At 71.9% G+C, this 113,573-nt stretch carries 99 protein-coding genes and 2 pseudogenes (2 of these 101 only partly in view); 62 read left to right on the top strand and 39 right to left on the bottom strand.

All coding sequences use genetic code 11. The features are described from left to right. On the bottom strand, window positions 1-397 hold the 5' portion of the coding sequence (locus ABZX22_RS08990) for a GntR family transcriptional regulator (protein ID WP_354907048.1). Its footprint begins 269 nt before the window's first position; 397 of the gene's 666 nt are visible here — the first part of the coding sequence; it begins with the start codon at window positions 395-397; its stop codon lies off the left edge, out of view. Continuing rightward, a complete protein-coding gene (locus ABZX22_RS08985; RefSeq protein WP_354907047.1) occupies window positions 394-1,515 on the bottom strand; it encodes a CoA transferase in 1,122 nt (373 codons plus the stop codon). The genes ABZX22_RS08990 and ABZX22_RS08985 overlap by 4 nt, the downstream gene beginning before the upstream one ends. Window positions 1,516-1,581: 66 nt before the next feature. On the opposite strand from ABZX22_RS08985, the gene ABZX22_RS08980 reads away from it, so the two are divergent. Together ABZX22_RS08980 and ABZX22_RS08975 are read left to right on the top strand one after the other, a co-directional pair. Then, entirely contained in the window at window positions 1,582-2,742 is a 1,161-nt protein-coding gene (locus ABZX22_RS08980) for an acyl-CoA dehydrogenase family protein (protein WP_354907046.1), read from the top strand. Between the two features lie 54 nt (window positions 2,743-2,796). Further along, on the top strand, window positions 2,797-3,639 hold the full coding sequence (locus ABZX22_RS08975) for an NTP transferase domain-containing protein (protein ID WP_354907045.1): 843 nt from the start codon (window positions 2,797-2,799) through the stop codon (window positions 3,637-3,639). 258 nt (window positions 3,640-3,897) lie between these two features. Here the strand turns inward: ABZX22_RS08975 and ABZX22_RS08970 are convergent, their stop codons facing one another. Further along, window positions 3,898-4,212, bottom strand: coding sequence for a DUF3099 domain-containing protein (locus ABZX22_RS08970; protein ID WP_354907044.1), 315 nt, complete (start codon window positions 4,210-4,212; stop codon window positions 3,898-3,900). 99 nt (window positions 4,213-4,311) lie between these two features. On the opposite strand from ABZX22_RS08970, the gene ABZX22_RS08965 reads away from it, so the two are divergent. Next, window positions 4,312-4,524 carry a dodecin gene (locus ABZX22_RS08965; protein WP_354907043.1) on the top strand — a complete coding sequence of 71 codons (213 nt, stop codon included), beginning with the start codon at window positions 4,312-4,314 and terminating at the stop codon, window positions 4,522-4,524. An 89-nt stretch (window positions 4,525-4,613) separates the two neighbouring features. Continuing rightward, window positions 4,614-5,777, top strand: coding sequence for a linear amide C-N hydrolase (locus ABZX22_RS08960; protein WP_354907042.1), 1,164 nt, complete (start codon window positions 4,614-4,616; stop codon window positions 5,775-5,777). A 21-nt stretch (window positions 5,778-5,798) separates the two neighbouring features. On the opposite strand, the gene ABZX22_RS08955 is transcribed toward ABZX22_RS08960, so the two are convergent. Continuing rightward, window positions 5,799-7,154, bottom strand: a complete 1,356-nt coding sequence (locus ABZX22_RS08955) for a metallopeptidase TldD-related protein (protein ID WP_354907041.1) — start codon at window positions 7,152-7,154, stop codon at window positions 5,799-5,801. Window positions 7,155-7,168: 14 nt separating this feature from the next. Next, window positions 7,169-8,662 (bottom strand): TldD/PmbA family protein, encoded by a 1,494-nt coding sequence (locus ABZX22_RS08950; RefSeq protein WP_354907040.1) that lies wholly within the window; start codon window positions 8,660-8,662, stop codon window positions 7,169-7,171. 77 nt (window positions 8,663-8,739) lie between these two features. Between ABZX22_RS08950 and fabG the strand changes: the two genes are divergently transcribed. Further along, window positions 8,740-9,435: a 3-oxoacyl-ACP reductase FabG gene (gene fabG / locus ABZX22_RS08945; RefSeq protein WP_354907039.1), complete on the top strand. Its 696-nt coding sequence runs from the start codon at window positions 8,740-8,742 to the stop codon at window positions 9,433-9,435. Window positions 9,436-9,437: 2 nt separating this feature from the next. Then, complete coding sequence (gene fabI / locus ABZX22_RS08940; RefSeq protein ID WP_354907038.1) at window positions 9,438-10,202, top strand: enoyl-ACP reductase FabI; 765 nt, start codon at window positions 9,438-9,440, stop codon at window positions 10,200-10,202. Between the two features lie 64 nt (window positions 10,203-10,266). Here the strand turns inward: fabI and ABZX22_RS08935 are convergent, their stop codons facing one another. Further along, on the bottom strand, window positions 10,267-11,157 hold the full coding sequence (locus tag ABZX22_RS08935; RefSeq protein WP_354907037.1) for a hypothetical protein: 891 nt from the start codon (window positions 11,155-11,157) through the stop codon (window positions 10,267-10,269). Window positions 11,158-11,373: 216 nt separating this feature from the next. Beyond that, window positions 11,374-12,321: an aldo/keto reductase gene (locus ABZX22_RS08930; protein WP_354907036.1), complete on the bottom strand. Its 948-nt coding sequence runs from the start codon at window positions 12,319-12,321 to the stop codon at window positions 11,374-11,376. Between the two features lie 101 nt (window positions 12,322-12,422). Here ABZX22_RS08930 and ABZX22_RS08925 point away from each other — a divergent pair, with 101 nt between their 5' ends. The 7 genes from ABZX22_RS08925 to ABZX22_RS08895 all read left to right on the top strand — a co-directional run bounded on the left by ABZX22_RS08925 (window position 12,423) and on the right by ABZX22_RS08895 (window position 18,315). Then, window positions 12,423-13,109 carry a histidine phosphatase family protein gene (locus tag ABZX22_RS08925; RefSeq protein ID WP_354907035.1) on the top strand — a complete coding sequence of 229 codons (687 nt, stop codon included), beginning with the start codon at window positions 12,423-12,425 and terminating at the stop codon, window positions 13,107-13,109. 9 nt (window positions 13,110-13,118) lie between these two features. Next, window positions 13,119-13,667: a DUF3090 domain-containing protein gene (locus ABZX22_RS08920; protein WP_354907034.1), complete on the top strand. Its 549-nt coding sequence runs from the start codon at window positions 13,119-13,121 to the stop codon at window positions 13,665-13,667. Further along, window positions 13,664-14,416, top strand: coding sequence for an SCO1664 family protein (locus tag ABZX22_RS08915; protein WP_354907033.1), 753 nt, complete (start codon window positions 13,664-13,666; stop codon window positions 14,414-14,416). The genes ABZX22_RS08920 and ABZX22_RS08915 overlap by 4 nt, the downstream gene beginning before the upstream one ends. A gap of 13 nt (window positions 14,417-14,429) precedes the next feature. Beyond that, entirely contained in the window at window positions 14,430-15,089 is a 660-nt protein-coding gene (locus tag ABZX22_RS08910; RefSeq protein ID WP_354907032.1) for an NRDE family protein, read from the top strand. A gap of 9 nt (window positions 15,090-15,098) precedes the next feature. Continuing rightward, on the top strand, window positions 15,099-16,331 hold the full coding sequence (mshC, locus tag ABZX22_RS08905) for a cysteine--1-D-myo-inosityl 2-amino-2-deoxy-alpha-D-glucopyranoside ligase (protein ID WP_354907031.1): 1,233 nt from the start codon (window positions 15,099-15,101) through the stop codon (window positions 16,329-16,331). A 65-nt stretch (window positions 16,332-16,396) separates the two neighbouring features. After that, entirely contained in the window at window positions 16,397-16,813 is a 417-nt protein-coding gene (locus ABZX22_RS08900; protein ID WP_354907030.1) for a CBS domain-containing protein, read from the top strand. Window positions 16,814-16,818: 5 nt separating this feature from the next. After that, window positions 16,819-18,315 (top strand): FAD-dependent oxidoreductase, encoded by a 1,497-nt coding sequence (locus tag ABZX22_RS08895; RefSeq protein WP_354907029.1) that lies wholly within the window; start codon window positions 16,819-16,821, stop codon window positions 18,313-18,315. Here the strand turns inward: ABZX22_RS08895 and ABZX22_RS08890 are convergent. From ABZX22_RS08890 to ABZX22_RS08850, 9 genes and pseudogenes are all read right to left on the bottom strand, one after another. Beyond that, entirely contained in the window at window positions 18,244-19,230 is a 987-nt protein-coding gene (locus tag ABZX22_RS08890) for a UDP-glucuronic acid decarboxylase family protein (RefSeq protein WP_354907028.1), read from the bottom strand. The genes ABZX22_RS08895 and ABZX22_RS08890 overlap by 72 nt on opposite strands. Continuing rightward, a complete protein-coding gene (locus tag ABZX22_RS08885; protein WP_354907027.1) occupies window positions 19,227-20,084 on the bottom strand; it encodes a glycosyltransferase family 9 protein in 858 nt (285 codons plus the stop codon). Before ABZX22_RS08885 ends, ABZX22_RS08890 begins: the two co-directional genes overlap by 4 nt. After that, window positions 20,075-20,752, bottom strand: coding sequence for an SDR family oxidoreductase (locus tag ABZX22_RS08880; RefSeq protein WP_354907026.1), 678 nt, complete (start codon window positions 20,750-20,752; stop codon window positions 20,075-20,077). Before ABZX22_RS08880 ends, ABZX22_RS08885 begins: the two co-directional genes overlap by 10 nt. Before the next feature lie 67 nt (window positions 20,753-20,819). After that, on the bottom strand, window positions 20,820-22,163 hold the full coding sequence (locus ABZX22_RS08875; RefSeq protein WP_354907025.1) for a PfkB family carbohydrate kinase: 1,344 nt from the start codon (window positions 22,161-22,163) through the stop codon (window positions 20,820-20,822). Continuing rightward, window positions 22,160-22,711: an SIS domain-containing protein gene (locus ABZX22_RS08870; RefSeq protein WP_354907024.1), complete on the bottom strand. Its 552-nt coding sequence runs from the start codon at window positions 22,709-22,711 to the stop codon at window positions 22,160-22,162. Before ABZX22_RS08870 ends, ABZX22_RS08875 begins: the two co-directional genes overlap by 4 nt. Continuing rightward, complete coding sequence (locus tag ABZX22_RS08865) at window positions 22,696-23,883, bottom strand: glycosyltransferase (RefSeq protein WP_354907023.1); 1,188 nt, start codon at window positions 23,881-23,883, stop codon at window positions 22,696-22,698. The genes ABZX22_RS08870 and ABZX22_RS08865 overlap by 16 nt, the downstream gene beginning before the upstream one ends. Next, the gene (locus ABZX22_RS08860; protein ID WP_354907022.1) at window positions 23,880-24,872 is read right to left on the bottom strand and encodes a glycosyltransferase family 9 protein; all 993 of its coding nucleotides are present in this window, start codon (window positions 24,870-24,872) and stop codon (window positions 23,880-23,882) included. The genes ABZX22_RS08865 and ABZX22_RS08860 overlap by 4 nt, the downstream gene beginning before the upstream one ends. A 38-nt stretch (window positions 24,873-24,910) precedes the next feature. After that, window positions 24,911-25,858, bottom strand: a pseudogene (locus ABZX22_RS08855) (glycosyltransferase); the annotation flags it as partial. 35 nt (window positions 25,859-25,893) lie between these two features. After that, window positions 25,894-27,513: a carbamoyltransferase C-terminal domain-containing protein gene (locus ABZX22_RS08850; protein WP_354907021.1), complete on the bottom strand. Its 1,620-nt coding sequence runs from the start codon at window positions 27,511-27,513 to the stop codon at window positions 25,894-25,896. A 61-nt stretch (window positions 27,514-27,574) separates the two neighbouring features. Between ABZX22_RS08850 and ABZX22_RS08845 the strand changes: the two genes are divergently transcribed. The 3 genes from ABZX22_RS08845 to ABZX22_RS08835 are packed head-to-tail and all read left to right on the top strand — an operon-like array spanning window position 27,575 to window position 29,312. After that, a complete protein-coding gene (locus ABZX22_RS08845; RefSeq protein ID WP_354907020.1) occupies window positions 27,575-28,099 on the top strand; it encodes an HAD family hydrolase in 525 nt (174 codons plus the stop codon). Further along, the gene (locus tag ABZX22_RS08840; protein ID WP_354907019.1) at window positions 28,096-29,004 is read left to right on the top strand and encodes a glycosyltransferase; all 909 of its coding nucleotides are present in this window, start codon (window positions 28,096-28,098) and stop codon (window positions 29,002-29,004) included. Before ABZX22_RS08845 ends, ABZX22_RS08840 begins: the two co-directional genes overlap by 4 nt. Before the next feature lie 47 nt (window positions 29,005-29,051). Further along, a complete protein-coding gene (locus ABZX22_RS08835) occupies window positions 29,052-29,312 on the top strand; it encodes a WhiB family transcriptional regulator (RefSeq protein ID WP_354907018.1) in 261 nt (86 codons plus the stop codon). On the opposite strand, the gene ABZX22_RS08830 is transcribed toward ABZX22_RS08835, so the two are convergent. The 3 genes and pseudogenes from ABZX22_RS08830 to ABZX22_RS08820 all read right to left on the bottom strand — a co-directional run bounded on the left by ABZX22_RS08830 (window position 29,278) and on the right by ABZX22_RS08820 (window position 30,926). After that, window positions 29,278-29,736, bottom strand: coding sequence for a pyridoxamine 5'-phosphate oxidase family protein (locus tag ABZX22_RS08830; protein ID WP_354907017.1), 459 nt, complete (start codon window positions 29,734-29,736; stop codon window positions 29,278-29,280). The genes ABZX22_RS08835 and ABZX22_RS08830 overlap by 35 nt on opposite strands. A 360-nt stretch (window positions 29,737-30,096) precedes the next feature. Then, a pseudogene (locus ABZX22_RS08825) lies at window positions 30,097-30,309 on the bottom strand (ATP-binding cassette domain-containing protein); the annotation flags it as partial. 137 nt (window positions 30,310-30,446) lie between these two features. Then, window positions 30,447-30,926, bottom strand: a complete 480-nt coding sequence (locus ABZX22_RS08820) for a peptide deformylase (protein ID WP_354907016.1) — start codon at window positions 30,924-30,926, stop codon at window positions 30,447-30,449. A gap of 258 nt (window positions 30,927-31,184) precedes the next feature. On the opposite strand from ABZX22_RS08820, the gene ABZX22_RS08815 reads away from it, so the two are divergent. The 7 genes from ABZX22_RS08815 (at window position 31,185) to ABZX22_RS08785 (ending at window position 40,741) form a co-directional block, all read left to right on the top strand. Further along, window positions 31,185-32,495: an MFS transporter gene (locus ABZX22_RS08815; protein WP_354907015.1), complete on the top strand. Its 1,311-nt coding sequence runs from the start codon at window positions 31,185-31,187 to the stop codon at window positions 32,493-32,495. A 139-nt stretch (window positions 32,496-32,634) separates the two neighbouring features. After that, window positions 32,635-34,590, top strand: coding sequence for a molybdopterin-dependent oxidoreductase (locus tag ABZX22_RS08810; protein WP_354907174.1), 1,956 nt, complete (start codon window positions 32,635-32,637; stop codon window positions 34,588-34,590). Continuing rightward, on the top strand, window positions 34,587-35,987 hold the full coding sequence (locus ABZX22_RS08805; RefSeq protein ID WP_354907014.1) for an FAD-dependent oxidoreductase: 1,401 nt from the start codon (window positions 34,587-34,589) through the stop codon (window positions 35,985-35,987). Before ABZX22_RS08810 ends, ABZX22_RS08805 begins: the two co-directional genes overlap by 4 nt. Next, window positions 35,984-38,419: a nitrite reductase large subunit NirB gene (gene nirB, locus ABZX22_RS08800; protein ID WP_354907013.1), complete on the top strand. Its 2,436-nt coding sequence runs from the start codon at window positions 35,984-35,986 to the stop codon at window positions 38,417-38,419. Before ABZX22_RS08805 ends, nirB begins: the two co-directional genes overlap by 4 nt. A 41-nt stretch (window positions 38,420-38,460) precedes the next feature. Beyond that, complete coding sequence (nirD, locus tag ABZX22_RS08795; protein ID WP_354907012.1) at window positions 38,461-38,805, top strand: nitrite reductase small subunit NirD; 345 nt, start codon at window positions 38,461-38,463, stop codon at window positions 38,803-38,805. After that, on the top strand, window positions 38,802-39,965 hold the full coding sequence (locus ABZX22_RS08790) for a uroporphyrinogen-III synthase (protein WP_354907011.1): 1,164 nt from the start codon (window positions 38,802-38,804) through the stop codon (window positions 39,963-39,965). The genes nirD and ABZX22_RS08790 overlap by 4 nt, the downstream gene beginning before the upstream one ends. Then, the gene (locus tag ABZX22_RS08785) at window positions 39,962-40,741 is read left to right on the top strand and encodes a CbiX/SirB N-terminal domain-containing protein (protein WP_354907010.1); all 780 of its coding nucleotides are present in this window, start codon (window positions 39,962-39,964) and stop codon (window positions 40,739-40,741) included. Before ABZX22_RS08790 ends, ABZX22_RS08785 begins: the two co-directional genes overlap by 4 nt. On the opposite strand, the gene ABZX22_RS08780 is transcribed toward ABZX22_RS08785, so the two are convergent. The 3 genes from ABZX22_RS08780 to ABZX22_RS08770 form a co-directional block, all read right to left on the bottom strand. Further along, the gene (locus ABZX22_RS08780) at window positions 40,648-41,199 is read right to left on the bottom strand and encodes a hypothetical protein (RefSeq protein WP_354907009.1); all 552 of its coding nucleotides are present in this window, start codon (window positions 41,197-41,199) and stop codon (window positions 40,648-40,650) included. The genes ABZX22_RS08785 and ABZX22_RS08780 overlap by 94 nt on opposite strands. Before the next feature lie 645 nt (window positions 41,200-41,844). Further along, window positions 41,845-42,702 (bottom strand): PAC2 family protein, encoded by an 858-nt coding sequence (locus ABZX22_RS08775; RefSeq protein WP_354907008.1) that lies wholly within the window; start codon window positions 42,700-42,702, stop codon window positions 41,845-41,847. 584 nt (window positions 42,703-43,286) lie between these two features. Next, window positions 43,287-43,742 (bottom strand): universal stress protein, encoded by a 456-nt coding sequence (locus ABZX22_RS08770; RefSeq protein WP_354907007.1) that lies wholly within the window; start codon window positions 43,740-43,742, stop codon window positions 43,287-43,289. A 63-nt stretch (window positions 43,743-43,805) separates the two neighbouring features. Here ABZX22_RS08770 and metH point away from each other — a divergent pair, with 63 nt between their 5' ends. The 8 genes from metH to ABZX22_RS08730 all read left to right on the top strand — a co-directional run bounded on the left by metH (window position 43,806) and on the right by ABZX22_RS08730 (window position 56,996). Then, window positions 43,806-47,264: a methionine synthase gene (gene metH / locus ABZX22_RS08765; protein ID WP_354907006.1), complete on the top strand. Its 3,459-nt coding sequence runs from the start codon at window positions 43,806-43,808 to the stop codon at window positions 47,262-47,264. A gap of 814 nt (window positions 47,265-48,078) precedes the next feature. After that, the gene (locus ABZX22_RS08760; protein WP_354907005.1) at window positions 48,079-48,732 is read left to right on the top strand and encodes an HAD family phosphatase; all 654 of its coding nucleotides are present in this window, start codon (window positions 48,079-48,081) and stop codon (window positions 48,730-48,732) included. Window positions 48,733-50,252: 1,520 nt separating this feature from the next. After that, complete coding sequence (locus ABZX22_RS08755; RefSeq protein ID WP_354907173.1) at window positions 50,253-50,723, top strand: cellulose synthase; 471 nt, start codon at window positions 50,253-50,255, stop codon at window positions 50,721-50,723. A gap of 317 nt (window positions 50,724-51,040) precedes the next feature. Further along, complete coding sequence (locus ABZX22_RS08750) at window positions 51,041-52,039, top strand: ABC transporter permease (RefSeq protein WP_354907004.1); 999 nt, start codon at window positions 51,041-51,043, stop codon at window positions 52,037-52,039. Window positions 52,040-52,091: 52 nt separating this feature from the next. Beyond that, window positions 52,092-53,867, top strand: coding sequence for an ABC transporter substrate-binding protein (locus ABZX22_RS08745; protein ID WP_354907003.1), 1,776 nt, complete (start codon window positions 52,092-52,094; stop codon window positions 53,865-53,867). A gap of 80 nt (window positions 53,868-53,947) precedes the next feature. Further along, complete coding sequence (locus tag ABZX22_RS08740) at window positions 53,948-54,961, top strand: ABC transporter permease (RefSeq protein ID WP_354907002.1); 1,014 nt, start codon at window positions 53,948-53,950, stop codon at window positions 54,959-54,961. Beyond that, a complete protein-coding gene (locus tag ABZX22_RS08735; RefSeq protein WP_354907001.1) occupies window positions 54,958-55,986 on the top strand; it encodes an ABC transporter ATP-binding protein in 1,029 nt (342 codons plus the stop codon). The genes ABZX22_RS08740 and ABZX22_RS08735 overlap by 4 nt, the downstream gene beginning before the upstream one ends. Beyond that, window positions 55,983-56,996 carry a dipeptide ABC transporter ATP-binding protein gene (locus tag ABZX22_RS08730; RefSeq protein WP_354907000.1) on the top strand — a complete coding sequence of 338 codons (1,014 nt, stop codon included), beginning with the start codon at window positions 55,983-55,985 and terminating at the stop codon, window positions 56,994-56,996. Before ABZX22_RS08735 ends, ABZX22_RS08730 begins: the two co-directional genes overlap by 4 nt. A gap of 386 nt (window positions 56,997-57,382) precedes the next feature. Here ABZX22_RS08730 and ABZX22_RS08725 read toward each other — a convergent pair whose 3' ends face one another. The 3 genes from ABZX22_RS08725 to ABZX22_RS08715 are packed head-to-tail and all read right to left on the bottom strand — an operon-like array spanning window position 57,383 to window position 60,116. Then, window positions 57,383-58,066 carry a response regulator transcription factor gene (locus tag ABZX22_RS08725; protein WP_354907172.1) on the bottom strand — a complete coding sequence of 228 codons (684 nt, stop codon included), beginning with the start codon at window positions 58,064-58,066 and terminating at the stop codon, window positions 57,383-57,385. Further along, window positions 58,066-59,202: a sensor histidine kinase gene (locus tag ABZX22_RS08720; protein WP_354906999.1), complete on the bottom strand. Its 1,137-nt coding sequence runs from the start codon at window positions 59,200-59,202 to the stop codon at window positions 58,066-58,068. The genes ABZX22_RS08725 and ABZX22_RS08720 overlap by 1 nt, the downstream gene beginning before the upstream one ends. A 53-nt stretch (window positions 59,203-59,255) precedes the next feature. Continuing rightward, complete coding sequence (locus tag ABZX22_RS08715) at window positions 59,256-60,116, bottom strand: RecB family exonuclease (RefSeq protein ID WP_354906998.1); 861 nt, start codon at window positions 60,114-60,116, stop codon at window positions 59,256-59,258. Window positions 60,117-60,197: 81 nt separating this feature from the next. Here ABZX22_RS08715 and ABZX22_RS08710 point away from each other — a divergent pair, with 81 nt between their 5' ends. Together ABZX22_RS08710 and ABZX22_RS08705 are read left to right on the top strand one after the other, a co-directional pair. Continuing rightward, window positions 60,198-61,334, top strand: coding sequence for a site-2 protease family protein (locus ABZX22_RS08710; protein ID WP_354906997.1), 1,137 nt, complete (start codon window positions 60,198-60,200; stop codon window positions 61,332-61,334). Between the two features lie 157 nt (window positions 61,335-61,491). Further along, window positions 61,492-62,907 carry an FHA domain-containing protein gene (locus tag ABZX22_RS08705; RefSeq protein ID WP_354906996.1) on the top strand — a complete coding sequence of 472 codons (1,416 nt, stop codon included), beginning with the start codon at window positions 61,492-61,494 and terminating at the stop codon, window positions 62,905-62,907. Between the two features lie 410 nt (window positions 62,908-63,317). Here ABZX22_RS08705 and ABZX22_RS08700 read toward each other — a convergent pair whose 3' ends face one another. Beyond that, window positions 63,318-66,047 carry a LuxR C-terminal-related transcriptional regulator gene (locus ABZX22_RS08700; protein ID WP_354906995.1) on the bottom strand — a complete coding sequence of 910 codons (2,730 nt, stop codon included), beginning with the start codon at window positions 66,045-66,047 and terminating at the stop codon, window positions 63,318-63,320. Window positions 66,048-66,228: 181 nt separating this feature from the next. Between ABZX22_RS08700 and ABZX22_RS08695 the strand changes: the two genes are divergently transcribed. Both ABZX22_RS08695 and ABZX22_RS08690 read left to right on the top strand, forming a co-directional pair. Next, window positions 66,229-67,194 carry a DUF4145 domain-containing protein gene (locus ABZX22_RS08695; RefSeq protein ID WP_354906994.1) on the top strand — a complete coding sequence of 322 codons (966 nt, stop codon included), beginning with the start codon at window positions 66,229-66,231 and terminating at the stop codon, window positions 67,192-67,194. A 4-nt stretch (window positions 67,195-67,198) separates the two neighbouring features. Next, window positions 67,199-67,558, top strand: coding sequence for a hypothetical protein (locus ABZX22_RS08690; RefSeq protein ID WP_354906993.1), 360 nt, complete (start codon window positions 67,199-67,201; stop codon window positions 67,556-67,558). An 83-nt stretch (window positions 67,559-67,641) separates the two neighbouring features. Here the strand turns inward: ABZX22_RS08690 and ABZX22_RS08685 are convergent, their stop codons facing one another. The 4 genes from ABZX22_RS08685 to ABZX22_RS08670 all read right to left on the bottom strand — a co-directional run bounded on the left by ABZX22_RS08685 (window position 67,642) and on the right by ABZX22_RS08670 (window position 72,412). Then, a complete protein-coding gene (locus ABZX22_RS08685; protein ID WP_354906992.1) occupies window positions 67,642-67,974 on the bottom strand; it encodes a hypothetical protein in 333 nt (110 codons plus the stop codon). 57 nt (window positions 67,975-68,031) lie between these two features. Beyond that, a complete protein-coding gene (locus ABZX22_RS08680; RefSeq protein ID WP_354906991.1) occupies window positions 68,032-68,514 on the bottom strand; it encodes a hypothetical protein in 483 nt (160 codons plus the stop codon). A 115-nt stretch (window positions 68,515-68,629) separates the two neighbouring features. Continuing rightward, window positions 68,630-69,733 (bottom strand): GNAT family N-acetyltransferase, encoded by a 1,104-nt coding sequence (locus ABZX22_RS08675; protein WP_354906990.1) that lies wholly within the window; start codon window positions 69,731-69,733, stop codon window positions 68,630-68,632. Window positions 69,734-69,745: 12 nt separating this feature from the next. Further along, entirely contained in the window at window positions 69,746-72,412 is a 2,667-nt protein-coding gene (locus ABZX22_RS08670; RefSeq protein ID WP_354906989.1) for a LuxR C-terminal-related transcriptional regulator, read from the bottom strand. Window positions 72,413-72,499: 87 nt separating this feature from the next. Between ABZX22_RS08670 and ABZX22_RS08665 the strand changes: the two genes are divergently transcribed. Together ABZX22_RS08665 and arc are read left to right on the top strand one after the other, a co-directional pair. After that, a complete protein-coding gene (locus ABZX22_RS08665) occupies window positions 72,500-73,348 on the top strand; it encodes a tRNA (adenine-N1)-methyltransferase (RefSeq protein ID WP_354906988.1) in 849 nt (282 codons plus the stop codon). A 204-nt stretch (window positions 73,349-73,552) separates the two neighbouring features. Further along, window positions 73,553-75,316 carry a proteasome ATPase gene (gene arc / locus ABZX22_RS08660; RefSeq protein ID WP_354906987.1) on the top strand — a complete coding sequence of 588 codons (1,764 nt, stop codon included), beginning with the start codon at window positions 73,553-73,555 and terminating at the stop codon, window positions 75,314-75,316. Between the two features lie 152 nt (window positions 75,317-75,468). On the opposite strand, the gene ABZX22_RS08655 is transcribed toward arc, so the two are convergent. Genes ABZX22_RS08655 through ABZX22_RS08645 form a run of 3 tightly spaced genes read right to left on the bottom strand, consistent with a single transcriptional unit; the run spans window position 75,469 to window position 80,317 of the window. Continuing rightward, window positions 75,469-76,824: a family 2B encapsulin nanocompartment shell protein gene (locus ABZX22_RS08655; RefSeq protein ID WP_354906986.1), complete on the bottom strand. Its 1,356-nt coding sequence runs from the start codon at window positions 76,822-76,824 to the stop codon at window positions 75,469-75,471. After that, window positions 76,821-78,947, bottom strand: a complete 2,127-nt coding sequence (locus ABZX22_RS08650) for a germacradienol/geosmin synthase (protein ID WP_354906985.1) — start codon at window positions 78,945-78,947, stop codon at window positions 76,821-76,823. The genes ABZX22_RS08655 and ABZX22_RS08650 overlap by 4 nt, the downstream gene beginning before the upstream one ends. After that, window positions 78,947-80,317: a family 2B encapsulin nanocompartment shell protein gene (locus ABZX22_RS08645; RefSeq protein WP_354906984.1), complete on the bottom strand. Its 1,371-nt coding sequence runs from the start codon at window positions 80,315-80,317 to the stop codon at window positions 78,947-78,949. Before ABZX22_RS08645 ends, ABZX22_RS08650 begins: the two co-directional genes overlap by 1 nt. A 131-nt stretch (window positions 80,318-80,448) precedes the next feature. Between ABZX22_RS08645 and ABZX22_RS08640 the strand changes: the two genes are divergently transcribed. From ABZX22_RS08640 to ABZX22_RS08625, 4 genes are all read left to right on the top strand, one after another. Next, a complete protein-coding gene (locus ABZX22_RS08640) occupies window positions 80,449-81,606 on the top strand; it encodes an acyltransferase (protein ID WP_354906983.1) in 1,158 nt (385 codons plus the stop codon). A 97-nt stretch (window positions 81,607-81,703) separates the two neighbouring features. Further along, a complete protein-coding gene (gene dop / locus ABZX22_RS08635; RefSeq protein WP_354906982.1) occupies window positions 81,704-83,218 on the top strand; it encodes a depupylase/deamidase Dop in 1,515 nt (504 codons plus the stop codon). 532 nt (window positions 83,219-83,750) lie between these two features. After that, a complete protein-coding gene (locus ABZX22_RS08630; RefSeq protein ID WP_354906981.1) occupies window positions 83,751-83,960 on the top strand; it encodes a ubiquitin-like protein Pup in 210 nt (69 codons plus the stop codon). Window positions 83,961-83,988: 28 nt separating this feature from the next. Further along, on the top strand, window positions 83,989-84,966 hold the full coding sequence (locus ABZX22_RS08625; RefSeq protein WP_354906980.1) for an endonuclease domain-containing protein: 978 nt from the start codon (window positions 83,989-83,991) through the stop codon (window positions 84,964-84,966). A gap of 51 nt (window positions 84,967-85,017) precedes the next feature. On the opposite strand, the gene ABZX22_RS08620 is transcribed toward ABZX22_RS08625, so the two are convergent. Next, a complete protein-coding gene (locus ABZX22_RS08620; RefSeq protein ID WP_354906979.1) occupies window positions 85,018-86,031 on the bottom strand; it encodes a DNA polymerase IV in 1,014 nt (337 codons plus the stop codon). A gap of 222 nt (window positions 86,032-86,253) precedes the next feature. Between ABZX22_RS08620 and prcB the strand changes: the two genes are divergently transcribed. The 8 genes from prcB (at window position 86,254) to ABZX22_RS08580 (ending at window position 93,452) form a co-directional block, all read left to right on the top strand. Continuing rightward, window positions 86,254-87,069: a proteasome subunit beta gene (prcB, locus tag ABZX22_RS08615; protein WP_354907171.1), complete on the top strand. Its 816-nt coding sequence runs from the start codon at window positions 86,254-86,256 to the stop codon at window positions 87,067-87,069. A gap of 15 nt (window positions 87,070-87,084) precedes the next feature. Beyond that, window positions 87,085-87,843, top strand: a complete 759-nt coding sequence (gene prcA, locus ABZX22_RS08610) for a proteasome subunit alpha (RefSeq protein WP_354906978.1) — start codon at window positions 87,085-87,087, stop codon at window positions 87,841-87,843. A 234-nt stretch (window positions 87,844-88,077) separates the two neighbouring features. Further along, a complete protein-coding gene (locus tag ABZX22_RS08605; protein ID WP_354906977.1) occupies window positions 88,078-88,599 on the top strand; it encodes a hypothetical protein in 522 nt (173 codons plus the stop codon). Window positions 88,600-88,848: 249 nt separating this feature from the next. Continuing rightward, on the top strand, window positions 88,849-90,207 hold the full coding sequence (gene pafA, locus ABZX22_RS08600; RefSeq protein WP_354906976.1) for a Pup--protein ligase: 1,359 nt from the start codon (window positions 88,849-88,851) through the stop codon (window positions 90,205-90,207). A 116-nt stretch (window positions 90,208-90,323) separates the two neighbouring features. Then, window positions 90,324-91,223, top strand: a complete 900-nt coding sequence (locus ABZX22_RS08595; RefSeq protein ID WP_354906975.1) for an FKBP-type peptidyl-prolyl cis-trans isomerase — start codon at window positions 90,324-90,326, stop codon at window positions 91,221-91,223. Window positions 91,224-91,286: 63 nt separating this feature from the next. Then, complete coding sequence (locus ABZX22_RS08590; RefSeq protein WP_354906974.1) at window positions 91,287-92,180, top strand: FKBP-type peptidyl-prolyl cis-trans isomerase; 894 nt, start codon at window positions 91,287-91,289, stop codon at window positions 92,178-92,180. A gap of 137 nt (window positions 92,181-92,317) precedes the next feature. After that, complete coding sequence (locus ABZX22_RS08585) at window positions 92,318-92,950, top strand: helix-turn-helix domain-containing protein (protein ID WP_354906973.1); 633 nt, start codon at window positions 92,318-92,320, stop codon at window positions 92,948-92,950. 13 nt (window positions 92,951-92,963) lie between these two features. Then, window positions 92,964-93,452, top strand: coding sequence for a DUF3291 domain-containing protein (locus ABZX22_RS08580; protein ID WP_354906972.1), 489 nt, complete (start codon window positions 92,964-92,966; stop codon window positions 93,450-93,452). Here ABZX22_RS08580 and ABZX22_RS08575 read toward each other — a convergent pair. Both ABZX22_RS08575 and ABZX22_RS08570 read right to left on the bottom strand, forming a co-directional pair. After that, window positions 93,389-94,558 carry a monooxygenase gene (locus ABZX22_RS08575; RefSeq protein ID WP_354906971.1) on the bottom strand — a complete coding sequence of 390 codons (1,170 nt, stop codon included), beginning with the start codon at window positions 94,556-94,558 and terminating at the stop codon, window positions 93,389-93,391. The two genes, ABZX22_RS08580 and ABZX22_RS08575, sit on opposite strands and share 64 nt — an antisense overlap. A gap of 58 nt (window positions 94,559-94,616) precedes the next feature. After that, entirely contained in the window at window positions 94,617-95,675 is a 1,059-nt protein-coding gene (locus ABZX22_RS08570; protein ID WP_354906970.1) for a DUF3866 family protein, read from the bottom strand. Between the two features lie 39 nt (window positions 95,676-95,714). On the opposite strand from ABZX22_RS08570, the gene ABZX22_RS08565 reads away from it, so the two are divergent. From ABZX22_RS08565 to ABZX22_RS08535, 7 genes are all read left to right on the top strand, one after another. Next, the gene (locus tag ABZX22_RS08565; protein WP_354906969.1) at window positions 95,715-96,662 is read left to right on the top strand and encodes a WYL domain-containing protein; all 948 of its coding nucleotides are present in this window, start codon (window positions 95,715-95,717) and stop codon (window positions 96,660-96,662) included. Continuing rightward, window positions 96,659-97,627 carry a WYL domain-containing protein gene (locus ABZX22_RS08560; protein ID WP_354906968.1) on the top strand — a complete coding sequence of 323 codons (969 nt, stop codon included), beginning with the start codon at window positions 96,659-96,661 and terminating at the stop codon, window positions 97,625-97,627. Before ABZX22_RS08565 ends, ABZX22_RS08560 begins: the two co-directional genes overlap by 4 nt. Before the next feature lie 256 nt (window positions 97,628-97,883). Next, window positions 97,884-98,207, top strand: a complete 324-nt coding sequence (tatA, locus tag ABZX22_RS08555; protein ID WP_354906967.1) for a Sec-independent protein translocase subunit TatA — start codon at window positions 97,884-97,886, stop codon at window positions 98,205-98,207. Window positions 98,208-98,237: 30 nt separating this feature from the next. Continuing rightward, complete coding sequence (gene tatC, locus ABZX22_RS08550; protein WP_354906966.1) at window positions 98,238-99,071, top strand: twin-arginine translocase subunit TatC; 834 nt, start codon at window positions 98,238-98,240, stop codon at window positions 99,069-99,071. A gap of 3 nt (window positions 99,072-99,074) precedes the next feature. Next, the gene (locus ABZX22_RS08545) at window positions 99,075-99,935 is read left to right on the top strand and encodes a YegS/Rv2252/BmrU family lipid kinase (RefSeq protein WP_354906965.1); all 861 of its coding nucleotides are present in this window, start codon (window positions 99,075-99,077) and stop codon (window positions 99,933-99,935) included. Between the two features lie 586 nt (window positions 99,936-100,521). Then, window positions 100,522-103,251: a DEAD/DEAH box helicase gene (locus ABZX22_RS08540; protein WP_354906964.1), complete on the top strand. Its 2,730-nt coding sequence runs from the start codon at window positions 100,522-100,524 to the stop codon at window positions 103,249-103,251. 646 nt (window positions 103,252-103,897) lie between these two features. Then, window positions 103,898-104,068, top strand: a complete 171-nt coding sequence (locus tag ABZX22_RS08535) for a hypothetical protein (protein WP_354906963.1) — start codon at window positions 103,898-103,900, stop codon at window positions 104,066-104,068. A gap of 363 nt (window positions 104,069-104,431) precedes the next feature. On the opposite strand, the gene ABZX22_RS08530 is transcribed toward ABZX22_RS08535, so the two are convergent. After that, window positions 104,432-105,859, bottom strand: a complete 1,428-nt coding sequence (locus ABZX22_RS08530; protein WP_354906962.1) for an RNB domain-containing ribonuclease — start codon at window positions 105,857-105,859, stop codon at window positions 104,432-104,434. Window positions 105,860-105,976: 117 nt separating this feature from the next. On the opposite strand from ABZX22_RS08530, the gene ABZX22_RS08525 reads away from it, so the two are divergent. Together ABZX22_RS08525 and ABZX22_RS08520 are read left to right on the top strand one after the other, a co-directional pair. Further along, window positions 105,977-106,993, top strand: a complete 1,017-nt coding sequence (locus ABZX22_RS08525) for a LacI family DNA-binding transcriptional regulator (protein WP_354906961.1) — start codon at window positions 105,977-105,979, stop codon at window positions 106,991-106,993. 305 nt (window positions 106,994-107,298) lie between these two features. Beyond that, window positions 107,299-107,673 (top strand): DUF5335 family protein, encoded by a 375-nt coding sequence (locus tag ABZX22_RS08520; protein WP_354906960.1) that lies wholly within the window; start codon window positions 107,299-107,301, stop codon window positions 107,671-107,673. 850 nt (window positions 107,674-108,523) lie between these two features. Here the strand turns inward: ABZX22_RS08520 and ABZX22_RS08515 are convergent. Further along, window positions 108,524-109,417, bottom strand: a complete 894-nt coding sequence (locus ABZX22_RS08515; RefSeq protein WP_354907170.1) for a 5'-3' exonuclease H3TH domain-containing protein — start codon at window positions 109,415-109,417, stop codon at window positions 108,524-108,526. Between the two features lie 103 nt (window positions 109,418-109,520). Between ABZX22_RS08515 and ABZX22_RS08510 the strand changes: the two genes are divergently transcribed. Both ABZX22_RS08510 and ABZX22_RS08505 read left to right on the top strand, forming a co-directional pair. Further along, complete coding sequence (locus ABZX22_RS08510; RefSeq protein WP_354906959.1) at window positions 109,521-110,630, top strand: Xaa-Pro peptidase family protein; 1,110 nt, start codon at window positions 109,521-109,523, stop codon at window positions 110,628-110,630. A 257-nt stretch (window positions 110,631-110,887) separates the two neighbouring features. Then, entirely contained in the window at window positions 110,888-112,042 is a 1,155-nt protein-coding gene (locus ABZX22_RS08505) for an acyl-CoA dehydrogenase family protein (protein ID WP_354906958.1), read from the top strand. Here the strand turns inward: ABZX22_RS08505 and ABZX22_RS08500 are convergent. Beyond that, window positions 112,020-112,571, bottom strand: coding sequence for a DUF4291 domain-containing protein (locus ABZX22_RS08500; RefSeq protein WP_354906957.1), 552 nt, complete (start codon window positions 112,569-112,571; stop codon window positions 112,020-112,022). The two genes, ABZX22_RS08505 and ABZX22_RS08500, sit on opposite strands and share 23 nt — an antisense overlap. 56 nt (window positions 112,572-112,627) lie before the next feature. Between ABZX22_RS08500 and ABZX22_RS08495 the strand changes: the two genes are divergently transcribed. Beyond that, complete coding sequence (locus ABZX22_RS08495; RefSeq protein WP_354906956.1) at window positions 112,628-113,467, top strand: class I SAM-dependent methyltransferase; 840 nt, start codon at window positions 112,628-112,630, stop codon at window positions 113,465-113,467. Then, window positions 113,464-113,573 carry the 5' portion of a hypothetical protein gene (locus ABZX22_RS08490; RefSeq protein ID WP_354906955.1) on the top strand. The gene runs 19 nt beyond the window's last position, so only the first 110 of its 129 coding nucleotides appear in the window; its start codon is at window positions 113,464-113,466; its stop codon lies off the right edge, out of view. Before ABZX22_RS08495 ends, ABZX22_RS08490 begins: the two co-directional genes overlap by 4 nt.

Raw genomic sequence — 113,573 nt, 5'->3', positions numbered from 1 at the left:
TCTCCTGCACCTCGCCCGCGGCGGCGGCCCGCTCCACCTCGTCCTGCGCCCGTTCGAGCCGCGCCAGATCGCCGGCGGTCAGGCGGGGGACGGCCCGCCGTACCGCCTCCTCCTCCAGCAGTTCCCTGATGCGGTAGACCTCGCGCAGGTCGTCGAGCGAGAGCGTCTCGACGAAGTAGCCGCGATGCGCCTGGTAGGTGACCAGGCCCTCGCCGTGGAGCGTCTTCAGCGCCTCCCGCAGCGGCACCCTGCTGACGTCGAACTCCTCGGCCAGCGCGTCCTGCCTGATCGGGCTGCCGGGGCGCAGCCTGCCCGTGGTGATGGCCCTGCGGAGCTCGCCGAGCACGAACTGCTGGGCCGTGGGCGGCCGGCGGCGTTCTTCCTCGAGCGGGCTCATCGCCCCAATATCTCACGGACCCAGTCGGAGTCCTGCCCGAGCGCGGGCGGCCGCAGCCGGTAGGCGGCGGGCGTGGCCCCGAGTCCCACCGGGTTGGCCACCTGCCCGTCGACCACCGGCTCGAACCCGAGCGAGGCGGCCAGCTCGAAGGCGCCGGCCACGTCGTTGATGGGCCCGCACGGCACGCCCGCCGCGGTGAGCGCCGCGAACCACTCGTCGGCGCTCCGCCCGGCCAGCGCCGCCGACAGTTCGGGCACCAGAAGGTCACGGGCCCGCACCCGGGCGTCGTTGGTGGCGTAGCGGGCGTCGGCGGCCAGGTCGTCGCGGCCGAGCACCGCGCACAGCGCGCGGAACTGCCGGTCGTTGCCGGCGGCGATGACGATCGGCCGGTCGGCGGCCTCGAACACCTCGTACGGCACGATGCTGGGATGCCTGTTGCCCATCGCGTGCGGCACCACGCCCGCCGCGGCGTAGGCCGAGGCGTGGTTGGCCAGCGCCGACAGCAGCGAGGTCAGCAGCGTCACCTCGACGCGCTGGCCCTGCGCCGTCCGGTCCCTGTGGCGCAGCGCGGCCAGGATCCCGAAGGCCGCGTGCAGCCCGGTGATCACGTCGACCAGCGCGACGCCGGTCTTGGTGCCCTGGCCCTCGGGCTCGCCCGTCACGCTCATCAGCCCGCCGACCGCCTGGACGACCAGGTCGTAGCCGGGCAGGTCGGCCCCCTTGCCCGCGCCGAACCCGGTGACCGAGCAGTAGACCAGGCCGGGGTTGAGCTCGCGGACCGCCTCGTAGCCCAGCCCCATGCGCTCCATCGTGCCCGGCCTGAAGTTCTCCACCAGCACGTCCGCCCTGGCCACCAGCGCCCGCGCCACCTCCAGGTCGTCCGCGTCGCGCAGGTCGAGGGCGATCGAGCGCTTGTTGCGGTTGACGCCGAGGAAGTAGGTCGCCTGCCCGTCGGCGTACGGCGGGCCCCATGCCCTGGTGTCGTCGCCGCCCTCGGGCCGCTCCACCTTCACCACGTCGGCGCCCATGTCGCCGAGCAGCATCGTGGCGTACGGGCCGGCCAGCACCCTGCTGAAGTCGGCCACCAGCAGTCCGGACAGCGCTCCTGAAGTCTCCATAGGCAGGGCAGCCTATGCTGTGCCATGTTGGATATTCAATATTGGATCCAATCTGGAGGCTCCGCCATGCACCCCACCGCCCTGTTCGCCGTCGACGGACTGCTGACCGAGGAGGAGCGCGAGATCAGGAGCACGGTCCGCCGCCTGTGCGACCGCGAGCTGCGCCCGCACCTGACCCAGTGGTTCGAGGACGGCGCCATCCCCGCGCGCGAGCTGGCCCGCACGTTCGGCGGACTGGGGCTGCTCGGCATGCACCTGGAAGGGTACGGCTGCCCGGGTCTCGGCGCGGTCTCCTACGGCCTGGCCTGCCTGGAGCTCGAGGCCGCCGACTCCGGCCTGCGCAGCCTGGTGTCGGTCCAGGGCTCCCTCGCCATGTACGCCATCTGGCGCTACGGCAGCGAGGAGCAGAAGAACGCGTGGCTGCCCGCCATGGCGGCGGGCGAGCGTATCGGCTGCTTCGGCCTGACCGAGCCCGACTTCGGCTCCGACCCGGCCCGCATGCGCGCCGGCGCCAGGCGCGACGGCGGCGACTGGGTGCTGAACGGCACCAAGATGTGGATCACCAACGGCTCGGTCGCCGACGTGGCCGTCGTGTGGGCGCAGACCGAGGAGGGCATCCGCGGCTTCCTCGTCCCCGCCGGCACGCCCGGCTTCACCACCAGGGACCTGAAGCACAAGGTGTCCCTGCGCGCGAGCGTCACCAGCGAACTGGTCCTCGACGAGGTACGGCTGCCGCGCGAGGCCGTGCTGCCGGGCGCCCGCGGCCTGTCGGGACCGCTGCGGTGCCTGAACGAGGCCAGGTTCGGCATCGTGTTCGGCGCGATGGGCGCGGCGCTCGACTGCCTGGAGACGGCGCTGGCCTACGCGGGCGAGCGGGAGGTCTTCGCCAGGCCGCTGGCCGCCTTCCAGCTCACCCAGGACAAGCTCGCCGACATGGCCCTCGAGCTCGGCAAGGGGCTGCTGCTCGCCGTCCACCTCGGACGGCTGAAGGAGGCGGGCACGATCACCCCCGAGCAGGTGAGCGCGGGCAAGCTCAACAACGTGCGCGAGGCGCTGGAGATCGCCAGGACGTGCCGGACCATCCTGGGGGCCAGCGGCATCACCCTGGAGTACCCGGTGATCCGGCACGCGGTGAACCTGGAGTCGGTGCTCACCTACGAGGGCACCTCGGAGATCCACTCCCTCGTCCTGGGCAAGGCGCTGACCGGCCACGCGGCCTTCGCCTGACGGTCCCCGGCGGGGACCGTGTGATCACCCCGGCGGACGCCGTACGGTGTGCACATGGGGCATGACGCGATCATTCTCGCGGGCGGCGCGGCGCGCCGGATGGGCGGCAGGGACAAGCCGGGCCTGCGGCTCGGCGGCAGGACGCTGCTCGAACGGGTCGCCGCCGCCGTGCCGGAGGCGGAGCGCGTCGTGGTGGTGGGCCCGCCGCGCGATCTGCCCGGCGTGCTGTTCACCCGCGAGGAGCCCGAGGGCGGCGGCCCTGTGCCGGCGCTGCGGGCGGGCCTCGACCTGGTGGCGGCCCCGTGGGTGGTGCTGCTGGCCGGTGACCTGCCGCTCATGGAGCCCGCCTGCGTGACCGCCCTCCTCCAGGCCGCCGCCCCCGACCGCGCCCCCGCCGCTCCGGATCCGGGGCGCGTGCCGGGCGGGCAGAGGGTGGGCGCGGTGCTGGTCGACGACGAGGGGCGCGAGCAGTGGCTGGCCGGGGCGTGGCGCACCGCGCCGCTGCGCGCGGCGCTCGCCGCCTACGAGGGCCGCTCCCTGCACGGCCTGCTGGCCCCCCTCGACCCGGTACGGCTGCGCCTGCCGGGAACCCCGTGGCTCGACTGCGACACATTGGACGATCTTCGAAAGGTGGCACAGATGAACGTGTTGGCCGAGTGGACCGCACTGGCCTGCAAGGAACTGGGCGTCGACCCTTCCCGGGTCGACAGGGACCTCGTCCTGGAGCTGACCAAGGAGGTCGCCCACGGCGTCGCCCGCCCCGCCGCCCCGCTCACCGCCTACCTGCTCGGCCTCGCCCAGGGCATGGGCACCGCGCCGGAAGACGCCGTCGAACGGATCACGACGCTGGCCCGTAACTGGGAACGCGCCACGACAGAGACCTTGACCGACGACTGAAGATCCCGGTCAAGCTGAAGATTTGCTGTGAACCCGCCGGCAAACGATTTTGGGAAAGCAGGCCTATCCAACCGGCGGGCCGCAACGAAATTGGGGGAGAAAAGGGCGATGCCGGGTGGTTACGGGGGCAAACCACCCGGCATCGCTTCATCGGCGTTCCGACGGGGGCCCGGAACGCCGGCACCAGCACTCCGACGGGGGACCGGAGCGCTTGGCTAAAGCGTACACCTACTACCCGTGGGATGCGTCAAGACTTAGTCACGACCCGATCTCGCGTCGGTGATGCGGTATCTCGCCTTGGTCATGGGAGGGGTTGGAAAAGGTCGGAGGCGGCGCATCTCTTCCCCGCTCATTGGCACCTATAACCGCTATGTATGGCAAAAAGACGGCCCCGGCGATGAACAGCAGCCGGTACGGCCACGGGACAGGAACCACGACCGCCAGGATCAGGCAGATCGTCCGGATGCCCATCTGGATGAGGTAGATCTTTTCCCGGCGGTGGATGTCCGCACTCAGGGACGGCCGGGCGTCGGTCACCCTGTGCACGTCCTTCTGGCGGCGCCAGCGCTTCACACCTTCCACCGTAGACCTCGGACGGCGCCGGCGCGATGAGCCCCATGAACGGTACGGCTGGTCATGCGATCATGGCTTTCAGGTAAGGGAGGAGCAGCTATGTCGGATCGAACGTATCGGGTGACCGAGATAGTCGGCACGTCGGGGGAGAGCCTCGATGACGCCATCCGCAACGGCATCCGCAGGGCCTCGCAGACGCTGCGTCACCTCGACTGGTTCGAGGTGACGGAGATCCGCGGACACATCGACCAGGGGGAGATCGCCCACTACCAGGTGGGCATGAAGGTGGGCTTCCGGCTCGAGGACGCCTGATCTCTGTCACCGTTTCGTGGGAGGCGTGACTTCGCCGGGTTCGCGGGGCACACTGCGGTACCAAAAGGGCTCGGCGAAGGGATCACGTGATGGCACCGCTCCTCCGCATCGGCTCGCGGTCGTTACCGGGCGCGGGTCACGGAGCCGTCCGCGACGACAGCCGGGCAGCCGCCCGCGGCTACAGCCGCGGGACCGGCCAGGGCACCGGCGTCAGGGCCGGCCGTGACAGGGGCCGCGGGGCCCGCTCGCTGCTGGCCGCGCTGGCGCTGGCCGTACCGCTGGCGACGGGCTGTTCCAGCGTCCCCGTGACCGGCCGGGCCGCCTCCCCCGCACCGAGCGCCCAGCACCCGAGCGAGCAGAAGGGGGCGGCCACGTCCTCGCCCGTCCTGCGCCAGACGCCCGACCAGATCGCCCGCACCTCCGCCAGCATCAGGCAGCTCGACGACCTGCCCATGTACGAGATGACCTTCGACGGCGGCTACGACGCCGAGGCGCCGCTCACCGAGGACGAGCTCGCCCGCAAGGCCGACGGCTGGGCGTGCTCGCTGTTCCTGCGCGGCACCGAGTTCGGCCGCAACTTCGACTGGGACCCCAACCCGGCGATCGTCGTACGGGCCGACCCGCCCGACGGCTACGCCTCCCTGTCGATCGCCGACGCCTCCTACCTGCTCGGCTCGTCCGCCGCCCCCGACCTGTCCGACCCCGTCCAGCGGCGGCGGCTCGGCCACGCGGTGCTGGCCCCCTTCGACGGCATGAACGAGAAGGGCCTGGCGGTGGGCCTGGCCACCACGCCCACCGCCGAGCTGCCCGCTCCCATGCCGGACCGGCCCACGCTCGGCAGCGTGCGGATCATGCGGGTGCTGCTCGACCGGGCCGCCACCGTGAAGGAGGCGCTGGCCCTGATGCGCACCTACAACGTCGACTTCACCGGCGGGCCCCAGGTGCACTACCTGATCGTCGACAAAAGCGGCGACTCGGCCGTCGTCGAGTACGGCAAGGGCAGGATGAACGTGGTCGAGGACCGCGTGCTGACCAACTGGAGCGTCGTCAGCGGCACGCCCGACGACCGCCACACCAGGCTGACCAGAACCATCGACTCCAAGACCGACGGCCTCGAGCTGCTCAAGAGCGTCGCCCAGGGCCACACCCGCTGGTCGGTCGTCTACGACCTCGCGGCGGGAACGGCCAGGCTGGTCACCGGCAAGCGCTGGGGCAAGGTGCACACGCTGTCGCTGGCCCGCCCGCAGGAGTGAGCCCTCCGGGCGGGCCGGCGCTCAGTTGGCCTGGCTGACCGTCGACATGTTGAAGTCGGGCACCCGCACCGGCGGCATGATCGCGCGGGTGAAGTAGTCGTTCCACTCGCGCGGCAGCGTCTGCCGGCTCTCGCCGATCTCGCTCACGCGGCCGAGCAGGTCGACCGGGCTCTCGTTGAACCTGAAGTTGTTCACCTCGCCGACGACCTCGCCGTGCTCGACCAGGTAGACGCCGTCGCGGGTGAGCCCGGTCAGCAGCAGCGTCTGCGGGTCGACCTCGCGGATGTACCACAGGCAGGTCACCAGCAGCCCGCGCGCGGTGGAGGCGATCATCTCCTCCAGCGTCCGGCCGCCGTCGCCGCCGCGCATGATCAGGTTGTCGACCGCGGGCGTCACGGGCAGGCCGCTCAGCTCGGCCGAGTGGCGGGTCTGCAGCAGCGCCGACAGCGTGCCGTCCTTCACCCAGTCGGTGGCCGCCAGCGGCAGGCCGTTGTCGAAGACCGAGCTGCGGCGGCTGGAGGCGTGGGCGGTGACGAACGGCGCGCACTCGATGCCCGGCGCGAGAGGATCGCTGGTGAGCGTGACCGGCAGCGGCGACAGCCGCTCGCCGACGCGGGTGCCGCCGCCCGGCCTGGAGAAGACGGTGCGGCCGTCGAGGGCGTCGCGGGCGCCCGACGACCACAGCAGGTAGATCATCAGGTCGGCGACCGCGCTCGGCGGCAGCAGTGTCTCGTAGCGGCCCGCCGGCAGGTCGATCCTGTTCTTGGCCCACTCCAGGCGCTGGGCCAGCGAGGAGTCGAGCCCGGCCACGTCGACGTCGGAGAAGTCGCGGGTGGCGACCCCCGACCAGGCCGAGCGCTTGAGGTCGGCCGACTTGGCGTTCAGCTCCAGGCGGCCCGTCGGCTGGTCGTGGCGCAGCCGCAGCCCCGTGGAGGAGCCGAGGAAGGTGGAGGTCAGGGTGTGCTCGGCGAAGCCGTACAGCTTCCTGCCGCCCGCCTCGGCCGCGGTGAACGTCTCGCCGAGCGCGGGCGCGAAGTCGCCGAACACGCCGATCGAGGTGGGCCGTACCGGGTCGGCCCAGGTGGCGCTCGTCGCCGCGCCCTCGACCAGCGGCCTGGCGTCCTCGGCGGGCTGGGCCTCGCGCGCCGCCGCGTCGGCCGCCGCCACGACCTCGGCCAGCTGCTCGGGCCGTACGGCCGCGCGCGACAGCACGCCGACGCGCCCGTCCACGATCGAGATCACGGTCAGCTGGGCGGACCTGGCCACGCCGTTGGTGGTCAGCGTGTTGCCCGCGAAACGCAGGTTGGCCGTCGACCCCTCGTCCGCGATGACGACGCAGTCGTCGGCCTGGGAGAGCTCCAGCGCCCTCTCGACCATTTCCTGAGGAGACGTCACTTTCCACCCTCCTGGACGGTGTTGAGGATCCTGACATGGCGGAACAGCGCCGAGGGACAGCCGTGGCTGACCGGGGCGACCTGGCCCGGCTGGCCCTTGCCGCAGTTGAAGGCGCCGCCGAGCACGTAGGTCTGCGGCCCGCCCACGGCCTCCATCGAGCCCCAGAAGTCGGTCGTGGTCGCCTGGTAGGCGAAGTCGCGGACCTGGCCCACGACGGCGCCGTGCTCGATGCGGAAGGCCCGCTGGCCGGTGAACTGGAAGTTGTAGCGCTGCATGTCGATCGACCAGCTCTTGTCGCCGACGATGTACAGGCCGCGCTCGACGCGGCCGATCAGCTCCTCGGTGGAGGGGCCGTCGGGCTCGGGCCGCAGCGAGACGTTGGCCATGCGCTGGATCGGCATGTGGCCGGGCGAGTCGGCGAAGGCGCAGCCGTTGCTCGCCCCGAGGCCCCTCATCAGCGCCATCCTGCGGTCGAGCTGGTAGCCGACCAGGATGCCGTCCCTGACGATGTCGAACTCGCGGGTGGCCACCCCCTCGTCGTCGTAGCCGACCGTCGACAGGCCGTGCTCGACCGTCCGGTCGCCGGTGACGTTCATCACCGGCGAGCCGTACACCAGCGAGCCGAGCTGGTCGAAGGTGGCGAAGCTGGTGCCGGCGTAGGCCGCCTCGTAGCCGAGGGCCCGGTCGAGCTCGGTGGCGTGGCCGATCGACTCGTGGATCGTCAGCCACAGGTTCGACGGGTGGATCACCAGGTCGTACTCGCCGGCGTCGACCGACGGCGCGGCCAGCTTCTCGGCCAGCAGCTCGGGAAGGGCGGCCAGCTCCGACTGCCAGTCGTAGAAGCCGCCGGTCAGGTACTCGTAGCCGCGGCCGACCGGCGGCGCGATCGTCGACATGTCGTCGAAGCCGTCGGGGCCGGCCTTCATGGCGTTCAGCTCGGGATGCACCCTGACCCGCTGCTGGGTGGTGACCGTGCCGGCGGTGTCGGCGTAGAACTTCTGCTCCTTGACCTGCAGGAGCCGGGCGCTGACGTGGTCGGCGCCCTTCAGCAGCCCGGCCGACCAGTCGGCCAGCAGCGCGACCTTCTCCTTCTGCGGCACCGAGAACGGGTCGATGTCGTAAGGGGAGACCCAGGTGACATCGCCGTGGACCGGCTCGGGCGCCAGCTCGATGGGCTCCCTGTTGATCGGGGCGCTCACCTCGGCCACCGCCACGGCCTGCGCGGCCACCTCGGCGGCCGCCTCGGGCGTGAGCACCAGGCCGGCCGCGAAGCCCCACGTGCCGTTCTTGACCACCCGTACGGCGTAGCCGAGGTCGTCGGCGTCCATGGCCCCTTCGAGCCTGGCGTCGTACAGGGCGAGCGTCTCGGCGCGCACGCGCTCGAGCCGGAAGTCGGCGTGGGAGGCGCCGAGGTCGCGGGCGCGCTGGAGCGCGGCGTCCGCGAGCTGCCTGAGCGGCAGGGCGAGGAAGTCGGGATCGATCTGGCGCATGTCAACGATCCTAGCCCTGTGATCTTGTGCCACCCGGACAAGCGGATACCGGCCGGTAGGAGATAGCGTCAGGTGCCATGGCACGCTCTGTACTCGTCACCGGCGGCAATCGCGGCATCGGCCTCGCGATCGCCCGCGAACTCGCCGCGGCAGGCGACAACGTCGCGGTCACCTACCGATCGGGCGAGCCGCCCGAGGGCCTGTTCGGCGTCCGCTGCGACGTGACCAGCGCGGAGGATGTCGATGCGGCCTTCGCCAAGGTGGAGGCCGAGCAGGGTCCGGTCGAGGTGCTCGTCTCCAACGCCGGCATCACCAAGGACACCCTGCTGGCGATGATGAAGGAAGACACCTTCACCGACGTCATCGACGCCAACCTCACCGGCGCCTACCGCGTCGCCAAGCGCGCGATCAGGCCGATGATGAAGCTCAAGCGCGGCCGCATCATCCTCATCTCCTCGGTCATCGCGATGCTCGGCCAGGCCGGCCAGTCCAACTACGCCGCCTCCAAAGCGGGCCTGATCGGCTTCGGCCGCTCCCTCGCCCGCGAGTACGGCTCGCGCGGCATCACGGTCAACGTCGTCGCCCCCGGCTTCGTCCAGACCGACATGACCGCCGACCTCGACCACGAGGCGATCGTCAAGAACATCCCGCTGGGCCGCCAGGCGTCCCCCGCGGAGGTCGCGCGTGTCGTCCGCTTCCTGGCCGGCGACGACGCCTCCTACATCACCGGGGCAGTGATCCCCGTCGACGGCGGACTCGGAATGGGGCACTGATCATGGGCATCCTCGAAGGCAAGCGCATCCTCGTCACCGGCGTCCTCACCGACGCCTCCATCGCCTTCTCCGTGGCCAAGCTGGCCCAGGAGCAGGGCGCCACGGTCGTGCTGACCGGCTTCGGCCGCCTGTCGCTCGTCGAGCGCATCGCCAAGCGGCTCCCGCAGACGCCGCCGGTGATCGAGCTCGACGTCCAGAACGACGAGCACCTCGACACCCTGGCCGCCCGCGTCGGCGAGCACGTCGACGGCCTCGACGGCGTCGTCCACTCCATCGGCTTCGCCCCGCAGACCGCGCTCGGCGGCAACTTCCTCAACACCACGTGGGAGGACGTCTCCACGGCCCTCCACATCTCCACCTACTCCTACAAGTCGCTCGCGGTCGCCTGCCTGCCGTTGATGAAGGAGGGCGGCGCCGTCGTCGGACTCGACTTCGACGCCACCAAGGCGTGGCCCGTCTACGACTGGATGGGCGTGGCCAAGGCGGGCCTGGAGTCGGCCAACCGCTACCTGGCCCGCGACCTCGGCAAGCAGGGCATCAGGGTCAACCTCGTGGCCGCCGGCCCGCTGCGCACGATGGCCGCCAAGTCGATCCCCGGCTTCAAGGAGTTCGAGGACAGCTGGCCGGAGAAGGCGCCGCTCGGCTGGGACCTGGCCGACACCGAGGCGGCCGCCAAGGCGTGCGTGGCGCTGATGTCCGACTGGTTCCCCGCCACCACCGGCGAGATCGTCCACGTCGACGGCGGCGTCCACGCCATGGGCGCCTAGCTCCGCCGGCACCGCGAGCGGCCCGGGGCGGCCACGGCACCCGCCGGAGGGCGCCGACCCCGGGTCAGGCCAGGCGGTGGCGCCCGCCGCCGACGCGCATCGGCTCGAACGGGATCGACTCGGGACGCTCCTCGCGGCCCCGCCGCGACTGCATCACCCTGGCCGCCAGCACCGCCGAGGCCAGCAGCACCGCGGTCAGCGTGGTGCCGAGCACGTCGGACTCGGGCTCGCTCGGCCGGACCACCTGGCCGCCGATGCGGTCGGACAGCTTCTCGGAGAAGGGCCCCGGCCACAGCAGCTCCACCCGCGGGTCGTCGGGGTCGACGGGCGCGGGCTCGGGCGGCACGACCTCACGGGTGGTCCTGAGCTGCGGCCTGCTCATGGGCGGCACCGCTGCCGCGGTGGGCGGCGTCACGGCGTCCTTGCGCCGCCTGGCAGGCGTGGCGCTGGGGGAGGGCGAAGGGCTCGCGGCGGGCTCGGCGGAGGCGGGCGGCTCGGTCGCGGGCCGTTCGACGGGGCTCAGCGCGCCCTCACCCTCGCAGGCCAGCACCGGCAGGCAGACCTCCTCCAGGGTGCTGGAGACCAGGTCGTCGCCGCGGCCGGGCCGCTGCCCGTCGGGCTCCTCGGGCGGGGTGCCGGGGGAGCGGGTGGAGGTGGAGGTGGGAGCGGGCTTGGAGGTGGGCGCCACCTCGCCCACCGGGGCGAGGACGGTGTCCGTCGTCCTGTCGACGGTCTCGGTCACCGGCGACAGCGAGTTGCCCGTGACGCCGTCGACCACGTCGGTCACCCCGTCGACCAGGTCGCACACCCCGCTGGTCACGCCGGACAGCAACCCGCCGCCGCGCTCGCAGTCGCGCGCCTGGGCCTGCGCGGAGCCGGCGCCGATCGGAAGCGCGGCCAGCGCCAGCGCGAGGAGGCCGGCCGAGACCGTGGTTCTGTGGCGTCCTGCGCCCATCTACCCCTCCTGTGTCGTTCTCCCGATGGACAGCTTTGTTGAGGCGAAGCCGTTTTCCACGCAAAGTTACGATTCGATATCGACTAGTGATACGCGAGGGTGACTCTCGTTCGGCTGCCCGGATACGCGACGAACCCGGACGCGCGAAAGACAGGCCCAGCCTACTCACGTTGATCGTCTCGGCGCATGTCCCGCACGGCCGCGCGGGCGGAGCCGTCAGTCGAGGGAGGAGACGTCGTCCAGCGCCTCGCGGATCTCGCGGGGCAGCTCCACGTCCTCCGCCTGAAGGATGCCTTTCAGCTGGGTGTGGGTGCGGGCGCCGACGATCGCCGACGAGACGCCCGGCTGGTCACGCACCCACGACAGGGCCACCGCCAGGGGGGAGACGCCGAGCCCCTCGGCGGCGGTGGTGACCGACTCGACCACCCTGCGGCAGCGCTCGTCGAGGTAGGGGCGGACGAAGTCGGCGAAGTGCGGGGTGGCGGCGCGGGAGTCGGCGGGGATGCCGGTGCGGTACTTGCCGGTCAGCACCCCTCTGCCCAGCGGCGACCAGGCCAGCACCCCGGCGCCCACGTGCTCAGCCGCGGGCAGGACCTCCCGCTCGGGGTCGCGGGCCAGCAGGGAGTACTCCACCTGCGCGGCGGTGATCGGGATCCGGCCGGGCGTCGCGCGCTGCGTCACCGCCGCCGCGGCCAGCTGCCAGCCGGAGTAGTCGCACACGCCTGCGTAGACCGCCCTGCCGGAGGAGACGATCGCGTCGAGGGCGCCCAGCGTCTCCTCCAGCGGCACCTCGGGGTCGTAGGTGTGCAGCTGCCACAGGTCGACGTAGTCGAGGCCGAGCCGGGCCAGCGAGGCGTCGACGGCGGCGATGAGATGGCGCCGCGAGGCGTCGCGCGGTCGCCGCCCGGCGGGGGTGAGCACGGCCTTGGTGGAGACGACCAGCTCCGAACGCGGCACCGCGTCCCTGAGCAGCCGCCCGAGCAGCCGCTCGGCGTCGCCGCCGGTGTAGACGTCGGCCGTGTCGATCAGGTTGCCGCCCGCCTCGGCGAAGGCGCGCAGCTGCGCCGCGGCCTCCTCGGCGTCGGTGTCCCTGCCCCAGGTCATCGTGCCGAGGCCCAGACGGGACACCGAAAGGCCGCTCCGACCGACATAGCGTTGTTCCATGAAGCTCCGGCGCTCCCATCTGTCGATCAGGGCAGGGAATCCGGCCAGGCTACCGCTCGCCCGGGCGAACAAACGTGATCGACGCCTGCAAGACTTGTCTCATGGCGACCGTCCTCCTGGCCAGACACGGCCTCACCGCTCTGACCGGTCCCGTCCTCGCCGGCTGGACTCCTGACGTCCACCTCAGCGACGCCGGCGGCGCGCAGGCCAAGGCGCTGGCCGAACGGCTGGCCGCGGTGCGCCTGGACGCCCTCGTCTCCAGCCCGCTCGACCGCTGCCAGGAGACCGCGCGGGCCGTGGCCGAGGACCGGGGCCTGGAGGTGCGGACCGACGACAGGTTCGGCGAGTGCGGCTACGGCCAGTGGACCGGACGCCCCCTGGCGGAGCTGGCCAAGGAGCCGCTCTGGCAGGTCGTGCAGTACCACCCCAGCGCGGCCGTCTTCCCCGGCGGGGAGGCGATGGCCGACGTCCAGCGCCGCGCGGTGGCCGCGGTGCGCGACTGGAACGAGCGACTGGGGGAGAAAGGCGTCTACCTGGTGTGCACGCACGGCGACGTGATCAAGGCGATCGTCGCCGACGCTCTCGGCCTCCACCTCGATCAGTTTCAGCGCATAACGGCTGATCCGGCCTCCGTGACGATCATTCGCTACACCCCCTTGCGCCCCTTTCTCCTCACCCTCAACGATGTGGGGGAATTGCGGCTCCCCGAGGGTTCGGAGGAGAAAGACGGGGGAGAAAACATCACCGGGAGCGATGCCGCCGTCGGCGGCGGATCAGGAACCACGTAAGGTCGGGCTATGCCGGTCTTCGACTACGACCCACCAGAGAGGTTCGTGGCGGGTGCCCTGGGGCAGCCGGGGGCACGGATCTTCTTCCTGCAGGCGCGAGCCGAGGGCAGACTGACCACGGTCGCTCTCGAGAAGCTGCAGGTCGCCGCCCTCGCGGGCAAGCTCGAGGAACTGCTCGACGAGGTGCTCAGGCGCACCGGCGGCAGCGCGCAGGTGCCGGCCGTCGCCCCCACCGACCTCATCGACAACGCCCCGCTCGACCAGCCGATCACCGAGGACTTCAGGGTCGGCACCATGGCGCTGGCCTGGGACCCCGACCGCGACCAGGTCATCGTCGAGGCCCAGGAGATCACCGACGAAGAGGACCTGGAAGCGCCGGAGCCCTCCATGCTGAGGGTCCACATCAGCGCGGGCGCCGCCAGGGCCTTCTCCCAGCGCGCGCTGAAGATCGTGGCGCAGGGCCGCCCGCCCTGCCCGCTGTGTGGTCAGCCACTCGACGCCGAAGGCCACATCTGCGTGCGCCTCAACGGCTACCGCGGAGGTGAGGTCACTACGTGAGCGTGCCCGAGCGCGAGCTTGAAGACCTTCGCTACGACGAAGACGCTGCCCTCAGGCTACTCAGAGACGGTCGGCTGGAAGTGGCGGGCCGCCTGGTCGAGGCCACGAACATGACCCTCTACTGCGGCATCACGCTCGACGGCCGCTCGGCGGCCTGCGTCTACAAGCCGGTGCGCGGCGAGCGCCCGCTGTGGGACTTCCCCGACGGCACGCTCGCCGCCCGTGAGGTGGCCGCCTACGAGGTGTCCAGAGCCACGGGCTGGCGCATCGTGCCGCCCACGGTCTACCGCGAAGGGCCCTTCGGCCCCGGCATGTGCCAGCTGTGGATCGACACCGACGAGAACATCGACCTGATGAGCCTGATCCGCAGCCGTCACCCCGCGCTGCGGAAGATGGCCGTCTTCGACGCCGTCGTCAACAACGCCGACCGCAAGGGCGGCCACCTGCTGCCGCTGCCCGACGGCGAGACCATCTACGGCGTCGACCACGGCGTCTGCTTCTCCGCCGAGGACAAGCTCCGCACCGTGCTGTGGCAGTGGCGGGGCAAGACGCTGCCGCGCGAGGCCGTCGGCGTGCTGGCCAGGCTCGAACGCGAGCTGGAGTCGGGGCCGCTCGGCCGCCGCCTGCGCGAGCTGCTCACCCTCGCGGAGGTGGAGGCCACCTGGATGCGGGTCAGGCGGCTGCTCGACACCGGCGTGCACCCCTACCCCTCGGAGGACTGGCCCGCGATTCCCTGGCCGCCCATCTAGGTAGTCTGTGCCCGTGTGTACGGTCATCGTGCGGACGGGTGAGCCGCTGAGCCTGCTGGGTGTGCGCGACGAGTTCGCCGATCGGCCGTGGGAGGGTCCCGGCGAGTACTGGCCCGAGTATCCAGGCGTCGTCGGCGGGCGCGACCTCAAGGCGGGCGGCACGTGGCTGGCCGCCCTGCCCGCCCGCGCCCGCGTCGCCGCGGTGCTCAACGGGTACGGCCTGCCGGCCGACGAGCGCACCAAGATCTCCCGGGGCGAGCTGCCGCTGCGCGCCGTGGTCGCCGGCGGGATGCCCGAGGCCGAGCTGCCCCGCTACGACCCCTTCCACCTGGTGGTCGCCGACCGCTCCCGCGCCCGCGTGTGGTCGTGGGACGGCGAGCGGCTGAGGACCGCCGACCTGCCCGAGGGCACCAGCGTCATCGTCAACAGCGGCCGCGCCGACGACCCCAAGGCGGTCGAGCTGCTGCCGCTGTTCGCCGCCGCGGCCGACTGGCACGACCTGGTGGGGGCGGCCACCGTACGGCACGAGCTGCCCGACGGCCGCGTCCACGCCTCGCTGTCGGCCACGCTGATCACCATCGGCGCGCGGCTGGAGTACGACTTCTCCGATCTCAGCAGCTGGAATGCGGTGCCGCTGCCCCGCGTTGATCGTGGTGTTTCCCGAGACGGATAAGGTCAAAGCATGCGATCATGGTCTGCCCCTGACGTTCCCAGCCTGCCCGGCGGAGCCGTACCCCTGAGGCTTTATGACACCGCGGCACGCCAGGTGCGGCTCACCGAGCCGGGGGCGACCGCCAGGATGTACGTGTGCGGGATCACCCCCTACGACGCCACCCACCTCGGCCACGCCAACACCTACCTCGCCTTCGACCTGGTGAGCAGGGTGTGGCGGGACGGCGGCCACGAGGTCCACTTCACCCAGAACGCCACCGACGTCGACGACCCGCTGCTGGAGCGGGCCGAGCAGACCGGGCAGGACTGGCGCGAGCTGGCCGAGCGCGAGATCGAGCTGTTCAGGACGGACATGCGGGCGCTGCGCATCCTGCCGCCGCGCGAGTACGTCGGCGTGACCGAGGTGGTCGACCAGGTCGCTGAGCTGATCGCGCAGCTGGCCGCCAAGGGCGTCACCTACACCCTCGACGGCGACGTCTACTTCAGCGTCGCCGACGCGCCCAAGTTCGGCGAGGTGTCGGGCTACAGCCGCGAACAGATGCTGGCGCTGTTCGGCGAGCGCGGCGGCGACCCCGGCCGTCAGGGCAAGCGCGACCCGCTCGACTGGCTGCTGTGGCGGGCCGAGCGGCCCGGCGAGCCGTCGTGGCCCTCGCCGCTCGGGCCCGGACGTCCCGGCTGGCACGTGGAGTGTACGGCGATCGCCCTGGCCAACCTCGGCGCCGGCTTCGACGTCGCGGGCGGCGGCTCCGACCTGATCTTCCCCCACCACGAGTGCGGCGCCTCCGAGGGCTACGCGGCCAGCGGCGAGTGGCCGTTCGCCAAGTTCTACACGCACGCCGGCATGGTCGCCCTCGACGGGGAGAAGATGTCGAAGTCGCGCGGCAACCTGGTCTTCGTCTCCAAGCTGCGCACCGAGCACGACCCGATGGCCGTCAGGCTCGTGCTGCTGGCCCACCACTACCGCGCCGACTGGGAGTACACCGGCGACCAGATCGAGGCGGCCGAGGCCAGGCTGCAGCGGTGGCGTGCGGCCGTGGCGCTGCCCGCCGCGCCGCCCGCCGGCGAGCTGCTGGCCACGGTGCGCGAGCGGATGGCCGACGACCTCGACGCGCCGGGCGCGCTGGCCGCCGTCGACGCGTGGGCCGCCGCGGCGCTGGCCGGAGACGGCCAGGACGCCGCCGCGCCCGGCCTGGTACGCGACCTGGCCGACGCGCTGCTCGGCGTCGACCTCCGGAGCGCGTAACCGATCCGTCCCCGTTTCGGCGGCGATTCCGCGGGCAGCGGGCGCATGACGAAGGGAGACAGATCATGCCGAGCGCACGGGAGATCATGACCCCGGACCCGGAGTGCGTGAACGCCGACGAGTCGATCCAGGAAGCCGCGGAGAAGATGGCCAGGCTCGACGTCGGATCGCTGCCCATCTGCGGCACCGACGACCGGCTCAAGGGCATGCTCACCGACCGCGACATCGTGGTGAAGGTGCTGGCCAAGGGCAAGGACCCGAAGTCCTGCCTGGCCGGTGAGCTTGCCCAGGGCGAGGCCGTCACCATCGGCGCCGACCATGACGCCAGGGAGATCCTGCGCACGATGGCCACGCACAAGGTCCGCCGCCTGCCGGTCATCGACGGTCACCGGCTGGTCGGCATCGTCGCGCTGGCCGAAGTGGCGAAGGCGCTGCCGGACGCCAAGGTGGGCGACCTGCTCGACGCGCTCACCAGCGACTGAGCGCGATGGAGCAGGCCCCAGGGCCGTCCATGGCCTCCTACTGGATGGACAGCGCGGCCCAGCCCGACCGGCCGCCGCTGACCGGCGACGTCCGCGCGGACGTCGCCGTGCTCGGCGGCGGCATCGCCGGGCTGAGCATCGCGTGGGAGCTGACCAGGGCCGGCCGCTCGGTGGTGGTGCTGGAGGCCGGCCGGATCGCCTCCGGCGTCACCGGCCACACCACCGCCAAGCTGTCGGCCCTGCACACGCTCGTCTACTCGTCCCTGAACGCCGAGGACGGCAGGCTGTACGCCCGCTCGCAGACGGAGGCCGTCGAGCACGTGGCCCGCACGTGCGCGGAGCTCGACCTCGACTGCGAGCTGGAACGGGCCGCCGCCTACACCTACACCGACACCACCGAGGGACTGCGCCGGATCAGGGACGAGGCGGAGGCGGCCAGGCAGGCGGGCCTGCCCGCCGAGTACGTCACCGAGACGGCGCTGCCGTACCCGGTCGTGGGCGCGGTCAGGGTGCGCGCACAGGCGCAGTTCCACCCCCGCAAGTACCTGCTCGGGCTGGCCGCGGCGATGGAGGCGCGCGGCGCGCGCATCTACGAGCGGACCCGCGCCGTCCGGCTGGCCGACGGCAAGGTGAGCACCGCCGACGGCCGCGTCGTGACGGCCACCGACGTCGTGGTCGCCACCCACTACCCGATCTTCGACCGGGCGCTGCTGTTCGCCCGCATGGTCCCGCGCAGGGAACTGGTCGTGGCCGTGCCGATCGCCGAGGACGACGACCCGCACGGCATGTACATCACCCCCGAGCACGGCATCCGGTCGGTCAGGACGGCGCCCCGCGACGGCGGCAGGCTGCTGCTGGTGACCGGCGAGCAGTACCAGCCGGGCGAAGGCGGGGTCGGCGCCCGGCTGGACCGACTGGCCGCCTGGGCGCGGGAGAGGTTCGGCGCGGCGCCCGTCTACCGGTGGGCCGCCCAGGACAACCACACCACCGACGGCCTGCCGTTCGTCGGCCCGCTGCACGCGGGCGCCCGCCACGCCTACGTGGCCACCGGCTTCGGCGGCTGGGGCATGAGCAACGGCGTCATGGCCGGGCTGCTCCTCGCCGCGCTCATCGCCGGCGAGGAGCGGCCGTGGGCGGGCCTGTACGACCCGCGCAGGATCCACCCGCTGCGCGAGGCGGGCGCGCTGCTGAAGGCGCAGGCCTCGGTGGCCGCCCACTTCGTCGGCGACCGGTTCGGCGCCGGCGGCGAGGAGGACCTGGCCCGCCTGCTGCCCGGCCAGGCCGCGGTGGTGAAGGTCGGCGGGGAGCGGTGCGCCGCCTACCGCGATGCCGACGGGCGGGTCCACGCCGTGTCGGCCGTGTGCACCCACCTGGGCTGCGTCGTCGGCTTCAACGACGCCGAGCGGACCTGGGAGTGCCCCTGCCACGGGTCACGCTTCGCGCTGGACGGCACGATCCTCCAGGGACCCGCCACCGAGCCGCTCAAGCGAATCGAGCTGTGAGAACCACGCCACCGTACGGCGCAGTCCCTCCTCGGCTCCGACGCGTGGCCGCCAGCCCAGCTTCGCGGCTGCCAGACCGGTGTCGGGCCTGCGGACCTTCGGGTCGTCGACGGGCCGGTCGATGAAGCGGATCGGCGAGGACGAGCCCGCCAGGTCGCGGATCAGCTCGGCGAGCCGGATCATGGTCAGCTCGTCGGGGTTGCCGATGTTCACCGGGCCGGCGAAGTCGGTGTCCGCCATGCGCAGGACGCCGTCCACGGTGTCGTCGACGTAGCAGATGGAACGGGTCTGGCTGCCGTCGCCCGTCACCGTGATCGGCTCGCCCACCAGCGCCTGCCTGACGAACGTGGGGATGGCCCTGCCGTCGAAGGGCCGCATGCGGGGGCCGTAGGTGTTGAAGATCCGCACGATGCCGGTGTCGGTGCCGTGCGAGTTGCGGTAGGCCGTGGTCAGCGACTCGGCGAAACGCTTGGCCTCGTCGTAGACGCTGCGCGGCCCCACGGGATTGACGTTGCCCCAGTACGTCTCCCGCTGCGGGTGCTCGAGCGGGTCGCCGTACACCTCGCTGGTCGAGGCCAGCACGAACCGCGCGCCCTTCTCCTTGGCCAGGCCGAGGGCGTGCAGCGTGCCCAGGCTGCCGACCTTGAGCGTCTCGATCGGGTGCCGCAGGTAGTCGGTGGGCGAGGCCGCGGACGCGAAGTGCAGCACGAGGTCCACCTCGCCCGGCACGTGCACGAACCCGGTCAGGTCGCACTCGATGATGTGCAGCCCCGGGCGGCCCAGCAGGTGCTCCAGATTGCGGGGGGAGCCGGTGAGGAAGCTGTCCATGCAGATGACCTCCGCCTCCCGCTCCAGCAGCTTCTCGCACAGGTAGGAGCCGAGGAACCCGGCGCCTCCCGTCACCACAGCTCTCATCGCGACATCGCCTCGATCACTTCGTCGACGTGGATGGCCAGCAGGCCAGGATCGGGGGAGGCGCCGTGCGGGTCGCCGGTCGTGCCCTTCCACAGCACGGTGTGCGGCCCGTCGGCGGGCGGCCCCCACACGGCCGGCGAGACGGGACCGAACAGCAGCACCGACGGGGTGCGGTAGGCGGTGGCCAGATGGGCGACCCCCGTGTCGCCGCACACGACCATCCGGGCGTCGCGGACCAGCGCGGCCAGCTCGCGCACCCCGGTGCGCCCGGCGAGCACCCTGGCCCCCGAGTCGCCGGCCACCCGCTCGGCCAGCCGGCGCTCGGCCGCGCTTCCCGTGACGGCCACCTGCTCGCCCCGGGCGCGCAGCGCGGCGACCACCGCCGCGAACCGGTCCGCCGGCCACCTCCTGGACGGGGCGGCCGCCCCTGGATGGACGACCACGGGCCCGCCGCGGTCGCCGCGCCCGAGGTACAGATCGCCCGGGTCGGCCCGCACGCCGTACCACTCCAGCAGCTCGCACCAGCGGCGCACCTCGTGCACGCCCTCGCGCCAGGCCGGACCGCCGTCGCCGTGGGCCAGCAGCCGCCGCGGCCCGGTGGCGCGCAGCGCGCGCGTGCTCTGCGGCCCCCTGCCGTGCAGGTTGACCGCGATCTCAGGCTTCTCGTACGGGACGGGCCCCGGCCCCCGCACCTCGATCACCTCGTCCACCGGCAGCAGCGGCCGCAACGCCGAGGGCCCCGCCAGCACGAGACGGTGGCGGGGGAAGGCACGGCGCAACGCCCGCAGCGCCGGCACGGCCGTCAGCAGGTCTCCGAGCCCCAGCCCCCGCAGCACCAGGACCTCTAGGGCCACGAGGTCTCCGTGGACGGGCAGACCACCAGCTCCCGCACCTCGCAGCCGGGCGGCTGCGACAGCGCGAACACCACCGTCTGCGCCACGTCCTCGGCCCGGTTGAGCCTGGCGTCCGGGCCCGGCTTGTACTGCTCGGGCCGGTCGTCGAAGAAGTGCGTCGACATCCCGCCCGGCACCAGCATCGTCACCCCCACCTGCCCCGCCAGCTCGGCGGCCAGCGCCCTGGTGAAGCCGACGACGCCGAACTTGGACGCGCAGTAGGCGGTCGCGTCGCTGAGCGCGCGCAGCCCCAGCGTCGAGGCACAGGTCACCACCCGGCCCGAGGACCGCCGCAGGTACGGCAGCGCCGCCCGCACGACCGTGGCCGTGCCCAGCAGGTTGACCCTGATCACGCGCTCCCAGTCGGCGGCGGGCACGTCCTCCAGCCGGCCGCAGGCGTCGATCCCGGCCGCGGTGACCACCCCGTCGAGCCCGCCCGCGCGCTCGGCCAGCTCGGCCACCGCCCGCTCGGCCTGTTCCCGGTCGGACACGTCGGCCGGCGCCTGGTCGAAGCCGTTCCCGGCGCGGACGTCGATCACCAGCGGCCTGCCTCCCGCCTTCGCGACCGCCTCGGCGACCGCCAGGCCGAGTCCGGAGGCCCCTCCGGTGATCAGGATGTTTCCCAGCATCGATTCCTCCTCGTGCTGCCGCGTGGCGACTCGTGCTTCCTGTGGCTCATGCCTGCCGCGTGGCGGCTCATGCCTCCTGCATGGCGGCGATGAGCCCGGTCGTGGACCGGCCCGGAACGCTGGCCAGCACCACGGTCTCGGCGCCGACACGGCGCAGCGCCGCCGCCTCGGGCAGCCGGCGCCCGGAGTAGTCGCCGCCCTTCACCCACACGTGCGGCCGCAGCCGTTCGATGGCCGCGCTCGGGGTGTCCTCGTCGAACACCATGACGGCGTCCACGCAGCCCAGCGCCCTCAGCACCTCCACGCGGTCGCGCTGCCCGACCACGGGCCTGCCGGGCCCCTTGAGCCGCTTGGCCGAGGCGTCGGAGTTGACGCACACGATCAGCGCGTCACCGAGCGCCCTGGCCCGGCGCAGGAGGCTCACGTGCCCCGCGTGCAGCAGGTCGAAACACCCGCCGGTGGCGATCAGCCGTCCGCCGCTCGCCCTGACCAGCTCGGCGACCTCCAGCGGCGTGCGCGGCCGGTCGCCCATCTCGTGGTGCTGCAGCCGGACGGCCGCCGCGCCGCCGCCCTCGACGAACCTGGAGGCCTCGCCGACGCCGACGGCGACCGCGTCCTCCACCGGCAGCCTGTCGCGCAGGGCCAGCGCCGCCGCGCCCGCGAACCTGTCGCCCGCGCCGCACACGTCGTGGCCCTGGGTGAACGTCGGCGGCGGGATCCTGCGGTGGTGCCCGCCCGCGTGGGCCAGCGCCGCGCCGTGCGGGCCCAGCGTCACCGCGACGGCCTGCGCGTGCAGGGCCTTGGTCAGGTGGCGGGCCGCCTGGTCCGGGCCGGCGTACGGCAGCGGGCACAGCTGCCTGGCCTCCGCCTCGCTCGGCGTGATGAGCGTGCACCCCGGCACAGGCGGCGTGCCCTTGGGGTGCGGGTCCCACACGATCGGCACGGCGACCTCGCCCAGCAGACCGGCCAGCGTGGCGGCCACGCCCCTGCCGTAGTCGGAGACGAGCACGGCGCCGGCGGCCAGCACCGCCGCCCGGACGGCCGCGGTCACGGGCCCGGCCGCGCGCCCGTCGCCGGTGTCGATCCGGGCCAGCGTCTGCCCGCGGGCCCTGAGCCTGGTCTTGCACACGGTGGAGCCGTGCAGGGGCAGCCTGACCACCTCGAGATGGCCGTTGAGCAGCGAGCGCAGCGTACGGCCCTGCTGGTCGTCGGCCAGCGCGGTGACCAGCACCACCTGCGCGCCGTCGCGGGCCGCCAGCAGCGCCGCCAGTCCCGCCCCTCCCGGACGCCGGTGTTCCTCCTCGACGTCGACGACCGGCACGGGCGCGTCGGGTGCGAGGCGCTCGGCCGTCCCCTCGATGTCGACGTCCAGCAGCGTGTCGCCGATGACGACGAGCGGTCCTGTCTTCACGCGCACGCCTCCTCGATCGAGTCGCACAGCAGGTGGATCATCGCCAGGTGCACCTCCTGGACGGTCGCCGTGTCGGACTCGGGCACGGCGACGACCTCGTCGCTCAGCTCGGCCAGCGGGTTGGGCGCCCTGCCGGTCATGGACCAGGTGGTGAGGCCGCACTCGCGCGCGGCCCGCGCCGCGGCCAGCACGTTGCCGCTGGCGCCGCTGGTCGACAGGCAGATGAGCACGTCGCCCTGGCGGCCGTGCGCGCGGACCTGGCGGGCGTAGACCGCGTCGGCGCCGAAGTCGTTGGCGATGGCGGTCACCGACGAGGTGTCGGCGTGCAGCGCGATCGCGGCGAACGGCCGCCGCTCCCCCCTGTACCTGCCCACCAGCTCGGCCGTCAGGTGCTGGGCCTCGGCGGCCGAGCCGCCGTTGCCGCACACCAGCAGCCTGCCGCCGCAGCCGAGGATGTCGGCGAGCTTGTGCCCCCACGCCTCGACCGTCGGCGCCAGGTCGGCGCTCATCGACAGCGCGTCGCGCAGCCTGGTCAGGTGCCTGTGCATATCATCCCCCTCACCCTGTCCCCCAGCACGCTGAGGTAGACCGCCTCCGTCTGCTCGGCCACGTGCGGCCAGCCGTAGCGCTCCCTGGCCCTGCGCGCGCCCGCCGCGCCGATCTGGGCCGCCCGGTCCGGATGGTCGAGCACGTCGCGCAGGGCGCGGGCCAGCGCCTGCGGGCGGCGCGGCGGAACCAGCACGCCGCAGCCCGCGACGGTGTCGAGGTGGCCGCCGACCGCGGAGGCGATCACCGGCACGCCGCAGGCCATCGCCTCGAGCGGCACCATGCCGAACGGCTCGTACCAGGGCACCGTCACCACGACGTCGGCCGAGCGCATCAGCGCGGGCACCTCGTCGCGGGGGACGCTGCCGATCACCCGCACCCGGCCGGCCAGGCCGTAGGCGGTCGCCAGCTCCGACAGCCTGACCGCCTCGGGGTCGTCGGCCGAGCCGCCGGCGATCACCAGCTCCGCGTCGGGCACCTCGCGCAGCGCCCGCAGCAGCGTGTCGACGCCCTTGCGCGGCACCAGCCTGCCGATGCTCAGCACCCGCCTGGCCGTGCCCCTGTCGGCCGGCGGCCCGTCGGGGGTGAAGTGGTGAAGGTCGACGCCGCAGGGCACGACCGTCACCCGGTGGTCGGGCACGCCCATGGCGCGCAACTCGGTCACCTCGTCGGCGCAGGTCGCCAGGACGGCCGCCGCCCGCTGCCCGATCTGCGTCTCCACGGCGATCCGGCCGGGCGGGCTGGTGTCGGCCCTGCCCTGCCAGCGCCGCTTCACCGTGCCCAGCGCGTGGAAGGTCTGCACCACCGGCCGCCCCCGCGCGGCCAGCAGCGCGGCCCTGCCGCTCATCCAGAAGTGCGCGTGCGCCACGTCCGGCGGCCGTGCCGCCCACCGGCGCGCCAGCTCCCTGGCGAAGGCCGGCATGTACGGCGGCAGCTCGTCCTTCGGCACCGGCACGGCGGGCCCCGCGGCGATGTACTCCACCCGCACCCCCGCGGTCATCGGCACGCTCCGCGGCTGGTCCGGCGAGCTTCGCCTGGTGTGCACCACGACCTCGTGACCGCGTTCCGCCAGCGCGGCGGCCAGCGCGGCCACGTGGACGTTCTGGCCGCCCGCATCGACCCCGCCGATCGCCGCCAGCGGATCGGCGTGCTCGGAGATGAGATCGACTCTCATGGGACCAGCCCCCTCACTGCTTTGACGACCTGTTCCGCCGTCACTCCCGACAGGCATGGATGCCCGATGACCGGGCACACGCGTGCCCTCGTGTCCCTGCAGGCGGCCCGCTGGTCGCCGAGCAGCACGCACGGCACGCCGTACGGCGCCCAGCGCCCGGCCGGCACCACCGGCGCGAAGAGGCTGACCACGGGGGTGCCGACGGCCGCGGCCAGGTGGGCGGGCCCGGTGTTGCCCGCCACGAGCGCGCACGCGTCGGCGAGCACCCCGGCCAGCTCGGGCAGGCTCGTCATGCCGCCCAGGTCGACGCCGTGCCGCCCGGCCACCCGCGCCGTCAGCTCACGCTCGCCCCTGCCGCCGGTGACCACCACCGTGAAGCCCTCGCAGGACAGCGCCTCGACCGCCTCCGCGTGCCGCTCGGGCGGCCACGCGCGGGCCGGCGCCGTCGTGCCCGGATGGACGACGACGTAGCCGGGCGGGCCGACGATGCTCGGCGGCGGCGCCTTGACGGCCAGCCCGGCGCCGTCACCGGGCCCGAAGCCCGCCGCCGTCGCGACGGCCAGCATCCGCTCGGCCTCCGGCAGGTGCCTGGTCTCGTCGACCTGGACCCTGACGTCCAGCAGCGACCCCGGATAGTCGTTGCTGATCGCGGCGATCCGCCGGACGCCCCTCAGCCGCAGCAGCAGGGCGAGAGGCAGGGCCGACTGGTGGAAGGAGGTGAGGATCAGCGCCTGGTCGGCGTCGGGCAGCAGCTCCATGAGACGGGCCACGTGCCGCCGGGTGACGGGCGGCGGATCGGCGTCGATCCACGGGGTCCGCCACTCGATCACCCGGTCGACGCCCGGCAGGAGCTCGGCCGCCGCCCGGCCCAGCGGCCCCGCCAGGAGCACCACCTGCCCGGCATGGGCGGCGACCGCGCGGATGGCCGGACCGGCGAGGAGAACGTCTCCCGCGCTGTCCGGCCTGGCCACCAGGACGGTGCCGGTCACCGGCGCACCCTCAGCTCGCCGCGCAGCCGGTGCAGGCAGGCGGCGGGCGGGATGGCGATGCTCGTCACCGCCATCCTGGCCACCTCGACGGGCGTGCGCGGCCCCGGCGCGATGCGTTCCCAGGCGAACCTCGCGGTGAGCGCCGCCCACCCGGCCGCGGCGGCCAGCCCGGCGGCCGGCACGGCGGCCGGCACGGCGGCCAGCCCGGCGCGCCTGCCGCCGGCGAGCGGGACAGCCGGCGCGCCCCGACCCGGCGCGCCCCGACCGAGTGCGCCAAGACCGAGCGCGCCCCGACCGAGCGCACCCAGGCCCATTGCGCCCAGGCCCATTGCGCCCAGGCCCAGCGCGCTCAACCCCAGCGCGCTCAACCCCAGCGCGCTCAACCCCAGCGCGGTCGTGGCCGCGTGGCGCGGCAGCAGCCCCCGCGCCCCGATCCGCGCCCGCCAGCCTGGCCCGTGGATCCGGCGCATCAGCGCGTCGTCGGCGTTGCCCCGCTGGAAGCGCACGCTGGCCCAGAACCCGTCGTCCCGCACCGGATGGCGCGTCAGCCGCTCGCCCCTCACCAGCCGGAAGCCCGCCTCGCGCACGCGCAGCGCGAGATCGGCGTCCTCCCGGTAGGCCCGGGGGAAGCGCTCGTCGAAACCGCCCACCAGCTCCAGCACGTCGCGCCGGTAGGCCATGTCGGCGGTGATCCAGTCGGCGCCGGCCAGGCCCGCGGTGTTGCGCTCGGCGTCGGTGGGCCGGCGGCCGGCCGGCAGCGGCACCTCGATCCTGCCCTGGCTGCCGCCCACGTCCTCCGGCAGGTCCGCGAGATCCTCGGTGAGCGCCTTCAGCCATCCTTCGCCGGGCACCACGTCGTCGTCGAGGAATACCACCCACGGCGTGCGCGCCTGCCGCCATCCCCTGTTGCGCGCGGCCGCGGGCCCCCGCCGCTCGGTGTCCTCCACCACGATCACCGGCACCCCGTCCGGGATGGCGTCCGCCAGGGAGGGCCGCCCGACCGTGGGGATCACCACGGTGATCACACCGGCCTCCGCACCAGGAACGGCCCCAACACGAGCACGTCGACCGGCGAGGAGCCGAAGCACTCCAGCGCGTCCCTCGGCGAGTCGACCATGGGCCTGCCTGCCGTGTTGAGGCTGGTGTTGACCACCACGGGCAGCCCCGACAGCCGCTCGAACCGTTCGAGCACCTCGGCCATCAGCGGGTCGTGCTCCCTCGAGACTGTCTGGATGCGCGCCGTCCCGTCCACGTGCACCACGGCGGGGATCCGCTCCCGCCACTCGGGCCGCACGTCGTGGACGAACAGCATGTACGGCGAGGGCACCGGTCCCCGGCCGAAGATGTCGCGCGCCCGCGACTCCAGCACCATCGGCGCGATCGGGCGGAACTGCTCGCGCCCCTTGACGTCGTTGAGCCGCTCGGTGTTGCGGGCGTGCCCGGGATGGGCCAGCAGGGAGCGGCGGCCGAGCGCGCGCGGGCCGTACTCGCTGCGGCCCTGGAACCAGGCCACGATCCGGTCGTCGGCCAGCGCCGCGGCCACCTCGCCGGCCAGATCCTCAGGCCGCGTGTACGGCACGCGCGCCACCCGCAGCCACGCCGCCAGGTCTCCCTCGCTCCAGCCGCGCCCGAGGTCGGCGCCCCGCATGGGCGCGGCGGGCTCGCCGTGCTCTTGGGCCAGGTGCAGGGCCCCGCCCAGCGCGGTGCCCGAGTCGCCGGCGGCCGGCTGCACCCAGATCTCCTCGAACGGCCCCTCGGCCAGCAGCCTGGTGTTGGCCACGCAGTTGAGCGCCACCCCGCCGGCCATCGCCAGGCATCGCGCCCCCGTCCTGCCGTGCAGCCAGAACGACAGCTCCAGCAGCACCTCCTCCAGCCGCGCCTGGACGCTGGCGGCCAGGTCGGCGTGGTCGGCGGTCCAGCTCTCGCCCGGTCCGAGACGCTTGGCGAAGCCGCCCCAGTCGATCGGCTCGACGCGGAAACCGCCGTCGCCGGTGGCCGTGACGAGTTCGCGCAGCGCGTCCAGGTGGCGGGGCGTGCCGTAGGAGGCCAGCGCCATCACCTTGTACTCGTCGCTCGAGCGCAGGAAGCCGAGGTGCTCGGTCACCTCCTCGTACATCAGGCCGAGCGAGTGCGGCAGCTCCTGCGTGGCCAGCGTCGTCAGCCGGCCGTTCCGGTAGTGCCCGGCCAGGTGGGAGACGGCCTCCCCGCGGCCGTCGCACACCAGGACCGCGCACTCCTCGTACGGCGCGGCCAGCCCCGCCGACGCCGCGTGCGCGACGTGGTGCGGCACGAAGCGCACCTGGGCGGGGTCGAGCCCGGGCAGGGCCGTGGCCAGGAAGCTCGGCGCCCTGGTCGCGTAGATGGTGCGCAGTTCCTCCCACGGAGCCCCCATCTCCGGCCGGACCAGCGCGGGGTCGTAGGAGTAGGCCACCGCGTCGAGATCCTCCGGCCGCAGCCCCGCCTCGGCCAGGCACCAGGCGGCGGCCTGCTCGGGCAGTTCCCACGCCGCGAACGGCACGGGCCGCTTGCCGTGCTTGCGGCGGCTGAACCGTTCCTCCTCCGCGGCCGCGACCACGGTGCCGTCGACCACGAGGGCGGCGGCCGGGTCGTGGAAGACCGCGTTTATCCCCAGGAACCTCATGGAGAACCGCTACCGAGAGAAGCGCTTGTTAAACACAAGGTAGGCGGGGTAGCGACCGGTCATGTTCACGCGACGCCCAGCGGCGGCCGTGCTTTTCGACCGCGATGACACTCTGATAAAAGATGTCCCTTACAACAATGATCCGCGGCTCGTGGAGCCCATGCCCGGTGCTGTTGAGGCGCTGCGGGCGCTGAGGGCCGCTGGGATTCCCGTGGCGGTCGTGACGAACCAGTCAGGTGTGGCCAGAGGGTTCATCTCGCCCGACGAGCTCCATCAGGTCAACGAGCGGGTCGAGGAACTGCTCGGGCCGTTCGACGCCTGGGCCATCTGCGTCCACGGCGAGGACGCCGGCTGCGCCTGCCGCAAGCCGAACCCTGGCCTGGTGCTGAAGGCGGCGGGCACGCTCGGCGTCGACCCGGCCGACTGCGTGGTCATCGGCGACATCGGCAGGGACATGGAGGCGGCCAGGGCCGCCGGCGCCCGCGCCATCATGGTGCCGACGCCGAGGACCCGGCCGAGCGAGATCGCCGCCGCCCCCGAGGTCGCCCGCGACCTGCGCGAAGCGGTGGAACGGGTGCGCGCATGAACATCCTGCTCTGGCACGTCCACGGCTCGTGGACCACCTCCTTCGTGCAGGGCCGCCACACCTACCTCGTCCCGCTCACGCCGGGACGCGACGCCGACGGGCGGGGCAGGGCGCAGACCTTCGACTGGCCGGCCTCGGTGCGCGAGGTGCCCTGGGACAGGCTCGCCGCCGAGCACGTCGATCTCGTCGTCTACCAGCGCCCGCACGAGATCGAGCTGGCCAGGGACTGGCTCGGCAGGACGGTGCCCGGCGTCTACGTCGAGCACAACACGCCCAAGGGCGAGGTGCCGGCCACCCGCCACCCGCTGGCCGGGCAGTCGGCCGTCCCGCTGGTGCACGTCACCCACTTCAACGCCCTCTACTGGGACAACGGCATCGCGCCCGTGCACGTCATCGAGCACGGCGTCGTCGACCCCGGCCACCTCTACACCGGCGAGCTGCCGCGCGCCGCCGTGGTCGTCAACGAGCCGGTCCGGCGCGCGCGGGTGGCCGGCACCGACCTGCTGCCGGCCTTCGACGTGCCGCTCGACCTCTTCGGGATGAAGGCCGCCGAGCTGCCCTACCCGGCCTATGACCTGCCCCAGGCCGAGCTCCACCAGGCCCTCGCGCTGCGCCGCGCCTACCTGCACCCCTACCGCTGGACCTCGCTCGGCCTCTCGCTGATCGAGGCCATGATGATCGGCCTGCCCGTCGTCGCGCTCGCCGCCACCGAGGCGGTCGAGGCCGTCCCCCCGGAGGCGGGCGTGCTGTCCACCAGGCTCCCCGCGCTGGTCGAGGCGCTGTCGGCGTTCGTCGGCGACCCCGCCCTGGCCGCCCAGTACGGCAAGGCCGCCCGCACGGCCGCCCTCTCCCGGTACGGCCTCACCCGATTCCTTGACGATTGGAACAGTTTGTTGGGCCGGTGACCGGGTACGCGGAGTGAACACGTCGATACCGATATGTCTGGAATTCCATGTTCATCCTCGACCGCTCGCGCCGGGCCGCCTGCCTGGACGAGGACCCGGAGATCTTCTTTCCCATCTCACTCGAGGGCGCCGGACACGCCCAGGCCGAACGGGCCAAGGCCATCTGCCACGGCTGCCCCGTCCGGCTGCCCTGCCTCGACTACGCGCTGGCCACCCGCCAGGCGGACGGCGTGTGGGGCGGCATGGACCCGGCCGAACGCCGGGCGCTCGCCCTCACTCTCGAACCAGCCATCGCCCGTCACGCATGAGGTCGCGCCCCTCCAGCTCGTTGACCTCACGCCACGCCTGCACCTGCCGCGGCCGGACGCGGAAGTACAGGTAGCGGCCGCGCAGGCGCCGCGGATCGAAGCCGGTCTTGACCGCGAAGGCGTCGCCGAGCTCCGGCGAGATCTCCGCCTGCTCCAGCGTCTCCACGCTTCCCTCGATGAGGACGACGTCCCTGGTGTGGCCGAGAGCGAGCCTGGCTGTGCCCGACGCCACCAGATTGCGCGCGGTCGGGTTGCCCGCGGCCGTCGACAGCAGCAGGCCGGCGCCGTCCCACAGGAACGACAGCGGCATCAGGTACGGCCCGCCCTCCTGGTCGGCGGTGGCCACCCACGCGTCCACGTCGTTTTCGAGCCGGGCGAGGGTGTCCTTCCTGCGCTGCTCGGCGGTCCGGGCTTCGGAATGCATGTCTTTCCTCACGTCGTCGTGTCGAAGGCGCGTCGCCGGCACATCGGCGTCGCTCGCCGGGTCACCGTGATGACCCGGCGAGAGAGACAGGTGTGACCGCCGGCGGCGTCGAGAACCTGGGCGGCCGGCCGGCCGACCATCGTCAGCAGAGTCTGCCGGAACCTGCCGCGCTCCCGCACCACCCGCCGCGACCCCGCCTCCCCGGCCGCCGCCTGCCACGACGTTCGCCGCCCGCTCCCGGCGGGGGAGCGCGCCCGCTCGCGGCCGGGTCCCGCGCGGTGACCGGCGCTCAGGCGAGGGTGATCAGGTCGGCGTAGCCGGGATGCGGTCGGTGACGGTGAGGCCGGGGTCGGCCGCCGCGGGATCCTGCGGCAGGTACCCGACCGGGCCGGTGCGGGTGACGACGCCGGCCGCCGGCGCGGCCTGGCCGGCGAGGATCCGCATCAGCGTGGTCTTGCCCGCGCCGTTGCGGCCGACCAGGCCGACACGGTCGCCGGGGCCGACGTGGGCGGCGATGCCGGACAGCAGCAGACGGGCGCCGACGCGCACGTCGACGTCGCGAAAGGTAATCATGAGGTGACGCTCCGGAGAAGCCGATGGACACACGGGTGGCGTGAAAGCGGGTGTCCTGGCTAAGAAATCCGGGGCGTCGACATGGCGGACAGGTTACGCGAGGCCGCCGTCCGGCCGCATCCGGTTTTCCGCCGCGCTCAGGGCGCCGCCGACTCCATGAAGCGGTCGCGCTCGTCGTCGCCCAGGCGGTCGACGAACAGCATGCCGTCGAGATGGTCGGCCTCGTGCTGCAGCACCCTGGCCAGCATGCCGATGGCCCGCACGGTGACGGGCTTGCCGTACATGTCGCGGCCCCGGGCCGTCACGCCGAAGGAACGCTCCAGCGGCCACCACAGCCCGGGCGCCGACAGGCACGCCTCGTCGGCCACGACCGTCCGCTCCGACAGCTCGAGGCGCGGGTTGACCAGGTGGCCGGCCCTGCCGTCGTAGTCGAAGACGATCACCCTCGCGCTCACCCCGATCTGCGGCGCGGCCAGGCCCGCCCTGCCGTGCCCCTGGCGCATCGTGAGGGTCAGCGCCTTCACCAGCCCCCGCAGCTCCTTGTCGAAGTCGGTCACCGGCCGCGCCACCTCGCGCAGCACGGGGTCGTCGAAAGCGCGGATGCGCTGTACGGCCACGGCAACTCCCCGAGATCGTTGTCGTCGTCCAGGAGACGATTCCCTGCGCCGCGGGCGGTGAACCGTCACATGCGGGCGCGGCGACCGCGCGCGCCGCCGCCGTCCGGCAGGACGGGTTAACGCCGTGTTGCGGCCGTGAAACACATGCATTGCTTGTTACGGCGGTGAGTCACCCGTAACCGGCGCACCGTCACAGAACGTCAAGGTGCGTAACCCACCCCTCCTACGGTCGAGATCCCCCGAACCGTAGGAGGAACGATGGCGCGTTGGATCACCGACTGGCACCCGGACGACCCCGCCTTCTGGGAGCGCGACGGCAGGCGCGTGGCCAGGCGCAACCTGGCCTTCTCCATCCTGGCCGAGCACCTCGGCTTCACCGTCTGGACGCTGTGGAGCATCGTCGCGGCCAAGATGGGCGGCTACGACTTCTCCACCGACCAGCTGTTCTGGCTGGTCGCGCTGCCCAACCTGATCGGCTCGGCGCTGCGTGTCCCTTACACCTTCGGCCCCGCCAGGTTCGGCGGGCGGACCTTCACCGTGGCGAGCGCGCTGCTCCTGCTGGTCCCCGCGATCCTGCTCGGCGTCGCCGTCAGCGACCCCGGCACGCCGTACTGGGTGTTCCTGGCGATCGCGGCGACGGCGGGTGTCGGCGGCGGCAACTTCGCCTCCAGCATGGCCAACATCACCTACTTCTTCCCCCAGCACAGGCAGGGCTCGGCGCTCGGGCTCAACGCCGCGGGCGGCAACATCGGCGTCAGCTCGGTGCAGCTGGTCATGCCGCTGGTGATCGGCGCGTTCGGGCTGGCCGCGGCGGGCTGGTTCTGGGTGCCGTTCATCGTGGTCTCGGCCGCCTGCGCCTGGTTGTTCATGGACGACCTGTCCAGCGCCAAGGCCAGGCCGCGCGAGCAGTGGGCGGTCGCCGGCAAGGCGCACACCTGGGTGATGTCGTTCCTCTACATCGGCACGTTCGGCTCGTTCATCGGCTACTCCACCGCCTTCCCCCTGCTGGCCAAGAGCCTGTTCCCCGGTTCGGCGTGGGCGCAGGTCGCCTTCGTCGGGCCGCTGCTCGGCTCGCTGATCAGGCCGGTCGGCGGCTGGCTGTCCGACCGCCTCGGCGGCGCGCGCGTCACCCTCTGGAACTTCGCCGCCATGGGCGCCGGCGTGGCCCTGGCCTGGGCGGCCGGCGGCTCGGGGAACTTCTGGCTGTTCTTCCTGGCCTTCCAGACGCTGTTCGTCACCGCCGGCATCGGCAACGGCTCCACCTACCGGATGATCCCGGCCATCTTCCAGGCCAAGGCCGCCGCCGAGCTCGGCGGCGGCGAGGCGGCCCTCCTGTACGGCAAGCGCCAGGCCTCGGCCGCGATCGGCATCATCTCGGCGATCGGGGCGTTCGGCGGGTTCCTCATCAACCGCGGTTTCGGCATGTCCTTCGCCTACACCGGCAGCCCCGCGGGGGCCTTCGCCGCCTTCGGCCTCTTCTACGCCGCCTGCTTCGCCCTCACCTGGTGGTGCTACGTGCGGACGGTCGGCGTGACCAGGATGCCGAGCCTCGCGCACGCCCGGGTCTGAGCGCCTCACTTCGGCGGTGAGCCGCTGTTAGCACACCGGTAACAGAAGGGACCCAGATGTGAAACGCCCCAAAAGCACCATCGATCGCGTGATCGCACCCACCCTCACCCACTGTCCGTACTGCGCCCTGCAGTGCGGCATGGCGCTGATCCCGGGGGAGCGCGTCACCGTCGAGGCCACCGACGCGCTGTGCCAGAAGGGCTGGACCGCGGCCGACCTGCTGTCGAGCCCCGACCGGCTGACCACACCCCTGCTGGACGGCGGTCCCGCCACCTGGGAGCAGGCGCTCGACCACGTCGCCGCCCGCCTCCAGGAGGTGCGCGCCGCGCACGGCCCCGACGCGGTGGCGGTCTTCGGCGGGGGAGGGCTCACCAACGAGAAGGCCTACCAGCTCGGCAAGTTCGCCCGGGTCGCGCTCGGCACCAGCCAGATCGACTACAACGGCCGCTTCTGCATGTCGTCGGCGGCGGCGGCCTCGATCAGGGCGTTCGGCGCCGATCGGGGGCTGCCCTTCCCCGTCACGGACCTGGCCGCCGCCGACGTGGTGCTGGTGGCGGGCGGCAACCCGGCCGAGACCATGCCGCCGCTGGTCAGGCAGCTCACCGGGCCGGCGCTGATCGTCATCGACCCCAGGCGTACGGCGACGGCCAAGCTGGCCGGGCTCCACCTGCAGCCGACGCCAGGCACCGACCTGGCGCTCGCGCTCGGCCTGCTGCACCTGGCCATCGCCGAGGACGCGATCGACACCGGTTACGTCGAGCGCCGCACGACCGGGTTCGAGGCGGTGCGCACGTCGGTGTCCCCGTGGTGGCCCGAGCGCGTCGAACGGCTCACGGGGGTGCCGGTCGCCGCCATGCGCAAGGCCGTACAGATGCTGAAAAATGCGGATAAGGCAGTGGTGTTGACGGGGCGCGGCGCCGAACAGCACGCCAAGGGCACCGACACCGTCACCGCCTTCATCAATCTGGCCCTGGCCCTCGGCCTGCCCGGTACGCCCGGATCCGGCTACGGCTGCCTGACCGGACAGGGCAACGGACAGGGCGGCAGGGAGCACGGCCAGAAGGCCGACCAGCTGCCCGGCTACCGCAGGATCGACGACCCCGCCGCCCGCGCGCACGTCGCCGCCGTCTGGGGCGTCGACCCCGCCTCGCTCCCCGGCCCGGGACGGTCGGCCTACGAGCTGCTCGACGCGCTCGGCACCGCCGGCGGGCCCAGGGCGTTGCTGCTGTTCGGCTCCAACCCGGTCGTCTCCGCCCCCGGGTCGGCGCACGTCGCCGAGCGGCTGAAGGCCCTCGACCTGCTCGTCGTCGTCGACTTCGTGCCGAGCGAGACCGCCCGCATCGCCGACGTCGTGCTGCCCAGCACCCAGTGGGCCGAGGAGGACGGCACGATGACCAACCTGGAGGGCAGGGTCCAGCGGCGCCGCCGGGCCGTCGCGCCGCCCGCGGGCGTCAAGACCGACCTGGAGATCATCCAGGAGCTCGCCCGGCGGATGGGCCACAGCTGGCCCGCCGACCCGCGCGAGGTCTTCGACGAGCTGCGCCGCGCCTCCCAGGGCGGCACCGCCGACTACGCCGGCATCACCGGCGAGCGCGACGGGGTGTTCTGGCCCTGCCCCGCACCCGACCACCCCGGCACGCCCCGCATGTTCCTCGACCGCTTCCACACCCCCGACGGGCGCGCCCGGTTCGTCCCCGTCGACCACAGGCCCGCCGCCGAGGAGACCGACGCCGACTACCCCGTCCACCTCACCACCGGACGCCTGCTGGCCCACTACCAGTCGGGCGCCCAGACCCGCAGGATCGCGCCGCTCGTCGCGGCCGCGCCGGAACCCTACGTCGAGATCCACCCCGACCTGGCCGAACACCTCGCGATCGGGGCCGGCGACCTGGTACGGGTCAGCAGCCGCCGCGGCTGCGTCGAAGCCGTGGCCAGGATCAGCGACGCGATCAGGTCCGACACGGTGTTCATGCCCTTCCACTGGGAGGGCGCCAACCGCCTGACCAACCCCGCGCTCGACCCCACGTCGAGGATGCCCGAGTTCAAGGTCTGCGCAGTGAAGCTGGACAAGCTGGAGAAGGGGAAGGCGGCATGAGACTCCTGGTCATCGGCAACGGCATGGCCGGCGCCCGCCTGCTCGGCGAGGTCCGGGCGCGCGACAAGGACATCGAGGTCACCGTCCTCGGCGCCGAGAGCCGCCAGCCCTACAACCGGGTGCTGCTGTCGAACGTCCTGGCCGGCAGTTCGGGGCCGGACCAGGTCCGGCTGCTCGACCCCACCTGGTACGGCGAGCACGACGTCGAGGCCCACCTCGGCACCCGCGCCGTGCAGATCGACAGGCAGACCAGGACGGTCACCGCCGCGGACGGGCGGCGCTTCCCCTACGACGTGCTGGTGCTGGCCACCGGCAGCCAGGCCGTCGTGCCGCCGATCCCCGGCGCCGGACGGGCCCTGCCGTTCCGCACGCTCGACGACTGCCGGGCGATCCTGGCCGACAGCCGCGGCAGCGCCAGGGCGGTCGTCATCGGCGGCGGGCTGCTCGGCATCGAGGCCGCGCGCGGCCTGGCCGGCCGCGGCCTGCCGGTCACGCTGCTGCACCTGGCCGGCCACCTGATGGAACGCCAGCTCGACGCCGAAGCCGGCCTCGTGCTCGGTGAGACCCTCGCGGGCCTCGGCGTGGACATCCGCACCGGCGTCAGCGCCGCCGAGATCCTGCCCGAGGGCGTACGGCTGGACGACGGGAGCCTCGTCGAGGGCGACCTGGTCGTGCTGGCCTGCGGCGTCCGGCCGGAGACCGAGCTGGCCGTCCAGGCCGGCCTGGAGGTACGGCGCGGCGTCGTCGTCGACGACGAGCTGCGCACCGACGACCCGGCCGTCTTCGCGATCGGGGAGTGCGCCGAGCACGACGGCGTCGTCTACGGCCTGGTGGCCCCCGCCTGGGAGCAGGCCGCCGTCGCGGCCGACGTGATCACCGGCGCCGCCAAGGACGCCCGCTACCGCGGCTCCCGCCAGGTGACCAGGCTGAAGGCCAAGAGCGTCGAACTGGCCGCGATGGGGGAGACGCACCTGACCGAGGAGCACGCCGAGGTCGTGCGCTTCAGCCACCGGGCCACAGGCACCTACCGCAAGCTCGTCATCCGCGACGGGCGCCTGGTCGGCGCGATCCTGCTGGGCGAGAGCGCGGCGGTCGGCACCCTCACCCAGCTCTACGACAGGGGAGCGCCACTGCCGGGCGACCGGGCCGGGCTGCTGTTCCCCGGCCTGGCAGGAACGGCGGTGGCCGACAGCCCCGTCAGGATGCCCGACTCGGCCAAGGTCTGCCAGTGCAACAACGTGACCAAGGGCCAGATCAGAGCGTGCTGGGAGTCCGGCGCGCGTGACGCGACAGCGGTGGCGGCCGCGACGAGGGCCACGACCGGCTGCGGCACCTGCCGCGACGCCGTCGAGGGCATCGTCGGCTGGCTGTGCGAGCAGGAAGGGGTTTCCGCGTGAACAGGGTCGTCGTGGTCGGCTACGGTCCCGCCGCGCACAGGTTCGTCGAGACGCTGCTGGCCAGGGGCTTCGACGGGCGCATCACGGTCTTCGGCGAGGAGCCCCGCCCCGCCTACGACCGGGTGGCGCTCACCTCCTACCTGACCGGCACCGGCTTCGCCGACCTCAAGCTGCCCGACCTGCCAGGCGCGCTGACCCGGCTGTCGGCGCGCGTCACCGGGATCGACCGGGCCGCCAAGGTCGTCACGACCGCCGACGGGCACGCCGAGCCGTACGACACGCTGGTGCTGGCCACGGGATCGGCGCCGTTCGTGCCGCCGGTGCCCGGCGCCTCCCGCGCCTTCGTCTACCGCACCATCGACGACCTGGAGCTGATCAGAAAGGCCGCCTCCCACGCCACCCGCGGCGTGGTCGTCGGCGGCGGGCTGCTCGGCCTGGAGGCCGCCGACGCGCTGCGCGGGCTCGGCCTCGACACCCACATCGTGGAGCTGAGCCCCTGGCTGATGCCCCGGCAGGTCGACGAGGGCGGCGGCGCGGTGCTCAAGGACCACATCTCCAGGCTCGGCCTGTCGGTGCACGCGGGCCTGTCGCCGGCCGCGATCGAGCCGGGCAGGGTCGTGCTCGGCGACGGCCGGACGATCGAGGCCGACGTGGTCGTCTTCTCCGTCGGCATCAAGCCTCGCGACGAGCTGGCCCGCGGCTGCGGCCTGGAGGTGGGCGAGCGTGGCGGCATCGTCGTCGACGCCGGCATGCGGACCGCCGACCCGTCCGTCTACGCCGTCGGCGAGTGCGCGCTGGCCGGCGGCATGGTCTACGGCCTGGTCGGACCGTGCTTCACCCAGGCCGAGGTCGCCGCCGACCGCGTGCTCGGCGGCGGCTCCACCTTCGACGGGGCCGACCTGTCGACCAGGCTGAAGCTCCTCGGCGTCGAGGTCGCCCAGTTCGGCGCGATGGAGGGGGCGCTCGACGTCACCTACATGGACCCCGTGGGCGGCGTGTACAAGAAGCTGTTCGTCTCCGACGACGCCCGGACGCTGCTCGGCGGCATCTGCGTGGGCGATGCCGCGCCGTACACGACGCTGAAGCCGTTCGTCGGCAAGCCGCTGCCCGCCGCCCCCGCCGACCTGCTGTTCACCGGGTCGGCGGTGAACCTCGACCTGCCCGACGACGCCCAGGTCTGCTCGTGCAACAACGTCACGGCCGGCGACCTGCGCGGCGCCATCGGCGACGGGGCGAGCGACGTGCCGGGCCTGAAGGCGTGCACCAGGGCGGGCACCACCTGCGGATCGTGCGTGCCGATGCTGAAGCGGCTGCTGGAGAAGTCGGGCGTCGAGCTGTCCAAGGCGCTGTGCGAGCACTTCGACCACAGCAGGGCCGAGCTGTTCGACATCGTCCGGGTGCGCGGGATCACCACCTTCTCCGAGCTGATCGGCCTGTACGGCAGGGGCCGCGGCTGCGACATCTGCAAGCCCGCCGTCGCCTCCATCCTCGCCTCCCTGCACAACGGGCACGTCCTCGACGGCGAGCGGGCGGCCCTTCAGGACACCAACGACCACTTCCTGGCCAACATCCAGAAGAACGGCACCTACTCGGTCGTGCCCCGCGTCCCCGGCGGCGAGATCACCCCGGACAAGCTCATCGTCGTCGGCGAGGTCGCCCGCGACTTCGGCCTCTACACCAAGATCACCGGTGGCCAGCGGATCGACCTGTTCGGCGCCCGCGTCGAGCAGCTGCCCCAGATCTGGAAGCGCCTGGTCGACGCCGGCTTCGAATCCGGCCACGCCTACGGCAAGGCGCTGCGCACGGTGAAGTCCTGCGTCGGCTCCACCTGGTGCAGGTACGGCGTGCAGGACTCGGTCGGCCTCGCCATCGCCCTCGAACTGCGCTACCGGGGCCTGCGCTCCCCGCACAAGCTGAAGTCCGCGGTCTCGGGCTGCGCCAGGGAGTGCGCCGAGGCCAGGTCGAAGGACTTCGGGATCATCGCCACCGAGAAGGGCTGGAACCTGTACGTCGGCGGCAACGGCGGCTTCCAGCCCCGCCACGCCGACCTGCTGGTCTCCGACGTGTCCACCGAGCAGCTGATCACGATCGTCGACCGGTTCCTGATGTTCTACATCCGCACCGCCGACCGCCTGCAGCGCACGTCCGCCTGGCTGGAGTCCCTCGAGGGCGGGCTCGACCACCTGCGGTCGGTGATCGTGGACGACGCGCTGGGCATCTGCGACGCCCTCGACGCGCAGATGGACCGGCACGTGGCCACCTACGTCGACGAATGGCGCGCCACCATCGAGGACCCCGACAAGCTCAGCAGGTTCGTCAGCTTCGTCAACGCCCCCGGCACCCCCGACCCGTCGATCGTCTTCGAGACCGAACGCGACCAGATCAAGCCCGTCCTCATCCCCGTGGACCGGCTGCCCTCCGCCGCCACCTGAGCCCCCGCCGCCCCCCGCCCGACCAGAAAGGAGCACCAGAGATGACCGTCGCCGAGCTCCCCACCCGCACCTGGGTCCCCGTCTGCGCCTACACCGCCCTGCTGCCGGAGCGGGGAGCGTGCGCCCTCGTCGACGGGCGGCAGGTGGCGCTGTTCCGCACCTTCGACGGCCGGGTCCACGCCGTCGGCAACCGCGACCCCTTCTCCGGCGCCCACGTCCTGTCCCGCGGCATCGTCGGCTCCAGGGGCGAGGAGCCCACCGTCGCCTCGCCCATGCACAAGCAGGTCTTCTCCCTGGTCACCGGCCAGTGCCTGGACGACCCGACGGTCGCCGTGCCGACCTATCCGACCCGAGTGAACGACGGCAGAGTGGAGGTGGGGCTTTGACCGCCCTGACCGTGGAAGAGCCGAGATCGCCGGAGACGGCGCCCGACGCGCTGGCCGGATTCACCATCGGCGTCACCGCGACCAGGCGGCGGGAGGAGTTCCGCGCGCTGCTGGAACGGCGCGGCGCCCGCGTGGTGAGCGCCCCGGCCATCAGGCTCGTCCCGCTGGCCGAGGACAGCGACCTGCTCGCCGCCACCCGCCGCAGCCTGGAAGCCCCCGTCGACGACGTCGTCGTCACCACCGGCGTCGGGTTCCGCGGCTGGATGGCCGCCGCCGAAGGCTGGGGGCTGTCGGCCGAGCTGTCGCACCACCTCACCCGCGCCAGGCTGCTCACGCGGGGCCCCAAGGCCAGGGGAGCGGTCCGCGCCGCCGGCCTCAACGACCACTGGACACCGGCCACCGAGTCCTGCGAGGAGGTCAAGCAGCACCTGCTCGCCCAGGACCTGCGCGGCCGCCGCATCGCCGTCCAGCTGCACGGGGAGCCGCTGACGGGATTCGTCGCCGAACTCCGCGCGGCAGGCGCCGAGGTCATCGAGGTGCCCGTCTACCGGTGGCTGCCCTACCGCGACATCTCACCGCTGCGCCGCCTGGTCAGCCAGGCCATCACGGGCGGCGTCGACGCGGTCGCCTTCACCAGCGCCCCCGCCGTGCTGGCGATGCTCAACTCCGCGCGCGCCGACGGCCTGGAGGAGGCGCTGCTGTCGGCGTTCGCCGGACGCGTCGTGGCCGCGTGCGTCGGCCCGGTGACCGCCCAGCCGCTGCAGTCCAAGGGCGTGCCGGTGATCCAGCCGGACCGCTCCAGGCTCGGCGCCCTCGCCAGGACGCTCGCCAGGCACCTGCCCGAGCACGGCGTCACACGGCTGGTGGCCGGCGGGCACGCACTGGAGATCCGCGGCCACGCCGTCGCCGTGGACGGCGAGCTCAAGCCCCTGCCGCCCGCGCCCATGGCGGTGCTCAAGCGCCTGGCCGACAAGCCCGGCCACGTGGTGCCGCGCTCGGAGCTGCGCACGGCCCTGCCGGGCGGCGCGGCGCGCGAGTCGGCCGAGCACGCGGTCGAGATGGCCGTCACCCGGCTGCGCAGGGCCCTCGGCCCCGGCGGCATCGTCGAGACCGTGGTCAAGCGCGGCTACCGCCTGGCCACCCACCGGGACGACCGGTGAGCTACGCGCTGCCGTACGGGAACGGGCACGGCACGCTGGTGATCGCCGCGCACGGCACGCGCAGCGCGGCGGGCCTGCGCACGCTCTCCCGGCTCGCCGCCGCCGTCCGCAACCTGCGCGAGGGGCACCGCGTCGAGCTCGCCTACCTGGAGATCAGCGAGCCGCTGCTCGCGGACGTGCTGCCGGGGCTGCCGGGGCCGGTCACCGTCGTCCCGCTGCTGCTGGCCGGCGGCTACCACGTCCATGTGGACCTGCCGGGCGTCATCGCCGCGAGCCGTCCCGACGCCACCGTGGCCCCGCCGCTCGGCCCGCACCAGCTGCTCACCTCCGCGCTGGTTCGCCGGCTCGCCGGGGCGGGACTGCGCGCCACCGACGCGGTCGTCCTGGGCGCGGCCGGCTCCTCCGACCCCGCGGCCCTGGCCGCCGTCAGAGCCGCCGCGCGCCTGCTCGCCGTACGGCTCTCGCGCCCGGTCACCGCCGCCTTCGCGGCAGGCGGCCGCCCCACCGTGCGCGAGGCGCTGGACCGCATGCGGCACGGTCCAGCGCCTCGCGTCGTCCTCGCCTCCTACCTGCTGGCGCCCGGCTTCTTCCACGACAGGCTGGCCGCCTGCGGGGCCGACGCGGTCACCGACCCGATCGGTGCCGACCCTGACCTGGCCGCCCTGGTATGGGCACGCCACGATCAGGCGTCGGGCTCCAGCCGCAACTCCTTGACGATCTCCTCCGCGCCGGCGTCCCGCGAGGGGCCCGCGTCCGCGCCGACGAACATCTCGTAGTAGGCGTGCTGGAAGCAGCCGGCCAGCAACAGCCTGGCGCTGGCCACCGGATCGACCGACGGCGCCACCCTGCCGAGCCGCTGCTCGGCCGCCAGGTAGTCGGCCAGCGGAACGATCTCGGCCATCGGGCCCAGACCGTTGTCACGGACGGCCGCGCGGAAGCGGACCGTCACCGAAGGAGAGGTGAAGGCGGGCAGCGCCGCCGACTGGACCTCGAGGTAGTAGTCGATGCCCGCCCTCGCGACGGGGAGCAGGTTGTCGCTCACCCGTCCCTTCCCCACGAGGTGGGACAGGTCGTGCAGGATCCGCAGCCAGAGCGGGAGCCGGTCCTGGAGCAGGGCGAGGAACAGGTCGACAGGTCCTCCGCCGCGCTCCTCCCGCAGGGACAGCGCCATCTCCAGCACGCGGCGCCTGGTGTCCTGGCTTCTCTGGTGCGGGTCGACATGGGAAGTAGCCATGGTTGCCCTAACGTGCGCAGTCACAGGGGTAGGTTCAACGTGGCCGTGCCGGAATTCACTGATGTTGCTAAGACGTGTTTCTCCTGGTTATCGGATCGTTGCGAGCTGGCGCGCCAGCCTGGCGCATTCCGGTCGAAACGCGCGGGGCACTGATTATTGCCTGAAACCGTTGGGAAATCCGGTGATTGAATCCTGAAACTTCCCTGACAGTTGTCACGACATGTCGCCCACCTTCGGACATGCCGGGCCGCCGGGGCGGGGAGGAGACGGCCTGGTGCGTGTGGAGGGCGAGCTCAGGGGCTGTGTGGTCGAGGCGGCGCGGTCCTGCGCCGCCGGAGCCGAAACCTGAAAGAACTTTCACGAGTGGATGTAAAGGACCCACCAAAGTGGGCATTTCCGGACGCCGCTTTCATGGTTTCGGCCCCTTTGGGGCGCTCGCCTGGGTGATACGCGAGCCACTTGGCCCGGAAACGCACGAGATCCGCGGGCCGCCCTGTGTGAGCCTGCGCAAGAAGTGCTACGCCTGCCGTCCTCAGCGGCGCCGTAGGGATGTTCGGCAGGGAGCGGGCGCAGTATCGAGTGGCGTGCGCGCCGCCCGGCGCGGGGCCGGGGGTGCCGGTCAGGCGGTTGCGGGCTGACTCGGGACTACTGGTCGCCCGGGTCGCGATCCCTGCGGCGCAGGTAGCGCTCGAACTCCGCCGCGATCGCGTCACCCGACGCCTCGGGCAGCTCGGCCGCGTCCTTACGCTCCTCCAGCTCCTTGACGTACTCGGCCACCTCGCTGTCCTGCGAGGCCAGCTCGTCGACGCCGGTCTCCCACGCGCGGGCCTCCTCGGCGAGGTCGCCCAGCGGCACCGGGATCTCCAGCACGTCCTCCACCCTGCGCAGCAGCGCGAGCGTCGCCTTCGGGTTGGGCGGCTGGGCGACGTAGTGGGGCACCGACGCCCACAGCGAGACGGCCCGCAGCCCGGCCACGCCGAACGCGTGCTGCAGCACCCCGACGATGCCCGTCGGCCCCTCGTAGCGGCTCAGCTCCAGGTTGATCGAGCGGGCGAGCCCCTCCTCGGTCGCCGAGCCCACGATCGGCACGGGACGAGTGTGCGGCGAGTCGTTGAGCAGCGCGCCCAGCATGATCGCCATTTCGATGCCCAGCTCGCGGCAGATCCCGATGATCTCCTCGCAGAAGCCGCGCCAGCGCATGTTGGGCTCGATGCCGCGCAGCAGCACCACGTCGCGCTCGACGCCGGGCGGGCGGGCCAGCGACAACCTGGTCGTCGGCCAGACGATCGAGCGGGTCAGCCCGTCACCCATCTCCACGATGGGGCGCGTGACCTGGAAGTCGTAATAGTCTTCCGGGTCCAGCGCGATCAGCGGCTCGGCCTTCCACTGGCTCTCCAGGTGCGCGATGACGCCGCTGGAGGCCTCACCTGCGTCGTTCCACCCTTCGAACGCGGCGATGAGCACCGGATCGACGAGCTCGGGGAGCCCTTCGAGCTCGATCACGCGCCGCCTCCTCTCGCTGGTCTCAACGCCTAAGCCTATGCGGTGGACAGCGCTTTACGTCACTGATCTCCACGGGCGTAATCCCACCGGGCCCCGCACGCCCGGTTCTCGGTCGAGAACGGCAGGTCAGCGGCGGTACAGGCGGCGTAGAAGGCGGCCCGGCACCTCTTCGTCCGGACGCGGGGCCGCACCTCCGCCGCTCCAAGCGCCGGTCCCGGGCGCCGGTCCGGGGGCCGGGACGCAGGGGGTGTGCGTTCCGCGAGTGACTTCGTCGGGCCACGTTTACCGGCCCGGCCGAAGTCCTGCTGGAGTATGCGTGAAGGACGGGCGGTCACCGGTGACGAGAGTGGCCTTGACCCGGCTTGCCGTACCGGATGGGGCGCGGGAAGACCGTCGCACCGGACGGTCCCCGCGCAAAGGGCGTCGCATCGGACGGTCCCCGCCGGTCCCCGCGCAAAGGGCGCCGCATCGGACGGTCCCCGCGGAGAGGACATCGCAGAACGGGCCGGGAACCCGCAGGGCTGGACGGATCCTGCACAGGACTCGCGGGACGGATCGCGGGGCCTGGTGAAGCGTGGGTGTGATCAGTGGCCCGAGGTGGTGTGGACGATCAGGACGTCGCACGAGGCGCGGTGGGTGACGTTGGAGGGGACCGAGCCCAGCAGTCGTCCCGCCAGGCTGTTGAGCCCGCGGTTGCCGACCACGAGCAGGTCGGCGTGGTGCCGGTCGGCCAGTTTGACGAGCACGTCGACCGCGTCGCCCTCCTCCGCCGCCAGCCGGATGTCGTCGGCGCCCGCCGCGACCGCGTGTTCGCGGGCCGCGCGCAGGGCGTCGTCGGCGGGCGTGGATCCGCTGACCTTGTAGGCCAGGTCGCCGAGCACGTCGGCGGCGGCCGCGCGGGAGCTCTCGCGCATGGGGATGTAGGCGCAGGCCAGCACGAGAGTGGCGCGGGTGGCGGCGGCCAGCGCGGCGGCGGCGGTCACGGCGCGGAAGGAGGAGGCGGAGCCGTCGGTGCCGACAAGTACGGTGCGGTAGGCCATGGGGGACCCCAATTGGACTCAGTGTCAATTGTCGACAGGGTAGCGCCCGTTAAGCTTGACCGCATGAACGCCTCCCCGTCTTTCCGCGAAGTCCTCTCCCAGCGCGTGATGGTCGCCGACGGTGCGATGGGGACGATGCTGCAGTCATATGACCCGACCCTCGATGACTTCGAGGGCTACGAGGGCTGCAACGAGGTGCTGAACGTCACCAGGCCCGACATCGTCAGCGGTGTTCACGACGCTTACTTCGCGGTCGGCGTCGACTGCGTCGAGACCAACACCTTCGGCGCCAACATGGCGGCGTTGGGCGAGTACGACATCGCCGACAGGGTCTACGAGTACTCGGAGGCGGGCGCCCGCCTGGCCCGCGAGCGCGCCGACCACTGGTCCACGCCCGAGCACCCGCGGTTCGTGCTCGGCTCGATGGGGCCTGGCACCAAGCTGCCCACGCTCGGCCACCTGCCGTTCGCCACGCTGCGCGACGCCTACCGCGACAACGCGGCGGGCCTGATCGCCGGCGGCGCCGACGCGCTGATCATCGAGACCTGTCAGGACCTGCTCCAGGTCAAGGCCGCCGTCATCGGCGCCAAGCGGGCGATCGAGGCCGCGGGCCGCGACGTGCCGATCATCGCCCAGGTCACCATCGAGACCAACGGCGCCATGCTGCTCGGCTCCGAGATCGGCGCCGCCCTCACCGCGATCGAGCCGCTCGGCGTCGACCTCGTCGGCCTCAACTGCGCCACCGGCCCCGCCGAGATGAGCGAGCACCTGCGCTACCTCGCCCGCCACTCACGGCTGCGCCTTTCCTGCATGCCCAACGCGGGCCTGCCCGTCCTCACCTCCGACGGCGCCTACTACCCGCTGAGCCCCGGCGAGCTGGCCGACGCCCACGAGACCTTCGCCCGCGACTACGGCCTGTCGCTCGTCGGCGGCTGCTGCGGCACCACCCCCGAGCACCTGCGCCAGGTCGTCGAGCGCGTCCGCGGCCAGCAGCCGGCGTCGCGCAGGCCGCACCCCGAGCCTGGCGCCTCCTCGCTCTACCAGACCGTCCCGTTCCGCCAGGACACCTCCTACCTGGCCATCGGCGAGCGCTGCAACACCAACGGCTCCAAGGCCTTCCGCGAGGCCATGCTCGAAGGCCGCTGGGACGACTGCGTCGAGATGGCCCGCGAGCAGGCCCGCGACGGCGCCCACATGCTCGACCTGTGCGTCGACTACGTCGGCCGCGACGGCGTCGCCGACATGAAGGAGCTGGCCTTCCGCTTCGCCACCGCCTCCACCCTGCCGATCATGCTCGACTCCACCGAGTCCGAGGTGCTCAAGGCCGGTCTGGAGATGCTCGGCGGCCGAGCGGTCGTCAACTCCGTCAACTACGAGGACGGGCGCGGGCCCGAGTCCCGCTTCCACAAGACCATGACCGCGGTGCGCGAGCACGGCGCGGCCGTCGTCGTCATGTGCATCGACGAGAACGGCCAGGCGCGCACCGCCGCCGAGAAGGCCCGCATCGCCTCGGAGACGATCGACGACCTGGTCGCCAACTGGGGCATGAAGGTCTCCGACATCATCGTCGACTGCCTGACCTTCACCATCGCCACCGGCATGGAGGAGTCGCGCAAGGACGGCCTGGAGACCGTCGAGGGCATCCGCGAGCTCAAGCGCCGCTACCCCGAGGTGCAGACGACGCTCGGCCTGTCCAACATCTCCTTCGGCATCAACCCGGCCGCCCGCATGGTGCTCAACTCGGTGTTCCTCAACGAGTGCGTCAACGCCGGCCTCGACTCGGCGATCGTCCACGCCTCCAAGATCCTGCCGATGTCGCGCATCCCCGACGAGCAGCGCCAGGTCGCACTCGACATGATCTACGACCGCCGCCGCGACGGCTACGACCCGCTGCAGAAGTTCATCGCGATGTTCGAGGGCGTCGACGCCGCGGCGCTGCGCGCGGGCAAGGCCGAGGAACTGGCCGCGCTGCCGCTGTGGGAGCGGCTCAAGCGGCGCATCATCGACGGCGAGCGCAAGGGCCTCGAGGCCGACCTCGACGAGGCGCTGGCGCAGCGCCCCGCGCTGGAGATCATCAACGACGTCCTGCTCGACGGCATGAAGACGGTCGGCGAGCTGTTCGGCTCCGGCCAGATGCAGCTGCCGTTCGTGCTGCAGTCGGCCGAGGTCATGAAGAACGCCGTCGCCTACCTCGAACCCCACATGGACAGGGTCGAGGGCGAGTCCAAGGGCCGCATCGTGCTGGCCACCGTCAAGGGCGACGTCCACGACATCGGCAAGAACCTGGTCGACATCATCCTGTCCAACAACGGCTACGAGGTCGTCAACCTCGGCATCAAGCAGCCGGTCAGCACCATCCTGGAGACCGCCGACCAGAAGAACGCCGACGTCATCGGCATGTCCGGGCTGCTGGTGAAGTCGACGGTCGTGATGAAGGAGAACCTCGAGGAGATGAACTCCCGGGGCATCTCCCAGCGCTACCCCGTGCTGCTCGGCGGCGCCGCCCTCACCCGCGCCTACGTCGAGCAGGACCTGGCCGAGCTGTTCGACGGCGAGGTCCGCTACGCCCGCGACGCCTTCGAGGGCCTGCGGCTGATGGACGCCTTCATGGCGCACAAGCGCGAGGGCTCCCCGCTGCCCGCGCTGCGCGAGCGCCGCGTCAAGTCCGGCGCCACCCTCGTCCGCACGCCCGTCGAAGAGCTCCCGGCCCGCTCCGACGTGGCCGCCGACAACCCCGTCCCCGTCGCGCCGTTCCACGGCGACCGCATCGTCAAGGGCATCTCGCTCCAGGAGTACGCCGCCTTCCTCGACGAGCGGGCGCTGTTCCTCGGCCAGTGGGGCCTCAAGCCCACCAGGGGCGGCGACGGACCCGGCTACGACGAGCTCGTCGAGACCGAGGGCAGGCCCAGGCTGCGGATGTGGCTCGACCGCATCCAGACCGAGGGACTGCTGGAGGCGGCCGTCGTCTACGGCTACTTCCCGTGCGTCAGCGACGGCGACGCGCTCATCATCCTCGACGACGCGGGCAACGAGCGCACCCGCTTCACCTTCCCGCGCCAGCGGCGCGACCGGCACCTGTGCCTGTCCGACTTCTTCCGGTCGAAGGACTCCGGAGAGGTCGACGTCGTCGGCTTCCAGATCGCCACCATGGGCGGCAAGATCTCCGAGGCCACGGCCGAGCTGTTCGCCAAGGACGCCTACCGCGACTACCTCGAGCTCCACGGCCTGTCGGTGCAGCTCACCGAGGCGCTGGCCGAGTACTGGCACGCCAGGGTCCGCTCGGAGCTCAGCATCGGCGGCCAGGAATCTCTCGACGACATGCTGAAGGTCAACATCCAGGGCTGCCGCTACTCGTTCGGCTACCCCGCCTGCCCCAACCTGGAGGACCAGGTGCAGCTCTTCGAGCTGCTCGACCCGGGCCGGATCGGCGTCACGCTGTCGGAGGAGTTCCAGCTCCACCCCGAGCAGGCCACCTCGGCCCTGGTCGCCCACCACCCGGAAGCCAAGTACTTCAACGTTTAACTGCGCGCCGCGGTGGCAGAGGCAACCCAAGGGCACCTCTGCCCCGCGCCGACCGGCCGCCACGTCCCACAGAACAGGCGGCCCGGAGAGCCCGCACCATCGATCGCATCGCCCGCGCCACGGACGCCGCACTCGTCGGATGCGGCACGTCCGCGCGGTCGTGACTGCTGGAGCGCGGTCGTCCGACTGTGCCGGACAGGCGCCTGCCAGGGCCGCTCGGTCGGCCAGACGCTTCCGGTCGCTCGGCTGTGACGGGCGGACGCTCCTGGTCGTTCGGTTGCTTCGGTCGGACACGTGGTGGTCGTTCGGCTGCGGTGGGGGACATTCTCCGGCCGCTCAGCTGTGGCGGGAAGACGCTCTCCGGCCGCTCGTCGCGGCAGGCGCGCACCGTTCCGCCGCCGGCCTTCCAAGGGCGCGGGCGTCGTCCGGCCTCTCCAGGCGGGCTCCGTGCCGTCGCCGGCCGCCGTGGGGAGCGTCGCCCCGCGCACCGGGGTCCTTGGCGGGGTAGGGTGCAATCCCTTGTCGTTCGTGGAGCATGCGGCGGGTCGGGCCCGTCGGCGTCGTTCGGGCTGGGCGCGGCGGAGTCCGGTCCCCTGGCGTTCGTGGCGGGCAGGCCGCGGCCCTCCCCGTACGGCAAGCGGGCGCAGCGCCACCCGGGGCGCGGGGCGGGCCTCCGTCCAGGGATACGCTCACCGAGCCCACGTGGCTGGCCGCCGTCACGGCACTACCAACCACCTCAGAAGCGGACCCGAACAATACCAAGTCACGAGGACGCCCTACCGTAGAAGTCCGTATCGAGTGCATCGGGGGAAACGTGGACGCCGCATTCTTCGACATGGACGGCTTGCTGGTCGACACCGAGAAGGTGTGGCTGAAGATCGAGATCGAGGTGATGTCCCGCCTCGGCGGCATCTGGACTCCCGAGCACCAGACCCACCTCGTCGGCGGTTCCATGGAACGCACCGTCGACTACATGCTCGCCGTGTCGGGCTCGTCCGTCGCGCCGGAGACCCTGCGCGAGTGGATGATCGACGGGATGGTCACCGCGCTGGCCGGAGGCGTGCAGACCATGCCGGGCGCGATCGAACTCCTGGAGAGCCTGCGCGCCGAGGGCGTGCCCGTCGGGCTGGTCACCTCGTCCCTCAAGGAGATCGCCGAGGCGGTGCTGGCCTCGGTGGGCCGCGACCGGTTCGACGTCATCGTGACGGCCGACGACGTGACCCACACCAAGCCCGACCCCGAGCCGTACTTGACCGCGGCCCGCCTGCTGGACGTGGAGCCGGTGCGATGCGTCGTGCTGGAGGACTCACCCAACGGTGTGGCGGCGGGAACGGCCGCCGGATGCGCTGTGGTGGCGGTCCCCAGTCTGCTGCCGATCGAGCCCGCACCCGGCCGCCTGGTGGTGTCGTCCCTCATGGAGATCACGCCCGACCACTTGCGCGCCCTCGTGCCCCCTCTCAACCTCTGATCCCAGCCTCCCCCCAATCGCCTCGCTCCTGAGGCTCTACCTACCGCCCTGCTCTTGTGGCCTCTTGCGTTGGCGCTACCGCTCGCCCTGCCTCCGAGGCCGCCTCGCTCCCGAGGCACTGCCATCGTGCGACCCGCTGCCGAGGCGCTACCGCCCTGCTTTGGGGCCGGCTGCCGAGGCGTTAGTGCCAGCGCGGCTTCCGGGGCCACCTCGCCGCTGAGAAGCTACCGCCCCGTTTCCGGGACCAGCTCGCTGCCGAGGTGCTACGCCCGCCCTGCTTCCGAGGTCACTTCGCTCCCGAGGGGCAATCGCCGTGCTTGCGGGGCCGGCCCGCTGCCGAGGCACTACCGCCCTGCCCTCGAGGCCGGCCGCTGCGAGGCCGTGGCGGCGCGTCGGGGCTTGGGCGCCGGCGCCATCGGACAGCCCCTGCCGCACACCCCGGCCCCCGGGACGCTTGCCCCCGCCTCCGAGTCTGTGGTCCCGCCGCTGAGCCGTGGTCCGGGCCTGGGGCGTGGCCATTGCCAGTGGCGTCGCGGTTCCCACTTTCTGGCTTGTGGCTCTCGGACTCTGGCTCATGGCTGCGGCTCATCACTCTCGGCCTTCGGCTCGCCCTACCGGCTCGTGAGCTCCGGGTCTTCGGCTCGAGCTACCGGCTCGTGAGCTCCGGGTCTTCGGCTCGAGCTACCGGCTCGTGAGCTCCGGGTCTTCGGCTCGAGCTACCGGCTCGGGGGTCTTCTGCATCGTGAATCTGCTCATTACTCGGGCTCTTCACCTCATGGCCCTGGGCCCTAACGACTCATGGCGTGGGCGCCCTGGCACGAGGCGGCCAGAGCGCCCGGACCGGGGACGGGCAGGGCGCCTGGGTTGGGGATGGGCAGGACGGCCGGGTGTCGGCGGGCAGGGCGTCTGAGTTGGGGACGGGCAGGGCGCCTGGGCGCGCATCGGTCAGAGCGCTCGGGTTGGGGACCGGGCAGGTCGCTCGAGTGGCGGATGAGCGGGGATGCCGGGCGCGGGACGGGCGGGATGCCCGGGTGAAACGACCCGGGCGCCGGCGGCGAGGAGCGGCCCGCCGGAACCGGGCCGGGCGGAAAGCAACCGGCACCCGAAACCACCGCGCACGCGTCTCCCGACCACCGCGCACGCGTCTCCCGACGAGCAATGAACGCGTCTCCCGACGACGGCGCACGCGTCTCCCAACGCTCGCGCACCTCCCGACCAACGCTCGCGCGTCTCCCGACCAACGCGCACGCGCCTTCCGACCAACGCGCATGCGCCTCTCTGCACGCCCGCTCTCGCCGGGCTGAGCGTCCGGTCGAGAGGGGCAGAGGCAAGGGAGGTCCGGCGACGCGTCCAGTGGCGGCGACGGCGACGGCGACGGTGGCGGTGGCGGTGGCGGGAACTCCCGGCGAACGGAACCGAAAAACCACCCCCTAAGGGAAAGATCCCTCCTCAGGGAGGAGCGGCGACGGCCGGACCGCGTGCCAGGATGGAGACGTCAGCCGAGATGAGGGGTGGCCAATATGGGCGGATTCAATACCATCGCGTGGTTGCCGTTGTGTGCCGGCGCCACCGGCCTGGGGCTGGTGTTCAGCTTCCTGCTGCTGCGCCGTAAAGGAGTTCATGCCGCGATGCGGATGACGGCCTGGTCGCTGCTGCCGATGGCCGCCTACCTCACCGGCGCGCTGGCCGCTCTGTGGACCATCGGCGCGACGGCGGTCGGCTTCGTCACCAGCCTGGTGTTCAACCCGATGACCTGGGCCGGGGTGGTGCTCGCCGGGCTGTCGGTGGTGCTGTTCATGGTCTCGGGCGTGCTCAGGTCGAGGAAGCTGTCGGCGGGGGAGGGCAAGGCCCCGGCCGCCTCAAGGGAGAAGCCTGCGCCGGCCGCTAAGGCCGCCACGGCAAAGCCTGCGGTCACGCCGCGGCAGCCCAAGACGAACGACGACGATTTCTCCGATATCGAGGACATTCTCAAGCGCCGCGGAATCAGCTAACGCGCACGCCAGTGCAATGTCACAGTTCCGAGATGCAACCGGAACGGGCTGTAGACATTCTGTCCAAGATCGATACGAATGAGTTTCGCCGGAATCACAGTTGAGCCACATCGACCTCTTGGGGGCTAGTCAGCGCAGCTCAGGCCATACATTCTGCCTCCTGGGACCGTGACGGACGGTCCTGGCAAGCACGGGCGTGAGTCCAGACCGGGCCGGTGCCCGTGACGGACGACGCCGTCTCACCCAGGGGGCACGAGCAGTATGCGCACAACCCCGGTCGTGCCAGCCCCCTGGAAGGTCAGGACAGAGGAGGGCGCATGACCGCACCGCTCGACGTGCCGGAGTCAGCCAGCTCGGCGGCTCCCGAAGCGGTGGTGGCAGCAACCAGCGGCAAGGCCATCGAGGGCCGTTCGCTCGGCCAGATCGCCTGGCGGCGGCTCAAGCGGGACAAGGTCGCGATGGCAGGCGCCAGCGTGATCATCTTTCTCATGCTGGTGGCCGTCTTCGCGCCGCTGATCGTGGGAGCGCTGGGGCATGACCCGCTGCAGTACCACGAGGATCTCGTCGACAGCGGCACGCTCGCGCCGAAGGGGGCCTACGGCGGGATCAGCTCCGAGTTCCTGTTCGGAGTCGAGCCGGTCAACGGCCGCGACATCTTCAGCAGGGTCGTCTACGGCGCGCGAATCTCGCTGCTGATCGCCTTCCTCGCCACCCTCGTGTCGGTGGTCATCGGCACGGCGCTGGGCGTCATCGCCGGCTACTGCGGCGGCTGGATCGACAGCTTCATCGGCAGGGCGATGGACGTCTTCCTCGCCTTCCCGCTGCTGGTGTTCGCGCTCGCGCTGGCCGGTGTGGTGCCGGACCAGGCGTTCGGGCTGTCCGGCGACACCCTCCGCGTCACGCTGCTGATCTTCATCATCGGCTTCTTCAACTGGCCCTACCTCGGCCGCATCATCCGGGGCCAGACGCTGTCACTCCGCGAGCGTGAGTTCGTCGACGCCGCCAGGAGCCTGGGCGCCCGCGGGCCGTACATCATCTTCCGCGAGCTGTTGCCCAACCTGGTCGCGCCGATCCTGATCTACGCGACGCTGCTGATCCCGTCGAACATCCTGTTCGAGGCGGCGCTGTCGTTCCTCGGCGTGGGTGTGCGACCGCCGACTCCCACGTGGGGCGGCATGCTCTCCGACGCGGCCAGGTTCTACACGATCCCGCACTTCATGATCTTCCCTGGACTGGCGATCTTCATCACCGTGCTTGCGTTCAACCTGTTCGGCGACGGCCTGAGGGACGCGCTCGACCCGCGTGGCAGCCGCTGACCCCCGGACTCCCTTTAACCCTCCTTCCAACCCAAAGGGGTGCGACACCTTGATGAGAAGAAAAGCGCTGACGACAGCCACGGCCGGGCTCACACTCGCCATGGCACTGGCGGCCTGCGCGGGCACGCCGACCCAGACCCCCGGCCAGGGTCAGAGCGCCCCCGCGAGCTCCGGCGCCTCGGGCGCCGCGGAAGTGGCGGACGCCGCGGTGGGCAAGATCTACAACCCTTCTGACAAGAAGGGCGGCACTCTCAAGATGGCCAACACGGCCGACTGGGACAGCCTCGACCCCGGCAATACCTACTACGGCTACGCCCTGAACTTCGCCCGCCTCTACGGCCGCTCGCTGCTGATGTTCAAGTCCGCGCCCGGCCCCGACGGCAACACCCTCGTGCCCGACCTGGCCGAGAGCCTGGGCAAGTCCAGCGACGACGCCAAGACCTGGACCTACAAGCTGCGCTCGGGCATCAAGTTCGAGGACGGCACCCCGGTCACCTCCAAGGACGTCGCGTACGCGGTGGCGCGCCAGTTCGACAAGGAGGTCCACCCGAACGGGCCGTCCTACCTCAACGCGCTGCTCGACTGGCCGAAGGGCTACAAGGGCGCCTACAAGTCGAAGGACGCCGACATCTCCTCGGCCGTCGAGACGCCCGACGACAGCACGATCGTGTTCCACCTGAAGGAGCCGTTCGGTCTGTTCGACTACATCGTGCAGATGCCGATGACCATGCCCGTCCCCAAGGACAAGGACACCGGCACCAAGTACCAGGAACACATCATCTCGACGGGGCCCTACAAGTTCGAGAAGAACGAGATCGGCAAGGGCTTCACGATGGTCCGCAACGAGAACTGGGACCCGGCCACCGACCCGAACCGGCCGGCCCTGCCCGACCGCATCGAGGTGCAGACCGGCGTCAACGCCGACGACCTCGACAACCGGCTGATCTCCGGTGACGTCCAGATCGCCGTCGACGGTCTCGGCATCGGCAACGCCGCGCTGCCGAAGGTCCTGCCCGACCCGGCGCTCAAGGCCCGCACCGACAACCCGGTGCAGCAGCGCACCTGGTACACCTCGATCATTCCCGACGTCCCCCCGCTCGACAACGTCGAGTGCCGCAGGGCCATCGCCTTCGCCGCCGACCGCAGCAGCCTCTTCCGCGCCTACGGCGGCGAGACCGGCGGCATCACGGCCAGCGCGATGATCCCGCCGAGCCTGGCCGGCCACAAGGAGATCGACCTCTACAAGTCGCCCGACGACAAGGGTGACGTGGAGAAGGCCAAGGCGGCGCTCGCCAAGTGCGGCCAGCCCAACGGCTTCGAGACCAACATCTCCTACCGCACCGAGCGGACCAAGGAGAAGGCCGCGGCCGAGTCGCTGCAGCAGTCGCTCGCCCGCGTCGGCATCAAGCTCACGCTCAAGCCGTACCCGCAGGACGACTACTTCGCGCTCTACGCCGGCAAGCCGTCCTACGTCAAGGAGAACAAGATCGGCCTGGCCATCAACGGCTGGGGCTCGGACTACCCCGACACCTACGGCTTCATGCAGGCCATCATGGACAGCCGGGACATCCGCGAGGCGGGTAACTACAACCTGAGCGTCAAGTTCCCCGAGATCGACAAGATCATCGACCAGATCAAGGCCGAGCCGGATGCCGCCAAGCGCGCCGAGCTGTGGTCGCAGATCGACCACATGGTCATCGACCAGGCCGTCGTCATGCCGAGCGTGTACGGCAAGGCCCTGTACATGCGCGGCAAGGGGCTGACCAACGTCTTCATCAGCGACTCCCAGCAGATGTACGACTACGTCGGTCTCGGCGTCCAGCAGTAAGACGAACCACACCTAGATAGGCGGGTGAAGGCAGCAGGTCCCCGGCCGGCACAACCGGCCGGGGACCGGAGCCGGGCACTGTGGTCACATACATCATCAGGCGCGTGATCGGCGCTTTGGCGATGCTGCTCATCGTGAGCATCGTCACCTTCGGGATCTTCTTCTTGGTGCCGCGCCTGGCCGGCGCAACACCGGAGGCGTTCGCCGCCCGGTACGTCGGCCGTGGGGCCAGCATGGACACCATCAAGCTGGTCGCCGAGCGGCTCGGGTTCTACGATCCCGTGATCGTGCAGTACGGGCGCTTCCTCAAGGGGATCGTGCTGGGAACCGAGTACAACACGGGAGCGGGCGTCGAGCACTGCCCCGCGCCCTGCTTCGGCTACTCCTTCATCAACCAGCAGCCCGTCTGGCCGAGCCTGATGGACCGCTCGCGCGTGACGCTGTCGCTCGGCATCGGCGCCGCGGTGCTGTGGCTGCTCGGCGGCGTGGCGACCGGTGTGCTGTCGGCGCTGCGGCGCGGCAGCTTCTTCGACCGCGCGGCCATGGGCATCGCGCTGGCCGGCGTGTCGCTGCCGATCTTCTTCACCGGCATGATCTCCCTGTCCGTCTTCAGCTACGGCCTCGGCTGGACCGCCCCCGGCGGCGCGTGGGTGGACGTCACCATCGACCCGCTGCAGTGGGCCTACAACCTGCTGCTGCCGTGGATCACCCTGGCCCTGCTGTTCGCCGCCACCTACGCCAGGCTCACCCGAGCGGGCATGCTGGAGACGATGGGCGAGGACTACATCCGCACCGCGCGCGCCAAGGGCCTGCTCGAGCGCCGCGTCGTGGTCAAGCACGGCCTGCGCGCCGCGCTGACCCCCATCGTCACCGTGTTCGGCCTGGACTTCGGCCTGCTGCTCGGCGGCGCCGTCCTGACCGAGACGACCTTCTCGCTGAACGGCCTCGGCAAGTTCTCCGTCGACGCCATCAAGAACAACGACCTGCCCGCGGTCATGGGCGTCACGCTGCTGGCCGCACTGTTCGTCGTGGTGGCCAACCTGGTCGTGGACCTCCTCTACGCTGTGGTCGACCCGAGAGTGAGGCTTTCGTGACCGCGTTCCTCGACGTCAAGGACCTGCGCATCCACTTCCCGACCGACGACGGCCTGGTCAGGTCCGTCGACGGGCTGACCTTCGCCCTCGAGCGCGGCAAGACGCTCGGCATCGTCGGCGAGTCGGGCTCGGGCAAGAGCGTGACCAGCCTCGGCATCCTGGGCCTGCACAAGGGCGGCAAGGCCAAGCTCTCCGGCGAGATCTGGCTCGACGGTGAGGAACTCGTCGGCGCCTCCGCCGACCACGTGCGCGGCCTGCGCGGCAAGAAGATGGCGATGATCTTCCAGGATCCGCTGTCGGCCATGCACCCCTACTACACGGTCGGCGACCAGATCGTCGAGGCCTACCGGATCCACAACGACGTCAGCAAGAAGGTCGCCCGCAAGCACGCGATCGACATGCTCGGCCGGGTCGGCATCCCCACGCCCGACAGTCGCGTCGACGACTACCCCCACCAGTTCTCCGGCGGCATGCGCCAGCGCGCCATGATCGCCATGGCGCTGTCGTGCGACCCCGAGCTGCTCATCGCCGACGAGCCCACCACCGCGCTCGACGTCACCGTGCAGGCGCAGATCCTCGACCTGATGCGTGACCTGCAGCGCGAGTTCAACTCCGCGCTGATCATCATCACCCACGACCTCGGCGTCGTGGCCGAGCTGTCGGACGACATCCTGGTGATGTACGGCGGCAAGTGCGTCGAGTACGGCAGCGCCGAAACGGTGTTCTACCACCCCGAACACCCCTACACCTGGGGCCTGCTCGGCTCGATGCCCCGCCTCGACAGGGAGCGCACCGAGCGGCTCATGCCGATCAAGGGATCGCCCCCCTCCCTGATCAACGTCCCCCCGGGCTGCGCCTTCCACCCGCGCTGCCCGCACGCCGCCCGCACCGAGGGCCGCTCGCAGACCGAGGTGCCCGAGCTGCTGAAGTCGGGCCCCGGCCACCTCGTCCGGTGCCACATGGCGCCGGAGGAGCGCAAGCAGCTGTGGGAGAGCGAGATCAAGCCGATGCTGGAGACCACATGAGCGAGACGCTGCTGTCCGTGCAGGACCTGCGCATGCACTTCCCCATCCACAAGGGGCTGCTGAAGCGACAGGTCGGCGCGGTCAAGGCGGTCGACGGGATCGACTTCGAGGTGCGCAAGGGCGAGACCCTCGGCCTGGTGGGCGAGTCCGGCTGCGGCAAGTCCACCACGGGACGGCTGGTGACCAGGCTCATCGAGCCCACCGGCGGCACGATCACCTTCGAGGGCCAGGACATCACCCACATGCCGCAGAGCCGGCTGCGCCCGCTCCGCCGCGACATGCAGATGATCTTCCAGGACCCCTACTCCTCGCTCAACCCCCGCCACACGGTCGGCGCCATCGTCGGCGCGCCGTTCCGCATCCAGGGGATCCAGACCGAGCAGGGCATCAAGAAGGCGGTCCAGGACATCCTGGAACTGGTCGGCCTCAACCCCGAGCACTACAACCGCTACCCGCACGAGTTCTCCGGCGGACAGCGTCAGCGCATCGGCATCGCCCGCACGCTCGCCCTGAAGCCGAAGCTCATCATCGCCGACGAGCCCGTCTCCGCCCTGGACGTCTCCATCCAGGCGCAGGTCGTCAACCTCCTCGAGGACCTGCAGAACGAGCTCGACCTCACCTACGTGGTGATCGCGCACGACCTGTCGGTGGTGCGCCACATCAGCGACAGAGTCGCGGTGATGTATCTGGGCAAGATCGTCGAGGTCGCCGACCGCAAGTCGCTGTACACCTCGCCGATGCACCCCTACACCAACGCGCTGCTGTCGGCCGTGCCGGTCCCCGACCCCAAGGCGGGCACCGAACGCGAGCGCATCCGCCTGCAGGGCGACGTCCCCAGCCCGATCAACCCGCCGCCCGCGTGCCGCTTCCACACCCGGTGCTGGAAGGCGCAGGAGATCTGCAAGAAGGTCGAGCCGCCCCTGACCGAGCTGGCCAGCGGCCACAAGGTCGCCTGCCACTTCCCGGAGAACGCCCCCGCCGCCGCCACCCCGGAACCCACCAAGGCCTGACCCCGGCGCGCGTTCCGCCACCGCCCCGCCCGGCACGCTCTCCTGCCGGCCGGCACGGCCTCCTGGGCCGTCACCCCCTCCGGCCCGGCGCGGTGTCTGCCCGGCGGCGTGGTCTCCTCCCGGCCCGGCATGCGGTGTCCGCGGGGCGGCGTGGTCCCCTCCCCGTACGGCACGCCGGGTCACGCCCTCCCCGGTCACGGGGCGGGCGTCCCTCCAGGGAGACGCTCCTCCAGCGCGCGGGGCCGGCCGCCGACACGCGGCACGAGCAGGCCACCACCCCGATACCCGCGCTCCCGGGCCCGCCCACATGGACGCTCCCGGCCCTTCACCCGGGCAGGGCCGGTGCGAGGACCGCCGTCACGACAGGGCCGGCGCGGGGACCGCCGTCAGGACAGGGCGCCGGGCGTGATCAGCCCGGTCTCGTAGGCCAGGACGACCGCCTGAACGCGGTCGCGCAGCCCCAGCTTCGTCAGCACGTTGCCCACGTGCGTCTTGACCGTCGTCTCGCTCACCACCAGCTTGGCGGCGATCTCCGCGTTGGACATGCCCCTGGCGATCAGCCTGAGCACCTCCAGCTCCCGCTCGGTCAGCCGGTCGAGCCGCGCCGGGGTCGCCTGCTGGTAGGCCGACGGCAGCTTCGCCGCGAACCGGTCGAGCAGCCGCCTGGTGACGCTCGGCGCCACGATCGCGTCGCCCGACGCCACCACCCTGATCGCCTGCACCAGCTCGTCCGGCGGCACGTCCTTCAGCAGGAAGCCCGACGCCCCGGACCGCAGCGCCTCCACGATGTACTCGTCCAGGTCGAACGTGGTCAGCACCAGCACCTTCGGCACGTGCGCGCCCGCGGCCGCGTCGCGCACGATCCGCCGCGTCGCCTCGATCCCGTCGACGCCCGGCATCCTGATGTCCATCAGGACCACGTCGGGCAGCAGCGCCCGTGCCTGCTCGAGCGCGTCCTTGCCGTCGCCCGCCTGCCCGACCACCGCGATGTCCGGCTCGGCCTCGAGGATCAGGCGGAACCCCGTGCGCAGCAGTGGCTGGTCGTCCACCAGCAGCACTCTGATCGTCATCATCCGTCCTTCAGCGGGAAAGTCGCCCGCACCTCGAAACCGCCCCCCGTGCGCGGACCGATCCTGAGGATTCCACCATAGAGGGCCACCCTCTCGCGAATCCCGACCAGTCCATGCCCGGTCCTGTCACCTGGCGGAGAGTCGCCCGGGCCCCGGCCGTCGTCCTCGACGACAAGGCTCAGCTCGCGCGGCGCCTGCCGTACCGAGACCCTGGCATGGGCGCCGGGGCCGGCGTGGCGCAGGCTGTTGGTCAGCCCCTCCTGGACCAGCCGGTAGACGGCCAGGTCGACGCCCGCGGGAACCGGACCTCCGCCCTCGACCTCCAGCTCGGTCGGCAGGCCCGCCTCACGCATCTGCTCCACCAGCGCCGGCAGGTCGCGCAGCCCCGGCTGCGGGCGCCGCTCCGGCGGGCCCGGCAGGCTGTCGGTGCGCAGGACGCCGACGATGTTGCGCATCTCGTTCATCGCGAGCCTGCCGGTCTCCTCGATCGCCGACAGCGCCTCGCCCGCCAGCTCAGGGCTGGCGGTCAGCACCTTCCGCGCGGCCGCGGCCTGCACGGTCATCACGCTCACGTGGTGGGCGACCACGTCGTGCAGTTCCCTGGCGATGCGCGAGCGCTCCTCCGCCCGCGCCGCCCTGGTGTCGGCGTCCCTGGCCCGCTCCAGCCTGGCCGCGCGGTCCTTCAGCTCCTCCAGGTAGGCGCGCCGCAGCCGCACGCTGCGGCCGGTGCCCCAGACCGCCAGCCCGATGAGCGCGGCCATCGCGTGATCGGGCCAGGTCATCGTGGGCGGCGCCAGCGCCAGCGCCGTGACGTAGCCGACCGCCGAGACGGCCAGCCCCGACAGCGCGACCGCCAGACCCCGGTGGGCGGCCACCGTGTAGAGCACGATCAGCGCGGTCAGCCCGGCGAGTCCCGGATCCATGTGGAGCGCGGCGAACACCACGATCGGCACCTGCGCGGCGCACAACGCCCCCAGCGGCCAGCGCCTGCGCACCGCCACGGGCAGGTAGCCGGCAGCCAGCAGCACCGCCTCGGCCACGCCGCCGTTGCCGCCGGCGACGAACAGCGCCACCGACGCCGCCGCCAGAGCCGCGGCGAGGAGCGAGTCGCGGAACAGGGCTCGGTCGGTGCGCACCGCTTCAATGTAAGACCAGGTGAAAGCGGGAATCCTCCTCCTTGGGGAGGACTTCAGAGCTCGTCGGTCGCCGCCCGCCGGCTGCTTCTGACCGTGTCACCCGGCTGCCTGGCGGGCACCGGCGGGGGAGTGCCGCCGAACTCGGGGCACAGCGCCTGATGATCGCACCAGTCGCACAGCCGGGACGGCCGCGCCCGCCACTCGCCCGTCTCCAGCGCCCGCTCGATCGCCGCCCACAACGCCTGCACCTTGCGCTCGGTCGCCAGCAGGTCGGCCGCGTCGGGCGCGTAGCGCAGCACCTCGCCGGCGCCGCCCAGGTAGACCAGCTGCAGCAGCCTCGGGATCTCCCCGCGCAACCGCCACAGCACCAGCGCGTAGAACTTCATCTGGAACAGCGCCTTGGCCTCGAAGTCGGGCCCCGGCGCGTTGCCGGTCTTGTAGTCGACGACCCTGACCGCGCCGCCGGGCGCCACGTCGAGCCGGTCGATGTAGCCGCGCAGCATCAGGCCGCTGTCGAGCACCGCCTCCACGTACAACTCCCGCTCGGCCGGCTCCAGCCGCGTCGGGTCCTCCAGCGTGAAGTAGCGTTCCAGCATCGAGCGCGCCTGCCCCAGCCACTCCAGCCGCTCGGCCTCGTCGGCGAACATCTCCGCATAGGCCGCGTCCTCGCCGAGCAGCCTGGCCCACTGCGGCTCCAGCAGCTCCAGCGCCGCCTCCACCGAACGCCGCGGCGCCGGGAGGTCGTAGAGCCGCTCCAGCACCGCGTGGACCACCGTGCCGCGCACCGCCGCCGCCGAGGGCTTCTCGGGAAGCTGGTCGATCACCCTGAAGCGGTACAGCAGGGGGCAGGTCATGAAGTCACCCGCCCGCGAAGGGGAGAGGGCCCCGATGATCACGGGTTCGGTCAACGTCATGCTCCGCACTGTAAGTCAAGACACCGACAGTATGGGCGCGCCGAGTAGCATCAAGGCAGCCACTGGACAAAGGAGTGATAGGTGAGCGCCGAGAGTCCCCGCCAGGAGTTCTCCGGCATCCGGATGGGCAGGCCCTTCGGCATCCCGGTCTACGTCTCGTGGACCTGGTTCATCGTCGCGGCGTTCATCACCTGGAGCTTCGGCCGCGTCATGCTCAGGATGATGCCCGGCGTCAGCGAGCCGGCCGCCTACGCCGTGGCCTTCGTCTTCGCCGTGCTGCTGTACGTGTCGGTGCTGCTGCACGAGCTGGCCCACTGCGTCGTGGCCAGGATGTACGGCCTGCCGGTCCGCCGCATCACCCTCTACCTCCTCGGCGGCGTCTCGGAGATCGAGAAGGAGCCCCAGACACCCGGCCGCGAGTTCATGGTCGCCTTCGCCGGGCCGCTGCTGTCGCTCGGCCTGGCCGGCGGCGGCTACCTCGTCTACGAGTTCGTCATCCCCCAGGGCGGCGTGCCGGGCGCGCTGGCCTGGCAGCTGTGGGTGGCCAACCTCATCGTCGGCGTCTTCAACCTGCTGCCAGGGCTGCCGCTCGACGGCGGCCGGATGCTGCGCGCGGGCGTGTGGAGGGTGACCCGCAGCGCCATCTCGGGCACCCTGGCCGCCGCGTGGGTCGGCAGGGCGCTGGCCGTCGCCATCGTCGCCGCGGCGTTCGCCATGTCGCTGATGAGCGGCCAGTCGCTGCTCGACACCTACGTCATCTGGTCGGTGCTGCTGGCCAGCTTCATCTGGTTCGGCGCCACCCAGTCGCTGCGGGTGGCCCGCGTGCGCGCGCGGCTCCCGCAGGCCAACGCCCGCGCCCTGGCCCGCCGCGCCATCCCCGTGACCGCCGAGACCCCGCTGGCGGAGGCCCTGCGCAGGACCACGGAGGCCCGCGCCGGCGCCATGGTGATCGTCGACCATGAGGGCAAGCCGACCGCCATCGTCAACGAGGCGGCCGTCCAGGCCACGCCCGAGCACCGCAGGCCGTGGGTGAACGTCGGATCGCTCTCCCGCACCATCGAGCCGTCCATGGTGCTGCCCGCCGACCTGTCGGGCGAGTCGCTGATCGACGCCATGCGCGACGCCCCGGCGGGGGAGTACCTCCTGGTCGAACGCGGCGGCGAGGTCTACGGCGTGCTGGCCACCGCCGACGTCAACAAGGTCTTCAGCGGGGTGTGACCACTCGTCTGAACGGCCAGGTAGGACTAGTGTTTCAGACAACCCGATCACCGATCGCGGATTCGAGGCGAGCAGCTCAGACCGATACTGTTCCTCCTCGTCTGGGTATGCGTATGGCTGGCGGTTGACCGGCGATTTTCCGTGGAGGGAGATTTCGGTGGCAGAGCAGGGCTTCGGGGTGGTGCGCCCACTGCCGGGCAGCGGGCTGGTCGCCCACATGGGTGGGCTGCTACTCGTCTGCGACGCGGCGGAGGGAGCGAGCGGCGAGCTGCTCGAAGCACTCCGTGAGAGCGCGGCGTCGGGGGCGGACGGTCTCGCGCTGGCCCGCCGTGCCGCACAGGTGTTGTTCAGGACCATGTCGGGCGACCCGGTCAGCTGCGCGGTGGCAGGGCCCGCGGGTGGTGGCATGGCCGTGCTGGTCAGCGGGTCGGCCTCGGCCGTGGTCAGCACAGACGACGGCGAGACCAGGTTGTCCGGGCGTGACTCCCTCACCTGGACCGACCGGCTGATCCCGGGGCCCGTGCAGCGGGTCGAGCTGGTCCTGCCGGGCGCGGGCGATGCCCACCCGGCCGTCCGCCTCGACAGCGGCGTGGTGCTCGGCGGCGGCCTGCGCGGCGAGGTGGGCGACGTCGAGGAGGCGCCGGCCAAGGCGAAGGTCAAGCCGCTGGAGACCAGCGAGCTGCCGGCGACCGGCCTCCACTTCGAGCCCGACCTGCTGCCCCCGCCGCCCAGGCCGGAGCCGCGGCAGGAGGAGCCGGTGCAGGCCCAGCCGGCGCCCCAGCCGCCATCCCAGCCGATGGCCCCCTACCCGATGGGCGCGCCCTCGGGACCGCAGGGCCCCTACGGCCCGCCGCCGGCCGCCGAACCGTACTCCGAGCCCGCCCTGTCCGGCCCGCCCATGCCGGGCCCCGGCCCGATGCCGCCGCCGCCGGGCCCGCCGCCGCAGGGTCCGGGACCGATGCCCTTCGAGGACGTGCCCCACGCCGGCGGCCCCGTCGCGCCCGAGCAGCACGAGCCCCCCTACGGCCCTCCGCCCGAGCAGCACGAGCCCCCCTACGGCCCTCCGCAGGAGCAGCCGGCGGAGGAGGCGGCCGACGGCCGGCCGATGGTGTTCGGCGTCGACTGCAAGAACGACCACTTCAACGACCCGCGCTCGCCGTACTGCGTGATCTGCGGGATCGAGCTGGTGCAGCGGACGCTGGTGCCGTACAAGGGGCCGCGGCCGCAGCTCGGCGTGCTGCTGCTCGACGACGGCACCTCGCTGCCGCTCGACGGCGACTACCTGCTCGGCCGCGACCCCGAGCGGGCGCCCGAGGTCGCCGGCGGCACCGCCAGGCCCGCCAAGGTCACCAGCCCCGACGGGTCGGTCTCCCGTCGCCACCTGCGGGTCGCGCTCGACGGCTGGGACGTCAACCTGGTCGACCTCGGCTCGGTCAACGGCACCCAGATCCAGCCGCCCGGCGACCCCAACTTCTACGACATCCCGCCGAACGAGCCCGTCACCATCGCGCCGGGAACGACCGTGCGCATCGGCGTCTCCCGCACGATGCGCTACGAGTCCCACCGCGGCTGACCCGCGCCCAGGCTTGCCGTTCCTCCGGTACGGCAAGCCGGGCCTCCCGTTCCCCGTTCTTCTCATACGGCAAGCCGGGCCTCCCGTTCCCCCGTTCCTCCGGTACGGCAAGCCGGGGCCGAGGCCACCGTGGTCACCGGTCACCGACCGTCCGTCACGCCGCTCCAGCCGACTCCGGCCGCCCGCCGTGACGTCGCCCCGCCGTCCGGTGACCTGAGTAGCGCTCTACTCGAGCCGACCGGCCGACCACGACGGATCATCGAGAGCGCGGCAAGCCCCGCACGATACGCGCAGGCGCCCGAGGCAGCCGGATCTGGGCCGCCCGTGCGACGGACGCGTCCATGACCGCCCCTGCCGCCAGGCCGTCGGCCGCGGCCTGCCAGGCTCTCCTGCGCCGTCCGGGCGGCCTGCTATCGGCCGTCACCGCCAGGTTCTGCCGCCGGTCCCGGCCGCCTGCTCCCGGGTGCGGCCTGCCCGGGTCTGGCGTTCGGCGGGGGGCTGATGGGCCGGGGGCCGTCCGTCCCGCCCGCCGGCCGGCGGAAGCGGTTGAGGGCCTTGGCGAGCTCGGCCGGCGAGTTGACGCCCAGCTTCCAGTACGCCTGGTTCCTGTGGTTCATGGCCGTGCGCATCGCGATCCCGAGCTCCATGGCGATCTGCCGGTGCGACCGGCCCGCGGCCGTCAGTTGCGCCACCTGCAACTCCCGCTCGGTCAGGTCGGGCGCGGCCAGCTCCCGTAACGCGGGCGTGTCGGGCCCCTGGCACGCTCCAGCCAGCGACCACGCCTCCGTCGCCGCCGCCCGGGCCGCCCGCTCGCCGCGCGAGCGCCGTAACAGCCCCGCCGCCTGCGCGGCCGCCTCCGCCGCGTGCAGGCGCAGCCCCAGCGCGTCGAATCCCTCCGCCACCGCCAGCAGTCCGTCCGCGTCCGACTCCGCCAGCGCGGCGGCGTGCCGGGCCGCCAGCCGTACTCGGGGCCCGTCGTGGGCCGCGGCCAGCTCGGCCAGCCGGGCAGCGACGGTGACGGGCGCGCCGAGCCGTACCGCGTCGTGGAGGGCGACCGCCTCGAACGCGGCGAGTCCGCTCTCCCTGCAGTCGGCGGCGGCCGCCAGCGCCAGCTCGACCGCGCGGCTGCTCTCGCCCGCGGCGGCGGCGATCCACACGCGGGTGAGCGCCACCCAGCGCATGAACGCGGTCCAGGTGGCCCGGTTGCGCTCCACGGCCGCCCTGAGGGTGTCGCGGGCGGCGTCCGCCTCGCCGCGCAGCGCCTGGGCGGCGGCGTAGGCGGCCATGCAGCCGCCCACGGTGAGCGCCGTCTCGTGGTTGGCGGGCGCGTGCAGGACGAGCAGCGCCGTGCCCAGCTGGCCGCGCAGGGTGGCGGCGTTGCCCCTGGCCAGCGCGAGGCTCCCCTCGCCGCGCGACCAGCCGCGCTGGCCGGCGAGGGCGGACCGCATGGAGGCGATGGCCTCGTCCATGACGGCCAGGTCGCCGGAGAAGTATCCGCACATGGACCAGGTGGAGTGCAGCGGCGAGACCAGGGCGGGCAGCTCGTCGCGCCAGGTCGCCGCCGCGCCGAGCGCCTCGCGGACCAGCGCGGTCGCCTCGGTGGTGCGCCCGGCGTAGCAGAGGGCCAGGGCTCGGGAGTTGAGCACCTGGGCGCGCTGGGCCGGTTCGAGGTCATGGGCCAGCAGTTCCGTGCCGAGCCGCAGGGCGTCGCCGGTGCGGGCGGCCGACGCGGTCAGCCCGAGACGCTGGACGGCCAGCCGACGGCGGCCCGACGGCTCCGCCAGCTCCTTCTCGGTGACGGCGAGCAGGTCGAGGGCGTCGCCGAGCCGGTCCATGCCCCAGGCCAGGTTGCTCGCCCTGGCCAGTACCAGGCGGGCCTTCGACGGCTCGTCGCCGGGCTCGAGGGTGGCGTCGAGCACGGACCTGGCCCGGTCCGGCTGCTGGGCGTAGTCGAGGAGCGTGGCCAGCTGGATCGCCGCGGCGGTGCCGCCGCCCGCGTCGAGGGCGGCCTCGCCGAGCCGGATGGCCAGCGGGTAGTCGTGCGCCGACCAGGCCAGGCGGGAGGCGTCCAGGAGCGGGCGAGGGGCCGCGCCCAGCCCGCCCGCCAGCCGCCACACCGTCACTCGCAGCGGGTCCTCCCTGCGGCGCAGGCCGGTCGCCTCCAGCGCCGCGGCCAGGTCGGCGTGCCTGCGGCGGCGGCGCAGCTCGGGCAGGTGCTCGCGGGCGACCTCGCCGTAGAGGGGGTGGCCGAGGCGGGCGATCTCCCGCCGTCCTTCGACGCGCACCCTGACCAGGCCGCGCTCCTCGGCCTCCAGCACCGCGCGCTCGCCGGTCAGGGCGCCGAGCGTGCGGGCGCCGATCGGCTCGGCCAGCGCCGTGTATTCCAGGACGTCCTTCAGCTCGGGCGACAGCGCGCCGATCCGCTCGTGGATCAGGTCGACCAGGCGGGGCGCGAGGGGCGGGGCGCCGGTCAGCTTCCACATCCCGTGGATCTCCGACAGCGAGCCGGCGGCGATGGCCGCCCCCACCACCTCCGACAGGAACAGCGCGTTGCCCTCGGTCACCTCGGCCAGCCTGCGCACGGTGGCGTCGTCGGGCTGGCCGCCGAGCGCGGCCGTCAGGACGGCGGTGACGTCGTCGTCGCTGAGCGGGCCGGTGTCGTAGCGGCGTACGTGGCCGTCCCGCCACAACAGCGTCACCGGATCGGGGGCGGGCTCGCCCGTGCGCAGCGTGGCGACCAGCCGTGCCTGCCCACCCCTGACCAGGCAGGCGATCACCTCGGCCGAGTGGCTGTCGAGCAGGTGGGCGTCGTCGACCGACAGCACCGCGACCCTGCCCCTGGCCTGGGCGAGCAGTTCGTCGGCGGCCCAGCGCACGGTGTTGACCAGGTGCGGGGGGTGCTGGGGCGGGATGAGGTCGGCCAGCGCGCCGTTCGGTATCGAGCTGGCCGCCTTGGTCGCCCTGATCCGCAGGGTGGTCACCTTGGCCGCGTGGAAGCGCGTCAGCACCTCGCCGGCCAGGCGCGACTTCCCGACGCCGGCGGGACCGGCGATGATGACGCCCTGCGCGGTCGGGTCGCGGGCGAGCCGGACCAGGTCGTCGAGTTCGTGCCTGCGGCCCGCGAACGGCCAGCGCTTCATGTTGGCCCCCTCGATACCTTATTGTCCTTTTGTGGCGCGATGGGGTGCGAAATTCGATGTCGATTGCCCGGGTTGTGCCCGACCTACTGTCGCACGCGAAGCCGACGGATTACACAGGGTTTTTCTACCCACGCCATTGCGGCCCTATTGGCTGGCCGTCTGCCAGAGTTGCGGGCAGGCTTTGCTGCTGGAGAATCGCGACGAGGTCGACGACCGCGACCCCGACGACCTGCCCGCCCGCCCCGCGCAGGTGCTGTGGCCGCCCTCGGGGCCGCCGATCCGCGCCGAGGTGCCTCCCGTCGTACGGCAGGAGCTCACCCATGCGCGCGCCGGCCTGCGCTCGGGATCGCCCACCTCGGCCGTGCTGCACGTGCGACGGCTGCTCGAGGCGGTGTGCGCCGACCACGGCGTCACGGGCCGCACGCTCTTCCACGCCCTTCGCGAGCTGCGCGACGGCGGCCTGATCGACGGCTGGCTGCTGGCCTGGGCAGAGGAACTGCGCGAGCTCGGCAACGAGGCCGCCCACGTCGGCGCGCACCCGCTGGCCAGGCCGGAGGCGGAGGAGGCGGTGGAGCTGGCCGAGGCCTTCGTCGATTACCTTTACCGTTTCTCGCGCACCTACCAGTCTTTTCGCCGACGACGCGGCAGCTCAAAAACCCGTAATAACCGAAATGTCCTGCGAGACACCCCAGTGATGCGGATTCTTCGTAAATCACAGGTGGACTTCAGGGCCCATCCCTATCCCCACGATCCGGCCAGGGTGAAATCCAGGACCGCGGTCGCCGACGAGCTCGGCATCCCGCCCGAGCGGCTGCTCAAAGCCGTCATCCTCTACCTCGGCGAGCACGCCGTCGTCGCCATCGCCCCCAGCGCCGGCGTCATCGACGAGCGCGCCCTGGCCCACGCCTTCGGTGCCACCGACGCCAGAGTGGCGCGACTGGCCGACGTCCTGCGCATCGGCGAGACCATCGCCGCCGACATCCTCAGCCCGCTGGCCCTGCCGTACCTGCCGTCGGTACTGGAGGAAAGCGCCACCGCCGCGGCCTCCGTCTACGTCTCCAGCGGCCGCCACGGCCTCGAACTCGAACTCGACCCGGCCGACCTGGTCCGCCTCACCCGGGCCAGGACCGCCCCGATCGTGAGGTGACCGCGTGACCCGTGTCGTGTTCGAGGGCTCCTTCGACGAGCTGGCCTCCCTGGAGGACTGGCTCCGGGACGCCGGCGGCCTGCGCGGGCGCACCCGCCTGCGCCCCGGACGCCCGGCCGCCGGGCGGATGGGCGGCGAACCGCCCGACCTCGTCGTGGACGTCGCCTCCCAGGGGCAGGCCACGACGCTGGCCAGAACGGTGGAGTTCTGGCTGCGCACGCGCGGCAGGCAGGTGGCGCTCAGGCTGCGCGTCGGCTCGGAGATCACGGTGGACCTCGACCTGCTGGCCAAGCTGGACACCGAGACCCTCGTCGCCCAGGTGACCACCCTCCTGCGCGACGCCCTCGACACCGCCGCCGAATGACCCGGACCCCTGCCATCCTCACCGGACCGGCCGCGCCGCAGGCTCACCCCTCGGCGCCTCACGGCAGACCGGCCAGAAGAGCCTCACAGCAGACCGGCCAGAAGAAGGGGCGCCGCCGCCACCTGAGCGCCGAGGCGGCGCGGACGGTCGCGGTCGAGATCGCCGACGCCACCTTCGCAGTCGCGCTGGGCCAGTACGGCTGTCGCGGTGCGGGTGACCTGCTGCCTGCGGGCTGCGGTCGCAGCCTGACGGGCGGTCATGCCGTAGCGGACGCCGGCCACGCGCGCCCGAGGAGCGTACCCCTGGACCGGCCCTGGCCACGCGCCGAGGGTGGCGCGTGGCCCGGCTTGCCGTACGGGACGGACGGGAAACGAGCCGAGGACCGAGGAGAAGCCGGGACCGACGAGACGCCGCACAGGGCGGAAGCCAAGGACGGACGGGACGCGGAGCCGAGGACGGACGCGGCAGAAGGATCAGGCCGTGAAGGCGTGGACGGAGCGCAGCATGCGGGCGGCCACCTCCAGACCGCGGGAGGCCTCGATCGCGCGGCCCGCGGCGGCCGCCAGGCGGCCGAGCAGGTGCTCCTCGCGTTCGGTGAACCGCCTGCCCGCCACCCACAGATACGCCTGGTCACGCGTGGCCAGCGGCACCGGCACCGCCAGGAACCCGGGCCCGCGTACTGACCAGTCCTGCAGCAGCAGCACCGGGTCGGAGGCGTTCGCCAGTTCCTTCAGCACCCCCGACTCCAGCAGCCAGCCGGCCACCCCCAGCGGGTCGCCCGGTGCGAGGAGGACATGGGACGGGTAGGCGAGCTCCTGCAGCGGATCGACGTCCACGAACCCCGCGTACGGCGTGCCGCCCACCGCCGACGCGCATCGCACCACCTGGTCCAGCAGCGCGTCCGGCTCCACATGGGAGAACGACTCGATGAGCTCCTTCACGCAGTCGCTGCTCATGCCTCATCCCCTGATGCAAGGCTCGCCGAGAACGGCGGAGTGTTAACGGGCGGCGACTCGGAGTATTACCGTCGAAACCGCCCTTGGCCACCCCCACAACAGGTAATAGATATTTTCAGCTGAGCCGCGGCCGTAGCAGCAGCCACTCCACGTCGTCGCCGCGCGTGCCGTCCGGCCGGGGGAACAGCTCCCGCTGCAGGCTCTCCCTGGTGAAGCCGACCCGCTGCAGCACCCGCTGGGAGGCGTCGTTGGCGACGTCGGTGCCGGCCACGATCCGGTGCAGCGCCGTGTTCGCGAACGCCCAGTCGACCAGCAGCCGCACCGCCCGCGTCATGAACCCACGGCCCCGGAACGACGGCCGCAGCGAGTAGCCCACCATCGCCTGCCCGAGCGACGGCGTCACCTGCACGAGCTGGATGTGGCCCGCGAACGCGTCGGTGGCCGCGTCACGGATCGCGAGCTCGGCCCGCTGCCCCGACAGCCACCAGTAGCCGGCGTAGCGGCAGCGGCGCTCGACGACGTCGGCCGTCGGGACGGGACCGATCATCCAGCGGGAGACGCTCTCCTCGCCCACCATGGCCAGGAAGTCGCCGACGTCACGCGGCGCCAGCTGCGCCAGCCGCACCACCCCGTCCGACAGCTCCCCGCCGTCGAGGAGCGGCAGGTACTGCTCGGCCGGCTCGCCCGAATCGGCCGCCAGCCTGGCGAACGCCACGAAGTCGGCCGCCCTGCCGTCACGCGTGCGGGTCCGCTCTCTCGCGATGCCCTCCTGCACGTACCCGGCCGCGTAGGCGACCCGCAGGCTGGGCATGTTCTCCACCTCGGCGTGCAGCTCGATGCGCCGCGCCCCCTTGTCGAAGGCCCATTCGCTGGCCGCGCGCGTCGCCGCCGTCGCCACGCCCTTGCCCCTGGCCCACTCCGCCACCCGGTAGCCGATCGACAGCGCCCCGCGCTCGTCGGGCGATCGCAACCCCACCGCGCCCAGGTACTGCCCGCTGCCGGCGTCGACGATCGTGAACTCCGCGCCGCCCTCCGCCCACCGCCGCTGCGCCATCGCCAGATAACCCGCGGCGTCGTCCAGCGTGTACGGGATCGGCAACCGGTAGAGGAAACGGGCCGTCTCGTCGTCGGACGAGGCCCGCACGATCGCGGGCAGATCCTCACGGGAGGGGGGACGCAGGATCAGCGCGCCCGTCGAGATCACTTCACGCGGCAACATGGTCCATTGCTATCAATCCCCCTGCCACGTCGGCGAGTCCGGGCCGAGCAGCGCCGCCAGATCCGTCCTGCTGTTCACCCCGAGCTTGCCGTAGACCGACTGCAGGTGGTTGTCCACCGTCCTGATCGACACCACCAGCATCGCCGCGATGTCCTTGCTGGCCAGGCCGGAGGCCGCCAGGCGGGCGATCTCCGTTTCGCGCGGCGTCAGCGCCGGGCCCCGCAGGCGCGCCAGCATCGGCGTGCGCGCGCCCTGGCACGCCCCCGCGTACGCCGTCGCCCTGGCCGCGGCGGCCCTGGCCTGCCGCGGCCGGCCCCTGGCCAGGAAGGCGGCCGCGGCCTGCGCGTGGACGTCGCCGGCGTGCAGCGCCATGCCGAGCTCGGTGAACCCGGCCGCCACCCGCTCGAGGCCCTCCGCGTCGCCGGCGGCGGCCGCCGCCGCGTGGCCGGCGCAGATCGCCGCGAGCCTGCCGTCGTGCCGCGCGGCCACCTCGCCCAGGCGCGCCGCCACCTTCGCCGCCGCGCCGAAACGCACCGCGTCGTGCAGCGCGACCAGCTCGATCCCGTACAGGTCCTGCGCGCGGGCGCGGGCCGCGTGCGACAGCGCCAGCTCCACCGCGCGCGTCAGCCGCCCGCCCGCCGCCGCCACCCAGCGCTGCGCCACGTCGATGGAGGTCTGCAGCAGGTACACCGCGTCCGCGCGGTCCTCCTCGGCCCGTTCCAGCAGCGTCGTGGCGGTGCGCTGGTCGCCGAGCAACGCCGTGCAGTGCGCCAGCTCGGCCAGCGCCGGCGCGGTGAAGTGGCCCCCGCCCGCCGGCATGGCCGCCTCCCTGACGATCGTGGCCGCGTCGGCCACCCTGCCGCGCATCCTGGCGATCTCGCCGTGCCACTGCAGGAACAGGCGCCGGAACAGCCGCACCGGGCTGTCCTCGCCCAGCAGCTGCTCGCCGTGGACGGCCGCCCGCTCGGCCGCGTCCAGGTCGCCGGCGAACAGCTCGGCCAGACAGCGGCCGGCCACCATCGTGAGCACCTCGGACGGAGCCACGTCACGCCCCGTCTCCACCTCCGCCATGCCCCGCTCGGACATCCGCCTGGCCGCCGCGCACCGCCCCATGTACGCCAGGCCGTAGGCGGTGATGCCCAGCGCCATCGCCCTGCCCACCACCGCGCCCGTCCCCTCGTGCGGCCCCCCGGCCGGCATCAGGTCGGCCGCCGCCGCGCACTCGTGCACCTCGCCGCGCAGGATCCGCAGGTTCAGCCGCATGGCCCGCACCATCATCCGCAGCGACGGCTGCTCCAGCGTCGCCTCGGCGGCGTCGAGCACCTCGTCCGCCTCGCCCGGCCTGAGCAGCCCGACGTTCAGGTTCCAGGCACGCCGCATCGCCAGCCGCGCCCGCACCTGCGGAGCGCACGGCTCGTCCCACACCGAGGTCAGCGCCGCCTCCGAATCGGCGAACCGCTCCGAGAACGACAGCACGTCCGCCAGCGTGGCCGCCGCCTCCGCGCCGCCGCCCGCGTTCAGCGCCGCCCAGCCCAGCCGCGCGGCCAGGGTGGCGTCGTGCGCCGCCCACGCGATCTCGCAGCCCGACAGCAACGGCGACGGATCCTTCGCGGTGCCGCTCTCCAGCCGCCACATCGCCGTCCGCACCACGTCGTCGCGCCGCCTGCCGCCGCTACCGCCGCTACCGCCGCTACCGCCGGTGGCCTCCAGCGCCTCGGCCAGCCGGCGGTAGCGGCGGCGGGTACGCAGCAGCGGGCTGCGCGCCCTGACTGCCTCGCCGTACAGGGGGTGGGCCAGGCGCACCAGCGTCCGCCTGCCGTCCACCAGCACCCTGATGAGGCCCTTGGCCTCCAGCGCCTCCACCGCCGCCGCCGGCACCAGGCCGGCCAGCAACCGCGCGCCCAGCGGCTCGCCCAGCGCGACGTACTCCAGCGCCTCCTCCTCGGCCGCCTCCAGCCTGCCGATGCGGGCGGCCACCAGCTCGGCCAGCGGGGGAGCGACCGGCGGCGCCGACTCCAGCCGCCACAGCCCCTGCGCCCGCACCAGCGCGCCCGCGTCCAGCGCGCCCGCCACCAGCTCCCGCAGGAACAGCGCGTTGCCGCCGGTCAGCCGGTGCAGCCTGGCCGCGCTCTGCGCGTCCACCGGATCGCCCAGCACGCCCGCCAGGATGCGGGCCACCTCGTGCCGGCTCAGCGGCGCCAGCTCCATCCTGACCAGCCCCAGGTCCTTCCACAGCGTCACCACCGCCTCCGGCACCGGCTCGCCGCCGCGCAGCGTCAGCAGCAGCTGCGCGGCCGAGTCCTGCGCCAGGTGCTGCAGGACCGCCGCCGACCCGGAATCCAGCAGGTGGGCGTCGTCGACCAGAACCAACGGCCGCCGCTCGGTCCCCACCAGCGTGTCGGAGATCCACTTCAGCGGGTTGGCGCCCTGGGGGAGCGCGGCGGGCAGCAGGTGGGCCAGCGCCCCGAAGGGAAGCCCGCGCGCCGCCATCGAGGCGATGGCGTGCACCGCCGTACGGCCGCGCGAGCGCAGCGAGGTCACCACCTCCATCGCCAGCCTGCTCTTGCCCACGCCCGCCGCCCCGACGATCGCCACGCCGCAGGTCGCGGGATCGTTCATGAGCGTCAGCAACCGGTCGGTCTCCTCGACCCGGCCGGCGAAGGGCCACCGCGTTGCCACGTGAGGGATGTTACGGTCAAGAAGGGCCCAGATACAGGGGGTTGCGACAGGCCGAGCGACCCCCCGATTCGCCCTATCCTCATGCCCATGGGTTTTCGCAGGCACGGGCCGTTCCAGGTAGGGGATCAGGTGCAGCTCACCGACCCCAAGAACAAGCGCCACACGATCACGCTCAAGCAGGACGGGGTCTTCCACACGCACAAGGGGGCGATCCCGCACAGCGACCTGATCGGCCAGCCCGAAGGCTCGGTGGTGCGCTCCTCGGGCGGCACCCAGTACCTGGCCTTCCGCCACCTGCTGCAGGACTACACGCTGTCCATGCCGCGCGGCGCGGCCGTCATCTACCCCAAGGACGCCGCCCAGATCGTCGGCATGGCCGACATCTTCCCCGGGGCGCGCGTCATCGAGGCCGGCGTCGGCTCGGGCGCGCTGACCTGCTTCCTGCTGCGCGCCGTCGGCGCCGAGGGCAAGGTCACCTCCTACGAGCGGCGCCAGGAGTTCGCCGACGTCGCCCGCAAGAACGTCGAGAAGTTCTTCGGCGGCGAGATGGACAGCTGGCGCCTGGTCGTCGGCGACCTCAACGACTCCATCGACGAGAGCGACGTCGACCGGGTCATCCTCGACATGCTCGCCCCGTGGGAGTGCGTCGACGCGGTCGCCAAGGCCCTCACCCCCGGTGGCGTGATCTGCGTCTACGTCGCCACGACCACCCAGATGTCGAAGACGGTGGAAACCCTGCGGGAGCACGGGAGTTTCACCGAGCCCCACGCGTGGGAGACCCTGGTTCGCGACTGGCATGTCGAGGGACTCGCAGTCCGCCCAGATCACCGCATGATCGGGCACACCGGCTTCCTCGTCACCGCCCGCCGCATGGCGGACGGCGTCACGCCCCCGCCAAGGCGCAGACGACCGAAGGGGACCACCGAAGAACTATGACGATTTGGCCACGGCGGTGCCTTGGTGCGTGACACGGGAACAGATGACCGTGTTCATATGCTGGAACTACTAAACACGCCCGCGGGATTTATTCACCGAATACCGAATGTCACTCTACGAACACTTTCCGGCAAGGTAGCGGAAAGCCGGGAGATGGGTAAGGTCCTTAGTAGTCGCTCTCGACTGGGAAGGAGGTGACGGGGCGTGGCAGCTCGCGATGATGCAGAGGCTCGAGCCGCGCAGCGCGAACGGGAGGTCGCTGATCTTTCAACACAGGTCTCCTTCCTGCAGGAGGAGATCACCGCGCTGCGGAGGAAGCTGGCCGAGTCACCCCGTCAGGCCAGGGTCCTCGAGGAGCGTCTCCACGAGGCGCAGGCCAACCTTGCCGCGGTGACCAGCCAGAACGAACGGCTGGTCGCCACACTCAAGGAGGCCAGGGACCAGATCGTGGCTCTGAAGGAGGAGGTCGACCGGCTGGCCCAGCCGCCATCCGGCTTCGGCGTCTTCCTCGAGGCCAGAGAAGACGGCACGGTGGAGGTCTTCACCGGCGGCCGCAAGCTGCGGGTCAACGTCAGTCCCGCGGTCGATGTCGACATGCTCAGGCGTGGCCAGGAGGTCATGCTCAACGAGGCGCTCAACGTGGTCGAGGCGCTCGGCTACGAAGAGGTCGGCGAGATCGTGATGCTCAAGGAGCTGCTCGAAGACGGCGAGCGCGCCCTGGTCATCTCCCACGCCGACGAGGAGCGCGTCGTACGCCTGGCCGAATCGCTGCTCGGCCAGCCGGTGCGCGCCGGCGACTCCCTGCTGCTGGAGCCCCGCTCCGGCTACGTCTACGAGCGCATACCCAAGTCCGAAGTGGAAGAGCTGGTCCTCGAAGAGGTCCCCGACATCTCCTACGAGGAGATCGGCGGCCTCATGCGGCAGATCGAGCAGATCAGGGACGCCATCGAGCTGCCCTACCTGCACGCCGACCTGTTCCGCGAGCACAAGCTCCGCCCGCCCAAGGGCGTGCTGCTGTACGGCCCGCCCGGATGCGGCAAGACGCTCATCGCCAAGGCCGTCGCCAACTCCCTGGCCAAGCAGGTCGCGGAGAAGACCGGCCAGTCCGGCAAGAGCTTCTTCCTCAACATCAAGGGCCCGGAGCTCCTCAACAAGTACGTCGGCGAGACCGAGCGGCACATCCGCCTGGTCTTCCAGCGCGCACGGGAGAAGGCCTCCGAGGGCACCCCGGTGATCGTGTTCTTCGACGAGATGGACTCGATCTTCCGCACCCGAGGCTCGGGCGTCTCCTCCGACGTCGAGAACACCATCGTCCCGCAGCTGCTGTCGGAGATCGACGGCGTCGAGGGACTGGAGAACGTCATCGTCATCGGCGCCTCCAACCGCGAAGACATGATCGACCCGGCGATCCTGCGGCCAGGCCGCCTGGACGTCAAGATCAAGATCGAGCGGCCGGACGCCGAGGCGGCCAAGGACATCTTCTCCAAGTACCTCATCGCCGACCTCCCGCTGCACCCGGACGACCTGGCAGAGCACTCCGACTCCCGCGAGTCGACGATCGCGGGAATGATCCAGAGCGTCGTGGAGCGCATGTACTCCGAGAGCGAAGAGAACCGCTTCCTCGAGGTGACCTACGCCAACGGCGACAAGGAAGTCCTCTACTTCAAGGACTTCAACTCCGGCGCGATGATCCAGAACATCGTCGACCGGGGCAAGAAGATGGCCATCAAGCAGTTCCTCGAGTCCGGGCAGAAGGGCCTGCGGGTGCAGCACCTGCTGGCGGCCTGCGTGGACGAGTTCTCCGAGAACGAGGACCTGCCCAACACCACCAACCCCGACGACTGGGCCCGCATCTCCGGCAAGAAGGGCGAGCGGATCGTCTACATCCGCACGCTGGTCTCCGGCAAGCAGGGCACCGAGGCCGGCCGGTCGATCGACACGGTCGCCAACACCGGCCAGTACCTGTAAACGGTCCCACCGCCGAAGGGCCGCTCCCGCACCGGGAGCGGCCCTCCGCGTTTCCCGGGGCAGGACGACAGGGCTGCGGGAAGACGACAGAGCCGCGGGAACACGTGTGGCGGGCCGCCATCACGGCGACCCGCCACCCGCGCCCTACTCCGTCAGCCGACCTCGACGCTCTCCAGCACGCCGAGCGCGTCCGGCACCAGCACAGCGGCCGAGTGGTAAGCCGACACCAGGTACGACATCACCGCCCGGTCGCTGATGCCTGCCAGCCGCACCGACACCCCTGGCTCCCACTCGTCCGGCAGCCCCGTACGGCGCAGCCCCACCACGCCCTGGTCGTCCTGACCCAGGCGCATCGCCATGATCGAGGTCAGCCCCCGATCCGAGATCGGGATCTTGTCGCACGGCAGCACCGGCACACCGCGCCAGGCGATCACCGTCCCGCCCGGCACCTCCGCCGTCGACGGGTACACCCCGCGCGCGTTGCACTGCCTGCCGAAGGCCGCGATCGCCCGCGGATGCGCCAGGAAACAGTGCGTCTTGCGGCGCCGGGCCAGCAGATCGTCCAGATCGTCCGGCGTCGGAGGACCGGACCTGGTGTGCAGCCGCTGCCGCAGATCGGCGTTGTGCAACAGCCCGAACTCCCGGTTGTTGACCAGTTCGTGCTCCTGCCGCTCCCGCAGCGCCGCCACCGTCAACCGCACCTGCTGCTCCACCTGATCCATCGGATCGCTGTACAGGTCGGCCACCCTGGTGTGGATCCGCAGGACCGTCTGCGCCACACTCAGCTCGTACACCCGGGGCGCCAGGTCGTAGTCGACGAACGTGCCCGGCAGCAGCGCCTCGCCCACGTGCCCGGCCGACAGCGCCACCTCCGCCTCGCCGTGCCTGTTCTGCGGCCTGGCCGTACCCGAAGGCGCCAGATGCGCGGCCAGGCCGGGGGAGCGGTCCAGCAGCGCCCGCCACGCCGGGCCGGGCAGCGCCAGCACCGTGGCCGCCGTGACCGTCCGCACCGTGTACGGCCAGCCGGGCGAGCCGCCCGCCAGCAGCGCGTCGCCCAGATGGTCGCCGTCGGCCAGCCGGCCCAGCTCGGCCCGGCCGTCGTAGGCGCCGTGCACCGACGTGGCCAGCTTGCCGTGCGCCACCAGCAGCAGCTCCTCGACCGGCGCGCCCTCCTCGGCGATCACCTGCCCTGGCTCGTACTCCCGCTGCTCGAACAGCGCCGCCAGCTCCGCCAGCACCTCGGCGTCGGCGAACCCCCGCAACGCGGGCAGCTCGCACAGCTCGCCGGGCACCACCCGCACGTCGGCGCCGGTCGAGACGAAACTCACCCGGCCGTCACCGACCCGGTAGGACAGGCGACGGTTGACCCGGAAAGCGCCACCCGTCACCTCGATCCACGGCAGCACCCGCAGCAGATGCCGCGGGGTGATCTCCTGCATGAACGGCACGGACTTGGTGGTCGTCGCCAGATTCCTGGCCGCCGCCGTGCTCAGGCTCAACGCGGTCACGAGGCGACCCTCCCCAGCAGCGTCCCGATCCTGGTGCCGGCCGTGCCCAGCCCGGTCGGGCCGGCCACCCACCGGGTGCCCCTCAACGTCGGCTCGTCATAGCGCCTGCACTCCCGGTGCCAGCGCAGGATGGCCGCCATCCAGTCCTGCAGCTCGACCACGTACGCGGCCACCGAAGCCCGCACGTCCGCATCGGCGTCGACGCCGTCGAGCAGCGCCGGCAGATCCACCTCGGCCGCCTTCTGGAACTGCCGCATCCTGGCCGCCATCAGGGATCCCACCAGTTCGGCAGCCCTGGGCGCGTCGCAGTCGAAGAACGTCTGCATCACCAGCACCATGTTGTGCAGCTCGCCCTCGAACTCGATCTCCTTCTGGTAGGAGAACAGGTCGTTGAGCAGGCAGGCGTAGTCCTGCGCCGCGTCGACCAGCGCCGTCATCGGCCGCGACCCCCACACCCGCGCGGGGATCGAGCGCCCAGGCTCCAGCCGCGCCAGCGCCATCGTCATGTCCGAACCGAACGTCCTGCGCCGCATCTCCAGGTAGTCGACCGGATCGGGCACCCGGTTCTGGATGTGGTTGGCCAGCTCCCACACCCAGCTGTCGGTCATCCGCTCGACCGCCGTCCTGAACTCCGCCCGCTGGTCCGGCGCCATCGGCTCGGCCGTACGGAGCCACAGGTCGGCCAGGCCGCGCTCCACCGGATTGGCCGCCACCGCCGTCACCACCAGATCCAACGGCATGAACGCCGACAGGCGCCGGTTGAACGCCTTGGCCCCCACGAAGTCCTTCGACCGGCCGAACACCGCCGGCAGGTAGTCGTCGCCGTAGGTGCCCCAGCTCAGCCAGTCGGTCGCCAGCACCAGCGCCTCCAGGCCCGCGTCCGGATCGATGCCCGCCGCGCACAACGCCAGGTCGTAGCCGTCGTGACCGGCCCGGTCCCACACCAGCGTGTAGAAGCCCATCGCCTCGGCGAAGTCGAGCGTCGCCCGGCGCGCCGCCTCCAGATGCGGGTTGTCCCGCACCGCGAACGGCATGGGGATCTCCGGCAGCGGCAGCGGACCCACCCGCTGGTACGGCACGTGCACGTGGTTGCGCAGCCCGCCCGGCCCCATGACATGGCGCGGCGAGACGCGCAACCCCGTCCGGCCACCGCCGTTCATGTACCGGTTGGAGCGCATGTGCCACTCGTGGCCGCCCGACTGCCAGTCCTGCAGCCCCCGCGCGTAACGCAGCACCGCCTCCTGCTCGTGCGGCAGCAGCGCCTGCTCGGCGAACAGCACCGGCAGCTCGGTGAACGTCGTGTGCTCGAACACGTGCAGGCGAGAGGTCAGCAGATCATTGGTGATCTCCGCCGCCTTCTGCGTCTCACAGCCGAGGAAGCGCTCCACCACCAGCACGCAGTTGGACAGCTCGCCCTCCTCCTCCACCTCGCGCTGGTAGGAGAACAGGTCGTTGCGCAGGTGCACCGCGTCGGCGAACGTCTCCGTCAGCACCCTGACCGGACGGCTGCCCGCCACCCGCTCCGGCACCTCCGCGCCCACCGCGTGCTCCACCAGGCACGCCGACCACGGAGCGCCGCCCACCTTGCGGCGCTCCTCGATGTACTCGATCGGGTTGGAGACCTGGCCGTCCTCGATGTGGAACAGCTCCCACATCGACTCCTGCATCAGCTCGTGGTTGGCCCTGGTGAAGCGCTCCCGCCACCGGTCCGACATGCCGGGCACGGTACGCGCCCACAGATCCCGCAACCCCTTCTCCGCCGGGTTGGACGGCTCCGGCGGATCGTCGGTCATGAACAGATCGAGCCGATCCAGGTACGCCTGGGCGCCCGCCACGTCCCTCGTCCGCTTGAAGATCTCCAGGAAGTGGTCGTCGAAGAAGAACACCCACACGTACCAGTCGGTGACCAGGTCCAGCTCTTCGGCGTCGCACTCCGGATGGGTGTAGGCGCACAGCAGGCCGTAGTCCATGCCGTCGAACCTGCGCTCCTCCCAGATCTCCGGATCGTCCAGCATGCCCATCTCCCGCGCCCACTCCTTGGTGTGGACGCGGGCCGACTCGACATGCGGATTCAGCCTGGCCGGATACGGGCAGTAGAAGTCGGGCAGTTCGAAGGGCCCCATCAGCCGACTTCGACGCTTTCCAGGATGCCCAGCGCGTCGGGCACCAGCACCGCCGCCGAGTAGTACGTCGTCACCAGGTAGGAGCTGACCGCCTGGTCGTTGATGCCCATGAACCGCACCGACAGGCCCGGCTGGTACTCGTCCGGCAGGCCCGTCCGGTGCAGGCCGATCACGCCCTGGTTCGCCTCGCCCAGCCGCATCGCCATGATCGAGGTGACGCCCCTGTCGCTCACCGGGATCTTGTTACAGGGCAGCACCGGAATGCCCCGCCAGGCCGGCACGCTCTGGCCGCCGTACTCGGTGTTGGCCGGGTACAGGCCACGGGCGTTGCACTCGCGGGCGAAGGCCGCGATCGCCCGCGGATGGGCCAGGAAGACCGCCGGGTCCTTCCACACCTTGGCCAGCAGCTCGTCCATGTCGTCCGGCGTCGGCGGGCCGCTGCGCGTGTGGACGCGCTGCTTCAGGTCGGCGTTGTGCAGCAGGCCGAACTCCCTGTTGTTGACCAGCTCGTCCTCCTGCCGCTCCCGCAACGCCTCGATGGTCAGCCGCAGCTGCTGCTCGGTCTGGTTCATCGGCTCGTTGTACAGATCGGCCACCCGCGTGTGCACCCGCAGGATCGTCTGCGCCACGCTCAGCTCGTACTGCCTGGGCGCCAGCTCGTAGTCGACGAACGTGCCCGGCAGCCGCGGCTCGCCCACATGGCCGGCCGCCAGCGCGATGGCCGCCTCACCGTGGGCGTTCTGCTCGTGCCCGTCGCTGCTCGCCACGCTCTCCAGCCGCTCGCGCAACGGCTCCCACAGCGCCCTGACCTCGGCCAGCGCCTGGGCCGACAGCGTCAGCACCGTGCACGCCGTCACCGCCGTCGCCGTGTAGTCCCACTGGCCGTCCTGGGAGACCAGGACCTCCTCGCCCAGGTAGTCGCCGTCGGCCAGCACCCCCAGCACCGTCTCGTGGTCGTAGGCGCCCGGCGCGACCTTGCGGACCTTGCCGTGGGCGATCAGCACGACCGCGTCGCGCGGACGGCCCGCCTCCACGATCGTCTCGCCCGGCTCCACCTCCCGCTGGGTGAAGCGGCCCGCCAGCGCCGCCAGCGCGTCGTGGTCGTCGAAGCCGCGCAGCGCGGGCAGCTCGGTCAGCTCGCCGGGGATGACGCGGATGCTCGCCCCCGTCGAGGTGAAGGTCACCCGCCCGTCGCCCACCGCGTACGTCAGCCGCCTGTTGACCCGGTAGACGCCGCCGATCGCCTGCACCCACGGCAGCGCCCGCAGCAGGTGCCGCGAGGTGATCTCCTGCATCTGCGGCACCGACTTGGTCGTCGTCGCCAGGTTGCGTGCCGCCGCTGTACTGAGGCTGAGCTGGTCGTCGGTCATTCCCTCACCTGTTCGCTCGGAGATGTGGCCACGTAAAGTTATCTACTGAACACGCAAAGTAAAACCCTGTTGGCAGCAAAGTCTCAGGGGACACAGGGAACCCAACCGTCACAAGATCGCGTCAAAGGGGCGTGCGCAGACGACCAATGGCCGCAAGGCCCGCTCATCCGGGCGGCAGGCTCGCGGAACTCGACCTCCTCCGCTTCATCGCCGCCATGGCCGTCCTCGCCTTCCACTTCTTCGTCGCCTTCGCCTCCGTCTGGGGACAGCGGCCCTCGACGCTCTTCCCCTGGATCGCTCCCGTGGCCGGCCTCGGCATCCTCGGCGTCGAACTGTTCTTCGTCATCAGCGGCTTCGTCATCCTCATGACCGTGTGGGGGCGCGGGCTCGGCGCGTTCGCCTGGTCCAGGTTCGTCCGGCTGTACCCGGCCTACTGGGTCAGCCTGGCCGCCGTCGCCCTCGTATACGGCGTGCTCGCCGCCAAGCCCCTCGACCCGAAGCTGTCGGTCTCCGGCTACCTGGTCAACGCCACCATGCTCCAGCGCCTGTTTCGCGTGACCGACGCCATGGGGGTCTACTGGTCACTGTGGGCCGAGCTGCGCTTCTACCTGCTCATCTCGGTCGTGGTGATCGTCGGCGTCACCTACCGGCGGATCCTGGTCTTCATGAGCGTCTGGCTCGCCGCCGCCCTGGCGCTCGTCGTCCCCCGCTGGTTCGGCCTCGAGGCGGCCCTGCTCGACAACGAGATCCTCACCGAGACCGTCATGCCCGCCTACGCCGGATACTTCGTCGCCGGCATGGCCCTCTACCTCATCCACCGGCACGGCTCGGCCTGGCTGCCCTGGCTGCTGTTCGGCCTGTCATGGGTCCTGGCCATCGACTCGGCCATCGGCCGCGTCGCCAGGCGCATCGAGGCGGCGGGCTTCGCGGCCATGCCCGTCACCGAGACGGGCGTGGTCTTCACCATCACGCTGATCTTCGCCGTCATGGCCATGGTCGCGCTCGGCTACTTCCGCATGCCGTCCTCGCCCGTCCTGACCGCGCTCGGCGGCACCACCTACCCGCTCTACCTCTTCCACAGCGTCGTGGCCGTCGCCCTCATCCCGCCCCTCGTCGGCACCATGCCCGCATGGGCGCTGGGCGCGCTCGCCACCTTCATCACCCTCCTCTTGTCGTATCTTGTCTATTCCTGTGCCGAACGTCCTATTCAGCGGCTTCTGCGGCCACGCCGCACCCCGCAAAGCCCGCCAATGCCCGCCGTACGGGTGGAAAAGGCGTCGGTGCCATAACTCTGTGGCCCTGAGGGACTGTGAAGGGCATAGGCTCGGGCATATAAACGGCGGATAGACAGACCGGACTCTGTAGGCCGGACCACGAGAGGTGCGCATGACGGTGCGTCGGGTGATGGGCATCGAGACCGAGTACGGGATCTCCGTACCCGGTCAGCCGGGCGCCAACGCGATGGTGACCTCCTCCCAGGTCGTGAACGCCTACCTGGCCGCCTCGGCCGCCAGGGCGCGCAGGGCGCGCTGGGACTTCGAGGAGGAGAACCCGCTCCGCGACGCCCGTGGCTTCGACCTCGCCCGCGAGGTCGCCGACCCCAGCCAGCTGACCGACGAGGACCTCGGCCTGGCCAACGTCATCCTCACCAACGGCGCCCGCCTCTACGTCGACCACGCCCACCCCGAGTACTCCACGCCCGAGGTCACCAACCCGCGCGCCGCCGTCATCTGGGACAAGGCAGGCGAAAGGGTCATGTACGACGCCGCCATGCGCGCCTCGTCCATCCCCACCAACGCCCCCATCCAGCTCTACAAGAACAACACCGACGCCAAGGGCGCCTCCTACGGCTGCCACGAGAACTACCTCATGCGGCGCGCCACCCCCTTCGCCGACATCGTCCGCCACCTGACCCCCTTCTTCGTCTCCCGGCAGGTCGTCGTCGGCGCCGGCAAGGTCGGCATCGGGCAGGACTCCCGCGGCGAAGGCTTCCAGATCAGCCAGCGCGCCGACTTCTTCGAGGTCGAGGTCGGGCTGGAGACCACGCTCAAGCGGCCCATCATCAACACCCGCGACGAGCCGCACGCCGACCCCGAGAAGTACCGCAGGCTCCACGTCATCATCGGCGACGCCAACATGTCGGAAATTTCGACATATCTGAAGCTCGGGACCACGGCCCTCGTCCTCGCCATGATCGAGGACAACTTCCTCACCCGCGACCTCGCCGTCGAAAACCCCGTCCAGGCCCTGCGCGCCGTCTCCCACGACCCCACCTGCCGCTACGAGATCCCCATGCGCGACGGGCGCAAGCTCACCGCCATCCAGCTGCAGATGGAATACCTCGAACAGGCCCGCAAGTACGTCGAGGAACGCGGCACCGCCACCGAGGAGATGAACAAGGACATCCTCGACCGCTGGGAATCCGTCCTCGCCCGCCTGGCCGAAGACCCCATGCAGCTCGCCCGCGAACTCGACTGGGTCGCCAAGCTCGAACTCCTCGAGGGCTACCGCACCCGCGACGGCCTCGCCTGGTCCCACCCCAGACTCCAGCTCGTCGACCTCCAGTACTCCGACATCAGGCCCGACCGCGGCCTCTACAACCGCCTCGTCGCCCGCGGACGCATGCAGCGCCTCGTCACCGAGGAACAGGTCCAGCGCGCCGTCGAGAACCCGCCCACCGACACCCGCGCCTACTTCCGCGGCCGCTGCCTGCGCCAGTACAGCGAATCCGTCGCCGCCGCCTCCTGGGACTCCGTCATCTTCGACATCCCGGGCCGCGAATCCCTCCAGCGCGTGCCCACCCTCGAGCCCCTGCGCGGCACCAAGAGCCACGTCGGCGAGCTCTTCGACCGCTGCCGCACCGCCGCCGACCTCGTCGCCGCCCTCACCGGGAGCGAATGACCCAGCGCCGCCCCCGGCAGGGTGGGGTTCACCCGGGAGGTCCCAGCCACGCCGGTCAGGCTGGCCAGCGTGGATGGCCGGACGTGCACGCCCACCGCGTCCCAGAGGCGCCGAGGGGCGAACCAGAGCAGGGGGCCGAGGTGTTGCCAGGGGAGAAGCCGCGTCGGTCGCGTGTGGTCGGGGCCGGCGGTTCCCGGGCGGATCGTCGCGGGGTGGGCGGCGCCGGTGGGGGAGGGGAGGCGCGTTACCCCTGTCCACGGTGATCGCCGAACGGGCGCCGTCGCGGCGCGCCACCACGCGCCCCGAGAAGCGCACGGAGGACCACGGCGGCGCACGACGGCGGTCGGCGCCCTCCCGTGCGGAGCCGTACGGGGCGGATCGGCCGCGGACGGCGCCCTTGCGACTCCAGCAGCGAGATGCCCAGATTCATCCCAGTCAACAGTTCACGAAGATCGCCGGACTCGGCGCGCGAAATGTCGCCCGGTTCGGGGAAGATAGCCAGTAGAGGCAGTCCCCCAAGCGGAGGAAGATCATGGCGAACAGGGACACCGGCGGTCAGAAGCAGACTGGTCGTCGCGAGACCGAGGTCGAGGAGACCGAGGCCTCGGCGGCCGGCGATGTGCAGGAGCGCCAGGAGAAGCTGACCGACGACGTCGACGCGATTCTGGACGAAATCGACGAAGTTCTCGAAGAGAACGCAGAGGAATTTGTTCGCTCGTACGTCCAAAAGGGCGGGGAGTAGGGCAAAAGGGACATCGGAAGGGGTGGAAGTGCCCGAAGTGGGTAAGCGGTGCCCGGATTGTGGTGAGACCAAGGCGGTCTCCGAGTTCGGGCGCAACAAGCGCATGGCCGACGGCCTCGCGCGGTACTGCAAGCCCTGCTTTCGGGTGCGAGATGCCAGGAGTTATCGCAAGCGCAAGACCGAGCAGGGCAAGGTCGTGCGGGAGCGCGTGGCGGCTCCTGAAGGCCACAAGTTCTGCCCCCGGTGCCAAGAGATCAAGAGCCACGCCGAGTTCGGGCGCAACCGGTCCCAGAAGGACGGGCTGGCCGACTACTGCAAGCCGTGTCACACGCAGGCCATGCGTGAGATCAAGATCAAGAATTACGGCAGCGAGAGGAACTATCACCTCAAGCGCCGCTACGGCATCACCGAGGACGACTACGAGCGGATGCTCGCCCGGCAGGGCGGGCTCTGCGCCATCTGTCAGGTGGTGCCAGGCACGCACGTCGACCACTGCCACGCGAGCGGCCTGGTGCGCGGCGTGCTGTGCTTCAACTGCAACAACGCGCTGGGTCACTTCCAGGACGACGTCGTGCTCATGGAGGTGGCGGCGCACTATCTCGACGGGGTGGTGCTCTGGCCGGATTTCGTGATCCCGCCCGAGCGTGGGAGCGGGCCGGTCGCGCCGACGCGGACCTATCACCTGTCGCGGCGCTACGGGATGCGCCATGAGGACGTGGAGCGGATGATCGGCGACCAGCACGGGTTGTGCGCGGTCTGCTGGGATCGCCCGCCGGAGCATGTGGATCACTGTCATCGCCCGGGTGCGGTGCGGTTCGCGTTGTGCCTGCCGTGCAATACGGGGATCGGCCAGTTCAGGGATGACGCGACGGTCGTGTGGCGGGCGGTCGCGTATCTGGAGGCGACCTTCGTGGAGTGGGAGCTCGACGAGGACGAACTGGAGGAGTTGGCTCGCCTGGAGGACGCGCGGTGGTCGGAGTTCCTGTCGCGGGCGGTGCCGGTCTAGCGGCGGGGGCGCGGGCCGGTTCGGTTCGGTTCGGTTCGGTTCGGTTCGGTTCTAGGCGTATTCGACGGAGACGCCGAGGAGGCGGACGGGGCGGTCGTGCGGGAAGCGGCCGAAGATCGTGTGGGCGGTCTGTTCGATGGTGTCCGCGTCGAGGGTGGGCTCGGCGAGTTTGGCCTGCTTGGTGTGGGTGGTGAAGGGGGAGAAGCGGACCTTCACCGTGACGCGGATGACGGGGCGGCCGTCGGTCTCGCCGGCCAGGCGGCGGGCGAGGGTGGTGATGTGGTGCATGGCGGCCGGGTCGGTGAGGTCGCGGGTGAAGGTGGTCTCGTGGCTGTGGCCGCGCGGGACCCAGGGGGTGCTGGTGACGGTGGTCTCGCCCTTGCCGAGGGCGAGGTAGCGCAGCCAGGGGCCGTTGGTGGGCCCGAAGTGGGCGGCCAGGTGGGCGGGGTCGGCGGCGGCGAGCTGGGCGACGGTGTGGAGGCCGAGGTCGGCGAGTTTCCTGCCGGTTTTGGGGCCGATTCCCCAGAGGGCGGTGGTGGGGCGCTCGCCCATGGTGGTGTGCCAGGTGTCGGTGGTAAGCCGTGAGACGCCTGCCGGCTTGTGGGCCTGGGCGGCGAGTTTGGCCTGGTGCTTGTTGTCGCCGATGCCGATGGAGCAGGTGAGTCCGGTGGCGTCGGTGACGGCGTGCTGGATGTCCCGGGCGAGCGTTTCGGGGTCGTCGGTGGTGGCGCCGAGGAAGGCCTCGTCGAGGCCCCAGACCTCGACGGTGACGGGGAAGGTGCGCAGGACGGCCATGACGGCGGCGCTGGCGGCTTCGTAGGCGGGTGGGTCGGTGGGCAGGTAGACGGCGTCGGGGCAGCGTCTGTGGGCGGTGCGCATGGGGATGCCGGAGTGCACGCCGTACTGGCGGGCGTCGTAGGAGGCGGTGGCGACGACGGTGCGGGGGGTGGTGGGGTCGCCGTTGCCGCCGATGACGACCGGGCGGCCGTGGAGTTCCGGGTTGCGCAGGATCTCGACGGCGGCCATGAAGGCGTCGAGGTCGACGTGGAGCACCCAGTCCCGCATGGGGTCCAGTATGACCGGCGGGGGTGGGGCGGGCGTCGGGTGTCGTGGGGAGGGCCGGTGCCGGCGGGGGTGTCGTCGTTGTGGCGGGCGGCAGATGGTTCGCGCTGAGCTGATCGTGGGAAGTGCATGCAACAGCACAACATGAGTAGGGTCTGGCCTAAGGACACTGAGGTTTTTGGAGGGAGTCGCGTGGCACCGCACAGGGATCTGCCCGCCGGCTTGATGAGCCAGCTCTTCGTGAACAACGGAAGTTCCTCGTTCTCCGAGTTTGTCGGCAGGCATGCTCCTGACCTGCTGCCGACGCGCGCACAGACGCTGGCCACGCCGATCGGTGACCAGGTTCCGCACGCGACCACGATCGTCGCCGCGACCTGCGCCGGCGGGGTGGTGATGGCCGGTGACCGCCGGGCCACGTCGGGAAATGTGATCTCGCAGCGCGACATCCAGAAGGTGTTCAGGACCGACGACTATTCCTGCATGGGGATCGCGGGTACGGCCAGCACGGGCATCGAGATGGCCAGGCTGTACCGGGTGGAGCTGGAACACTACGAGAAGATGGAGGGTCGCACGCTGTCGGTGGCCGGTAAGGCCAACAGGCTGGCGACGATGATCCGCGGCAACCTGGCGATGGCGATGCAGGGCCTGGTGGTGGTGCCGCTGTTCGCCGCCTACGACGAGCAGCGGGACGCGGGGCGGATCTTCGGCTACGACGTGGCGGGCGGACCGTACGAGCGGGACAGGTTCGACGCGATCGGCTCGGGTTCGATCTTCGCGCGTGGTGCGCTGAAGAAGCTGTACCGGGACAACGCGTCGGCCGACGACATCGTGATGGCGACGATCCAGGCGTTGTACGACGCCGCGGACGACGACTCGGCCACCGGTGGGCCGGATGTGACCAGGAAGATCTGGCCCGTGGTCGCGGTCGTCGATGCCGACGGTTTCCGTCGCCTGAGTGACGACGAGGTCGCCGCCGTGGTCGAGCGGATGCTCGCGGAGCGGATGATCTCCCCTGACGGTCCCATCGCCCCGCTGTCCTAGAAAGGACCTCCCGACATGTCCATGCCTTTTGGATATGCGTCGCCCGAGCAGATCATGCGCGACAAGGCGGACTACGCGCGTAAGGGCATCGCGCGTGGCCGCAGCGTGGTGGTGCTGCAGTATGTCGACGGCATCCTGTTCGTGGCGCCGAATCCTTCGCGTGCGCTGCACAAGGTGAGCGAGATCTACGACCGGATCGGGTTCGCCGCGGTCGGCCGCTACAACGAGTTCGAGGAGTTGCGGCTGGGCGGCATCCGTTATGCCGACATCAACGGCTACACCTATGACCGTTCCGATGTGACGGGTCGTGGGCTGGCCAACCTGTACGCCTCCAACCTGGGTCGGATCTTCACCGAGTCGATCAAGTCGCTCGAGGTGGAGGTGGTGGTGGCCGAGGTGGGCGACACGCCCGACGGTGATGCGATCTACCGGTTGACCTTCGACGGTTCGGTGTTCGACGAGCACGGTTTCGCCGCGATGGGCGGTCAGGCGGAGGCGGTGGCGACCCGGCTGAAGGAGCGTTACAAGGAGGGCATGCCGCTGGCCGAGGCGCTGGAGGTGGCGCTGTCGGCGCTGACGGAGCCGGGCGGTGAGCGGCCGCCGGCGGGTCAGCTGGAGGTGGCGGTGCTCGACCGTAACCGGGAGCACCGCAAGTTCCTGCGGCTGACGGGGCGGCGGCTGGAGCGGTTGCTGCGGGAGGCGCCCGCGGCCGCGCCGCCGGCCGAGGCTCCGCCGACGGCGCCGGAGGCCGGTGCCGACGACGGCACCGAGTAGCCGCCGGCGGGCGCGTGGCGCCCGTTCGTGACAGGTTCTGTACGGCAAGCCGCACGACGGCCACCGGGGTCACCGGTGGCCGTCGGTCTTTTCACGCCACTGTGGCGGGACTTCGGCCGGGCGCCGTGACGTCGCCCGTCCATCCGGCTAAACCTGCCGGGTGTCGATGTGATGGGGATCACATGATCTTTCGAGAACCGTGACCCCGTGTTTTGGATCAAAGCCGATGTGAAGATGACATTCCTCGCGGCCGGTGCGGTCGCGGCCGCCTGTTCGCTGGCCCTGACGTCGGGGGCGGCGCAGGCGGCGACCGGCGCCTTCCCGAAGTTCGAGCAGCCGGAGACCTTCGGCACGAGCTTCCAGGCCGATCCGGGCCACGACTTCACCAAGGGCATCCACTCAAGGCGTGACGGGATCCTCCGAGGCTGGATCACCGATGTCCGCAAGGACGGCACCGCCGAGTACGAGCCGATCAAGTGGAAGAGGGACAAGTACACCGAGGGGTACTTCGTCGGCCCGCCGGAGGGCGATGTGACGGCCTATGCCTCGCCGATCGCCAAGAAGGTGGTCTACCTCAGCGCCTTCGGGTGCAGTTCGCGCCAGTCGGCCATGACGGTCGACCGCAGGACGGGGCTGGGCAGCAAGAGCTGCTCGCGTTCCGTGCTGATGAAGCGGGCGGCCAAGCAGCAGACCCCCTCGCTGATCACGGTCTACAAGGGGCAGATCGTGAAGGTGCAGGAGATCTACACGCCGTGAGCGAGGTGGGACCGTCCGCGGGGGCGGCGGTCCCGCACCGCGCTCTGGTGTTCGTTCGCGGGGTCGTCCGGTTGTCCGGGCGGTCCCGCACGCTGTTTCCAGGGCGCGGGGAGGCCGCGTGCCGTACCCGGGGATTCGGGGCCGCCGCGCGGAGCGGCGCGGACTCGAGGGGCGGGCGCGTGGTTGAAAGAAAATCGAAACACGCGAAGATCTCTCCCGCTGGCGATTTCGGGGAACTAGTGTGAGGTGATGGATCGTCGCATCTTCGGGCTGGAGAACGAGTACGGCGTGACCTGCACGTTCAGGGGGCAGCGCAGGCTGTCGCCGGACGAGGTCGCCCGCTATCTGTTCCGCCGGGTCGTCTCCTGGGGCCGATCGAGCAATGTCTTCCTCCGCAACGGCGCGCGTCTTTATCTCGACGTGGGCAGCCACCCCGAATACGCAACACCAGAGTGTGACAACGTCATCGAACTCGTCACCCACGACAAGGCGGGCGAGCGGATCCTCGAGGGGCTGCTGGTCGACGCCGAGAAGCGGCTGCGTGAAGAGGGCATCGCCGGTGACATCTACCTGTTCAAGAACAACACCGATTCGGCGGGCAACTCCTACGGTTGCCACGAGAACTATCTGGTCGGCCGGCACGGCGAGTTCGGCCGCCTGGCCGACGTGCTGATCCCGTTCCTGGTCACCCGGCAGATCATCTGCGGCGCCGGCAAGGTGCTGCAGACGCCGCGCGGCGCGGTCTACTGCGTCTCGCAGCGGGCCGAGCACATCTGGGAGGGTGTCTCCAGCGCCACGACCCGGTCCAGGCCGATCATCAACACGCGTGACGAGCCGCACGCCGACGCCGAGCGTTTCCGCAGGCTGCACGTCATCGTCGGCGACTCGAACATGAGCGAGGCGACGATGCTGCTGAAGGTCGGCGCCACCGATCTGGTGCTGCGGATGATCGAGGCGGGCACGGTCATGCGCGACCTGTCGCTGGAGAACCCGATCAGGGCGATCAGGGAGGTCTCCCACGACATGACGGGCCGGCGCAGGGTCCGCCTGGCCAACGGCAGGGAGGCCTCCAGCCTGGAGATCCAGCAGGAGTATCTGACCAAGGCGAAGGACTTCGTCGACCGGCGCGGCGGTGATCCCATCGCGCGCAGGGTGCTGGAGCTGTGGGAGCGCACGCTGCGGGCGGTCGAGACGGGTAATCTCGACCTGGTCTCGCGGGAGATCGACTGGGTGACGAAGTACCAGCTCATCGAGCGTTACCGGAAGAAGTACGACCTGCCGCTGTCCAGTCCGCGGGTGGCCCAGCTCGACCTGGCCTACCACGACGTGCACCGGAGGCGCGGGCTGTACTACCTGCTGCAGAAGCGCGGCGCGGTCGAGCGGGTGGCCTCCGATCTGAAGATCTTCGAGGCCAAGTCGGTGCCGCCGCAGACGACCAGGGCGCGCCTGCGGGGCGAGTTCATCCGCAAGGCGCAGGAGAAGCGGCGCGACTTCACCGTCGACTGGGTGCATCTCAAGCTGAACGACCAGGCGCAGCGCACGGTGCTGTGCAAGGATCCGTTCCGCAGCGTCGACGAGAGGGTGGACAAGCTGATCGCGGGAATGTAGCGCTGCTTTTGCCGTTTCCTTATCGGGGTCGTACGCGCTCTTCGGATAAGGTGGCGCGGACCTGTCCGACTCTCCTGGGGAACTCGATGCGCCGCCGCCTGGCCGTACTAGCAGCAGTGCCTTTGATCTTCGCCGCCGCGTGCGGCTCGCAGCAGACCGGCGGTGAAGCCGCCGCGGGGCCGAAGGTCACCGGGACCGTGGGCGCCAAACCCACGGTGACCTTCCCTGAGGGGAATCCGGCCAGCAAGTCGTCGCTGGAGGTGCTCAGCCCGGGCTCCGGCGCCGGCGTGGCGATGGGCGACACGGTGTTCGTGAACCTGTCGGTCTGGAGCTGGGACGGCAAGCAGAACACGCTCGAGGGCTCGACCTACGACACCAAGAAGACCGAGCCGATCACCGTCAACGCCCAGATGCCGAAGGTGATGATCGACGGCTTCGGCAAGACGAAGCTGGGCGGCCGGTTCATGACGGTCGTGGCCAACGACAGCTACACCCAGCAGGAGCTGGCGCAGGCCAAGCAGAACGGCATGGACACCTCCAAGCCGCGGGTGTTCGTCTTCGACCTGATCTCCACGCTGCCGAAGGCGGCCAACGGCACGGCCACCGACCCGGGTGTCAAGGGCGTGACGGTGGAGAGCGCCGGCGGTGACAAGGCTCCCACGCTGACGACCAAGACCGCGGCCAAGCCGCCGGCCAAGCTGGTCAAGGAGACGGTGATCGAGGGCACCGGGCCCGCGGTGAAGAAGGGCCAGTCGGTCGTGGTCCACTACACCGGCAAGCTGTGGGGCACCGACAAGCAGTTCGACTCCAGCTGGAGCCGGGAGCCGTTCACCGTGCAGGGGGTCGGCAGCGGCCAGGTCATCAAGGGCTGGGACCAGTCGCTGGAGGGCGCCAAGGTCGGCAGCCGCCTGCTGCTGGTGATCCCGCCGAACCTGGGCTACGGCGACACGCCCTCCGGTGAGATCCCGGCGGGCAGCACGCTGGTGTTCGTCGTCGACGTTCTGGGCGCTTACTGACGCGAAATCTGATAAACCAGTGGCCTGCCCCCGAAGGCCGCTGGTTCATCAGGGAGGACGTCCGTGCGCCTGCTCCTGCTGCTGGTCCCGCTGGCGCTGCTGACCGCCTGCACGGGCGCGTCCTCCGGTGATGATCTGGATCTCAAGGTGGGCGGCGAGTTCGGCCGCAAGCCGACGATCGTCTTCCCCGCGGGCAAGCCGTCGGCCGAGTTGCAGATCGACGAGCTGAGCGCGGGCAAGGGCGCGAAGCTGGCCAAGGACGACGTGGCGATCGTGCAGTACACGGCGCACGTCTGGGACGGCAGGGAGAACCGCCTGGTCGACTCCAGCTTCAACCGCGGCACGCCCGCCGCCTTCCCGGTGGGCCGGCTGCTGCCCGGCCTGGACAAGGCGCTGCAGGGGCGTGCCGTCGGCAGCAGGGTGATCGCCTCCATCCCGCCGGCCGAGGGGTTCGGCGCCAACCCGCCGCAGGGCATCGGCCCCGACGACGACCTGTTCTACGTGGTCGACATTCTCGGCGCGCACGCCAGGAACGCCCACGCCTCGGGCGCGGGCACGCTGGCCGGGGTCAGGGTGAGCGGGGGTGAGCGGCCGCGGCTGTCGATCCCGTCCGGTGTCGCGCCGCCGCGCGCGTTCGCGGCCAGGGTGCTCGAGCGCGGTGACGGGCCGAAGACGCGGGCCGGCCAGCTGCTGGTGACGCAGCACGAGGGCGCGGTGTGGGCCGGCGGCAAGGTCTTCGACTCCACCTGGAAGTCGGGCCAGCCGAAGGCGTTCACGATCGGCGAGGGCCGGGTCATCAAGGGGTGGGACCGGGCGCTGGTGGGGGTGCCGACCGGCAGCAGGGTGCTGATGATCGTCCCGCCGTCCTCGGGCTACGGCGCGACGGGGCATCCCCAGTTCGGCATCACCGGCGCCGACACGCTGGTGTTCGTCGTCGACGTCCTGGCCGCCTACTAGACGTCCTGGCCGCCTGCCGGCCGCCGGGCGCGGGTTCGGGCCCTGGTCCGGGCTCTGTTTCAGGCTCTGGTTCGGCCCCCGGCTCGGGCCCGGGTGCGGGCGCGGCTTCCGGCGCGGCGGCTCGTAGACTCCGGGCTGTGAGCGACCTCGAGGCCCTGTCCCAGTTGAGCGATCCCGTCCGCCGCGGCCTGTACGCCTACGTGGCGGCCCGGGGCGGCGAGGTGGGGCGCGGCGAGGCGGCCGAGGCGGTGGGGGTGTCGCGGACGCTGGCCGCCCACCACCTGGACAAGCTGGTGGAGGCGGGGCTGCTGGAGGCCGGGTTCCGGCCGCAGGAGCGCAAGGGGCCGGGCAGCGGCCGGCCCGCCAAGGTCTACCGGCGGGCGGCGGCCGAGCTGGCGGTGAGCCTGCCGCCGCGCGACTACGGCTCGCTCGCCTCGGTGCTGGCCGACGTGGTGGAGCTGCTCGGCGGCGAGGAGCAGGCCGAGCGGGCGGCGCGGGCGGCCGGCCGCCGTATCGCGGCGGGCGGGGGCGACGTGGTCGAGACGATGCGGGAGCGCGGTTACGAACCCTACGTCGAGGACGGCGTGGTCAGGCAGCGCAACTGCCCCTTCCACGCGCTGGCCCAGGACTACCCGCTGCTGGTGTGCTCGATGAACCTGGCGCTGTGCCAGGGGCTGCTGGAGGGGCTCGGCGAGGATCCCGGCAGGGCGGCGCTCGATCCGCGGCCGGGCGAATGCTGCGTGACCCTTTCTAAAACCAATGAGGATTGACATAGTAGGGTTCATGCATCTCGCCCAGCTGAACGTCGCGCACCTGCGCGCGCCCCTCGACACGCCCGAGCTCGCCGACTTCGTCGCCAACCTTGAACCGATCAACGTGCTGTCCGACGCGGCGCCCGGCTTCGTGTGGCGGCTCAAGGAGAGCAACGAGGATCCGACGCTGACCGTCCAGCACGACTACGGCGACCACCTGGTGATCAACTTCTCGGTGTGGGAGTCGCGCGAGACCCTGTGGAACTTCGTCTACAAGAGCCGGCACATGGCGGTGCTCAAGCGCCGCAGGGAGTGGTTCCTGCGCATGGCCGAGCCGTACTCGGTGATGTGGTGGATCCCCGCGGGCACGATTCCGACGCTCACCGAGGGCATGGAGCGGCTCGGACGCCTCAGGGCCGAGGGGCCGGGCCCCGAGGCGTTCACGTTCAAGGACTTCTACGAGGCCACCGCGATGCCCAGGCACATCTCGTCCTGGGTGCCCTCGCCCCAGACCACATAGCGGGGCGGCAGGTCGCGCAGCAGCGGCAGCCGGGCGCGCAGGGAGGCGTCATGGGTGCAGGTGGTGCGGATGGTGTCGCCCGGCCCGACCTTCACCGGTTCGGCCAGCGGGCGCAGCGCCTGGTTGTCGAAGTCGTAGCGGGGCACGTCGAGCAGCGTCCTGGCGCCGGGCCTGCCCGGATTGAGCTCCACCTTGATGGAACGGCCGAGCAGATGCATGTGGCCGGCCAGGGCGTGCAGGGTGGCGGGCTTCTGGACCGGCATGTCGCAGTGCTGGGTCGGCCCCGGCGCCGGCTTGCCGCCCGAGCACCAGGTGACCAGCTGCGAGGTGAGCTCCTTGGCGTCGGTGCTGAAGCGGCGGCCCACGTCGGCGATGGCGGCCTCGCGCTCGCACAGCGCGCCCTTCTCCTGCGGCGTGCAGGGCAGCTCGATCGGCGCCATGAACAGCTGGGTGCGCAGCGGCGTCAGCTTGCCCGAGGCCAGGCGCAGCCGCACGCTGGACCGGTCGCTGCCGGCCGGGCGGTCGCCCAGGGCCAGCGTGCTGTAGTGGACCTGCATGATCAGCGCGCTGCCCGCCGCCATCGGGTAGCCGAGCTTCGGGTCGAGCAGGACCTCGCTGGTGCCGGGCGCCCAGTGGCCGATCCAGTCGGCGTCGCCCACGCCCGCGTCGCCGAAGCAGCCCCAGCCCGGGCCCGGCTGCTTGGCGTCGTAGGCCCGCACGGCCGCCACCTGGTCGGCGTCCACCCTGAACAGGATCGCGTGGTGGACCACCTCGCCGTTCTGCGCGGTGAACCGGGTGCCGGTCAAGAAGGTGTCGGGCTCGGTCACCTTCGGGTCGACGAGAAAGCAGCGGTACTCGTCGGTGCCGCCGTTCGGCGGCTTGGGCATGTACGGCTCGGGCATCGCCAGCGTGACGAACCGCTCGCCGGACCGGGCGGGCGCGGCGGCGGGCGCGGCCGTCGAGGTGCCGTGCAGGCCGCCGTGCTGTCCGGCGTGCGGCGCTCCGGTCGCACCGCCGGTCGTGCCGCCGGCCGGACCGCCGCCCGCGCCGCAGGCCGTCGCGACGAGCGCCAGGATCGTGAGGAGTACGAAGCGTGTTCGCGTCATCACTTCACGATCGCCGACCGGCGGCCCGCCGTCCTCCCTCCACGGGATGATCCGGCGGCTACGTCAGAAGGGTGACGGCGTGCCGCCCGGCCGCCGCCGAGGCCAGGAAGTAGGCCAGGTCCTCGTCCAGGCCGCGCCCCATCGTCGACAGCCTGACCGGCGAGGCGAGCAGCGCCTCGTACAGCCCGTCGACCGGCACCGAGACCAGCTCGTGCCGTACGGCCAGCAGCTCGGCCTGGTCGCGCACCCGCTCGCCGAACTCGCCGGGCAGCTCGGGCACCACCACCTGGGCCGGTGACAGCGCCACCCTGCCGTAGGCGGTCAGCGAGTGGTGCGAGACGCCGAGGTGCCGCTCACGCCGGTCGCCCTCGCTGACGCGCAGCGCCGCCACCGGCCGCCCGCCGAGCACGGCCGCGGCGTTGACCGCCTCGCCCGCCGACACCCCGGAAAACCCCCAGCGGGTGCCGGTGCCGAGGTTGCCCGGCCCCTGGGTGACGATCGCCACGTCGGCGTGCAGGACGTGCCGGGCGGCCAGCAGCCCGGTGTGGGTGGTGACGGCTTCGACGTCGCCGCCGAAGGACTGGCCGACGGTGACCACCCCGGCCAGCCAGCCCACCTCGCGCAGCCTGGCGGCGGCCATCGAGAACCAGGCCGGCAGCGCGCCGCCGTCCAGCATCACGTAGGCCACCCGCGGGCGCGGCGACATCCCGCACAGGATGGCCGGCAGCGCCGAGTGCAGATCGGCCACGACGACCGGCATCCCGTCGAGGGAGTCGGCCTCGCGAAGCACCTCGTGGAAGGGGGAGTCCTGCTCGTCGGCGCCGAGCACGGTGGCCTGCAGCGGGGTGTAGCGGGCCTTCACCAGATGGCCGGGACCATCAGGATCTTCCGGCAATCTGTTCGGGACGGCCACCACCATGGCGTAACCTCCCGTACCGAGACCCATCGCGAGGGCGGTCGTGTTGAGCAGCACCTCGTCACCCGGTTCGGGGCGTCCCACCAGTGGGGGATAGGCCAGCGCCCTGCACGTCCCCTCGGGAACGGTGACCTCGAGCTCCACAGCTCCCGGCCACTCGCGCCGGATCCCGACAACCTCGCCCTTGCGCCATCTGATCACGGAGGCAGGGTAGCGTCGAACGAGTGAGGAGAAAGGCAGATGTCACGCCGTAAGACAGAGCGGTTGCTCAATCTCGTGATCTGCCTGCTCGCGACGCACCGGCCGTTGTCGGCAGAGCAGATCCGCCACGCCGTGCCCGGCTACGACCGCGACGGCGACGAGGCCTTCCAGCGGATGTTCGAACGCGACAAGAACGAGCTGCGCGAGATCGGCATCCCCATCGAGGTGCACCGCGACCCGTGGGAGGACGAGCCGGGCTACCGGATCCAGCGCGAGGCCTACGAGCTGCCGGACATCACCCTGGAGCCGGACGAGGCGGCCGTGCTGGGCCTGGCGGCGCGGGTGTGGCAGCGGGCCAGCCTGGCCGAGGCCGCCAGCGGCGCGCTGCTGAAGCTGCGCGCGGGCGGCGTGGCCACCGACGCCGGGCCTGGCGAGGCGCTGGAGCTGCGCGTCGAGACCCGCGACCCGTCCTTCCCCTCGCTGTGGGAGGCGGTGCGCGACCGGCGGGTGGTCCGCTTCGACTACCGGCCGGCGGCCGGCGAGACGGTCCGCACCCGCACGATCGAGCCGTGGGGGGTCATCAGCAGGCGCGGCAAGTGGTACGTGGCCGGCTTCGACCGCGACCGGCAGGCGCCACGGGTGTTCAGGCTGAGCCGCATCTGCGGCCCGGTGGCCCCGATGGGCAGGCCGGGCACGGTCGAGGTGCCCCAGGGAGTGGACCTGCGCTCGATGGTCGGCTTCCCCGAAGAGGCGATGGAGGAGCGCACCGCCGTCCTCAAGGTACGGCAGGGCGCGTGCGAGGGCCTGCGCCAGGTCGCCCGCGCCCTCCGGGAGGGTGACGACGGGTGGGACACGGTGGAGCTGGTCTTCGCCGATCCCGAACGGCTGGCCGGATGGATCGCCAGCCTGGGCGCCGACGTGCTGGTGGTGGAGCCGCCCGACGCCCGTGAGGCCGTGATCGCGCGACTGAAAGGGGTGCTGGCATGAGCTCGACGGCCGACCGGCTGCCCAGGCTGCTGGCGCTGGTGCCGTACCTGATGTCCCACCAGGGGGCGCAGGTGGCCGAGGTGGCCGCGCTGTTCGGGCTGAGCGAGAAGCAGCTCATCGACGACCTGCAGCTGGTGTGGATGTGCGGGCTGCCCGGCCACACACCGGGTGATCTGATCGACGTCTCGTGGGACGGCGGCGAGATCCTCATCGACAACGCCGAGACCATCGCCCGGCCGCTGCGCCTGGGCATCGACGAGGCCAGCGCGCTGCTGGTGGCGTTGCGGATGCTGGCGGCCACCCCCGAGCTGGTCGAGTTCGCCCACGGCGACGCGCTGTCGCGCGTGACGGCCAAGCTGGAGCAGGCGGCGGGAGCCGGCGCGGCGGCCGTCAGCAGCCAGTTCGCGGTGGACGTGGAGTCGGCGCCGGACGCGGCCGCCAGGGTGCGCGAGGCGCTGGTCGGCGGGCGGCGGCTGTCGCTGCGCTACTACGTGCCTGGCCGTGACGAGGTGACGCCGCGGGAGGTCGACCCGACCCGGCTCGTGGTCGCCGACGGCCGCACCTACCTGGAGGGCTGGTGCTACCGGGCCGAGGCGATGCGGCTGTTCAGGCTGGACCGGATGCTGGGCGTCGAGGTGCTCGACGTGCCGGCCGACCCGCCGGCCGGGGCCGAGCCGATCGACGTCACCCAGGGCGTCTTCCGGCCCTCGCCCACCGACGAGCTCGTCGTGCTCGAGCTGACCGCGGCGGGCCGGTGGGTGGCCGAGTACTACCCGTGCGAGCGGGTCGAGGAGCTGGGAGAGGGCCGGTTGCGGGTCACGCTGCGCGCCCGCGACGAGGACTGGACACTCAAGCTCGCGCTCCGGCTCGGCGACACCGGCAGGATCGTCTCGCCGCAGGCGCTGGCCGAAAGGGTGCAGCAGGAGGCCGATCGGGCGCTGTCGCTGTACTCTCAGGCGTCATGACCTGGACGGGCTGGATCTACGTGGCGGTGGCCGCGGGCGCGGCAGGGCTGGCCGTACTCGGGTTCGTGAGTGCCCGCCTGCTGGTCGCCTTACGGGAGCTGAGCGCCGAGATACGACGGGCACATGCCCAGCTCACGGCCGCAGGGCGAACATTGGGTGCCAGAAATGGGGCGAACGGGAGCTCAGGGGATGAGTCTGGGCTCCCGGCAGCGTACGATCGTCGGTGAGATTGCACCTCGCTCAATAAGGATGTTTCATGCCGAACCTCGGAGTTCCTGAGCTGCTGATCATTGCCCTGGTGCTGGTCCTGCTGTTCGGGGCCAAGAAGCTGCCGGAGATGGCACGGGGCGTGGGCAAGTCGCTGCGCATCTTCAAGGCCGAGACCAGCAAGCTGCGTGAGGAGGACGACGAGCAGACCGCCACGCAGGCCACCGCGACCGCGCAGCCGCAGCCGCCGGCCCAGCCCGCGCAGCAGCTGCCCGCCGCCGCGCCCGCCCTGTCGGCTGAGGAGCAGGCCCGCCAGCTCGAGGAGCAGGCCGCCAAGCTGCGCGCGCAGGCCGCCGCCAACAAGAACGCCTGACCCGACACCCACCACACCAGGGACCGCTGAATGGTGCTGTTCAAACGGCCCAACAAGACCGCCGTCGACGATGAGGGGCGCATGCCTCTCATGGAGCATCTGCGCGAGCTGCGCAACCGGCTCGTCATCGCGCTGCTCGCGCTGGTCGTCGGTGTGGTCATCGGGTTCTTCCTGTTCGACCCGGTCTGGGCCTTCATCAAGGAACCGTTCTGCGACACGGCCGCGGCCCAGCAACTGCGCCCTGGACACTGCACGCTGACCACCGGCGGCATCTTCCAGTCCTTCTTCACCACGCTGAAGGTCGCGGCGATGGTGGGCATCCTGGTGTCCTCGCCCGTCTGGCTCTACCAGATCTGGGCCTTCGTCACTCCCGCGCTCTACCGCAACGAGAAGCGCTACAGCGTGGCGTTCCTGTCCTTGGCGATCCCGCTGTTCCTCGGCGGTGCCGCGCTCGCCTACGTGATCATGGACACCAGCCTGGCCATCCTGCTGGGCTTCATGCCGAGCGACACCGTCGCCACCATCCAGATCAACGAGTACCTCGACTACGTGCTCATCATGCTGGTGATCTTCGGGGTGTCGTTCGAGCTGCCGCTGCTGCTGGTCTTCCTCAACATCATCGGGGTGCTGTCGCACGCCACGGTCAAGAAGCACCGCCGTACGGTGGTGTTCCTCATGTTCGTCTTCGGCGCCGTGATCACGCCCGGCGGCGATCCGCTGACCATGATGGCCCTGGCCGCGCCGATGGTGGTGCTCTACTTCCTCGCCGAGGGGTTCATCTTCCTGAGGGAACGGCGCCGGCCGCAGGACCCGGACGCGCTGCTGTCGGACGACGAGGCCGCGCCGCTGAACCTGGACGACTGACGGGTGGATCTCGCCCTCTTAGTGAATCCCGCCGCCCGGGGCGGCAGGACGCTGCGCCTGCTGGAGCCTCTGGTGCGCAGGCTGCGCACGGGCGGCGCGGACGTGAGCGTGATCGTCGGCACCGGCCCCGCCGACGCCCTGGAGCGCGCCTGTACGGCGGTCGCCGAACGTCCTGACGCGCTGGTCGCCTTCGGCGGCGACGGCCTGGTCCACCTGGCGGTGCAGGCGGTGGCCGGCAGCGACGTGCCGCTGGGCATCATCCCGGCCGGGACCGGCAACGACTTCGCCGCCGCGCTCGGCCTCACCCGCCGCGACCCCGTCAGGGCGATCCTGCGCGGCCGTACCCGAACGGTCGACGCCGCCCTCGTCGGGCCCGACGAGTGGTTCGCCAGCGTGGTGTGCTGCGGCTTCGACTCCAGGGTCAACGAACGCGCCAACGCCCTCACCTGGCCGCCCGGCATGGCCAAGTACCTGGTGGCGGCCGTGGGCGAGCTGCGCTCGTTCCGCCCGATCCCGTTCCGGCTCACCCTCGACGGCGAGGTGGTCGAGCAGGAGGCGATGCTGGTGGCCGTGGGCAACACCGCCTCCTACGGTGCCGGCATGCGCATCTGCCCGGCGGCCGAACCCGACGACGGCCTGCTCGACGTGACGATCCTGGGCGCCGTGGGCAAGGGCGCGTTCGTGCGCTCCTTCGCCGGCGTCTACCGCGGCAGCCATGCCGGTCATCCGGCCGTCACCATGCTGAGGGCGCGCAGCGTCACGCTGGAGGCGCCCGACGTGGTCGCCTACGCCGACGGCGAGCGTGTCGGCTCGCTGCCGCTGACCTGCGCTGTCGCGCCGGGAGCGCTGCGCGTCCTGATGTGAGTAGTGGGGCGCGGCTGGGTTGTGCTGCCGGAAGCAGCCCTGCTGGCACCGTAGAACGTGTCCTGACCAGGCAGGTAGCAGGTGGCAGGCGCGGCGCGGCGCCTGGCTGGGTTGATGCCTCTTGTCGCGAACCGGCCGCCGACGACATGATCAACGCTTCGACCAGACCAGGAATCGGTACAGCAGCGGTTGGGCGCCCTCGGACACCGGCGGCCGGGCGGCTTCGACGACGGGCGGGTTCGCGCCGCACGTCGGCGGGTGGGCGCCGAGCACCACGGGCAGGCCGCCGGTGAGATCTCACTGTGAGATCTCATGCGGTCGCGGGGGCCGGTACGGCGCTGCACGAGCCGCCGGCGAACTGGCCGGGGGTGCTGGAGGCGCCGATCCTCAAGACGATCGGCCTGTGATCTTGCTGGTAAAGGCGCTCGCCCGGGTGTCCGACGCCGCGACGGACCCCGGGCTCAGCACTGGACACCGGCACACCCGACCCGGCGCCCGCTCCTGAGGAGAGCGGCGGCCATCCTGGGGGAGATCCGGGCTCGACGTCCGGGCCTGACCGGAATGGCGGTTTCGGTAGGCTGGCGGTATGACAACGCCAGCGGAACGCTACGCGGCCTTCCGTGAAAAGCACGGGGACGACGGTGCCGCACTCAGGTCGTTTCGGGGGCATTACGAGTTCGAGCTGGACGCCTTCCAGCTCGACGCGTGCCGGGCGCTGGAGGCGGGAGACGGCGTCCTGGTGGCGGCCCCGACGGGCTCGGGCAAGACGGTCGTCGGCGAGTTCGCCGTCCATCTGGCCCTGGACCAGGGCCAGAAGTGCTTCTACACCACCCCCATCAAGGCGCTGTCCAACCAGAAGTACAACGACCTGGTCAAGCGCTACGGCACCGCCAAGGTCGGCCTGCTGACGGGCGACAACAGCGTCAACGGCGACGCGCCGATCGTGGTCATGACCACCGAGGTGCTGCGCAACATGCTCTACGCGGGCTCGGCCACGCTCGCGGGCCTGGGCTTCGTGGTCATGGACGAGGTCCACTACCTGGCCGACCGCTTCCGCGGCGCGGTGTGGGAAGAGGTCATCATCCACCTGCCCGAGTCGGTCAGGCTGGCGGCGCTGTCGGCGACGGTCAGCAACGCCGAGGAGTTCGGCCAGTGGCTGGGCGAGGTGCGCGGCGACACCACTGTGATCGTCGACGAGCACCGCCCGGTGCCCCTGTGGCAGCACATGATGGTCGGTCACCGGGTCTACGACCTGTTCTCCACCGACGACGGCGACAACCTCATGCGGATCAACCCCACGCTGATGCGGCTGACCCGCGACGAGGAGCGGCTGGCCGGCGGCAGGGGCAGGCGCGGGTACGGCAGGCCGCCGCGCTTCCGCCCGCCCGACCGGGCCTCGATCATCGACAAGCTCGACTCCGAGGGCCTGCTGCCGGCGATCACGTTCATCTTCTCCCGCGCGGGCTGCGACGCGGCCGTCATGCAGTGCCTCTACGCCGGCATCAGGCTCACCACCGAGCGCGAGAGCCACGAGATCCGCCAGATCGTCGACGAGCGCACCGCCCACCTGCCCGACGAGGATCTGGCGGTCCTGGGCTTCCTGGAGTGGCGCGACTGCCTGGAGCGGGGCCTGGCCGCCCACCACGCGGGCATGCTGCCGGCCTTCAAGGAGGTCGTGGAGGAGCTGTTCACCCGCGGCCTGGTCAAGGCGGTCTTCGCCACCGAGACCCTCGCGCTCGGCATCAACATGCCCGCCCGCAGCGTGGTGATCGAGAAGCTCGACAAGTGGAACGGCGAGACCCACGCCGACCTCACCCCCGGCGAGTACACCCAGCTCACCGGACGCGCGGGGCGGCGCGGCATCGACGTCGAGGGCCACGCGGTCGTGGTGTGGCAGCCCGGCATGGACCCGATCTCGGTCGCCGGCCTGGCCGGCACCCGCACCTACCCGCTGCGCTCCAGCTTCCAGCCCTCCTACAACATGGCCGTCAACCTGGTCGGCCAGTTCGGCCGCGAGCGCGCCAAGACCCTGCTGGAGGCCTCGTTCGCGCAGTTCCAGGCCGACCGGGCGGTCGTCGGGATCGCCAAGCAGCTGCGCAAGCACGAGGAGGCGCTGGAGGGCTACCAGGAGGCGATGCACTGCCACCTGGGCGACTTCGCCGAGTACGCCGAACTGCGCCGCCGCCTGTCCGACCGCGAGACCGAGCTGTCCAAGGAGCGCGGCGCCGCCCGCAGGGCCGCCGCGGTGCGCTCGCTGGAGGCGCTGAAGCCGGGCGACGTCATCCGCGTGCCCGGCGGGCGCCGGGCCGGTCTGGCCATCGTCCTCGATCCCGGCCTCAACCCGCGCGGCCACGGGCCCAACCCGCTCGTGCTCACGATCGGCAAGCAGGTCAAGAAGCTCGACCCGGCCGACTTCCCGGTGCCGGTCGAGCCGGTGGAGAAGATCCGCATCCCGCGCAACTTCAACGCCCGCGCGCCCAAGGAACGCGCCAACCTCGTCTCGTCACTGATGGCCAAGATGGGCGACCGCGACCTCGGCAAGCCCGCGCGCGCCCGCGACCACGCCGTCGAGGACGAGGAGATCACCGAGCTGCGGCGACTGATCCGCCAGCACCCCTGCCACGGCTGCGCCGACAGGGAGGAGCACGCCCGCTGGGCCGAGCGCTACTACAAGCTGCTGCGCGAGACCGAGGGGCTGCGCCGCCGGGTCGAGGGCCGCTCGCACGTCATCTCGCGCACCTTCGACCGGATCTGCGCGGTGCTGGAACAGCTCGGCTACCTCGAGGGCGAGACGGTCACCGGCGAGGGCCGCCGCCTGGGCCGCCTCTACACCGAGCTCGACCTGCTCACCGCGGAATGCCTGCGGTCCGGGCTGTGGGAGGAGCTCGACCCGGCGGAGCTGGCCGCGTGCGTGTCCGCGCTGGTGTTCGAGTCGCGGGCGGCCGACGACGCCCGGCGCCCGAAGATCCCCGCGGGCAAGGCACAGGACGCGCTGACGGCGATGATCAGGCTGTGGGGCGAGCTGGAGGGCATCGAGCAGGACAACGGGCTGTCGATCATCCGCGAGCCCGACCTGGGGTTCGCGTGGGCGGCCTTCCGCTGGACCAAGGGCCACAGCCTCGACGCGGTGCTGGCCGACGGCGTCAACGGCAACGAGCTGGCGGCCGGCGACTTCGTGCGCTGGATCAAGCAGCTGATGGACCTGCTCGGGCAGCTGGGCAACGCCGCCGCGCCCGGCAGCAAGGTCAAGCAGACCGCGATCAAGGCGATCGACGCGATGCGCCGCGGCGTCGTGGCCTATTCGTCGCTGTCCTGAGCCGGCCCGCGGCTGCCTCCCGTCCCGTACGGCAGGCAGCCGCCACCTGGCTCCTCGGCCTTTCGGCCGCCCGGCTCCTCGGCCTTTCGGCCGCCCGGCTCCTCGGCCTTCCGGCCACCTGGCTCCTCGGCCTTTCGGCCGCCTGGACGGACGACCAGATCGCCGGCCCGGGAGCGGCACGAACGGGCCTGAGTGGGCATGGGACGGCACCGTGTCCCGGCCCGAACCCGCCCGCTCGGATCCGGCCCTCCTGAACGGGCCTGGGGCGTGTGCCGTGGCGGCACGAGCATGGACGACTCGCGCGGTGGGGGAGGGGCGTGGCGTCCTGAGCCGCAGGGCGTGTCCGGGAGAGGGCTGTGAGGGCGCCGGCCAGAGGGCTGCAGCGATCGTCCGACGAGCCTGACGTGACGGCGGCCCGCCGGAGTCCTGCTGGAGTACGCGTGAAGGACGGGCGGTCACCGGTGACCCCGGTGGCCTCGGCCCGGCGTGCCGTACGGGGGGGGAGAAGAAGGACGGACAGGGCGGCTGACCGGGCGGTCAAGGTGACGTGGTCGTAGGTTCACCTAAGGTCACCTTGGCGCCAGTTTTCCGGGTGATCACAGCGGAAATCCCCATGTCGGAAGGTCTCCCCCGCCTGGAGGTTGGGATGTTCGCTCTCATCGCTGCCCTGCTGTTCGTGCTCGCCCTGGTCTTCGAGATCGCCGGAGTGGCGGTCGGCGGTGTGATCACCGTCGCCACCCTCGGCACCGCCGGCCTGCTGTGCGTCGCCCTGCACCTCATGGGTATCGGCGCGGGCTGGAGCCCACTCAAGAAGTGAGCCACCGGTAGCACCTGATCGGGCCGCGCGCGTGATCCCCCCGCTCCGCGCGCGGCTCTCGCTCGTTCCTGGGATCCCGCGGAGGGGCGGTGCGGCCGTCGACGGGCTCTGGGCGGAAGCGGGTTCGGCGTGTGCCGGGCGGGACCTGGCGGGCCTTGAATCAGGCGGGATGGACGCGGCCGGGGGTGAGCGAGGATGAAGCGGATCATGGAGTCAGCGAGGGCGCGGGTCGGGGGTCAGCGGGGGCGACGCGAGTTCCGGGGGTCAGCGGGTGACGCGGGTCGGGGGCAGTGAGAGTCACGCGGCGCCGGGGTCGGGTGGGATGCGAGGGGGCCGGGTCAGGCGGGTGACGTGGCGGCGGGGTCAGGCGAGGGTGAAGCGGACCTCGCGGGTGCCGGGGTCGGCCTGGGTGAGGCGGACCCGTACCGGTTGGCCGAGCGGCATCGGGGTGCCGTCGCAGCGGGCGATGACGGCCGGGTCGGTCAGCTGAACCAGCCCGCCGGGGCGGCGTTCGTCGACGTCGATGACGACCGCGTCGAAGCTGTGCCCGATCCTGTCGCGCAGCACGAACGCCTCCACCAGGTCGACCGAGGCCCGCTCGACCGCGCCGGCCCTGCGTCCGGTGACGGACATGATCTCGGGCAGGCCGCCCAGCGCCGCCTGGATGTCGTCCGGCACGGGCTCGCCAGCGGCGATCGCCAGGCACACCTCGGTCGCGTAGCGGTCGACCAGGCGCCGCAGCGGCGCCGTGACGTGCGCGTACGGCGCGGCCACCGCCGCGTGCCCGGCCTGCGAGGGCGGTTCCCCGTCGAAGGCGACGTAGCCGGAGCCGCGCAGCAGCACCTTCGACTCGTTGAGGAAGGCGGCGTGGGCGGGGACCTTCGGGTCGAGGCCGTGCACGACCTGGCCGTAGGTGGCGCCCTCGGGCCACGGCACGCCGAGCGCGAGGGCGGCCCTGCGGACCGTGGCCAGGTCGCCGGACCGCGGCGGCGGCAGCACGCGCAGCACGCCGATCTCCGCGTCCAGCATCATCGAGGCCGCGGCCATGCCGGTGAGCAGGGAGATCTGCGCGTTCCACGCCTCCGAGGGCCGCGGCACCCGGTACTCCAGGCGGTAGCCGCTGTCGGCGGTGACGATCTCCTGTTCGGGTGTGGGGAGCGTGACGCCGCCGCGGGCCCGTTCCAGCTCCAGCCGCAGGCGGCCGACCTCGGCCAGCAGCTTCAGCGTGCCGTCGGCGGTGCCGGTGTCGACGGCGGCCTGCACGTAGTCGTAGTCGAGCCGTTCGCGGCTGCGCACCAGGGCGCGCTGCACGTCCACGCCGACGGTGCGGCCCTCGGCGTCGAGGTCGATCCGCCACACGGCGGCGGGCCTGGTCACGCCGGGCAGCAGGCTGGCCGCGCCCTCCGAGAGCACCTGCGGGTGCAGCGGCACCTTGCCGTCGGGCAGGTAGACCGTCTCGCCGCGCAGGCGGGCCTCGGCGTCGAGGGCACCGCCGGTCCTGACGAAGGCGCCGACGTCGGCGATGGCGTACCACACGCGGTAGCCGGGGCCCGGTGCCTCGATGAGCACGGCCTGGTCCAGGTCCATGGAGCCCGGCGGGTCGATGGTGACGAACGGCAGGTGTGTGAGGTCCTGACGGGTCGCGGCCGCGGGGTCGGCGGCCACGCGCTCGGCCTCCTCCAGCGCCGCCGGGGGGAACTCCTCCGGCAGCCGGATCTCGCGCCTGATCCGCTCGAACCCGTCCACGAGCCGTGGGTGGACATCTCCGGACACTCGGATGTTCGTGCTCACCTGATCAACTTATCCCTTTGCCGGGATCCGCCGGACGTCGCCCGGTTAGGGCTAAACCGTTCCAGAGCTTGACGACGTTTCTCCCGCTAGACTCCGTGCCCGAGAGGAAGGGGAGCCGTGGGGCGACCGACGATTGCCGACATCGCCCGCAGGGTCGGGGTGTCCAAGGGCGCCGTCTCCTTCGCGCTCAACGGCAGGCCCGGCGTGAGCGAGGAGACCAGGGCGCGCATCCTGCGGGTGGCCGAGGAGATGAACTGGCGCCCGCACAGCGCCGCCAGGGCGCTCGGCGGGGCGCGGGCCGAGGCCGCGGGCCTGGTCATCGCGCGACCCGCCAGGACCATCGGGGTGGAGCCCTTCTTCGCCCACCTGCTGTCGGGCCTGCAGGCGGGGCTCTCGGCGGGCGCGGTGGCGCTGCACCTGCTGGTCGTGGAGGACACCGCGGCCGAGATCGAGGTCTACCGGCGCTGGGCCTCCGAGGGACGCGTCGACGGGTTCATCCTGGTCGACCTGCAGGTGCGCGACCCGCGCCTGGAGGTGCTCGACGAACTGGGTGTGCCGGCCGTGGTGCTCGGCGGTCCCGGCCCGCACGGCGGGCTGTCGTGCGTGTGGGCCGACGACAGGGAGGCGATGCTGTCGATCGCCGACTACCTGGCCGCGCTCGGGCACTCCAGGATCGCCCACGTGTCCGGCCTGCCTTCCTTCCGGCACACCCAGCGCCGGGTCAGGGCGCTGCGTGACGCTGCGCGCCGGCTCGACCTGGAGGTCGTCTCCATGCCGACCGACTTCAGCGACGCGCAGGGGGCGGCGGCCACCAGAGCCCTGCTGTCGCGGCGCGAGCGGCCGACGGCCATCGTCTACGACAGCGACGTCATGGCGGTGGCGGGGCTGGGCGTCGCGGCGGAGATGCGCGTGTCCGTGCCTGGCGAGGTCTCCATCGTGGCCTTCGACGACTCGGTGCTGGCCCAGATCGTGCATCCCGCGCTCACGGCGCTCTCGCGCGACACGTTCGCGCTGGGCGAGCAGGTGGCGCGGACGCTGCTGGAGACGATCGCCGATCCCGCCGCCCCGCTGAACGTCAAGACGCCGACACCCCGGCTGACCGTGCGGGAGAGCACGGCGGCCCGAAATGGCTAAATCGGTTTACCCTCAACCGGTCATACAAGGAGCGGTCGGCCGTCGGTGCCCGACGACGTGCTCTCGAGCCAGGGCCGATGATCGCATCACGCCAGGGCCCCCAGGCCGCGCGGCATGCGCCGGTTCCGGAGGCAGATCGTGCCGTTGACCTTGTCGAAGCTGATCGACCGGTGGCCGCCGCGTTCACGGGAGCGGGCCGGCGGGATGTCGATCGAGGTTCCCTACCCGATCGGGTGATGTGCGCGGGCGGGGGTCCGGCCAGCATGGGAGGCGATCGCGGAACCCCGTCGGAAGGGAGCCGTCAGATGACCCAGCAGCGACCCGAGGTGCCGCGCGACGAATGGCACTCCTTCATGGACAACCTGACCAGGCAGTACGAAGGCTCGGACGTGACCATCGAGGTGCTGAGCGAATCGTTCGGCGACCTCCTGCAGGCCGAGCGGCTGCCGCTCGCCTACCTGGAGTACGACGACAAGGACGACATCTTCTCCGTCGGGGTGGGCGGACGCGACGGACGGAACCCGGTGGTCCTCCGGCACGGCATCAAGCGGCCCCGGAAGATCCTCGCCGCGACCCTGGGACCGGACACGCCCCGCGCCTTCGACATCGTGGACGCGGAGGGCACCCAGACGATCATCACGCTCCACCGGTCAGCCGGGCACAGCCAGTCGGCCCCGTGACCTCGGCCGGCGCGATCCCCGTCCCCGATCGGGTCCCGCGGCGAAGCCCTTTCCAAGGTCCGGCACGACGCCTCCGGCCGGCGGGCCGCCCTCCGGCCGACGCCGGGATGGCCGCGGCCCCGCATCCCGACGGCGCGACCCGCGGCCCATGCTTGGTGGGTACGGCGGGCGCGCGCCCGTTCCCGGCGTCGGCCGGCCTGGCCCCGGGTACGGCAAGCGGTCTGCCCGGCGCTGGCGCGGCAGGTGGTTCGCCCGGGCCCGGCATGGTGAGCGGCCGGTCCCGAGTCCCTGGTGCGACAGGTTGCCCGCCTTCCGGGCATGGTGAGCGGCCCGCCCTGTCCCGCGCGGCGGGCCCCGGTACGGCAGGCGGCGCGCCTGGCCCGCGCCCGCACGTTCCCGTGGCGGGGCGCCGGATCCGCCGCCATGGCCGCACGTTCACGTGCGCGTGGCCCGGCGGCCTTCCCCGAAACGCCGGGCACCGACAGTAGCCCTGTTCGCCCGGATGGGCCCGGCGGCTTCTTCCGGTGTCGGGATGTCGCGATCCTCCGGGCGGGGGCTTGGCACGGCCCTTGCGTGCCGGGACGTCCCCTGCGGGTCCGGCGGCCCCATGGGTGGTGCTGGCGGGGCTCCGGGGGCCTCTTGGGGTGTGCGTCCCCAGGGCTTCCTGGGGTGGGCGTTGGCGGGATCCGGAGGTGTCCCGGGGTGCGCGTTGGTGAGATCCCGGAGACGTCCTGGGGTGTGCGTTGGTGGGGCCCCGGGGTCTTCTTGGGGTGTGCGTCAGTGGGATCCCGGGAGTCTCTTGGGTGTGCGTCAGTGGGATCCCAGCGACGATGTCCGGTGTCGAGGTGGGTCAGCGGGACAGGGCGTCCAGGAGGCGGTTCAGGGGCGAGTCGAGGCCGTAGCGGTCGGCCAGCCGTACCAGCGCCTCGGGGTCACGCGGCTTGGCGGGCAGCGCGAGGTCGGTCTCGGGCAGCGGCGCGGTGTGGGCGACCTCGACCACGGTGGGGGCGACGCCGAGGTAGTCGCGGGCGGCGGCCAGCTTGGTGCGGCAGCCGGCGGGGAACCCGTCGGTCTGGCCGGCGTCGAGGGCGGCCAGCATCGCCTCCAGCGAGCCGAACCGGGTGATGAGCGAGGCGGCGGTCTTCTCGCCGACCCCGGCGACACCCGGCAGGCCGTCGCTGGGGTCGCCGCGCAGCGTGGCGAAGTCGGCGTAGCCGCGGCCGGGGATGCCGTACTTGGCGGCGACGAACGCCTCGTCCACCACCTGCAGGTTGCGCACGCCCCTGGCGGTGTAGAGGACGCGCACCGGGCGGGAGTCGTCGACGAGCTGGAACAGGTCGCGGTCGCCCGTCACGATGTCGACCGCGCCGCCCGCCTGATGGGTGAGGGTGCCGATGACGTCGTCGGCCTCGAAGCCCGCCGACTCGAGCCTGGCGATGCCGACCGCGTCGAGCACCTGCTCGATGACGGGGATCTGCGGCACCAGCGTGTCGGGCACCTCCTCGGCGTCGCCGGAGGCGACCCGGTGCGCCTTGTAGGAGGGGATGGCCGCCACCCTGAAAGCGGGCCGCCAGTCGGCGTCCATGGTGGCGGCCAGTTCGGTGGGCGCGTGCGTGCGGACCAGGGTGGCGATCATGTCGATGAGTCCGCGCACGGCGTTGACGGGCATGCCGTCGGGCGCCGTCATCGACTCCGGGATGCCGTAGAAGGCCCTGAAGTAGAGCGACGGGGTGTCGAGAAGCATCAGCACGGGTCCTATGGTCGCACTCTCCGCGGCCTCGCGGGTGGGTGGCGGGCGCGTGATGTGGGCGCTTCCGGCGGAATGCGACGAGAGTAGATTGGCCCCTGTGACGTCCCAAGACCTTTATCCCGTGTCCCGCCTCGCCGCCGCCCAGGAGGCCACCGCCAAGGCGGGCCTCGGCGCTCTGCTGCTCACGCCCGGCCCTGACCTGCGGTACGTGAGCGGATACGAGGCGCTGCCGCTGGAACGGCTGACCTGCCTGGTGGTGCCCGCGAGCGGCGAGCCGTTCATGATGGTGCCGCGCCTGGAGCTGCCCGCGGCGCAGGCCTCGCCCGCCTCGCGGCTCGGGCTCGACTTCGTGGCGTGGGACGAGACCGACGACCCTTATGCCGTCGTCGCCGCGCGCCTCGGCCAGGTCGCCAAGGTGGGGCTGGCCGACCGTATGTGGGCGATGGCCTCGCTGCGTTTCCGTGCCGCCATGCCGTCCACCGAGCAGGTGCTGGCCGGCACCGTGCTGCGCGAGCTGCGGATGCGCAAGTCGGCGGCCGAGGTCGCGGCGCTGCGGGAGGCAGGGGAGGCGATCGACGCCGTCCACCGGCAGGTGCCGCAGTTCCTCAAGGCGGGCCGTACCGAACGCGAGGTCGCCAAGGACATCCACGACGCGATCCTGGCCGCGGGCCACTCCAGCGTCGACTTCGTCATCGTCGCCTCCGGCCCCAACGGCGCCAGCCCGCACCACGACGTCTCCGACCGGGTCATCCAGGCGGGAGAGCCGGTGGTGGTCGACATCGGCGGCCAGCTGCACAACGGCTACTGCTCCGACTCCACCCGCACCTACTGCGTGGGCGAGCCGCCCGCCGACTTCGCCGCCTACTACGAGGTGCTGCGCCAGGCGCAGGAGGCGGCCTGCGCGGCGGTACGGCCCGGCGTCACCTGCGAGTCGATCGACGCGGCGGCCAGGTCGGTGATCGCCGAGGCCGGTTACGGCGAGTACTTCATCCACCGGACCGGGCACGGCATCGGCATCGAGACGCACGAGGAGCCGTACATCGTCTCGGGCAACACCGAGCCGATGGAGCCGGGGTTCGCCTTTTCCGTCGAGCCGGGCATCTACCTGCAGGGGCGGCACGGCGCGCGGATCGAGGACATCGTCGTGTGCACGGAGGACGGCGGCGCGCGGCTCAACAACACCACGCGCGAGCTGGTGATCGTCTAGCGGCGCCCCCGTGGCGGGCTCGGTCGCCGCGCGGCGTCAGCCCGTGTCCGGTCCGCCCGCGCGGCGTCAGCCCGTGTCCGGTCCGCCCGCGCGGCGTCAGCCCGTGTCCGGTCCGCCCGCGCGGCGTCAGCCCGTGTCCGGTCCGCCTGCGGGCGGTCGGGTCTGCGGGCGGTCGGGCCCGTGCGGCGGCCGGGGCCGGTGGCGATGACAGAATCGGGGGATCGGAGACCCCGAGCCCATCACTGGAGCGTGTCGCGATGACCGTTGAGCGTGCCCTGCCCACCCCCGAGGCGCACGACCTGATCGACCTGACCCGAGACCTGATCGCCAAGGAGATCGCGCCCCGCGCGGCGGCCGACGAGTCGGCAGGGCGTTTCCCGCGCGAGGTGTTCACCACTCTTGGCGCGACGGGGCTGCTCGGCCTGCCCTACCCGGCCGAGTACGGCGGCGGCGAGCAGCCGTACGAGGTCTACCTGCAGGTGGTCGAGGAGCTGGCGGCCGGATGGCTGGCCGTCGGCCTCGGTGTGTCGGTGCACACGCTGTCGTGCTTCCCCGTGGCCTCCTTCGGCACGCCGGAGCAGCGCGAGGAGCTGCTGCCCGACATGGTCGGCGGCGAGTTGCTCGGCGCCTACTGCCTGTCGGAGCCCGCCTCGGGCTCCGACGCCGCCGCGCTGACCACCCGCGCGGTACCGGGCCCCGACGGCTACACCGTCGACGGCGTCAAGGCGTGGATCACCCATGGCGGCGTCGCCGACTTCTACATGCTCATGGCCCGCACCGGCGACACGGGGGCCCGCGGCATCTCGTGCCTGCGCGTGCCGTCCGGGCTGGAGGGGCTGTCCTACGGCCCGCCCGAGCACAAGATGGGCATGCGTTCCTCGCCGACCGCGCAGGTTCGGTTCGACGGCGTGCAGCTGCCGCCGTCCGCGCTGGTCGGCGCGGAGGGCGAGGGCTTCCGCATCGCCATGGGCGCCCTCGACGGCGGACGGCTCGGCATCGCGGCGTGCGCGGTCGGGCTGGCCCAGGCCGCCTTCGACGCCGCCACCGCCTACGCGGGCGAGCGGCGCCAGTTCGGCTCGCGGATCATCGACTTCCAGGGCGTCGGCTTCATGCTGGCCGACATGGCCACGCAGATCGCCGCGGCTCGCGCGCTCTACCTGGAGGCCGCGCGGCTGCGTGACGCGGGCCGGCCGTACGGGACGAAGGCGGCGATGGCCAAGCTGTTCGCCACCGACGTGTGCATGAAGGTCACCACGGACGCGGTGCAGGTGTTCGGCGGCTACGGCTACGTCGAGGACTTCCCGGTCGAGCGCTACATGCGCGAGGCGAAGGTCCTGCAGATCGTGGAGGGCACCAACCAGATCCAGCGCCTGGTCATCAGCCGCTCCCTCACTCCTGAGTCGCGCCGATGATCCTCGCCAGCTCCGAGGGCACCGGGTAGGGCCGCTCGGCCGGCAGCAGCCCGCTCACGTCGCGGCCTGCGCGCACCTCGGCGTGCAGGCCGCGGACCCGCTCGGTCAGGTCGGTGATCGACAGCGTCCACTCGCCGACGTAGCGGTCGACCGCCTCGCCCGACAGGCCGATCTGGATCGACCGGTACGGCAGCGCATTGTGGCGCGGGTCGCGCTCGGGGTCCCACTGGATCCGCACCGGCATGTCCCTCCGGTCGGACAGGCAGGAATGCGCCAGCGCCCACTCGAACCCCTCGCGGGTGAGCTCGATCGCCAGGACGTGGCGCTGGCCGTCCTTGGTGGCGTAGCCGCTGCGGTACATCATCCACAAGAACGACGGCTTGATCCAGGTCATCCGTCCGCGCTTGAACGGCGGGACGAACCGCTGCGCCGCCACCGCGGGAACGGCGACGGGCGGGTCGTAGGCCTGGTAGACGGTGATCGACTCCTCTGTGTAAACGGCACGTATTTGCCGGTAGGGGACTTTCATGGCGATCAGCATGTCGAACCCGCACATTTCCCAGCAACGGGATTACCGTCCCAAGCATGGAGCAGCGCGCGAAGATCACGCTCACCGGGACCCCGGAGACCTTGCTCGCCACGCTGTACAGCCGGGCCCTCGACGCCCGTTCGCGCGATCCCGTCCTGGGTGACGAGCACGCCGTCGCCGCCGTGCGCCGCATCGACTACGACTTCCGCAGGACCGGCATCAACGCCGTGACCGCGACGGGCGTCGCGCTGCGCGCCAAGCTGCTCGACGACTGGCTGACCGCGTTCCTGGCCGACCACGAAGAGGCGACGGTCCTGCACCTGGCGTGCGGGCTCGACACCAGGGCCCGCCGCCTCGCCAGGCCGGCCACGGTCAGGTGGTTCGACGTCGACCTTCCCGAGGTGATCGAGCTGCGCGAACGCCTGCTGCCGCCGCCCGGCGGCGACTACACGCAGCTCGCGGCGTCGGTGACGGAGCAGGAGTGGCTGGAGCGGGTGCCCGCGGACCGGCCCGCCGTCGCGGTGTTCGAGGGGCTGGCGATGTACCTGCGGGAGGAGGACGGCCGGCGGCTCATCGAGCGGATCACCGGGCGCTTCCCGTCGGGCGAACTGCTGTTCGACGTCTACGGCACGATGGGGATCAGGATGCAGAAGCTGGTGCCCGCCGTACGGAGGACCGGGGCGCGCATGTACTGGGGGGTGGACGACCCCCGCGTCATCGAGAGCTGGCACGACGGGCTGGTTTGCGTGGACGCGGTGCGCAGCGTGGACATGCCGGGGCTGGAGCGGCTGCCGCTGCTGTCGGGCAGGCTGCCGCTGTGGGTGCTGGCGCGCATCCCCCGGCTGCGGGATGTCGGGCGGATCCTGCGCTTCCGTTACGAAGGGAATGCGGGATGACCGTCGAGCTGCGTCGGGCCGTGCCCGGAGACTACGGGCGGATCGCCGCCGTGGTCGACGACTGGTGGGGGCGGCAGGTCCTGCCGCTGCTGCGCTGGCCCGCGCG

Source organism: Nonomuraea sp. NPDC003804, assembly GCF_040610675.1.
Taxonomy (GTDB): Bacteria; Actinomycetota; Actinomycetes; order Streptosporangiales; family Streptosporangiaceae; genus Nonomuraea.
The sequence above is the reverse complement of the archived record's forward strand: the minus strand, read 5'-3'. Positions and strand labels throughout refer to the sequence as shown.

Excerpts from the sequence above, each read along its gene's own strand:
- ABZX22_RS08965 (WP_354907043.1), top strand. The coding sequence starts at position 4,312 with ATGTCGGATCGAACGTATCGGGTGACCGAGATAGTCGGCACGTCGGGG.
- ABZX22_RS08500 (WP_354906957.1), bottom strand. The coding sequence starts at position 112,571 with ATGAAAGTCCCCTACCGGCAAATACGTGCCGTTTACACAGAGGAGTCG.
- mshC (WP_354907031.1), top strand. The coding sequence starts at position 15,099 with ATGCGATCATGGTCTGCCCCTGACGTTCCCAGCCTGCCCGGCGGAGCC.
- ABZX22_RS08755 (WP_354907173.1), top strand. The coding sequence starts at position 50,253 with ATGGGCGGATTCAATACCATCGCGTGGTTGCCGTTGTGTGCCGGCGCC.
- ABZX22_RS08780 (WP_354907009.1), bottom strand. The coding sequence starts at position 41,199 with ATGGCTACTTCCCATGTCGACCCGCACCAGAGAAGCCAGGACACCAGG.
- ABZX22_RS08955 (WP_354907041.1), bottom strand. The coding sequence starts at position 7,154 with ATGGTCGAGAGGGCGCTGGAGCTCTCCCAGGCCGACGACTGCGTCGTC.
- ABZX22_RS08980 (WP_354907046.1), top strand. The coding sequence starts at position 1,582 with ATGCACCCCACCGCCCTGTTCGCCGTCGACGGACTGCTGACCGAGGAG.
- prcB (WP_354907171.1), top strand. The coding sequence starts at position 86,254 with ATGAGCCAGCTCTTCGTGAACAACGGAAGTTCCTCGTTCTCCGAGTTT.
- ABZX22_RS08985 (WP_354907047.1), bottom strand. The coding sequence starts at position 1,515 with ATGGAGACTTCAGGAGCGCTGTCCGGACTGCTGGTGGCCGACTTCAGC.
- ABZX22_RS08515 (WP_354907170.1), bottom strand. The coding sequence starts at position 109,417 with ATGCTTCTCGACACCCCGTCGCTCTACTTCAGGGCCTTCTACGGCATC.
- ABZX22_RS08650 (WP_354906985.1), bottom strand. The coding sequence starts at position 78,947 with ATGGGGCCCTTCGAACTGCCCGACTTCTACTGCCCGTATCCGGCCAGG.
- nirD (WP_354907012.1), top strand. The coding sequence starts at position 38,461 with ATGACCGTCGCCGAGCTCCCCACCCGCACCTGGGTCCCCGTCTGCGCC.
- ABZX22_RS08715 (WP_354906998.1), bottom strand. The coding sequence starts at position 60,116 with ATGACGTTGACCGAACCCGTGATCATCGGGGCCCTCTCCCCTTCGCGG.
- ABZX22_RS08815 (WP_354907015.1), top strand. The coding sequence starts at position 31,185 with ATGGCGCGTTGGATCACCGACTGGCACCCGGACGACCCCGCCTTCTGG.
- ABZX22_RS08750 (WP_354907004.1), top strand. The coding sequence starts at position 51,041 with ATGACCGCACCGCTCGACGTGCCGGAGTCAGCCAGCTCGGCGGCTCCC.
- ABZX22_RS08745 (WP_354907003.1), top strand. The coding sequence starts at position 52,092 with ATGAGAAGAAAAGCGCTGACGACAGCCACGGCCGGGCTCACACTCGCC.
- ABZX22_RS08805 (WP_354907014.1), top strand. The coding sequence starts at position 34,587 with ATGAGACTCCTGGTCATCGGCAACGGCATGGCCGGCGCCCGCCTGCTC.
- ABZX22_RS08880 (WP_354907026.1), bottom strand. The coding sequence starts at position 20,752 with ATGCTGGGAAACATCCTGATCACCGGAGGGGCCTCCGGACTCGGCCTG.
- ABZX22_RS08890 (WP_354907028.1), bottom strand. The coding sequence starts at position 19,230 with ATGAGAGCTGTGGTGACGGGAGGCGCCGGGTTCCTCGGCTCCTACCTG.
- ABZX22_RS08730 (WP_354907000.1), top strand. The coding sequence starts at position 55,983 with ATGAGCGAGACGCTGCTGTCCGTGCAGGACCTGCGCATGCACTTCCCC.
- ABZX22_RS08845 (WP_354907020.1), top strand. The coding sequence starts at position 27,575 with ATGTTCACGCGACGCCCAGCGGCGGCCGTGCTTTTCGACCGCGATGAC.
- ABZX22_RS08495 (WP_354906956.1), top strand. The coding sequence starts at position 112,628 with ATGGAGCAGCGCGCGAAGATCACGCTCACCGGGACCCCGGAGACCTTG.
- ABZX22_RS08505 (WP_354906958.1), top strand. The coding sequence starts at position 110,888 with ATGACCGTTGAGCGTGCCCTGCCCACCCCCGAGGCGCACGACCTGATC.
- ABZX22_RS08835 (WP_354907018.1), top strand. The coding sequence starts at position 29,052 with ATGTTCATCCTCGACCGCTCGCGCCGGGCCGCCTGCCTGGACGAGGAC.
- ABZX22_RS08575 (WP_354906971.1), bottom strand. The coding sequence starts at position 94,558 with ATGACGCGAACACGCTTCGTACTCCTCACGATCCTGGCGCTCGTCGCG.
- ABZX22_RS08665 (WP_354906988.1), top strand. The coding sequence starts at position 72,500 with ATGGGTTTTCGCAGGCACGGGCCGTTCCAGGTAGGGGATCAGGTGCAG.
- ABZX22_RS08565 (WP_354906969.1), top strand. The coding sequence starts at position 95,715 with ATGTCACGCCGTAAGACAGAGCGGTTGCTCAATCTCGTGATCTGCCTG.
- ABZX22_RS08840 (WP_354907019.1), top strand. The coding sequence starts at position 28,096 with ATGAACATCCTGCTCTGGCACGTCCACGGCTCGTGGACCACCTCCTTC.
- ABZX22_RS08930 (WP_354907036.1), bottom strand. The coding sequence starts at position 12,321 with ATGGAACAACGCTATGTCGGTCGGAGCGGCCTTTCGGTGTCCCGTCTG.
- ABZX22_RS08865 (WP_354907023.1), bottom strand. The coding sequence starts at position 23,883 with ATGAGAGTCGATCTCATCTCCGAGCACGCCGATCCGCTGGCGGCGATC.
- ABZX22_RS08605 (WP_354906977.1), top strand. The coding sequence starts at position 88,078 with ATGACATTCCTCGCGGCCGGTGCGGTCGCGGCCGCCTGTTCGCTGGCC.
- ABZX22_RS08645 (WP_354906984.1), bottom strand. The coding sequence starts at position 80,317 with ATGACCGACGACCAGCTCAGCCTCAGTACAGCGGCGGCACGCAACCTG.
- ABZX22_RS08620 (WP_354906979.1), bottom strand. The coding sequence starts at position 86,031 with ATGCGGGACTGGGTGCTCCACGTCGACCTCGACGCCTTCATGGCCGCC.
- metH (WP_354907006.1), top strand. The coding sequence starts at position 43,806 with ATGAACGCCTCCCCGTCTTTCCGCGAAGTCCTCTCCCAGCGCGTGATG.
- ABZX22_RS08935 (WP_354907037.1), bottom strand. The coding sequence starts at position 11,157 with ATGGGCGCAGGACGCCACAGAACCACGGTCTCGGCCGGCCTCCTCGCG.
- ABZX22_RS08870 (WP_354907024.1), bottom strand. The coding sequence starts at position 22,711 with ATGCACAGGCACCTGACCAGGCTGCGCGACGCGCTGTCGATGAGCGCC.
- ABZX22_RS08895 (WP_354907029.1), top strand. The coding sequence starts at position 16,819 with ATGGAGCAGGCCCCAGGGCCGTCCATGGCCTCCTACTGGATGGACAGC.
- ABZX22_RS08580 (WP_354906972.1), top strand. The coding sequence starts at position 92,964 with ATGCATCTCGCCCAGCTGAACGTCGCGCACCTGCGCGCGCCCCTCGAC.
- ABZX22_RS08960 (WP_354907042.1), top strand. The coding sequence starts at position 4,614 with ATGGCACCGCTCCTCCGCATCGGCTCGCGGTCGTTACCGGGCGCGGGT.
- ABZX22_RS08630 (WP_354906981.1), top strand. The coding sequence starts at position 83,751 with ATGGCGAACAGGGACACCGGCGGTCAGAAGCAGACTGGTCGTCGCGAG.
- ABZX22_RS08675 (WP_354906990.1), bottom strand. The coding sequence starts at position 69,733 with ATGTTGCCGCGTGAAGTGATCTCGACGGGCGCGCTGATCCTGCGTCCC.
- ABZX22_RS08535 (WP_354906963.1), top strand. The coding sequence starts at position 103,898 with ATGTTCGCTCTCATCGCTGCCCTGCTGTTCGTGCTCGCCCTGGTCTTC.
- ABZX22_RS08920 (WP_354907034.1), top strand. The coding sequence starts at position 13,119 with ATGCCGGTCTTCGACTACGACCCACCAGAGAGGTTCGTGGCGGGTGCC.
- ABZX22_RS08725 (WP_354907172.1), bottom strand. The coding sequence starts at position 58,066 with ATGACGATCAGAGTGCTGCTGGTGGACGACCAGCCACTGCTGCGCACG.
- prcA (WP_354906978.1), top strand. The coding sequence starts at position 87,085 with ATGTCCATGCCTTTTGGATATGCGTCGCCCGAGCAGATCATGCGCGAC.
- tatC (WP_354906966.1), top strand. The coding sequence starts at position 98,238 with ATGGTGCTGTTCAAACGGCCCAACAAGACCGCCGTCGACGATGAGGGG.
- ABZX22_RS08540 (WP_354906964.1), top strand. The coding sequence starts at position 100,522 with ATGACAACGCCAGCGGAACGCTACGCGGCCTTCCGTGAAAAGCACGGG.
- ABZX22_RS08925 (WP_354907035.1), top strand. The coding sequence starts at position 12,423 with ATGGCGACCGTCCTCCTGGCCAGACACGGCCTCACCGCTCTGACCGGT.
- dop (WP_354906982.1), top strand. The coding sequence starts at position 81,704 with ATGACGGTGCGTCGGGTGATGGGCATCGAGACCGAGTACGGGATCTCC.
- ABZX22_RS08520 (WP_354906960.1), top strand. The coding sequence starts at position 107,299 with ATGACCCAGCAGCGACCCGAGGTGCCGCGCGACGAATGGCACTCCTTC.
- ABZX22_RS08950 (WP_354907040.1), bottom strand. The coding sequence starts at position 8,662 with ATGCGCCAGATCGATCCCGACTTCCTCGCCCTGCCGCTCAGGCAGCTC.
- ABZX22_RS08680 (WP_354906991.1), bottom strand. The coding sequence starts at position 68,514 with ATGAGCAGCGACTGCGTGAAGGAGCTCATCGAGTCGTTCTCCCATGTG.
- ABZX22_RS08810 (WP_354907174.1), top strand. The coding sequence starts at position 32,635 with ATGGCGCTGATCCCGGGGGAGCGCGTCACCGTCGAGGCCACCGACGCG.
- ABZX22_RS08975 (WP_354907045.1), top strand. The coding sequence starts at position 2,797 with ATGGGGCATGACGCGATCATTCTCGCGGGCGGCGCGGCGCGCCGGATG.
- pafA (WP_354906976.1), top strand. The coding sequence starts at position 88,849 with ATGGATCGTCGCATCTTCGGGCTGGAGAACGAGTACGGCGTGACCTGC.
- ABZX22_RS08770 (WP_354907007.1), bottom strand. The coding sequence starts at position 43,742 with ATGGCCTACCGCACCGTACTTGTCGGCACCGACGGCTCCGCCTCCTCC.
- ABZX22_RS08560 (WP_354906968.1), top strand. The coding sequence starts at position 96,659 with ATGAGCTCGACGGCCGACCGGCTGCCCAGGCTGCTGGCGCTGGTGCCG.
- ABZX22_RS08830 (WP_354907017.1), bottom strand. The coding sequence starts at position 29,736 with ATGCATTCCGAAGCCCGGACCGCCGAGCAGCGCAGGAAGGACACCCTC.
- tatA (WP_354906967.1), top strand. The coding sequence starts at position 97,884 with ATGCCGAACCTCGGAGTTCCTGAGCTGCTGATCATTGCCCTGGTGCTG.
- ABZX22_RS08700 (WP_354906995.1), bottom strand. The coding sequence starts at position 66,047 with ATGAAGCGCTGGCCGTTCGCGGGCCGCAGGCACGAACTCGACGACCTG.
- ABZX22_RS08900 (WP_354907030.1), top strand. The coding sequence starts at position 16,397 with ATGCCGAGCGCACGGGAGATCATGACCCCGGACCCGGAGTGCGTGAAC.
- ABZX22_RS08850 (WP_354907021.1), bottom strand. The coding sequence starts at position 27,513 with ATGAGGTTCCTGGGGATAAACGCGGTCTTCCACGACCCGGCCGCCGCC.
- fabI (WP_354907038.1), top strand. The coding sequence starts at position 9,438 with ATGGGCATCCTCGAAGGCAAGCGCATCCTCGTCACCGGCGTCCTCACC.
- fabG (WP_354907039.1), top strand. The coding sequence starts at position 8,740 with ATGGCACGCTCTGTACTCGTCACCGGCGGCAATCGCGGCATCGGCCTC.